At 35.9% G+C, this 115,343-nt stretch carries 99 protein-coding genes, 1 pseudogene and 1 riboswitch (1 of these 101 running past the window's edge); of the genes and pseudogenes, 51 read left to right on the forward strand and 49 right to left on the reverse strand.

Annotated elements, in window-relative coordinates; genetic code table 11:
• A pseudogene (locus L1967_RS02705) lies at positions 1-195 on the forward strand (IS5 family transposase); the annotation flags it as partial.
• A 416-nt stretch (positions 196-611) separates the two neighbouring features.
• On the opposite strand, the gene L1967_RS02710 reads toward L1967_RS02705, so the two are convergent.
• Together L1967_RS02710 and L1967_RS02715 are read right to left on the reverse strand one after the other, a co-directional pair.
• A complete protein-coding gene (locus tag L1967_RS02710; RefSeq protein WP_249600182.1) occupies positions 612-893 on the reverse strand; it encodes an STAS domain-containing protein in 282 nt (93 codons plus the stop codon).
• Positions 894-1,007: 114 nt separating this feature from the next.
• The gene (locus L1967_RS02715) at positions 1,008-1,706 is read right to left on the reverse strand and encodes a LytR/AlgR family response regulator transcription factor (RefSeq protein ID WP_249600183.1); all 699 of its coding nucleotides are present in this window, start codon (positions 1,704-1,706) and stop codon (positions 1,008-1,010) included.
• A gap of 262 nt (positions 1,707-1,968) precedes the next feature.
• Between L1967_RS02715 and L1967_RS02720 the strand changes: the two genes are divergently transcribed.
• From L1967_RS02720 to L1967_RS02740, 5 genes are all read left to right on the forward strand, one after another.
• Positions 1,969-2,661 carry a general transcription factor IIF subunit 2 gene (locus L1967_RS02720; protein WP_249600184.1) on the forward strand — a complete coding sequence of 231 codons (693 nt, stop codon included), beginning with the start codon at positions 1,969-1,971 and terminating at the stop codon, positions 2,659-2,661.
• Between the two features lie 414 nt (positions 2,662-3,075).
• Positions 3,076-3,519: a hypothetical protein gene (locus L1967_RS02725; RefSeq protein ID WP_249600185.1), complete on the forward strand. Its 444-nt coding sequence runs from the start codon at positions 3,076-3,078 to the stop codon at positions 3,517-3,519.
• Between the two features lie 153 nt (positions 3,520-3,672).
• Positions 3,673-4,755: an efflux RND transporter periplasmic adaptor subunit gene (locus L1967_RS02730; protein ID WP_249600374.1), complete on the forward strand. Its 1,083-nt coding sequence runs from the start codon at positions 3,673-3,675 to the stop codon at positions 4,753-4,755.
• A gap of 210 nt (positions 4,756-4,965) precedes the next feature.
• Positions 4,966-8,130, forward strand: a complete 3,165-nt coding sequence (locus L1967_RS02735) for an efflux RND transporter permease subunit (protein ID WP_249600186.1) — start codon at positions 4,966-4,968, stop codon at positions 8,128-8,130.
• Positions 8,120-9,604: a TolC family protein gene (locus L1967_RS02740; RefSeq protein WP_249600187.1), complete on the forward strand. Its 1,485-nt coding sequence runs from the start codon at positions 8,120-8,122 to the stop codon at positions 9,602-9,604. The genes L1967_RS02735 and L1967_RS02740 overlap by 11 nt, the downstream gene beginning before the upstream one ends.
• A gap of 80 nt (positions 9,605-9,684) precedes the next feature.
• On the opposite strand, the gene L1967_RS02745 is transcribed toward L1967_RS02740, so the two are convergent.
• Together L1967_RS02745 and L1967_RS02750 are read right to left on the reverse strand one after the other, a co-directional pair.
• A complete protein-coding gene (locus L1967_RS02745; RefSeq protein ID WP_249600188.1) occupies positions 9,685-10,221 on the reverse strand; it encodes a hypothetical protein in 537 nt (178 codons plus the stop codon).
• A 74-nt stretch (positions 10,222-10,295) separates the two neighbouring features.
• Entirely contained in the window at positions 10,296-11,375 is a 1,080-nt protein-coding gene (locus tag L1967_RS02750) for a phosphatidylinositol-specific phospholipase C1-like protein (RefSeq protein ID WP_249600189.1), read from the reverse strand.
• Positions 11,376-11,810: 435 nt separating this feature from the next.
• Here L1967_RS02750 and L1967_RS02755 point away from each other — a divergent pair, with 435 nt between their 5' ends.
• The 6 genes from L1967_RS02755 to L1967_RS02780 all read left to right on the forward strand — a co-directional run bounded on the left by L1967_RS02755 (position 11,811) and on the right by L1967_RS02780 (position 25,382).
• Positions 11,811-14,813, forward strand: coding sequence for a SusC/RagA family TonB-linked outer membrane protein (locus L1967_RS02755; protein ID WP_249600190.1), 3,003 nt, complete (start codon positions 11,811-11,813; stop codon positions 14,811-14,813).
• A 3-nt stretch (positions 14,814-14,816) separates the two neighbouring features.
• Positions 14,817-16,580 carry a RagB/SusD family nutrient uptake outer membrane protein gene (locus tag L1967_RS02760; RefSeq protein WP_249600191.1) on the forward strand — a complete coding sequence of 588 codons (1,764 nt, stop codon included), beginning with the start codon at positions 14,817-14,819 and terminating at the stop codon, positions 16,578-16,580.
• Between the two features lie 800 nt (positions 16,581-17,380).
• Positions 17,381-20,407, forward strand: coding sequence for a SusC/RagA family TonB-linked outer membrane protein (locus L1967_RS02765; RefSeq protein ID WP_249600192.1), 3,027 nt, complete (start codon positions 17,381-17,383; stop codon positions 20,405-20,407).
• Between the two features lie 17 nt (positions 20,408-20,424).
• Complete coding sequence (locus L1967_RS02770) at positions 20,425-22,233, forward strand: RagB/SusD family nutrient uptake outer membrane protein (protein ID WP_249600193.1); 1,809 nt, start codon at positions 20,425-20,427, stop codon at positions 22,231-22,233.
• Between the two features lie 274 nt (positions 22,234-22,507).
• The gene (locus L1967_RS02775) at positions 22,508-23,623 is read left to right on the forward strand and encodes an alkaline phosphatase (protein WP_249600194.1); all 1,116 of its coding nucleotides are present in this window, start codon (positions 22,508-22,510) and stop codon (positions 23,621-23,623) included.
• Positions 23,613-25,382 carry an alkaline phosphatase gene (locus tag L1967_RS02780; protein WP_249600195.1) on the forward strand — a complete coding sequence of 590 codons (1,770 nt, stop codon included), beginning with the start codon at positions 23,613-23,615 and terminating at the stop codon, positions 25,380-25,382. The genes L1967_RS02775 and L1967_RS02780 overlap by 11 nt, the downstream gene beginning before the upstream one ends.
• 223 nt (positions 25,383-25,605) lie before the next feature.
• On the opposite strand, the gene L1967_RS02785 is transcribed toward L1967_RS02780, so the two are convergent.
• Both L1967_RS02785 and L1967_RS02790 read right to left on the reverse strand, forming a co-directional pair.
• Entirely contained in the window at positions 25,606-27,375 is a 1,770-nt protein-coding gene (locus L1967_RS02785; RefSeq protein WP_249600196.1) for a metallophosphoesterase family protein, read from the reverse strand.
• A gap of 74 nt (positions 27,376-27,449) precedes the next feature.
• A complete protein-coding gene (locus tag L1967_RS02790) occupies positions 27,450-28,526 on the reverse strand; it encodes a glycosyltransferase (protein WP_249600197.1) in 1,077 nt (358 codons plus the stop codon).
• Positions 28,527-28,988: 462 nt separating this feature from the next.
• On the opposite strand from L1967_RS02790, the gene L1967_RS02795 reads away from it, so the two are divergent.
• Both L1967_RS02795 and L1967_RS02800 read left to right on the forward strand, forming a co-directional pair.
• Positions 28,989-30,011, forward strand: a complete 1,023-nt coding sequence (locus L1967_RS02795) for a helix-turn-helix domain-containing protein (RefSeq protein ID WP_249600198.1) — start codon at positions 28,989-28,991, stop codon at positions 30,009-30,011.
• 79 nt (positions 30,012-30,090) lie between these two features.
• A complete protein-coding gene (locus L1967_RS02800) occupies positions 30,091-30,942 on the forward strand; it encodes a universal stress protein (RefSeq protein ID WP_249600199.1) in 852 nt (283 codons plus the stop codon).
• Here L1967_RS02800 and tenA read toward each other — a convergent pair.
• Genes tenA through thiM form a run of 4 tightly spaced genes read right to left on the reverse strand, consistent with a single transcriptional unit; the run spans position 30,935 to position 33,836 of the window.
• Positions 30,935-31,591, reverse strand: coding sequence for a thiaminase II (tenA, locus tag L1967_RS02805; RefSeq protein ID WP_249600200.1), 657 nt, complete (start codon positions 31,589-31,591; stop codon positions 30,935-30,937). The genes L1967_RS02800 and tenA overlap by 8 nt on opposite strands.
• Complete coding sequence (gene thiD / locus L1967_RS02810; RefSeq protein ID WP_249600201.1) at positions 31,578-32,411, reverse strand: bifunctional hydroxymethylpyrimidine kinase/phosphomethylpyrimidine kinase; 834 nt, start codon at positions 32,409-32,411, stop codon at positions 31,578-31,580. Before thiD ends, tenA begins: the two co-directional genes overlap by 14 nt.
• Positions 32,398-33,042, reverse strand: a complete 645-nt coding sequence (gene thiE, locus L1967_RS02815; RefSeq protein ID WP_249600202.1) for a thiamine phosphate synthase — start codon at positions 33,040-33,042, stop codon at positions 32,398-32,400. The genes thiD and thiE overlap by 14 nt, the downstream gene beginning before the upstream one ends.
• On the reverse strand, positions 33,042-33,836 hold the full coding sequence (gene thiM / locus L1967_RS02820; RefSeq protein WP_249600203.1) for a hydroxyethylthiazole kinase: 795 nt from the start codon (positions 33,834-33,836) through the stop codon (positions 33,042-33,044). The genes thiE and thiM overlap by 1 nt, the downstream gene beginning before the upstream one ends.
• A 65-nt stretch (positions 33,837-33,901) precedes the next feature.
• Positions 33,902-33,994: riboswitch (TPP riboswitch) on the reverse strand.
• A 206-nt stretch (positions 33,995-34,200) separates the two neighbouring features.
• On the opposite strand from thiM, the gene L1967_RS02825 reads away from it, so the two are divergent.
• Positions 34,201-35,085, forward strand: coding sequence for a sugar phosphate isomerase/epimerase family protein (locus L1967_RS02825; RefSeq protein ID WP_249600204.1), 885 nt, complete (start codon positions 34,201-34,203; stop codon positions 35,083-35,085).
• 153 nt (positions 35,086-35,238) lie between these two features.
• Here L1967_RS02825 and L1967_RS02830 read toward each other — a convergent pair whose 3' ends face one another.
• Positions 35,239-35,886 (reverse strand): DUF2652 domain-containing protein, encoded by a 648-nt coding sequence (locus L1967_RS02830; RefSeq protein WP_249600205.1) that lies wholly within the window; start codon positions 35,884-35,886, stop codon positions 35,239-35,241.
• A gap of 203 nt (positions 35,887-36,089) precedes the next feature.
• Here L1967_RS02830 and L1967_RS02835 point away from each other — a divergent pair, with 203 nt between their 5' ends.
• The 8 genes from L1967_RS02835 (at position 36,090) to L1967_RS02870 (ending at position 45,140) form a co-directional block, all read left to right on the forward strand.
• Positions 36,090-36,440 carry a winged helix-turn-helix transcriptional regulator gene (locus tag L1967_RS02835; RefSeq protein ID WP_249600206.1) on the forward strand — a complete coding sequence of 117 codons (351 nt, stop codon included), beginning with the start codon at positions 36,090-36,092 and terminating at the stop codon, positions 36,438-36,440.
• A gap of 478 nt (positions 36,441-36,918) precedes the next feature.
• Entirely contained in the window at positions 36,919-38,997 is a 2,079-nt protein-coding gene (locus L1967_RS02840) for a glycoside hydrolase domain-containing protein (RefSeq protein ID WP_338063508.1), read from the forward strand.
• Between the two features lie 195 nt (positions 38,998-39,192).
• Positions 39,193-39,837 carry an HD domain-containing protein gene (locus tag L1967_RS02845; RefSeq protein WP_249600207.1) on the forward strand — a complete coding sequence of 215 codons (645 nt, stop codon included), beginning with the start codon at positions 39,193-39,195 and terminating at the stop codon, positions 39,835-39,837.
• A 76-nt stretch (positions 39,838-39,913) separates the two neighbouring features.
• Positions 39,914-40,546, forward strand: coding sequence for a Crp/Fnr family transcriptional regulator (locus tag L1967_RS02850; RefSeq protein ID WP_249600208.1), 633 nt, complete (start codon positions 39,914-39,916; stop codon positions 40,544-40,546).
• Positions 40,547-40,632: 86 nt separating this feature from the next.
• Positions 40,633-41,448 (forward strand): sulfite exporter TauE/SafE family protein, encoded by an 816-nt coding sequence (locus tag L1967_RS02855; RefSeq protein ID WP_249600209.1) that lies wholly within the window; start codon positions 40,633-40,635, stop codon positions 41,446-41,448.
• Between the two features lie 210 nt (positions 41,449-41,658).
• Positions 41,659-42,960, forward strand: coding sequence for a cytochrome ubiquinol oxidase subunit I (locus tag L1967_RS02860; protein WP_249600210.1), 1,302 nt, complete (start codon positions 41,659-41,661; stop codon positions 42,958-42,960).
• Between the two features lie 2 nt (positions 42,961-42,962).
• Positions 42,963-44,003, forward strand: a complete 1,041-nt coding sequence (locus L1967_RS02865; RefSeq protein ID WP_249600211.1) for a cytochrome d ubiquinol oxidase subunit II — start codon at positions 42,963-42,965, stop codon at positions 44,001-44,003.
• Positions 44,004-44,084: 81 nt separating this feature from the next.
• The gene (locus L1967_RS02870; RefSeq protein ID WP_249600212.1) at positions 44,085-45,140 is read left to right on the forward strand and encodes a glycoside hydrolase family 43 protein; all 1,056 of its coding nucleotides are present in this window, start codon (positions 44,085-44,087) and stop codon (positions 45,138-45,140) included.
• A gap of 168 nt (positions 45,141-45,308) precedes the next feature.
• Here L1967_RS02870 and L1967_RS02875 read toward each other — a convergent pair whose 3' ends face one another.
• From L1967_RS02875 to L1967_RS02885, 3 genes are read right to left on the reverse strand one after another with little or no spacing between them, the layout of a single operon-like run.
• Positions 45,309-45,503: a helix-turn-helix transcriptional regulator gene (locus tag L1967_RS02875; protein WP_249600213.1), complete on the reverse strand. Its 195-nt coding sequence runs from the start codon at positions 45,501-45,503 to the stop codon at positions 45,309-45,311.
• On the reverse strand, positions 45,500-45,730 hold the full coding sequence (locus tag L1967_RS02880) for a hypothetical protein (RefSeq protein ID WP_249600214.1): 231 nt from the start codon (positions 45,728-45,730) through the stop codon (positions 45,500-45,502). The genes L1967_RS02875 and L1967_RS02880 overlap by 4 nt, the downstream gene beginning before the upstream one ends.
• On the reverse strand, positions 45,717-45,914 hold the full coding sequence (locus L1967_RS02885; RefSeq protein ID WP_249600215.1) for a hypothetical protein: 198 nt from the start codon (positions 45,912-45,914) through the stop codon (positions 45,717-45,719). The genes L1967_RS02880 and L1967_RS02885 overlap by 14 nt, the downstream gene beginning before the upstream one ends.
• A 173-nt stretch (positions 45,915-46,087) precedes the next feature.
• Between L1967_RS02885 and L1967_RS02890 the strand changes: the two genes are divergently transcribed.
• From L1967_RS02890 to L1967_RS02905, 4 genes are all read left to right on the forward strand, one after another.
• Positions 46,088-47,119 carry an MBL fold metallo-hydrolase gene (locus L1967_RS02890; protein ID WP_249600216.1) on the forward strand — a complete coding sequence of 344 codons (1,032 nt, stop codon included), beginning with the start codon at positions 46,088-46,090 and terminating at the stop codon, positions 47,117-47,119.
• Positions 47,120-47,158: 39 nt separating this feature from the next.
• Positions 47,159-48,115 carry a VIT domain-containing protein gene (locus L1967_RS02895; RefSeq protein WP_249600217.1) on the forward strand — a complete coding sequence of 319 codons (957 nt, stop codon included), beginning with the start codon at positions 47,159-47,161 and terminating at the stop codon, positions 48,113-48,115.
• Between the two features lie 243 nt (positions 48,116-48,358).
• Positions 48,359-50,542, forward strand: a complete 2,184-nt coding sequence (locus L1967_RS02900; protein WP_249600218.1) for a carboxypeptidase-like regulatory domain-containing protein — start codon at positions 48,359-48,361, stop codon at positions 50,540-50,542.
• 114 nt (positions 50,543-50,656) lie between these two features.
• Positions 50,657-51,151 carry a hypothetical protein gene (locus L1967_RS02905; RefSeq protein WP_249600219.1) on the forward strand — a complete coding sequence of 165 codons (495 nt, stop codon included), beginning with the start codon at positions 50,657-50,659 and terminating at the stop codon, positions 51,149-51,151.
• Between the two features lie 13 nt (positions 51,152-51,164).
• On the opposite strand, the gene L1967_RS02910 is transcribed toward L1967_RS02905, so the two are convergent.
• Positions 51,165-52,727 carry a M1 family metallopeptidase gene (locus L1967_RS02910; RefSeq protein WP_249600220.1) on the reverse strand — a complete coding sequence of 521 codons (1,563 nt, stop codon included), beginning with the start codon at positions 52,725-52,727 and terminating at the stop codon, positions 51,165-51,167.
• A gap of 191 nt (positions 52,728-52,918) precedes the next feature.
• On the reverse strand, positions 52,919-53,911 hold the full coding sequence (locus L1967_RS02915; RefSeq protein WP_249600221.1) for an aldo/keto reductase: 993 nt from the start codon (positions 53,909-53,911) through the stop codon (positions 52,919-52,921).
• Between the two features lie 212 nt (positions 53,912-54,123).
• On the opposite strand from L1967_RS02915, the gene L1967_RS02920 reads away from it, so the two are divergent.
• The 8 genes from L1967_RS02920 (at position 54,124) to L1967_RS02955 (ending at position 62,906) form a co-directional block, all read left to right on the forward strand.
• A complete protein-coding gene (locus L1967_RS02920; protein WP_249600222.1) occupies positions 54,124-55,008 on the forward strand; it encodes a sterol desaturase family protein in 885 nt (294 codons plus the stop codon).
• 13 nt (positions 55,009-55,021) lie between these two features.
• Positions 55,022-56,359 (forward strand): MBL fold metallo-hydrolase, encoded by a 1,338-nt coding sequence (locus tag L1967_RS02925; protein ID WP_249600223.1) that lies wholly within the window; start codon positions 55,022-55,024, stop codon positions 56,357-56,359.
• 348 nt (positions 56,360-56,707) lie between these two features.
• Positions 56,708-57,193, forward strand: coding sequence for an acyl-CoA carboxylase biotin carboxyl carrier protein subunit (locus tag L1967_RS02930; RefSeq protein WP_249600224.1), 486 nt, complete (start codon positions 56,708-56,710; stop codon positions 57,191-57,193).
• A gap of 27 nt (positions 57,194-57,220) precedes the next feature.
• On the forward strand, positions 57,221-58,675 hold the full coding sequence (gene accC / locus L1967_RS02935) for an acetyl-CoA carboxylase biotin carboxylase subunit (protein ID WP_249600225.1): 1,455 nt from the start codon (positions 57,221-57,223) through the stop codon (positions 58,673-58,675).
• Between the two features lie 412 nt (positions 58,676-59,087).
• A complete protein-coding gene (locus L1967_RS02940) occupies positions 59,088-60,632 on the forward strand; it encodes an acyl-CoA carboxylase subunit beta (protein WP_249600226.1) in 1,545 nt (514 codons plus the stop codon).
• 334 nt (positions 60,633-60,966) lie between these two features.
• Positions 60,967-61,869, forward strand: a complete 903-nt coding sequence (locus tag L1967_RS02945; RefSeq protein WP_249600227.1) for a D-isomer specific 2-hydroxyacid dehydrogenase family protein — start codon at positions 60,967-60,969, stop codon at positions 61,867-61,869.
• Positions 61,870-61,928: 59 nt separating this feature from the next.
• Positions 61,929-62,489 carry a YeeE/YedE family protein gene (locus tag L1967_RS02950; protein WP_249600228.1) on the forward strand — a complete coding sequence of 187 codons (561 nt, stop codon included), beginning with the start codon at positions 61,929-61,931 and terminating at the stop codon, positions 62,487-62,489.
• A gap of 3 nt (positions 62,490-62,492) precedes the next feature.
• The gene (locus L1967_RS02955) at positions 62,493-62,906 is read left to right on the forward strand and encodes a YeeE/YedE family protein (RefSeq protein ID WP_249600229.1); all 414 of its coding nucleotides are present in this window, start codon (positions 62,493-62,495) and stop codon (positions 62,904-62,906) included.
• Positions 62,907-63,044: 138 nt separating this feature from the next.
• Here L1967_RS02955 and L1967_RS02960 read toward each other — a convergent pair whose 3' ends face one another.
• Entirely contained in the window at positions 63,045-63,674 is a 630-nt protein-coding gene (locus tag L1967_RS02960; RefSeq protein WP_249600230.1) for a trimeric intracellular cation channel family protein, read from the reverse strand.
• Between the two features lie 183 nt (positions 63,675-63,857).
• Here L1967_RS02960 and trxB point away from each other — a divergent pair, with 183 nt between their 5' ends.
• Positions 63,858-64,838 carry a thioredoxin-disulfide reductase gene (gene trxB / locus L1967_RS02965; RefSeq protein WP_249600231.1) on the forward strand — a complete coding sequence of 327 codons (981 nt, stop codon included), beginning with the start codon at positions 63,858-63,860 and terminating at the stop codon, positions 64,836-64,838.
• An 88-nt stretch (positions 64,839-64,926) separates the two neighbouring features.
• On the opposite strand, the gene L1967_RS02970 is transcribed toward trxB, so the two are convergent.
• The 7 genes from L1967_RS02970 to L1967_RS03000 form a co-directional block, all read right to left on the reverse strand.
• On the reverse strand, positions 64,927-65,745 hold the full coding sequence (locus tag L1967_RS02970) for a GIN domain-containing protein (RefSeq protein ID WP_249600232.1): 819 nt from the start codon (positions 65,743-65,745) through the stop codon (positions 64,927-64,929).
• A gap of 126 nt (positions 65,746-65,871) precedes the next feature.
• On the reverse strand, positions 65,872-66,021 hold the full coding sequence (locus L1967_RS02975; RefSeq protein WP_249600233.1) for a hypothetical protein: 150 nt from the start codon (positions 66,019-66,021) through the stop codon (positions 65,872-65,874).
• 44 nt (positions 66,022-66,065) lie between these two features.
• Positions 66,066-67,826 carry a PspC domain-containing protein gene (locus L1967_RS02980; protein ID WP_249600234.1) on the reverse strand — a complete coding sequence of 587 codons (1,761 nt, stop codon included), beginning with the start codon at positions 67,824-67,826 and terminating at the stop codon, positions 66,066-66,068.
• Complete coding sequence (locus L1967_RS02985) at positions 67,819-68,163, reverse strand: PadR family transcriptional regulator (RefSeq protein ID WP_249600235.1); 345 nt, start codon at positions 68,161-68,163, stop codon at positions 67,819-67,821. Before L1967_RS02985 ends, L1967_RS02980 begins: the two co-directional genes overlap by 8 nt.
• Positions 68,164-68,233: 70 nt before the next feature.
• Entirely contained in the window at positions 68,234-69,106 is an 873-nt protein-coding gene (locus L1967_RS02990; protein WP_249600236.1) for a DUF5694 domain-containing protein, read from the reverse strand.
• Between the two features lie 6 nt (positions 69,107-69,112).
• Positions 69,113-69,508 carry a hypothetical protein gene (locus tag L1967_RS02995; RefSeq protein ID WP_249600237.1) on the reverse strand — a complete coding sequence of 132 codons (396 nt, stop codon included), beginning with the start codon at positions 69,506-69,508 and terminating at the stop codon, positions 69,113-69,115.
• Positions 69,509-69,515: 7 nt separating this feature from the next.
• Positions 69,516-70,010 carry a DUF4870 domain-containing protein gene (locus tag L1967_RS03000; protein ID WP_249600238.1) on the reverse strand — a complete coding sequence of 165 codons (495 nt, stop codon included), beginning with the start codon at positions 70,008-70,010 and terminating at the stop codon, positions 69,516-69,518.
• A gap of 282 nt (positions 70,011-70,292) precedes the next feature.
• Here L1967_RS03000 and L1967_RS03005 point away from each other — a divergent pair, with 282 nt between their 5' ends.
• From L1967_RS03005 to L1967_RS03015, 3 genes are all read left to right on the forward strand, one after another.
• Positions 70,293-70,754, forward strand: a complete 462-nt coding sequence (locus tag L1967_RS03005) for a DUF4442 domain-containing protein (RefSeq protein ID WP_249600239.1) — start codon at positions 70,293-70,295, stop codon at positions 70,752-70,754.
• A 67-nt stretch (positions 70,755-70,821) separates the two neighbouring features.
• Complete coding sequence (locus L1967_RS03010; RefSeq protein WP_249600240.1) at positions 70,822-71,622, forward strand: TIGR00266 family protein; 801 nt, start codon at positions 70,822-70,824, stop codon at positions 71,620-71,622.
• A 132-nt stretch (positions 71,623-71,754) separates the two neighbouring features.
• Positions 71,755-71,952: a hypothetical protein gene (locus L1967_RS03015; protein ID WP_249600241.1), complete on the forward strand. Its 198-nt coding sequence runs from the start codon at positions 71,755-71,757 to the stop codon at positions 71,950-71,952.
• A 60-nt stretch (positions 71,953-72,012) separates the two neighbouring features.
• On the opposite strand, the gene L1967_RS03020 is transcribed toward L1967_RS03015, so the two are convergent.
• The 8 genes from L1967_RS03020 to L1967_RS03055 all read right to left on the reverse strand — a co-directional run bounded on the left by L1967_RS03020 (position 72,013) and on the right by L1967_RS03055 (position 80,339).
• Positions 72,013-72,975 carry a LysR substrate-binding domain-containing protein gene (locus L1967_RS03020; protein ID WP_249600242.1) on the reverse strand — a complete coding sequence of 321 codons (963 nt, stop codon included), beginning with the start codon at positions 72,973-72,975 and terminating at the stop codon, positions 72,013-72,015.
• 229 nt (positions 72,976-73,204) lie between these two features.
• Positions 73,205-73,633, reverse strand: coding sequence for a DUF2141 domain-containing protein (locus tag L1967_RS03025; RefSeq protein ID WP_249600243.1), 429 nt, complete (start codon positions 73,631-73,633; stop codon positions 73,205-73,207).
• 359 nt (positions 73,634-73,992) lie between these two features.
• A complete protein-coding gene (locus tag L1967_RS03030) occupies positions 73,993-75,321 on the reverse strand; it encodes a DUF58 domain-containing protein (protein ID WP_249600376.1) in 1,329 nt (442 codons plus the stop codon).
• Positions 75,322-75,323: 2 nt separating this feature from the next.
• The gene (locus tag L1967_RS03035; RefSeq protein ID WP_249600244.1) at positions 75,324-76,337 is read right to left on the reverse strand and encodes an AAA family ATPase; all 1,014 of its coding nucleotides are present in this window, start codon (positions 76,335-76,337) and stop codon (positions 75,324-75,326) included.
• Positions 76,338-76,483: 146 nt separating this feature from the next.
• A complete protein-coding gene (locus L1967_RS03040; protein WP_249600245.1) occupies positions 76,484-77,716 on the reverse strand; it encodes a DUF4350 domain-containing protein in 1,233 nt (410 codons plus the stop codon).
• The gene (locus L1967_RS03045) at positions 77,709-78,524 is read right to left on the reverse strand and encodes a DUF4129 domain-containing protein (RefSeq protein ID WP_249600246.1); all 816 of its coding nucleotides are present in this window, start codon (positions 78,522-78,524) and stop codon (positions 77,709-77,711) included. The genes L1967_RS03040 and L1967_RS03045 overlap by 8 nt, the downstream gene beginning before the upstream one ends.
• Positions 78,521-79,384: a glycerophosphoryl diester phosphodiesterase membrane domain-containing protein gene (locus L1967_RS03050; protein WP_249600247.1), complete on the reverse strand. Its 864-nt coding sequence runs from the start codon at positions 79,382-79,384 to the stop codon at positions 78,521-78,523. Before L1967_RS03050 ends, L1967_RS03045 begins: the two co-directional genes overlap by 4 nt.
• The gene (locus L1967_RS03055) at positions 79,374-80,339 is read right to left on the reverse strand and encodes a stage II sporulation protein M (RefSeq protein WP_249600248.1); all 966 of its coding nucleotides are present in this window, start codon (positions 80,337-80,339) and stop codon (positions 79,374-79,376) included. Before L1967_RS03055 ends, L1967_RS03050 begins: the two co-directional genes overlap by 11 nt.
• A 38-nt stretch (positions 80,340-80,377) precedes the next feature.
• Here L1967_RS03055 and L1967_RS03060 point away from each other — a divergent pair, with 38 nt between their 5' ends.
• Together L1967_RS03060 and L1967_RS03065 are read left to right on the forward strand one after the other, a co-directional pair.
• A complete protein-coding gene (locus L1967_RS03060; RefSeq protein WP_249600249.1) occupies positions 80,378-81,091 on the forward strand; it encodes an RDD family protein in 714 nt (237 codons plus the stop codon).
• Between the two features lie 29 nt (positions 81,092-81,120).
• Positions 81,121-82,176, forward strand: coding sequence for a flavin monoamine oxidase family protein (locus tag L1967_RS03065; RefSeq protein WP_249600250.1), 1,056 nt, complete (start codon positions 81,121-81,123; stop codon positions 82,174-82,176).
• 133 nt (positions 82,177-82,309) lie between these two features.
• Here L1967_RS03065 and L1967_RS03070 read toward each other — a convergent pair whose 3' ends face one another.
• Entirely contained in the window at positions 82,310-83,068 is a 759-nt protein-coding gene (locus tag L1967_RS03070; protein WP_249600251.1) for a peptidylprolyl isomerase, read from the reverse strand.
• Here L1967_RS03070 and L1967_RS03075 point away from each other — a divergent pair.
• Both L1967_RS03075 and L1967_RS03080 read left to right on the forward strand, forming a co-directional pair.
• The gene (locus tag L1967_RS03075; protein WP_249600252.1) at positions 83,067-83,705 is read left to right on the forward strand and encodes an NUDIX hydrolase; all 639 of its coding nucleotides are present in this window, start codon (positions 83,067-83,069) and stop codon (positions 83,703-83,705) included. The genes L1967_RS03070 and L1967_RS03075 overlap by 2 nt on opposite strands.
• Positions 83,706-83,805: 100 nt before the next feature.
• The gene (locus tag L1967_RS03080; protein ID WP_249600253.1) at positions 83,806-84,618 is read left to right on the forward strand and encodes a lysophospholipid acyltransferase family protein; all 813 of its coding nucleotides are present in this window, start codon (positions 83,806-83,808) and stop codon (positions 84,616-84,618) included.
• Between the two features lie 36 nt (positions 84,619-84,654).
• Here L1967_RS03080 and L1967_RS03085 read toward each other — a convergent pair whose 3' ends face one another.
• Together L1967_RS03085 and L1967_RS03090 are read right to left on the reverse strand one after the other, a co-directional pair.
• Positions 84,655-85,296, reverse strand: coding sequence for a hypothetical protein (locus tag L1967_RS03085; protein ID WP_249600254.1), 642 nt, complete (start codon positions 85,294-85,296; stop codon positions 84,655-84,657).
• A gap of 2 nt (positions 85,297-85,298) precedes the next feature.
• Positions 85,299-85,793: an RNA polymerase sigma factor gene (locus tag L1967_RS03090; protein ID WP_249600255.1), complete on the reverse strand. Its 495-nt coding sequence runs from the start codon at positions 85,791-85,793 to the stop codon at positions 85,299-85,301.
• Between the two features lie 123 nt (positions 85,794-85,916).
• Between L1967_RS03090 and L1967_RS03095 the strand changes: the two genes are divergently transcribed.
• From L1967_RS03095 to L1967_RS03120, 6 genes are all read left to right on the forward strand, one after another.
• Complete coding sequence (locus L1967_RS03095) at positions 85,917-87,224, forward strand: NAD(P)/FAD-dependent oxidoreductase (RefSeq protein WP_249600256.1); 1,308 nt, start codon at positions 85,917-85,919, stop codon at positions 87,222-87,224.
• Between the two features lie 157 nt (positions 87,225-87,381).
• Positions 87,382-89,544, forward strand: coding sequence for a TonB-dependent receptor (locus tag L1967_RS03100; protein WP_249600257.1), 2,163 nt, complete (start codon positions 87,382-87,384; stop codon positions 89,542-89,544).
• Positions 89,545-89,644: 100 nt separating this feature from the next.
• On the forward strand, positions 89,645-90,265 hold the full coding sequence (locus L1967_RS03105; protein ID WP_249600258.1) for a hypothetical protein: 621 nt from the start codon (positions 89,645-89,647) through the stop codon (positions 90,263-90,265).
• A 150-nt stretch (positions 90,266-90,415) separates the two neighbouring features.
• Positions 90,416-91,747, forward strand: coding sequence for a 2TM domain-containing protein (locus tag L1967_RS03110; RefSeq protein WP_249600259.1), 1,332 nt, complete (start codon positions 90,416-90,418; stop codon positions 91,745-91,747).
• 11 nt (positions 91,748-91,758) lie between these two features.
• Complete coding sequence (locus L1967_RS03115) at positions 91,759-92,055, forward strand: 2TM domain-containing protein (RefSeq protein ID WP_249600260.1); 297 nt, start codon at positions 91,759-91,761, stop codon at positions 92,053-92,055.
• A 9-nt stretch (positions 92,056-92,064) separates the two neighbouring features.
• The gene (locus L1967_RS03120) at positions 92,065-92,817 is read left to right on the forward strand and encodes a LytR/AlgR family response regulator transcription factor (protein WP_249600261.1); all 753 of its coding nucleotides are present in this window, start codon (positions 92,065-92,067) and stop codon (positions 92,815-92,817) included.
• 365 nt (positions 92,818-93,182) lie between these two features.
• Here L1967_RS03120 and L1967_RS03125 read toward each other — a convergent pair whose 3' ends face one another.
• The 8 genes from L1967_RS03125 to L1967_RS03160 all read right to left on the reverse strand — a co-directional run bounded on the left by L1967_RS03125 (position 93,183) and on the right by L1967_RS03160 (position 100,770).
• Complete coding sequence (locus tag L1967_RS03125; protein ID WP_249600262.1) at positions 93,183-93,989, reverse strand: anti-sigma factor; 807 nt, start codon at positions 93,987-93,989, stop codon at positions 93,183-93,185.
• Positions 93,989-94,519, reverse strand: a complete 531-nt coding sequence (locus L1967_RS03130; protein ID WP_249600263.1) for an RNA polymerase sigma factor — start codon at positions 94,517-94,519, stop codon at positions 93,989-93,991. Before L1967_RS03130 ends, L1967_RS03125 begins: the two co-directional genes overlap by 1 nt.
• A 99-nt stretch (positions 94,520-94,618) precedes the next feature.
• Positions 94,619-95,224 (reverse strand): superoxide dismutase family protein, encoded by a 606-nt coding sequence (locus tag L1967_RS03135; RefSeq protein ID WP_249600264.1) that lies wholly within the window; start codon positions 95,222-95,224, stop codon positions 94,619-94,621.
• 255 nt (positions 95,225-95,479) lie between these two features.
• The gene (locus tag L1967_RS03140; RefSeq protein ID WP_249600265.1) at positions 95,480-96,235 is read right to left on the reverse strand and encodes a 3-keto-disaccharide hydrolase; all 756 of its coding nucleotides are present in this window, start codon (positions 96,233-96,235) and stop codon (positions 95,480-95,482) included.
• Between the two features lie 64 nt (positions 96,236-96,299).
• Positions 96,300-97,355 (reverse strand): sugar phosphate isomerase/epimerase family protein, encoded by a 1,056-nt coding sequence (locus L1967_RS03145; RefSeq protein WP_249600266.1) that lies wholly within the window; start codon positions 97,353-97,355, stop codon positions 96,300-96,302.
• Positions 97,356-97,358: 3 nt separating this feature from the next.
• Entirely contained in the window at positions 97,359-98,513 is a 1,155-nt protein-coding gene (locus L1967_RS03150; protein WP_249600267.1) for a Gfo/Idh/MocA family protein, read from the reverse strand.
• 15 nt (positions 98,514-98,528) lie between these two features.
• The gene (locus L1967_RS03155; protein ID WP_249600268.1) at positions 98,529-99,755 is read right to left on the reverse strand and encodes a nucleoside permease; all 1,227 of its coding nucleotides are present in this window, start codon (positions 99,753-99,755) and stop codon (positions 98,529-98,531) included.
• 13 nt (positions 99,756-99,768) lie between these two features.
• Positions 99,769-100,770 (reverse strand): sugar phosphate isomerase/epimerase family protein, encoded by a 1,002-nt coding sequence (locus L1967_RS03160; protein WP_249600269.1) that lies wholly within the window; start codon positions 100,768-100,770, stop codon positions 99,769-99,771.
• A gap of 149 nt (positions 100,771-100,919) precedes the next feature.
• Between L1967_RS03160 and L1967_RS03165 the strand changes: the two genes are divergently transcribed.
• Both L1967_RS03165 and L1967_RS03170 read left to right on the forward strand, forming a co-directional pair.
• Positions 100,920-102,626, forward strand: a complete 1,707-nt coding sequence (locus L1967_RS03165; RefSeq protein ID WP_249600270.1) for a GMC oxidoreductase — start codon at positions 100,920-100,922, stop codon at positions 102,624-102,626.
• A gap of 9 nt (positions 102,627-102,635) precedes the next feature.
• Complete coding sequence (locus L1967_RS03170; protein WP_249600271.1) at positions 102,636-103,295, forward strand: gluconate 2-dehydrogenase subunit 3 family protein; 660 nt, start codon at positions 102,636-102,638, stop codon at positions 103,293-103,295.
• A 343-nt stretch (positions 103,296-103,638) separates the two neighbouring features.
• On the opposite strand, the gene L1967_RS03175 is transcribed toward L1967_RS03170, so the two are convergent.
• The 6 genes from L1967_RS03175 to L1967_RS03200 all read right to left on the reverse strand — a co-directional run.
• Positions 103,639-104,535: a GyrI-like domain-containing protein gene (locus L1967_RS03175; RefSeq protein ID WP_249600272.1), complete on the reverse strand. Its 897-nt coding sequence runs from the start codon at positions 104,533-104,535 to the stop codon at positions 103,639-103,641.
• 4 nt (positions 104,536-104,539) lie between these two features.
• A complete protein-coding gene (locus L1967_RS03180; RefSeq protein ID WP_249600273.1) occupies positions 104,540-105,880 on the reverse strand; it encodes a vanadium-dependent haloperoxidase in 1,341 nt (446 codons plus the stop codon).
• Positions 105,881-105,882: 2 nt separating this feature from the next.
• Entirely contained in the window at positions 105,883-109,149 is a 3,267-nt protein-coding gene (locus L1967_RS03185; protein WP_249600274.1) for a VCBS repeat-containing protein, read from the reverse strand.
• The gene (locus tag L1967_RS03190) at positions 109,149-112,499 is read right to left on the reverse strand and encodes a VCBS repeat-containing protein (RefSeq protein ID WP_249600275.1); all 3,351 of its coding nucleotides are present in this window, start codon (positions 112,497-112,499) and stop codon (positions 109,149-109,151) included. Before L1967_RS03190 ends, L1967_RS03185 begins: the two co-directional genes overlap by 1 nt.
• 108 nt (positions 112,500-112,607) lie before the next feature.
• Positions 112,608-114,149 (reverse strand): RagB/SusD family nutrient uptake outer membrane protein, encoded by a 1,542-nt coding sequence (locus tag L1967_RS03195; RefSeq protein WP_249600276.1) that lies wholly within the window; start codon positions 114,147-114,149, stop codon positions 112,608-112,610.
• 9 nt (positions 114,150-114,158) lie between these two features.
• A protein-coding gene (locus L1967_RS03200) for a SusC/RagA family TonB-linked outer membrane protein (protein ID WP_249600277.1) crosses the window boundary here: on the reverse strand, positions 114,159-115,343 show its 3' end. Its footprint extends 1,899 nt past the window's final position; the window shows 1,185 of its 3,084 coding nt (coding positions 1,900-3,084); the start codon falls outside the window, past its right edge; its stop codon occupies positions 114,159-114,161.

Below are 115,343 nucleotides of genomic sequence, written 5' to 3' on the forward strand. Positions count from 1 at the left end.
AGAGATGACTATTTTGACAAAGAACTTTATGACCAACGCTATGTCATCGAGCGTACCAATGCCTGGATGGACAGTTTCCGGTCGTTACTAAACAGGTTTGATACTACCGTGGCAAGCTGGACAGGGTTTAACTATCTTGCTTTTATTGTATTAGCCTTGAAAAAGTTCAAACCCTTCAAAAAGGAAAAAGTTTAAACGAGTTCAAAATTTACTTTCTAAAATTTAGTTATTTTATAAGTATTATATGTAGTTTTGAAAACCCGAAATTTATGAGTGATGAGTACTATTGAAAAAATAACTTTAATTGTCGCCATTGTGGATGTGCTTGCGGTAGTTATTTTTTATATCCTTTTAAGAAGATCTAAAAATAAAAAATTGTGATCGTTATCGATCCTTAATTCAAATTAAAAACCCTGAAAAAATTTTTCAGGGTTTTTGCATTCTGGGGATTTCATTTTAGCTAGTATTACTAATAATGAATTAACTACTGATATAAAAAAAACAAAACTTTAAAATCTACTGGTTTACACCTTGTTTTTAGAAGTTCCAGAAGCAGTAGTTATGCGTGTTGTTTCTGCTTCCGGATCCTCATCTAACCAATGTAACCTCAACTATAATAACTTTTCTATCTTATAATTTTCTAATTTCTTAAGGGCATAACATTGCTCTTTATCGATTGCGATAAGCTTTCCCATTTGTTTAGCTTTCTCCTTAAGAGAATAAAGTGTAAAAGCAGCTGGCAGGTCTATTTCAGAAATACTATTAATGTCTATGTTTAAAACATCGGTAGCTTTTTCCAAATAGGAATGTAATTCGGCTTCGATATCCTTAATAGTGTAGGCATTTAATACGCCAGATATTTTTATTAAAGAGTCTTTTTCTTGTTTTGCCATTATTGCTTACATCTCTGTGATTTTAAAATTACAAACCAATTGAACTTATAAAGATGTTTTTTATGTAAGCGGCTTTGTTTTGAAGATGAGTGGTCGTATTTCTTATGTAAGTGGTTAAATCACATCAATGCTTTTCAGTACATTTTGACGAAATCTCCGACTAATAGGGATTACTTTATTTCCTATTAGCACACTGTTGTCCTGAATATCCTTTATTTTCTCGATATTAATAATATAGGATCGATGTGTTTGTACAAAATTTTCGAAGTCCAATTTTTCAATCAGCTTTTTTAAGCTACAGTAAGTAAAGATCTTTTCAGCTTCCAGATGAATAAAAACATAATTTCCACAGGCCTCAACAAAATCGATTTCATTTGGATTAATTTTTATTAAGCGTTTATCGCTTTGAACATAAAATGGTTTAGAGCCTTTATGTGTCACACTCATTTGCAGTTCTCGCTTGCCAATAGCCTTATTAACTGCTTTTAAAAACCTATTTTTTTTAAGTGGTTTTAAAAGATAATCTAACACATGATCAAAATCAAATGCCTCTATGGCATATTTTTTTGTAGATGACATTAAAATAACCTGTGGAGAATCTTTTAGTAAAGACAATAACTCGAATCCACTAATATCTGGCAACATAATGTCTAGAAATATTAAATCGATGTCTTGATTTGATTTAATATACTTTAATGCTTCCAGAGCACTGCCAAAAGTTCCTTCAAGTTTTAGGTTGGTATGCTCCTGGATAAGGATTTTGCATACAGAAACTTGTAGTTCTTCGTCATCAACAATTATACATCTCATCATTTCAGATTTGAAAAAGGGGAGTAATAGCCTTAACTGTTAAAATATTTAACAATATAATTAAAATATTGATTTTATAAAGTAATGTGAGTTATTGTTAATAACTTTTTTAATTCATCAATTAATCTTCATTTTTCCACTTTCCTTTATTCATTTTGATCAAAAATTTAACCAGATCTTAAGTAAAGCTTGTGTTTTTTAAAAGAGTTTATCGGGTAGTGATTAAGTAGATTTGTAAAATAACCAGAAAAAATCTAACCCCCGAATGAATTCAATATCAAATAATGGAACTATTTCCTATCGTGAAACCTTAAGTAAAATTAGTCAGAAGCACCACATCCAGCCAAATGAACGACGTTTTTTAAAGGAGTTGAAAAAAGCAAATATTAGATGTTTGTCCTTTACTACTGATGGTGGTTTTTGCGAAAAAGGTAACTTTTATAAAAATCTGGAAGTGGGTTTAGGTACTATTCGCATTAATTATCAGGATAAGGATACCGCAAAAGAAAGAATATTGATCCTGAATAAATTGGAAAAGGAGAATGAAGAAATCCCGGTAGAGTTTAAAATCAATGCACTGTACCAAAAAATTGAAGATGCCTTTTGTTTTTATTCTCAGGCTTTAGACGAATCCAATCGCTTATATTTTAAAACACTATTTAAAAAACTCTGCTTTCATAAAAAGGCCTATATATCTGGATTAAAATCGCAGTATAAACTGGCCAATTACAGAAGAAAACAAAAAGGAATAAAATGTAAAGAATTAAGTAGTAAAGGAAGGGTATTTGTGATTAAAAGAGGATTAGAATTACAATCTGAACTAGAGTCTCTTTATCGCGATGTAATACCAAATATCGCTGATTTACACGATCGTCATACTCTAGAAAGTCATCTTAAATATGTAATGGAAGATAAACGGGTGTTTTCTCGTTTAAAAAGCGCTAATTTTTTAAGATGATTTTGCTTGATAATCGAGACTAAATACTCCTAGGATTGCCTCAAAATAAAAATAATGTTCTAACAAATGCCTCATGGACATGCCCTAAGGTAGTTTAGTTGATAATAAAAATATTTTAAATCTGATTGTAGGTTGCTATAATCGGATTTTTTTTATTTCCCAAACTTAAGCTTATTGCTCATCAGATTTTTAATCATTAAAAATGCAGAAGTGAAAAACTGTGAAAATTATGGTATTTTTTAAATTTCTGATCGTTTTTATTGAATTTAGGCGTCAAATTTCAATCATATATTTTATTTATTCCAAAAAAATGCCTGCTGATTTTATCGAATATTAAATAATTATTGGTTTTCAGTAAAATAATATAGAAGTTCTTGTACGTAATGCAAAGATTATATAGCTTTGGCGCTGCAAATGAAATCATTTTTTAAATACATATCATTTTTTCTACTACTCCTTAATGGATATGGTGCTATTCATGCCAATAATCTAAAGGAGCATAATGATTTTATTACAGAAGGGGAAGGGATTTCCTTTCAAAAGAAATTAGATCTAGACTACGGGTTTGATTATTTTGATGATAGCGATGCCTTAATTCATGAAAAATCAAGATCTAATCCAGATACAAAATTTTCTGAAACCGAAGAAGTCGAAATCGAAGAAGCTCAAAATGAATCAGATACTGATGCTTCAAAAAAATATTTAGAAGGTAGTAACTTTGTTACCACACTTTTCTACGCAATAATTTCTGCTTATCACGATTATAATCGTAGTGATAATACACCTAATTTATCAAATCAAAATCATACTTCGTCTTACCCATCTATTTGTGTAAGATATTGTGTATTTAGAATATGATTTTTTAAGTCCGGATTAATTTCTACAATCCGGCACATTTTAATTTTTCAAAATAGTCTATCAAGAGATCCTGCTAAAGTTATGTTTAGCATCGGTTTGTAGGCTTATATAAAGTTTCCCCTAATTTTTATCACTTTTAAAATTGAAATTATGATGAGTAGAATTCTCATGATTGTTAGCCTGTGTGCTATGTTTTTAGGCATGGGCTGTGAATCCCACAAAGAAAAGAAAGAAGAAAAATCCAAGTATCTGGTGACCAGTCCGCTTCGAAAAGATACCTTGGTCACCCACCAATATGTAGCGCAGATACAGTCTATTAGAAATATAGAAGTACGCGCACAAGAAAGAGGGTATCTTGAAAATATTTATGTAGACGAAGGACAGTTTGTGAAAAAAGGGCAGTTAATGTTTAAAATCATGCCTAAACTTTACAAAGCCGAATTACAAAAGGCAGATGCTGAGGCAAACTTTGCCCAAATAGAATACGAAAACACCAAACAACTGGCCGATAGTAATGTTGTTGCTCCTAACGAATTAGCTATGGCAAAAGCTAAATTAGAAAAAGCAAAGGCTGAAAAGTCTTTAGCACAGGTACATTTAGAATTTACCGAAATTAGAGCTCCATTCGACGGAATTGTAGATCGGCTTCACCTTAAATTAGGAAGTTTGGTGGAAGAAGGGGAATTACTTACCAGTTTATCTGATAACAGCGATATGTGGGTGTATTATAATGTGCCTGAAGCTGAATATTTAAATTATCAGCAAGCTGTTCACCAAAAAGATACGACCAAAGTAGAATTGCTAATGGCCAACAACCAGATTTACAAACATGATGGTTATGTGCAAACTATTGAGGGAGAGTTTAATAACGAAACCGGTAATATTGCCTTTAGAGCAAGTTTCCCTAATCCAGAAGGTCTTTTAAGACATGGTGAAACCGGTAGTGTTCTTACCAAAGTACCATTTAATAATTCTCTTTTAATTCCACAAAAAGCAACATTCGAGGTGCTTAGTAAACATTATGTGTATGTGGTAAACGAGGATAATAAAATCGAAGCAAGAGAGATTAATCTTGCTGGTGAACTTCCGCATGTTTATGCTGTTAAAGATGGCATTACTGAAGATGACAAAATTCTTTTAGAAGGACTTCGTAAAGTTAGAGACGGAGATGAAATCGAATATGAGTTTGAAAAACCTCAGGAAGTTATCAATCATCTTGAACTTTATGCCGAGTAATTTATGGCAATGAGAATAGATGATGGGAACTTATTTTTTCAGAATTATAATCTGAAAAACCTTTAAAACTCCTGGCGGTGGTCCCTTGAGGACTAATCAAAGGAGGCATTTATAAAAAATGTTTTGGTAGTTATTGGTTCTTCCGTCCATTAAGGCAAGAATTACTAACAACCGCTTAAATCTTGATATCGAGTAAAATCTAAGAAAACTATGTTTAAACGATTTATACATAGACCCGTATTTGCAATTGTAATTTCGATCATAATTGTATTTATGGGGTCTTTAGCCATAAAACAACTGCCCATATCGCAGTTTCCCCAAATTGCGCCTACTACAGTAAATATATTTGTGGCTTATCCTGGGGCGAGTGCAGATGTATTGGTAAAATCTACCCTTATTACATTAGAGAATGCAATAAACGGGGTGCAGGGAATGCGTTATCTGGCAACAGATGCAACCAGTGCCGGTGAGGCCACATTACGAGTTATTTTCGAACCGGGTACAGACCCCAATGATGCCGTGGTACGGGTAAAAACGCGGGTCGACCAGGTAATGCCTTTGCTGCCAGAACTGGTACAAAGGGAAGGGGTAGTGATTACACCTATCCAGCCGAGTATGTTAATGTATGTAAACCTCTACTCGACAAAGAAAAGTATGGATGAAAAATTTCTATACAATTACGCCAACGTAAAAATGATCCCTGAAATAAACAGGATTAAAGGGATCGCAAGATCAACAATTTTGGGTAGCCGTAGATACGCCATGCGTGTTTGGTTAAACCCAGATAGAATGCGTGCCTATAATGTTTCTGTAGATGAAGTTATGGAAGCAATGAAAGAACAAAGTATTGTAGGTAGACCAGGGCGTTTAGGTAGAAGTTCGGGAATAAAAGCCCAGTCTTTAGAATATGTACTTACCTATAAAGGACGCTATAACGAACCTGAAGAATACGAGAATATTATTGTTAGGGCAAACCCCGACGGGCAAAGTTTGCGCTTAAAAGATATTGGTAGGGTAGAGTTAGGAAGTGAGTTTTTTGATATCTATTCTAACCTGGACGGTCACCCCTCTGCGGCGATCGTATTAAAACAAAGTTACGGTAGTAACGCCAGTGATGTAATTGAAGAAGTTAAGGCGGAATTGGAGAAAATGAAAGAAGATTTTCCTCCGGGTATGGATTATAAGCTTAGCTACGATGTATCACAGTTTTTGGACGCTTCAATAGAGCAGGTAGTTCACACCCTACGTGACGCTTTTATCCTGGTAGCTGTTGTAGTATTTATTTTCTTAGGAGACTGGCGTTCTACCTTAATTCCTATTTTGGCAGTTCCTGTTTCTTTGGTAGGAGCATTTTTTGTGATTCAATTCTTCGGAATTTCAATTAACCTGGTGACTTTGTTCGCTTTGGTACTGGCAATTGGTATTGTGGTAGATGATGCCATTGTAGTCGTCGAGGCCGTCCATGCGAAATTCGATGAATACCCGGATATTTCTCCGTATGTAGCGGTAAAACAGGTATTAGGAGAAATAGGGGGGGCGATTATTGCAATTACTGCGGTAATGGTGTCGGTATTCCTACCTATATCATTTATGTCTGGACCAGTGGGAACATTCTATCGACAGTTCTCTATTACGATGGCCAGTTCGATTGTGATTTCAGCAATTATAGCACTTACCCTTACTCCGGTTTTATGTGCGATGTTACTTAAAAATCACCACGGTAAAGAACACAAGCAAAACTTCCTTACTAAAGGTTTAGATAAATTCAATTCAGTATTCGATAAACTTACCGGCAAGTATGTTGGGGTTTTAAAACGAATGGTAAGTCGTAAATGGTTAACCTTCGGAATTTTAATAGCATTCTGTGCGGGTGTTTATATTGAAAGTCAGGTGTTGCCTTCTGGTTTTGTGCCTAGTGAAGACCAGGGAACTATTTATGCGATTATCCAAACCCCTCCCGGGGCAACTTTAGAGCGAACTAACGAAGTTTCCAGAAAGCTACAGGCTATTTGTGAGGATGTAGAAGGAATTGAATCGGTATCCTCGTTGGCAGGTTACGAAATTATGACTGAAGGACGTGGATCTAACGCAGGAACTTGTTTGATTAACCTTAAAAACTGGTCTGACCGTAAACATACAGTTACCGAAATTATGGAAGAGCTGGAGGAAAAATCCAAAGACCTAGGTGCGGTTATTGAATTCTTTGAGCCGCCGGCAATTCCAGGTTTCGGTTCTTCAGGAGGATTCTCTATGCGTTTATTAGATGAAAACACTGAAACCGATTATCAGGATTTCGATAAGGTTAATCAGGAGTTTATGGAGAATTTAAGAAAACGCCCTGAACTTAAAGGACTGTTTACTTTTTTCGCCGCGAACTATCCGCAGTACGAGTTAGAGTTCAATAATGAACTTGCCATGCAAAAAGGAGTGTCGATAGGTGATGCCATGGAAAACCTGAATATCCTAATTGGTAGTACTTACGAGCAGGGATTCATTAAATACAACCGTTTCTTTAAGGTGTATGTGCAATCAGATCCTCAGTTTAGACGATTACCTTCAGACGTTTTGGATATGTATGTGAAAAATGACCATGGCGAAATGGTGCCGTATTCATCTTTTATGAAACTGAAGAAATTACAGGGACCAAATGAGGTAACTCGTTTTAACATGTACAATTCGGCTGCGATTCGTGGATTACCCGCTGAAGGCTATACCACCGCAGATGCTATTAATGCTATTAAAGAAGTTGCCAAAGAAACGCTTCCTAAAAATTACGATATCGCCTGGGAAGGGTTATCTTATGATGAAGCACAAAGGGGTAACGAATCGATTTATATTTTCCTTATCGTATTGGCCTTTGTTTACTTTGTTCTTGCGGCGCAGTACGAAAGTTTTATAATTCCGTTATCGGTAATATTTTCATTACCCGTAGGAGTTTTTGGATCTTTTATGCTGTTAAAGTTAATGGGACTTCAAAACGATATCTACGCGCAAATTGGTTTGATTATGCTGGTAGGGCTTTTGGGTAAAAATGCCGTGTTGATCGTAGAATTTGCGGTCATGAAGCATAGTGAAGGGCTTACCGTTTTAGAAGCAGCCATAGAAGGTGCTAAAGTACGTTTTAGACCTATTTTAATGACCTCTTTCGCATTTATTGCAGGTTTAATTCCGTTGATCATCGCTACCGGGGCAGGAGCTGTTGGTAATAGAACTTTAGGAGCTTCGGCACTTGGAGGAATGTTCTTTGGAACCATATTCGGAGTAATTATCGTACCAGGACTATACTACATTTTTGGAAGTCTTGCTGAAGGAAAATCATTGATTAAATACGAAGACGAAAATCCATTAACCGAAGATTTTGATTATGATAAATAAATTGAAAAAATATAAACGTTTCTCTTATTTAGGCGTTACAGCAGGAATTATGCTGAGTATAACGTCTTGTGTACCTTCATTATCAGAGAAAACGGCAAGCAAAGAGGTTCCCGGGAATTATCACAGTTCTCAGGACTCTCTTGCTGCTAAAAGTTTTAATGCTGCCGATACGACAAGCGCTGCTTCTATAGATTGGAAAACATTTTTTGATGATCCCAATTTGATAGCACTAATAGATACAGCTTTGGAAAATAATCAGGAGTTAAATATTATGCTTCAGGAATTAAAAGTGGCTCAAAGTGAAGTGCAGGCCAGAAAAGGCGAATATTTACCATCAATTGGTTTAAAAGCGGGTGCAGGAATCGACAAAGTTGGTAAATATACCCGTAATGGAGCAGTAGAAGAGAATCTGGAAATTAAAGACGGTAAGGAATTTCCCGATCCGCTTCCAGATTATATGATTGGTTTAAATGCGCAATGGGAAGTAGATATCTGGAATAAGCTTCACAATGCCAAAAAATCGGCAGTGATGCGTTATTTATCCAGTGTAGAAGGAAGAAATTTTATGGTCACCAATCTGATTGCTGAAATTGCTAATTCTTACTACGAATTATTGGCACTAGACAATCAGCTTCAGATTGTAAAGAATAATATCGAAATTCAGGAAAGAGCCTATAGAATTGTGAAGTTGCAGATGCAGGCCGCTCGTGTAACCCAGCTTGCAGTAAGTAAATTTAATGCAGAAGTATTGCATACCAAAAGCTTGCAATACGACATTCAGCAAAAAATTACAGAAACCGAAAATAAACTGAATTTTCTGGTTGGTCGTTATCCACAGCCTATTGCTCGCAATACCGAAGCTTTTGCAGATATGTTGCCAAAACAAATCGACGCTGGCTTACCGGCTCAATTGCTGCAAAACAGGCCAGATATACGTCGGGCAGAATTCGAGCTTCAGGCTTCAAAGCTTGATATTAAAGTTGCAAAAGCACGTTTTTATCCTTCTTTTGGGATTTCAGCAAATATCGGTTATCAGGCTTTTAACCCAGATTATCTGCTTAATACGCCAGAATCCTTAATTTATTCTGTTGCTGGGGATCTGGTAGCACCTTTGGTTAACCGAAACGCCATAAAAGCAGCGTATAAAACGGCAAATGCCAAGCAAATTCAGGCTGCTTTTGATTACGAACAAACTGTTTTAAAAGCCTATATCGAAGTGGCAAATCAGTTGGCTAAAATCGATAACCTTAAGAAAAGTTATGATTTACGTGCTGCTGAAGTTGATGCCTTAACAGAGTCTATAAAAATTTCGAATAAGTTGTTTAGAAATGCCAGAGCAGAATATATGGAGGTCTTAATGACCCAAAGGGATGCACTGGAATCTAAATTTGATCTTGTAGAAACCAAAATGCAGCAAATGACGGCTGTTGTTAATATGTATCAGGCGCTTGGTGGCGGCTGGACCAAAGATTAATCTTTGGCTTTATTGTTTGTTTATTTAAATTGCCGAAAAAGCTCTCAGAATTTGTATCTGAGAGCTTTTTTATTTCGCGTTCAAAAACCAATTTTTAGTTTTGCCCGTGTAATATTTAAAGGACTAGGAGGAAAAATTGAAGTATCATCACCTGGTAATAATGTTTTATTACCGATATCAAGGTTGATATTGCTTTTAAGCTGAAAGTCTATGCCAAAATCTATTTCTGAAGTAGGGAAAAACGGATCCATCGGTATCATTGTATTCCCATAACTGGTATTAAAAGGATTTGAGATATACTGTCCGGAAATATAGAATTTACTTTTTGAAGTTAGGCGAACATCTAATTGGGCTCCAAACGAATATTTTAATAATCGATTCGCACTCATAAAATCATATTGTTCCAAAATTCCAACAAATACTTCAAGTCTTACAAAGTCTTGCTTTATCAGTTCAAAATTATTACGAAGGTGTTTATAGTCACCAATTCCGTAAATACGGTCAGACAGTTTACTTTGGCTAAATCTAACTGATATTTCTTCTTCAAAAGAATTTTCTTCCTGCCCAAAAAAGGTATAGGAAACAAGTAAGATTAATAGTAGCGATAAATACTTCAAGATCTTAAAATTAGGAGACAGTGTTTTAACGCCCTGCTATAAAAAAATATGGTAATCCTCTCAATACTTTGAGTTTAGAATTTATTGTTGATGGGATTGTCTCGGTAAAACGTATTCTTTCCGAAGTTAATATGATAATCAGATGCAAAAAAGGTGCTGGGAAGGTAATAATCTGTAGTAATTATTTGTGCTCCCGATTTTTTGGCCATTTCGAAACGTGAGTAATCATTATTTCTTGCTTCAGTAGTGTTGGCGTCGGCTCTTGTTCTAATGATATAGCCTTTTTTTACCAGATCCGGAATCCTTTCATCGTATGGATCGTTAATAATCATCGCTGCGGCCTCTGGAGTGCCGGGGTCGGAATTCGTGAAAATTATTCTATTCTTTAATGAAGGGTGGTTTTTTATATAGCGTTCCATTTTTTCGCCTTTGGTATCCAGAATGAACATAAATTTACCTTTTCCTTCATTTAAATCTGGCCAATTACCCGCTAAAACCGCCTTATTTAGGGTTTCAAAATTTCCTCTAACATCATCTGGTGTAATTAAATGTTCCTTTCCTAAAAATTTAAGCAGTGTTTCATCTAATTCTTGATACGCTGCTACAGTAAAAGCTTCTGGTAATGTGCCAAAATTATTTTCTTCGCCATCTTTTGGTTCGATCGTGATAAATATAGTGGTATGATCTGGATGATTTTCAGACCAGGATTTTAGATCCTTAAGGCAATTTTCAAAAAGATAATACTGAGTTCTAAAATCGATATCTGGTACGTGTATCATTTTAAAGCCTGGTTTGTCTAAAAGCCTTTCAGGATCATATTCAGTCTGATTTTTTACAAGAGCTATTCCTTTAGGATGAGAGAATTTTCCGCCTTTGCTATCTACATAAACATCTACTTCTAAATTTCTAAGTCCCATACTTAATTGTTCAGGGATCAAAATATGTTCGTATTGTAAACCTTTTAATCTTCCTGTAGAATCCTGTGTCGCTAAATACGAATATAAGGAATCATCAATAGCCTTTTTATAGCTATTGTGGGATCCAATAACCTGAACCTGATTGATTCTTTGAGGGCTTGAAACATGTTGTGAGCATGCTATAAATAGAAATATTCCTATTAAGGAGTTGATATAAAGTGAAAAATTTCGGATCATGAGAATAAATTAATTTCTGGCCATAAATCTATAAATAACGAAGGAAGAGAAAATTATCTTAAAATCAATTTTTATTAATAAAATGTAAACTTAAATCGGTTTAGCAATAAGAATTATTTAAATATTATATAAAAATTAAATCGATACGATTTAAATGTTAAGGATGCTGTGGTGGTAGTATTATTTAAATATTTATTAAAACTGTATAAATGTGAAATGAATGAGCATTTCATTATTTAGTCTCTTCAAAAAACACGTCCCCCTTTTATTTAAATTCAAGTTATGAATGGTTATATAGATAGAGATAAAAAATAGAATAAATGGACACAGTTGCTACCAACAACTGTGATTTATAATTAAGCATTGTGCAACCAATTACTTAGATAAATGTATTTTAAAATTGTACCATTGAAACCGAGTCATATATTTTTTGGAATGTCGGTTTTACTAGCTTCTCAGATAGGGAATGCTAAAAGTGGTAATTTCTTTTCTGAAGGGAATACCACTAACGTAACTGTAGTAAGTTACCAGCATACTATTACCGGTACGGTGGTAGACGAAAAAGGCATGCCATTAACGGGAGCGACCGTTCGGGAAGCTGGAACAGATAATGGCGTAGTAACCGATTTTGACGGAAATTTTTCCATAGAAATTGAGAGTAATGCTTCTTTAGAAGTTTCTTATTTAGGCTATAAAAGCCTTACGGTAAAAGCTAAAGACGGAATTACTATTACGCTGGCCGCAGATCCTGCTAATCTTGATGAGATTGTACTTGTAGGCTATGGTAAGAAAACGAAAAAAGATTTGACGGGAGCGGTAAGCCAGCTTTCCGCAGAAGATTTTAAAAAAGGAATTAATATTTCTCCGGATAATTTAATTCAGGGAAAAGTAGCTGGTGTGCGTGTCGTACAATCTAGTGGAGAACCAGGAGCGGGCGTAGACGTATCTATTCGTGGTATTGGTTCTATACGAAGTGGTAGTACACCGTTGTTCGTTGTAGATGGTGTGCCATTAAGTAATCAAAATGTGAGCGCAGGCGGCCCTAATTTTGGTTTGGGAAATAGTGCTGCTAAAAATCCGCTTAACTTTTTAAATACCAGTGATATCGCATCGATAACCGTGCTTAAAGATGCATCAGCGGCAGCTATTTATGGTGCAAGAGGGTCTAATGGTGTGGTGATTATTACCACGAAACAAGGAGAAAAAGGTGATGCTACGATAACCATAGATTCTTATTTAAATGTAGCGAAAGTAATTGATAAAATCGATTTGCTTTCAGCTTCAGCATATAGAAATGCCATAACAGACTCATCATACGACCATGGCGGTAATACCGACTGGCAGGACGAATTATTTAGAACAGCCATTACTCAAAATCATAACTTTTCATTTTCTAAAAGAACTAATAGTGGCAATTATTACGCATCGCTTTCTCACATGGATCAGGAAGGGATCGTAGAGACCAGTGATTTTAAAAGAACTACGGCGAGGATAAATGCAGAAGAATCTTTCTTTGATAATAAAAGATTAAAGGTGAAAATGAACCTAACTGCCAGCCAGATTAATGAAAATGGAATTCCCAACGGTGCAGATGCAGGTTCAGACGGGCAAGTAATTATGCATGCTTTAATGGCTAATCCAACACGCTCGGTTTTTGATGCTGATGGCGATTATACCAATTTCAATATGAATGCACATTACAATCCTATGTATTTGCTTCACATTTACGAAGATAAAACCGAAACACTTCGAGTTTTAGGGAATATAGAAGCTACCTTCCGTATTATGGATGGATTAGAGTATAAATTCAATTTTGGTATCGATCGTTCCAATTCAGAGCGAAATTCAACAATATATCCAAATGTTACCGATAGAACACCTTTGGGAGCTTATGTTCAGAATAATTTAGAATCTCAAAACTCTTTAATAGAACATTATTTAACCTATAATTTTGATGTCCACAGAAGTAATTTTGAAGTTCTTGCAGGTTTTTCTTATCAGAAATTCAACTTTTCAGGAACTTCTTTTTCTACAACCAATATAAGTCCGATGGGCGAAGGAGTTGCTCCAGAATATAACCCGGGATATTCTGGAGAACAATCTGGTGTGAATGGTTATGCACAGGAAAACGAATTACAATCTTATTTTGGCCGAGTTAATTATACTTTTGATGATCGCTACTTAGTTACGGCTTCTTTAAGGGCAGATGGATCAACTCGATTTGGGGAGAACAATAAATATGGATATTTCCCATCTTTTGCTTTAGGTTGGAATATGGATAGAGAATTATTCCTTGATGATGTAGAAGAAATCGATCAGCTAAAATTAAGAGCAAGTTGGGGAGAAACCGGAAATCAGGAAGTTCAAAATAAAATTACACAAGCAAGTTACTCGCAATCTGCAGCAGGTGGTTATTACTTATATAATGATTATAACTTAATTAATGGTATTGTTGTTAATCGTACTGCAAATCCCGATTTAAAATGGGAAGTAGTGACCCAGTTTGATTTAGGAGTAGATTTTAGTTTGTGGAATAATAAGTTATACGGATCATTAGATTATTATAACAAAACAACAAAAGATGCGATCCTAAATATACCTTCAGAACCACTAAGTCCAACGACTTCAGTTTGGAAAAACATAGACGGGAAGATTGTTAATAAAGGGATTGAATTTACATTGGGGTCGAAGATTGTAAGTACCGAAGATTTCGATTGGTCTTTAGATGTGAATGGAGCTACATTAAATAATGAAATCAAAGATTTACCAGTTTCCGAATTATATTCCGGAAGTATTGCAGGCCCCGGATTATCTGGAGTTGCCGCAAATATATACAAAAGCGGTTACGAGGCAGGTTCCTTCTTTATGTTAAAGCATCTTGGTTTTGATGAAAACGGGAATGATATTTTCGAAGACATTAATAACGATGGAGTGATTAATAGTGATGACCGCCAGATTTTTGAAGGAGCTTTACCCAACTTCACTTTTGGGATAAATACAAATGTAAGCTATAAAAGATGGGATTTAAGTTTGGCTTTTATCGGTCAAGCAGGAGGTTATTTAGTAAATAATACCAATTTAGCACTAAATATCAACAATCTGGCTTCAGATAGAAATGTACTTTCCGAATTCTATGCAGACGGTGCAAATCCGCAAAATACGCCGCAGCTTTCAACATTATATATGGAGAAATCTGATTTTTTAAGGTTGAATAATGCCAGATTGGGCTATAATTTTGATACCGCAAATCTTAATTGGTTAAAAGGCCTTAATCTATATCTAAGCGCACAGAATGTATTTACAATAACCAATTATTCAGGATTCGATCCTTTAATCAACAGCCCAAGATCAACGGGAGGTAATCAATCCATAGGGATAGATTATACCACCTATCCTTCATCAAGATCATATATGATTGGTGCAACTTTAAAATTATAAAAAATGAAATTTTCAAATATAACAGCTAAGGCTATACTTGCTATTTGTTTTGGTACCACTTTATTGAGTTGTACCGATTTAGAAGAAGAAGTAATCGATGAAGTAATAGGAGGTAAAAGCTCAAGTCCAGAGAGTGCCATGGCAGCGGCCTATGGACAATTGGCAGCAGGGACGTTTACAGATCACGGGAATGTTTTTGGCCTTCAGGAATATCCAACAGACGAATGTATGCTACCTACAAGAGGGAGCGACTGGGGAGATGGAGGAAAATGGAGAGCCCTGACCGAATTTACCTGGGGAACCAACAATGCCGCTGTGGCTTCAACCTGGAATGCTTTAAATAGTGGTATAACAAAAACACTAACTGCTATCGAATCTTTGGAGGCAAATCCAGATTACGAAAATTACGAGTTATTTTTAGCAGAAGCACGAGGTCTCCTGGCGCTATACATCTATAATACACTAGATTTATTCCAGCAGGCACCTTACAGAGATCCATTTACAGAAAATGCTGAATTAGAATTTCTTCAGGCAGATACCGAGATTGATAATTTAATTAATGAAGTAGAAGCTATAATTCCAGATCTGGTAAATTTAGGAGAGCAAAGAACCTATAACGGTCGTTTTACAAAGCAGGCAGCTTATGCGTTATTGGCCGATATGTATTTAAATAGAGCAGTATTTAAAGATCGCTATAATGCCTCATCTGGTTTTAACTTCACAGAAGCTGCTGTGGATAATGAGGGGAATGATATGGATAAGGTAATCTATTATACTTCTTTATTGATAGAAGGGAACTTTAGGCTGGAGAGTAATTATTTTGATAATTTCGCTATCAGCAATAAGTCGGGTTCAGAAATCATCTTTGCCGTAGTTCAGGAAAATGATAATATTCGTCGAAGTGATAACGACTTTGCTTATATGTCTACCGGAAGAGCACAAAAGCCAACTCCAGATAACAGAGGGACTAATGCCTCTTGTGTAGAGCCCGAATTTTATTATACCTGGGAAGGGAATCACGACGATCCACGTTTTCATAGATATTATCAATATAGAGATGGAACCTGGTTTATGAATGATGGGACAACCGGAAGTGTTCCAGCAGAAGACGTACGTGAAGATACCGGTGGTGCCTGGTTCCATTTTAACAGGGGCTTACAGGTTGGGCAACAGTATGGGCCAACTTTAGATGGTGAAGGCGGATTTAATATGACCGCTGACGGAAGAATTGCCATAAGCAAATTAGTGATGGAGAAAAACACTACCATACCAATGGATTATACTCCAGAGCTTAATTTTGATAATCCACTTTCAGCAGTGTTTAGTCAGGATCAAATTAATCGTGGAGTTAGAAACTTTAAGTGGGAGTTTGACCCTAAATATGGCAACGGTAGCAGTGCTGTTGATGTACCGCTTTATCGATTAGGAGGAATTTACTGTATGAGGGCTGAAGCTTATTTTAGAAAAGGAGAAACCGCGGCGGCATTACAGGATGTCAACTTACTTAGAACCAGTAGAACTCGTGAAGCTTTATTTGATAATGCTCCTGGAAAAGCAATTTCTTCTTTAGATGAAGAAACTTTATATAATGAGATTGGTTTTGAAATGTATTGGGAAATGTACCGAAGAAAGCAAATGATTCGTTTTGGAACTTATGATGAAGCATATACCGCTAAAGCAGCAACCCAACCTTTTTTAAGAGTATTCGCTATCCCGCAGGAAACTATAGATGTTACTCCAGAGATTACCCAAAATCAAGGCTACTAAACTATTTTAAATTTATGATACAGCTAAGAATTTTCGATATTCGAGATTAAATGCTTCGACGCTTGCCTTGAGGTAATTTACTTATTCAAAATAAAAAAGGAGTGTTGGAGGGCACTCCTTTTTTATTGGCACCGCCAAAGGGTTTAATATCCCGTCCCGATAGCTATCGGGATGCCTCGGAATTGAAATTTTGTGTCTATCGAATGCTTCGTGGGCTTGCCCCGAGGTAGTTTACTTTAAAATTTAGTAAGCCAATTTTATTTTTCTTCTCAAATTCTATGGAGTTTTTATTTGATTATTAGATATTTAATCAACCTTCCTGCGACGTGATGGATGTTGAGTTTTGATAAAAAACGAATCATCTTTTACGTAAAATATTGGAGATTTTCTTAAGTCTATGTTAAGCATAGTTTAATATAATGTTAGTGAATAGAACAAATGTTAATCTATTTTAGTTCTTCCATACAGTGTAATAAAATGTAATAATGTACCACTTATTAATGATCTGTTAATCTTTATTCTATTGTATTTTTAATTTGTTAATATTTATCTTTAAATAGTAAGAAAATCCTTTCGATAATTCGCTTAAAACGTTTTTGTATTAATTAAACTATACATAATCTTCAATTAAAACAGCTTCCTTGCTTTCTTCATTAATTTGCACTGTGTTAATGATAACTTAAAAACCCTTTATGTAATATTTTAACCCAAAACAAACTTTACAAATCAATAAACCGCAGAAGCTACCAACAACTGCGGTTATTACAAATTAAGCATTGTGCAACCAATTACTTAACTAAATGTATTTTAAAATTACACAATTAAAATCGAAAAAGGTATTATTTGGACTTTCAGTTTTACTTTTTTCTCAAGCTAGTGAAGCGGCTTCTTTTAGCATGCCTTCAATAGACTTTCCGATTACCAATAAATCAATTCAGCGATCAATTAGCGGTGTTGTAACTGATGATCAGGGCATTCCTCTTCCAGGCGCTACGGTGAGGATTAAAGGAACCAGCAATGGTGTGACGACCAATTTTGATGGGGAATATACCATCGAAGCTCAGGAAGGTGACATTCTTCAGATATCTTTTGTAGGATTTAAAACTTTCGAAAAAAAGATCACGGGACAAACCAATTATGATATCCAATTAGAAACAGATAGTGCTTCTTTAGATGAAGTTCTTGTGGTTGGATATGGTACTCAGAAGAAATCAGATTTAACAGGATCTGTTAGTTCTGTAAGCGAAGAAGAATTCAATAAGGGGATAAATACAAACCCTGGTAATTTATTACAAGGTAAAGTTTCTGGTTTAAACGTAACCAATGCCAGTGGTGAACCGGGTTCTGGCCAGGATATTATTATTCGTGGGGTTGGGACTTTACGTTCGGGTACTTCTCCATTGTATGTAATAGATGGTTTTGTTTTGGATAATTCTGATAATGGAGTACCTACAAACCCTCTAAACTTTATTAATACTGAAGATATTCAATCTATCAACGTATTAAAAGATGCATCGGCTGCGGCTATTTATGGTTCTCGTGCCGCAAATGGGGTGGTCGTAATTACGACTAAGAAAGGAAAAGCAGGAAGAACGCAAATGAATTTCTCTGCTTCAACTGCAATTTCTTCTATAGCCAATAAAATTGATGTTTTCTCTGCAAACGAGTTTAGAGAAGTAGTGAAGAATATCGGTGGGAGTTTAAGCGATAATGGAGCTGATACCGATTGGCAGGATGAGCTTACCAGAACCGCGATCACTAACGATGTAAATTTCTCGATGAGCGGAGGTACTTCTAATACTTCTTATTTTGCATCTGTAGGCGCAAGAGATCAGGAAGGTATACTTAACAATAGTGATCTTAAACGCTACTCAGGTAGAATAAATGTTTCGCAAAAAGGGCTTGACGATCGTTTAAAAGTCGATTTTAATTTAACAGCAACCAGAACAGAAAATGAACGGCCAGATACCGAAACTATGGTTCGTAGCATGTTGCAGTTAAATCCAACAACACCTGCGTATACCGATGGGAAACCAACAGTTTTTGGAACCGGGATTAACCCATTAATTATCGAGAATATTTTTGGAGATTTTTCTAATAATAACCGAATGATCGCCAATATCGCTCCTTCGTTAGAGATTATTGATGGTTTAACCTATAAGTTAAACCTTGGTGTAGATTATTCTAAAACAGATAGAGATCAGCAATATATTCCTTACACTGCAGATCCAGATTATGCAGAAGGTTCTATAGAGTCAAAATTTACTAAAAATAGAAATACACTGGTAGAAAATACGTTAACCTATAACACTGAGTTTGGAGAGCATGGGCTAAATTTATTGGCTGGGCATTCGTATCAGAAATTCTTTATCCATAAAAAAGAATTTTATTTTACCGATTTTCCAGATAACGGAATTGAACCCAGATATCAGCTTGGAGAAGCCAGAGGAGAAGATAACACACAATCTTCAAGTGCTGTTCAAAACGAGCTACAATCATTCTTTGGAAGGGTAAATTACGATTATGCCGATAAATATTTAGTAACGGCCACAGTACGTTCAGATGGTTCTACAAAGTTTGGTGAAAATAACAAATATGCCGTTTTCCCATCCTTTGCGTTAGGTTGGAATATTCATAAAGAAGATTTCCTTGCAGAGTCAGCGATTAGTAACTTAAAATTTAGAGCGAGCTGGGGAAAATCTGGTAACCAGGAAATCCCTTCAAAACAAACCAGACTTAGCTACGGCGAGAGTTTTGAAGATAATGATATCTACCCAATTAATGGTAACGAGGTGAACAAGGAAGATTATCCTTATGGTCTTGTTTTCGCGCGTACTGCAAACCCAGATTTACAATGGGAAGAAACGACTCAAACCAACATAGGTTTAGATTTTGGATTATTTAATCAAAAGCTTACCGGTACTTTAGATTATTTCTTAAAAGAAACAACCGATGTTTTACTGTATTTCTCTACTCAGGATCCTATTGATGAGGTTGGATATACCTGGCAAAACATCCCCGATATGAAAATTAAAAACTCTGGTTTAGAATTTTCCTTAGATTATCAAAGCGATCAAACCAGGGATTTCTCTTATAATATCGGTGGAAACTTCTCTTATATTAAGAATGAAATTACCGACTCTCCTTTTACCATTGTAACCACAGGAACTGCTCAGGGATCTGGCCAGACAGGAGCTAGTATTAATGGTTATATGAATAATGAGCCTATCGGAAACTTTTTTGTAAGACAATTTGAAGGTATTGGAGCAGATGGTTTAAACCAGTTTAAAGATATTAACGGTGACGGGCAGATCGATGATAGCGACCGCGTATCTTCAGGAAGCGCCGTTCCAGATTTTATTTATGCCTTCTACACAAAATTCAATTATAAAAACTTCTATTTAGGATTAAACTTTAACGGGGTAAGTGGTAATAAAATCTATAATCATACCAGAATGAGTTTGTTTAATATGACTCAGATTTCTAATTCCTTAAACACAACAAATCAGGCGATAGAATTTCCTAACGAAGATGCCGCTAACAGTAATACAGTGTCTACCAGATATCTTGAAGATGGAAGTTTCTTACGCTTAAATAATGCAACATTAGCTTATGAACTTCAGCCAGAAGATATAGGCTTGGGAGATTGGATTAATGGTGTTCGATTTTCCGTAACCGGGCAAAACTTATTCGTAATTACCGATTACAGCGGATTTGATCCAGAATTAAACACCGGTAGTAGTAGTGATTCAAAATCTTATGGTATCGATTATTACACCTATCCTAAAGCAAGAACCTTTGTTTTTGGTTTAAATGTATCCTTCTAATTTTAAAAGTAGTAAAAATGAAACATAGAATTCTAACTGTATTTGCAGGACTTAGCGTATTGGCATTTACAAATTGTACAGATTTAGAAGAAGAAATATTAGACGAGTCATTAACCGGATCTGAAGATCTTGTACAACCAGTTTCTGGTTCTATGGCAGCGGCCTATGGGATTCTTCCTCAGACCTTTAGGCATACCCGATATTTTGGACTTCAGGAAATCCCATCAGACGAAGCAATTTTACCTCCCAGAACTGGTTTGGGTGGTACGCAGTGGGCAGATAATGATACCTATACCACGGCACACAGGCATTTAATGTCTTCCAGCAACAGTCTGGTAACAGGAACCTGGAGCTATTTAACTACAGCGTTGTTTAGAACCGTAGCTGCAATCGATGTGATTGCTCCACTTGCTGAAAATGGGGATGAAGAAGCAGTGCAGGCTTTGGCTGAAATGAGAGCTTTAAGAGCTTACGAAAACATGCTCTTTTTAGATAATTGGGGACTGGCTTTTAAAAAAGAAACAACTTCTGGAACTTCTGAAATATTAAGAGGAGAAGAAGCAGTTGCTTATATCGAATCTGAGTTTTTAACCGCCCTCGAAAACATTAATAATGAGCGTGGTCCTGGAAGGATGACTGAAGATGCGGTCTATGGATTTTTAGCGAAACTTTATCTAAATGCAGCAGTATATAGAGATCCTTACGGAACTCCAAATTTTACCGATGCAGATATGCAAAAAGTGGTAGAATACACCAATAATATCATCAATAATGGTGGTTATTCTTTATCTCCGGAATATTTTGAACTTTTTAATGATGAAAATCACGATAATTCAGAGCTGATTTTTGCTTTGGATTTACGCGGAGTTCTTAAAAACGACCATAACCGTTGGGCATATTGGTCCATGTCTGGTTCTCTTTTTCCAAGACCAGGAGATTTTTATTTAAGCATGGATGGTACAGATGGTCCTGCGATGACCTCAGATTTTTATCAAACCTGGGTTGATGCTTATGGCGATGTAGACCCAGCTGATGCAGATGCAAGATTTTACCAAAAAAATGCACAGGTTCCCGCAGAGCTCGAAGATATTTCAGGGTTAACGCCCTACAAAAACGATACTTTAGGTAAAGTAAGCGATAAAGACCATTATTTTATTGCAGGTTCAGACTTTGAAATCGATCGTGGAATTATTCGTGGAACCATGTGGGCGCCAAGAAAAGAAAACTACAGATCGGGTAATTTTATGACCGGAAAAGATGCAAAAGGAAATTCTGGTTATAAAATTTATCCTTTGGCCGAGGCTCGTGAAAACGGATCTGATCCTGAAGATATTGTTTATTACGTAGATCATACGTTAGAGATTAGCTTAGATGGTAGCGCAGGTTATGCCACAGGCTATAGATTTGCGAAATGGCAGTTTAGTAAAACCTCAGACAATGGTAATAATTACAGTAGTGTAGACCTTGTATTACTTCGTTTAGCCGATGTTTATTTAATGCGAGCCGAAGCTAAATTAAGAATGGGTGATAATGCCAGTGCTTTACAGGATGTAAACACGGTAAGAACCTCCCGTAATGCAAGACCAGATCAAACTCCGGCTGCCTTATCTGCAATCGATCTTGAGACGCTATATAGAGAATTAGGATTCGAATTTTACTGGGAAATGCACCGTCGTCAGGATCAAATTAGATTCGGAAAATATGAAGATTCATGGACTTCAAAATCTGATAGTGATCCAAATCACAGACTTTTCCCAATTCCGCAGGAAGCTATCGACGGAGCCTCTAATGTAGAAGGTTACCTGGTACAGAATCCTGGATATTAATTTGATTTATTGGCACCGCCAAAAGGTTTAATACCCCGTCCCAATAGCAATCGGGATGCTTAGGAATTGAAATTTTGTTTCTATCGAATGCCTTGTGGGCTTGTCACCAGGTAGTTTACTTAACTTTTTAAGCGGTAGGAGATCTTACGATTTCCTACCGCTATTTTTATAAGAATAAAACGAAACCTTCAGCGAAGGATTTTAAAATCATGATAAAATCTTCCGAAGAAAATGAATGTTTCAAAATCGTAAAATTTAACCTGAATTTATTCTAATGAGAAATTTTAAAAATATTATCGCATTTTCAGCTATTTCAATAGCCATAAGCTGCGGAAAAACTTCCGAAGAGAAAAAAAATACAATCACTGAAGTTACCAAAAAAGAACCACTAAGCATCATCTTTATGGTGGGGGATGGTATGGGAATTCCGCAGGTTTCCAGTGCTTTTTATTTTGGTGAAGATACGCCCAATTTTAAACAATTTGAAAGTATTGGCCTTAGCCGAACTTCAAGCACCAGTCATTTAATTACCGATTCGGCTGCCGGAGCTACAGCTTTTTCAACAGGAGAGAAAACCTATAAAAGAGCAATTGGCGTTTCTTCAGATACTATTGCAATGCCAACAATTTTAGAGCAATTAAAGGAAAAAGGCTATCAAACAGGACTCGTAAGTTTAACTTCTATTACCCACGCTACTCCGGCTGCCTATTACGCGCATGTTAAAGATCGCGATTTGCATGAAGACATTGCAAAGCAACTGGTAGATGGCGAAGTTGATTTCTTTGCCGGTGGTGGTAAAAAATATTTTAAAAATCGGGAAGATGGGGTAAATCTTTACGATAGCTTAATGGCTAAAAATTATAAGTTAGATACTTTAGAGCTAAGTAAACCAGACAATGCGCGTCGCAACGCCTATTTATTGGCAGAAGAAGGTTTGCCTTCTAAAACTGAAGGTCGAGGTGATTTTCTTGCAGAAGCCGCCAAAACAGGTTTCGATTATTTTGAAGCAAACCATAAACCATTTTTTATGATGATCGAAGGTTCGTATATCGATTGGGGTGGTCATGCTAAAGATGACAAAATGATGATTCAGGAAGTTTTAGACTTTGATAAAACCATTGGTGTGGTGCTCGATTTTGTAAAAGCGCATCCAAACACATTGTTGGTAGTCACTGCAGATCATGAAACCGGCGGTGTTAGTATTGGAAAGTCGTATGACGAAAGCGGCAAAGAGATTCCGCAGCAGGTGCAGGTATATTTTAATACCGATCAGCACAGTACCGAGTTGGTACCTGTTTTTGCGAAAGGTAAAGGAGAAGAATTGTTTAGAGGGATTTACGAAAACAACGAAATTTATCATAAACTAATGCAAGCCATCAATGAAAAGTAATTTCTATAAGTCGATATTGGTCATTTTAAGCGCTCTTTTTTTTAGCGGAAACATGTTAGCACAAAGCAATTATAGGTTTCACTCCCATAACGATTATGCGCAGGATTTTCCATTTTGGAAGGCCTATATTCATGGGGCGTCATCTATAGAAGCTGATATTTTTCTGAAAAAAGACCAATTATTTGTTACGCATGCCGAAGAGGAGATCAATCCCGATTTTACGCTTGAAAACTTATATCTAAAACCATTGGCTGATTTAGCTAAAGCAGGGAAGCTTAGAAAAGTGCAGTTGTTGATCGATTTAAAATCTGAAGCAAAACCAAGCCTCAAAAAGTTGGTGGAGACGTTAAAATCCTATCCTGAATTAACCAAAAGTGATAAGATTTCTTTTGTGATATCGGGAAACAGGCCCAAAACAACCGAATATAAAAATTATCCCGATGTGATCGAATTTGATCATCAGGATTTGTCAGATTTAGCCGAAGCCGATTTAAGTAAGGTCGCTTTGATTAGTCAGAATTTCAGGGATTATTCGGTTTGGAATGGATTGGGAAGGATCACAGCGCCAGAACTTAAAAAAGTAGAAGCAGCAATAAAAAAGGCACATGACGCCGGCAAGCCTTTTCGTTTTTGGGGAGCACCAGATACTAGAACTGCCTGGAGCCGATTTGCAGAAATGGGGGTGGATTTTATCAATACCGATAAACCCGCAGAAGCTTCAGCGTATTTGGAAACTCTGGATGCCAGAAAGTTTGAGTTAAAAACATCAATTTCAGTATACCACCCAAAATTTGATTACGACAAAAATGCCAAGCCAAAAAATATCATTTTAATGATTGGTGATGGTAATGGATTAAGTCAGATTTCTTCTGCAGTATTCGCAAATCGTGGCGAATTAACGCTTGCGCAATTAAAAAATATTGGTTTGGTAAAAACCTCTAGTTTCGACGATTTGGTAACCGATTCTGCTGCCGGAGGCACAGCGATGGCGACTGGAGAGAAAACAAATAACCGTGCTATTGGCACCGATAAAGACGGTAAAGATTTACCGAATTTGACTGAAATTTTTGCTGAAAAAGGATTTTTAAACGGAATTATAACGACAGATTTTGTAACCGGAGCTACGCCTTCTTCATTTTTTGCCCATGTGGTAGAACGTGATGATAGTGAAGCCATTTTAAAGGATTTAACCAAAAGCAACGTCGATTTTTTTATGGCCGCTGGGGCTAGTGATTTCAGTAAAATAGCGGATCAATTTATTCAAAAAGATATTTCTGAATTTAATGATTTGGAAAATCAAACCGCAGTTTTTCTTTCTGAAAATGCACTAGCCGATGTTTCGGTTCGTGGAGATCAATTTCCTGAATATGTGAAAAAAGCACTTCAGAATTTAGAACAACAGGATAAACCTTACTTTTTAATGATCGAAGCCGCTAAAATCGATAAAAATGGGCATATTAATAATGCGAGTGGAATCGTAGAAGAGATGCTGGATTTTGATAAAACTATTGCTGAAGTTTTAAAAGTAGCCGATAAAAATAAAAATACCCTGGTGGTCATTACGGCAGATCATGAAACTTCTGGATTCGGGATTATGCAGGGCGATCTTGAAAATGGACAGATAGAAGGTGGATTTTTAACGCACGATCATACCGGGACGATAATCCCGTTATTTTCTTATGGCCCGGGAGCTGAACTGTTCAACGGCGTTTATGAAAATACCGAGGTTTTTCATCGGATTTTAAAAGCGGTAGAGTAGAGTTTAGGTCGCTTGGCTGTTAGCGTCAAGAGTCAGGAAGCAGGACTTTGAATTTTGAATTTTAAATGATGAATTTTGAATGACTTTATACTTTATAATAACGTAAACTGTATAATGTATATTGAAAACATCGAAGTTTTTCATCGAATCTTAAAAGTGGTAGACTAGAGTTTAGTTCACTTGGCTGTTAGAGTCAAGAATCAAGATAAAAACTGATAATTGTTTACTGTTTACTGTTTATTGAAAAGACTTCTCCTGTTTCAAGATCAATACTAAAATGATTTGCGGGGAGACCATTTAAAAACTTATCAAAAATGCCTAAAAACTGACTTAGTTTTTGGGTATTTTTGTTTTGCGACCTTGATAATGGATGTTCTTTTTCAGCTTCGATGATCTTTTTATAATCAGCTAATCTTTCGGCAGGAATATCACGAAAAGCCAGTTTATCAGCATTTCTGATCTTATAGAAATCTAAAATCATATCCTTACCGGTCCATGCTGAAAATTTAGTCTCAATTTGATGATTTTTAGTAATAGTAGTGTATAATTCTTTGGCGCTAAGTTCAGATAAATACGTTTTAAATTCCGGATCCCAATCATTAGGAAGAAATCTTAAATCCACCAGGTTTTCAAGATGATATTCGGTGAAATCATGATAATTTTTACTGTTTAAAATATCGATATTCCAGGGTTTCTTACCGGATTTTTCAAGATGGTCGTGCTCCATTTTATAAAGTGGGAATAATTCATCGAATCTTGGGACTTCTGTAATGGCAATAGTTTCTACTTCAGCAGTGTTTTTATCCAATTTTAGAATTTTATAACCGGGAATATAGGCTGCCAAAGAAGGCGTTTGGATATTTACCAGAAAATGGCCATTTCCGTAGTCACGCTTTCCGGTATCGTTAATATGCATATGGCCTGCAAAATGCAATTTTACTCCGGCTTCGGCCAGGGTTTTGGCGATACGTTCTTCAGGGACACGTTCTAGCTGCCATTTATTTTTTCCGAGGAAATCTTCTAATTGTGGCGAAGCATCTTCATTAAAATCTACCGCAGGATAATGGCTAAAAGCAATCAGCTTTTTATTTAGTTTTTTGGCGTTTTGGGCGACTTTTTTTATCCAATCGAACAAATGTTTTTTATGATCGATCGTTTGGTTATAACCAATGCTGGCGCTTCCAAAACCTCCGTTTTTGCGTGGGATATACGAATTTCCATCAATCGCCAAAAGCCATAAACCTTTTACAGGCTCTACTAAATATGAGGCATCAGGAATTTCCAGACTATCATTTATCGGGTATGTTCGATGAACAAGTGTAGCTTCTTTTTCTGCTTTTTTAAAGGAATAATCCTGATAATGATAAGATGAAAATGGTGTTTCCCAATAGTTATATTCTTGCTTTGGGAAGAAGCCAAAATCACTCAGGCTATTCAGAATAAATTTATAGCCTGCCTTTTCTAATTTAGGTTCTTTCAGAATACTTTTTTGTTCTTCTGCCGGTAAAAATGAAATAGCACTAAAAATTGCCTGCTCTTGGCCTTTTTCGCCTAAAAAATCACGTTTACCTCCTGCGGTGCTGTAAGGAGCCACAGGATCGTGATTACCGGTGGTGATAAAAAATGAAATACCGTATTTTTGTTCGTATTTTTTTAGAATTTTGGCGAGACCTTCAATATTTAAAGGTTGGCCATCGTCGGTATAATCGCCGGGAAAGGCCACCAGTTTAATGCCTCGCTGCGCAATATCATCAAGTACCGCCTGTAATACAAAGTAATTTTCATTGAACAATCGTGTGGAATGCAATTGGGCATTCATGGTTCTTATTTTAGCTTTTTTGGGTTGCCCGGATACCGGTAAACCTTCAAAATTTTCGTAGTCGGCATAGATATCCAGTAAATGAATATCTGCAACAAAAGCTATTTTATGCGTATTATTTTGCGCGGTTATCAGGCTGCACATAAACATCAATAGTAGCGAAATTCGCTTCATTTTAATTGAATTTTGATGCGAGTATACAACCAAAAACTGAACATTTTATTATCTATAGGTTAATTTCCCATCGATTAATAAACTTCAGTACTTTCTTCGATAAGACTTTCATAAAACTGAATATATTCAGCAATCATATTATTGATATTGCAGTGTTCCTCAGCATATTTTCTACAGGTTTTACGATCAAATTTGTCGATATTTCTTAATGCTTCTGCCATTTCATTAGTATTGATGGGTTCGCAAATTTGCCCCACTTCCTCGCTTAAAATTTCTGAAGCGACCCCTTTGTCCCAACTTAAAACCGGAGTTCCAGACGCCAGGCTTTCTGAAATTCCCAGTGCCGATGGTTCATCCCAAACGCTGGTAAATAATAAAGCTGATGCATTACGCAGTAGCCGGTTTATTTGAGAGCGTTCTTGCTCACCTACGTAAGAAACGAGAGGATTTTTTAGTAAGGGTGCCACAAATCGTTCAAAATATTCACTATTCTTACCACGACCGGCCAGGATAATTGGCTTATTGGCTTTTATTGCAACCTCTATAGCCAGGTGCGGTGCTTTTTGTTTACAAATAGAACCATACCACATGCAATACTCGTTATCGGTTTCAAAATTGGGTTGCCAGTCGTTTAAATCTATAGCGTTACGGATAACTTTTGGAAAGTTTAGAAATTTAGAATATTGATTTCTTAAAGATTCACTTACCACGATAAATTCCTGATTCGAGGCTTTTTTGATATAATCTAAAGCAAATTTAATTTCAGGAAAGGCCATGGTATGTAGTGTAGTTACAAATCGTGTTTTAAGCCTATTTCCTAATATAATTGGTAGATAATGTAAGGAGTGGTTATGAACGATATCGTATTCGTTACGCTCTAAATCCTGAAAAATTTCAGCATAAATAATAGAATTTTTAAGTGCGGTAGGATTGTAATTTTCTGAATGAATGCACGAGAAAGGATTACCATCTGCAAAGTGCTCATCTAAAGCATGCAAGTGATCACATTCAGATCCAGATTTGGCATAAACGTCTACCTGAATCCCCTTTTCAGATAATTTCTGCACGATCTTATGGGTGACCATGGCAAGACCGCCTGCGTATGGTTTTTTTAATGCGTGGCGATGATCGGCAATAATTGCGATTTTCATAATTGGTAGGTTTTAATAGTTACTAGTTGTTACTAGAGAGTGGTATCACATCCCAGCGATACCAATTTATAGCCGGGGAACTCCAGATTTTTTTTATTCGATAATCGAGATTAAATGTTCCGATGCTTGCCTTGAGGCGGTTTACTTTTTTAGTAAACTAACGATGTTTTCTAAAAAATAACACTTAATAAGCCCCGAAAGACAGTTGCTTTTATGCAAATGATTTTAAATCCCGATAAATCATTGTGAATTAATTCCTACAATTTACTTAAATTTAGTGGAACATTTTTCTACAAGTTGGAAAAAATAACAGACGATGATGTGCTCTATTCATAAGAGATTGGTAACTATTAGTTTTTTTAATAAAAAATTAACTATTAATTTATACCCCAGAAAGAAAAATTTTAGAACATCTCAAAAAAAATTATGTTTTTAGTACGTTATTAAAAACCAAGCATAGCAATGAATACGTATCATTTAAGGTTGAATGATGTCGACGATTTTGTGCCGCAGCTTGCTGAAAAGTTGGGGATAGGATTTAAGAGTAATTTAGGAGAGTTTACAGTGAATATTCCTTTAGATACAGGAGAGGGTAAAGTAAACTGTATCAACTTTCCCAATGGTATAGGCTTATACACATTTAATCTAGAATTTAATGAAGACACCTGTCTAAGAATTTATCATCCAAGTGTAAACCCTATACGATTTATCTATTGCATAGAAGGCACGTTACATGCATATTTTAAAGATGAAAAAAGCTGTGAGCTTAAAAACCATCAACATCTTATCGCTGCGACTTTAGCAAATGGTACACAGTGTTTTCAATTTAATGCCAGGGAAAAGGTGAGAATTTGCTATCTGGAAATCAATCGTAAAATATTTCAAAGTTATCTTTCTTTTGATCTTCATGAGATCGAAGAAAATTATTTTAGAATTTTTGGGGATATCCATGCTGAAAACGAAGTCTTTCAAGCGGGTAGTTATGGGTTAAGAACTATGGATACTATTCGCGAAATTGAAAATTGTGTGGTTGAGGGGTTCCCTAGAGTTACCTATTTGGGTGGCAAATCTTTAGAAGTGTTGTCGCACATGTTACTTCAGTTTAGGGAAGGGCCAGAAATGTACGAGCCAAAATTAAAAAAGCGTGATCTAAAAGCGATAGAGAGAGCCGTTACTTATATCAATCAAAATATATCTAATACCGGTACTGTACAGGAGCTTGCTAAGGTAAGCGGTATCAATGTGAACAAATTACAGGATGGTTTTCAGGAGGTGTACGGCAAAACAGTGAATGCCTATATTCGTGATGTACGTTTAAAACACGCTATGAACATGCTCTTAAGTGGAGAGAAAGGAGTGGGAGAAGTGGTTTATGAACTTGGCTTATCCAGCCGAAGTTATTTTTCTAAAATATTTAAACGTCGATACGGTGTGCTGCCTAAAGATGTTTTAAATAATAAGAATCTAACCGAAGCTTCAGAATAACTAAAATTCTTTCTAAAATTTTTTTACAGGTATTTATTTGAAATTCTTCTTTGTACATTGGTTTTAAACTTCTGAATTTATGGAAAAACAGATTTTGGTACCCACCAATTTTTCGAAACATGCATGGAATGCTTTGGTATTTGGTTTAAAATTATACAAAAGCATTCCATGTAACTTTCTTTTGCTAAATGTTTATGACGATGGCCGCGGAATTAGTGATCGTATTCCAGGGATCAAACCCGAGGAAGATATTGATGCTAAAAAAACTTCCAAAGAAGGTCTGGATAGAATCATGCAAGGTTTAAGTTTTAGAAAAGAGAACCAAAATCACGAATTTGAAACCTTATCTTTGGAAGGCGATCTCGAAGATGTGGTACAGGAAATTGTGAATACCCGACCTATCGATCTTATCTTATTAGGAACTGAAGGAGCAAATGTAAATATTCACAGTTCTTATAAGTCCAAATTATCGAAATTGGCCGATGCTTTACAAAATTGCGCCATACTTTTTATTCCTGAAGATTTTGAACTTACCGATCAGTCTGTTAACGAAATTGTATTTCCTACCACGCTAAGGTTCCCTTTTCAGGAAAAAGAACTGGATCCTTTAAAAGATCTGGCCTCAAATTCATCTTCGCCGGTACGGGTACTTTATATAGACAGTGATAGTAAAGGCTTAAGCGATGAACAGCAGCGTTTAAAGGAAAATCTTGAAGAACATTTTTCAGCAATAAAAAATACGTTTCACCGCCTTACCAAAACTACAGCTTCTACGGGAATTCATCTATTTATAGAGAGCAGGCAAAGCACCATGCTGGCTTTGTATAAAAGAAAACAGGGATTTTTCTCTAAACTTTTTTTGCAGTCTAAAAGTGATGGAATTGAATTTGATCCCAGCGTCCCTGTTTTATTACTTAAAGAACTTAATTAGTTTGCCAGCTTCTTAAGCGATAACCTGCATCCCAAAAATCATATTCCAAATGCGAGGCGGTGACAAAAGCTTCGGTCATTTTAGCACGAACTATCGGGCTGGTTTTAGCGGCATGATCGTCACAAATAGCAATGGCTTTTTTTACGGCTTCACCAAATTCTTCACCGGCATAAGTGTCGATCCAGGCTTGATAAGGATTACTACCCGATTTTTGATTCTTATAAATATAATCTCCAACTTCTTTATAAATCCAAAAACAGGGCAATACGGCAGCCATAGCCACTTCAAGGTTCTCTAAAGCGGCGGTGCTTTTTAGATAATGAATATAATGATGACAGGCCGGCTGAATAATTGATTTTTCTGAAACACCAAATTCCTTAAAATAAGATTCATGCAATGCATTTTCAACAATAATCGCATTTTCTGCAAATTGAAGAAATGCCAGGGTATTTTCGGTATCATAAGCTCTGGCGGCAATTAAAGCCAACGCTCTTCCAAAATTTTCCAGATAAGCTGAATCCTGACTTATATAAAACTGAAATTTTTCTAATGGTAAATTACCATCCATTAATTCAGTAATAAATGGCATCTCGATAATTTGGTGATAAATAGGGCTTATGGTTTGCCAGGTTGCTTTACTCCAACTCATTTTTTATTAGTTTTTGTGGGTTAAAAAAGTGATTTAAAGGGCCATTTCCTTTTCCGGTTGTTACATCTTTACCATGATCGATAGCATCATGGGCAAATTCCTGTCCCAGTTTTACTGCATTCATTAAGTTTTCACCTTTTGCGAGATACGCAGCAATTGCTGAGGATAAAGTGCAGCCAGAACCATGCGTATTATTGGTGTTGAATTTCTCGAATTCATAAGAATGAATGTTTCCATCTTCAGAAAAATAAAGCGAGGTGATTTTCTCGGTTTTTAGATGGCCACCTTTTATGAGCACCGATTTGCAACCAAGATTCATTATTTTTTCGCCTGCTTTTTTCATATCGTCTAAAGTTTCCACTTCCATTTCAGCTAAAACCGAAGCCTCGTCCATATTGGGCGTGATTACATCGGCTAGTGGAAACAATTTTTGGATAATCGTTTTTATCGTTTGGTTTTCAATTAGTTTATGACCGCTGGTGGCCACCATAACAGGATCAAAAACCAAAGGAGTCTTGGGGTATTTTTTTAATCCGTTGACAATCGTTTCAACAAGTTCTGGCGTGTGTACCATCCCTATTTTTACGGCATCTGGAAAAATATCTTCAAAAATGCTATCCATTTGTTCAGAAACTGCCTGGTAGGGAATAGGAAAAATATTTTTAACGCCGGTGGTGTTTTGTACAGGAAGAGCGGTTAACACCGATGTTGCATAACAGCCCAAAGCCGAAAAAGTTTTAATATCGGCCTGTATGCCTGCACCACCACTACCATCAAAACCGGCAATAGTTAATGTTGAAGGATATTTATAGGTTTTCATGTTGTTGCTGAATTTGATGTTTTATTTTCTTTGAGGTTTTTTCGGGATATTCTGCGGAACAAATCGCTGAAACCACTGCAATACAATCAGCCCCGGCTTTTATCACATCCGCGGCATTATCGGCATCCATACGGCCAATCGCAATAAGTGGTTTTTGGGTTAACGAACGTATCTTTTTAATTCCGTCTAAGCCCCATTCGGTTACCGTATCGGTTTTTGTAGCGGTACTATAAATGGGGCTAATGCCTAGATGATTGGCTGCTTTTGTTTGTGCATTTTGCAATTGCTCCAGATACTCGATAGAATAGCCAATGACTTTATTTTTATCCCAATTTTGTAGAATTTCAGTTGGCGGCATGTCATTGTTTCCTACATGAATCCCAAAGGAATCTACTGCTTTAGCAACCTTGAGATTATCATTAATAATAAGCGGAATTCGATGTTTATCGGTGATTTTTTTAAGCGCTTCCGCTTTTTTGATAAATGCAGAGGTACTTAAATTTTTCTCACGTAGCTGTATAATATCTACTCCGCCTTCAATGGCCATTTCAGCAACCGTTAATAACGGATAATGAAGACAACTTTCTTCTGAAATAACCAGATATAACTGATAGGGAAAATCGGGATGCATTATTCACCAATTTTAAGATGAGTAATAAATTCATTTTCGGTAATATTGTATAATTTATCGAGTAAATTGAGCTGAAGACTTCCCGGTCCTGCCGAGTTTTTAGCGGCAATTTCGCCGCAAACGCCCATTAAGGCCATAGCAGCAGAAGTGGCTTCAAATTTATCCTCTATTATAGCAGCAAAAGCAGCAGTAATAGCCGAAGCCGAGCATCCAAGACCGGTTACTTTTGCCATTAAGGCATTCCCGTTTTTAAGGGAAAGCTTTTGGTCTTTTCCAAGGATAATATCTGTTTCTCCCGAAATACAAACTACAGATGCAAACTCTTTAGTTAATAATTTTGCAGCTTCTATTGCTTCGTTGCTCTTTGCGGTGCTATCCACACCTTTTGTTGGGAGATTAGAGACTTTTGCTAAAGCCATAATTTCTGAAGCATTGGCTCTTATAATTGTAGGTTTCAATTCCAGTAATTTAGCTATAATTTCATTACGATAAGATGTTGCTCCGGCACCAACGGGGTCTAAAATCCAGGGTTTCCCCAGTTCATTCGCTTTTTTAGCAGCATTAATCATGCTCATACTCCAGTATTCATCTAAAGTCCCGATATTTACTACAAGTGCCTGGCAAATAGTGACCATATCTTCAATTTCAGATTGTGCATGAGCCATTATTGGTGAAGCTCCCGCTGCTAGCAAGGCATTGGCGGTGTTGTTCATCACCACATAGTTGGTGATATTGTGAATTAAGGGAACCGAATTTTTTAAGTGCTGAATGTGTTGCCACAGAATATTTTCCATACTATAATTTTAATTTTTAGCTCTAGGAAAAAATATTCTGAAGAAATAAAAGCAGTAGGTAAGCTTACGCTAAGAAAACTTTTCCCTACGCCGGTCTAAACCGAATCAGGTTCAAAGGGACTCTCTCAATTCTTTTCAGAATACCCCTAAAGCGAGATAAAAGTAATGGAATTTTTAAGGCTGATGAAATTTTTAAGCATGGAAAACTATAAACTCCCAATTTATTTTATAATTGTTTCTCTTTGAAACATTAATTATTGTATATTTAGCAAAATTTAAATTAATATATTAAGAATGACGGAGTATTATTTGAATATTGTTTAGATACTGTTAAAATAATCTTCGATAGTAATTAAATTTAGCAATGACAGGTTTAAAGAATTTAAGCAAAGGGATATTATTTTTTGTTATACTCACTTCATTTTCAATGTTTGGGCAGCGCCAGTTTGGTGGAGCAACTTTGTATACGGTAAGAGATGAAATGGCCCAAGCACCAGAAGAAACCATAGATGAGGTGGCCGAAATTGGTTATCTGTATATCGAAGCTGCCGGTTATAGTGATGGAAAATTCTACGGAATGGAGCCCAAAAAGTTTAAAAAATTACTTGCTAAATATCATACCAAGCCATTAAGTAGCCATCAGGGGGGAGTGACTATGGAAAATGTAGATCAAATGATTGAAGATGTAAAAAAAGCGGGATTCAAGTATTTTGTAATTCCGGTGCCACCAATGGGAAGATTTAAGTATGATCCTGAGACTCAAACCATGGGGATGGATGATGATCTTGACTTTTTAGTAGAAACGTTTAATACCATAGGTGAAAAATGTAAAAAAGCAGGATTAGAGCTTTTGTATCACAATCATGATTTTGAGTTTAAGAAAAATGAAAATGGTATTGTACCGATAGAATACTTCTTAGAAAATACCGATCCTAATTTGGTGAATTTTCAAATGGATTTATTCTGGGTAACCAAAGCAGGTGCAGATCCTGTAACGTATTTTAAAAAATATCCTGGCCGATTTAAATTATGGCATGTAAAAGATATGGATGAAGAAGGTAAGTTTGCCCCGGTAGGAGAGGGAACTATCGATTTTGGCCGTATCCTGAAAGAAAGAAGAACCTCTGGGATGAAATATTATATCGTAGAGCAGGACATGACTTTTGATCTTAAACCACTTGAAGCTATTAAAATTAGCCATGATAACCTTAAAGATTTTGGTTTCGATAAAGTGAAGTACGAGAAGTAAACGCCTAAATACGTTTGTAGCATTATAAAAATATAAAAAAATAAGCCTGAAGAAATCTTAGGTTTAAACTATCCTCCAGATGTAATAGAAAAACCCTCTAAGTATAGACTTAAGAGGGTTTTTCGTTATAACTAATTAAATTATCCTTTTAATTTATGCGAGGCATTTTTTACAAAGGTCATTTTCAAAATCAAAAAAGGTGTAACATATTTTTTTAATACCGTCATAAATCTCACAAATAGTATTTTCAACAAATTTGTTCAGTTTTTTTAATTCAGAATTTACTTCAGCATCTAATAAAGCATCGGTAAGCAACACATAAGTACTACTTGCAACCGAGTTTTTTAATAAATGATGCGCTTCGATAACCGTTTGCCCGTAAAGTTTTTCGAATTTACCAATATTGTATTGAGCCAATGGACCATAATGCGCTATTAGTTTTAAGGAAAGATCGATATTGAGCTGAAACTCTTCTTCTAAAAATTTCACTTCCTGATTAAAAACTTCTTTCATTAAACAAAACTGGTGAAGAATATCTTTCGCAGCTATTCTTTTTCCGTATTTAAAAAATAATACAGCGTCTCCTTCAATTTCTGAGATCTGAAGATCTAATACATTACTTCTTATAATTGCGTTAAGTAGTTTGGAGATGATCAATTTTCCAGTTTCAACATCTGTAGTTTCAACAAATCGGCTAAAACCACTAATATCAGGAATAATGATGGTTCCTTCAACTACTTTAGATTCGTATACATTTGTATTGATGAGAAAGGGGAGTTGTCTGGTAATTGTTCTATTCATAGCAATTTTTATTAGATGATGATACCAGATAATCGTAATGATAGCGATGTATCCAAGTAGTTTGATTTTAAAGATTAGTCTTATTTAAAACCTTTTACTTACAGTATTTTTTAAAATTCTTTTTCAAAAATATGTATATTTGGTATACAAAAGTTAGTAATAAACTAAATGTAAGTGATATACAATTTGTTAGTCGTAAAAAGATGGGAGAATTATTAGAAAAAAAAGCTTGTGAAAGCAGGTTAGGGGCGATCGACGATGCGCTTTATGCAATTGGCGGAAAATGGAAGCTTAAAATTATCATCGCACTTAAAGAAGGCAACCAACGCTTTAATGAGCTGCAAAGGGCTTTAGATATTTCGGCAAGAATGTTATCCAGGGAATTAAAAGATCTGGAGCTTAATGGTTTTGTAGCGCGCAAAGTATATACCGATACTCCAGTGGTTATAGAGTACGAACTTACCGATTATAGTAATTCTTTATCTGAAATTTTGGAGGCTTTAAGCTCGTGGGGAATTAGACACCGCAAAAAACTGATAGAGGAACGATCTTAAAAATTATTGTAGTAAAAAAACTACAATAATGTAAAATAAATAGTAGGACTAAGCGTTATAATTTTAACGGATCTTTTAAGAGATTTTCGTTATTTCTATAAAACTGCATTATACCTAACCTAATGTAGCTTGAAGCCTTTCTTAACTGAAAGGCTTTTTTATTCCGTTAAATTACACTTAGATTTTGCTTAGTGATAGTGTATTCAACTTCAGGATATTTCTTTTATAGCATTTAAGATTTTTTTTCTATTTTTAACCCAATCCGAAAATTAATAATCTAAATATACCCTATTCCAATGATTTCTCTTTTAAAATGCTAAAACGATTTAATTAGATGTGTTTTTTCAATGCTTTTCACGATGCTTTAGAATGTGTATTTGTATAGTTTGATTGATTATAGTTAATTTTTAGGAAACCTTGCTTTGCGAGGTTTCCTTTAATTTTATCACCAATTTCGAAAATCTAAATTACCTTAAACATGAAAAGAATTATTGCTGCAATTACCGTAGCACTATGTATGGCATGCCAGCCAAAACCTGAAGATAAAGGATCAAAATCGGCCAATATTACCGATAAGGTGAATGTCTTTTTAGGATCCTCTGGCGATCACGGGCAAATGTCTCCATCGGCATCAACTCCTTTTAACATGATGAGTATAGGCCCACATACTAATCCGCATAACCATACGGGTTACGAGCATTACGCTAAAGAGTTTGATGGTTTTACCCATACGCATTTAGAAGGTGTTGGTTGTACCGGTAGTGGAGGGAATATTCTTATTAAACCTATTTTGGAAGATAATAAGGATACCGAGTTGCTGAAAATTTCAGAACATGCAAAACCCGGATTTTACGAAGTAAATTTTGAAAATGGGATCGATGCCGCAATGAGCGTTACGCATAACTTCGGGATTCATCAGTATAATTTCAATGGTGAAAAAGGAGGTTTATATATCGATCTTTCCTTTGCACTTTCAAATAGATTTGTTTCTGAAGAGCATGAAATTCAGGATAACAAAATAAGCGGAGTAATTGATACCAAAACAACCTGTCATGCCGGGACGTATCGCTTTTATTATGAAATTCAGTTAAAAAATATTGCTAAGATTTCTCAAATTTCGAAACATGGTTTAATTGCCAAAGCAAAAGACAATTCTAGAGAAGTACAGGTTTTAATAGGATTTTCTTCGGTTTCTAAAGAATATGCAAAGCAAAGAATTGAAAATGCTTCCTACGAAAATCTTAAAAAGAAAGCGAATGCGGAATGGGAAAAAGCATTAAGCAGAATTAGTGTTGAAGGTGAAGAAGATCGTGAAGATCTTTTTTATTCATTGTTATACCGTGGTTTGCAATCTCCTTATATTGTTTCTGAAGAAGACGGAACGTATCCTGCGATCGATGGTACAATTCAAAAAACAGAGGGGACTATTTACAGCGGTTGGGCAATTTGGGATAATTATCGGGAGCAATTACCTATGTTGTCTATCGCTTATCCAGATCGTTATGATGACATTGTAACATCTATAGAAAATTTATACGCTTTCGGAAAGAAAAACTGGGCAACAGAGCATGAGCCTGCACCAACGGTTAGGACAGAGCATGCCATTGTAGTTTTACTGGATGCGTATAATAAAGGCTACGAAGTAGATATTAAAAGAATTAAAGATTCCCTAGTTAAGGATGCTGAAAATTTAGATTATGGTGCGCCAGATAAGGCTTTGGAATCTTCTTACGATAATTGGGCTATGGCGCAATTAATGAAGATCGATGGCGATACCGTATTGTATAATAAGTACCTTAAAAAGGCACTGGATTACAAGGAATATTGGAATAAGGATTTTAAAGATATTACCCGTAATGATGTAGACCGCATGCAGGCAAGAGGTTTATACCAGGGAACGATCTGGCAGTATCGCTGGTTTGTTCCTTTTGATGTGAACGGACTTAAACAGTTAGCCGGTGGTGAAGATCAGTTTTTGGAGGAACTGAATACTTTTTTTAGAAATCATAATTACAATCATGCCAACCAACCAGATTTGCAGGTTCCGGGAATGTATAATGCCACTAAAGAGCCATGGAAATCTCAGGAACTATATCGTAAAATAATGCTAGATACCATGGTACAGGCTTATTTTAATGATAATAGTAAAGGAATAGATCCTTATGTAGGCCGAATTTACCAGAACAAACCTAAAGGGTATATAAGAACAATGGATGATGATGCAGGTACCATGTCTTCCTGGTTTGTTATGCGAAGTTTAGGACTTTCTTCCGCCAATATTGGGGATCCTGTGTACTACCTTACCGCACCAATATTTAAAGAAATATCCATTAATTATCCAGAAGGAAAGACTTTTAAAATAAGGGTAGCAAATTATAATAAAGATCATTATTATGTTGAAAGTGCGACCTTAAACGGAGAGACTTTAAACCGAAACTGGTTAACACAGCGGGAAATTTTAAAAGGAGGAGAACTGGTGATCAAAACATCGGAAACTCCAAATAAAGAATGGGGTGTTAAAGAACCTTGGGTTTCTTCAATAAAAAAGGAAAGATAATCGTAAAAAATGTAAGAGGCTGATACTATTATCAGGCTTTTTTTATGAGTTTTCCTTAAAGTATTACCCAAATTTTTAATTTATGTTTTGTGTTTTCCCAATTTTATTTAATTTAAGCCTCAAAAATTGACTTTTGCGGTCTTTACTACAATATCCTGGCAGAATACTTGTTATAGATAAGTCCCAAAAAGTGTGATGATGTTGATAGAAATGCTAAATTATAGATATCAAAAACATACATCTGTTATCAGACTGGCTATGGACCATTGCCATAACTTGCTTAATAACAGTAGGTGTGGTAAGTTGCCATATCATAATATACAGCACACTTTTGAGGTCTATCAATATGTACAACGAATTGCCGATTACGAAAATTTAACACCGCATGAGAGGGAAATAGTTGTTTTGGCCTCTCTTTTTCACGATACAGGAAATAGCAATACCTATAAAGGGCACGAAAAAATTAGTGCAGAAAATGCCTTTACGTTTTTATCGAATATTGGCTATCCTCAAGATGATATCGAAAAAATATGCTCTTGTATTAAAGCTACCCAAATGCCACAAGCGCCAAAAACAAAGGTGGAAGAAATTCTTTGTGATGCCGATTTAGCACATTTAGGCACGAATGCCTTCAGAACAAAAAATAAATTGCTAAGATCTGAATGGTTTAAGTGTTTCAACAAAAATTATACTGATAAAGAGTGGCTAGAGAACAATATTTGTTTTTTAGAATCTCATACTTATTTTACCAATTATGGTAAAGAAATTTTACTTCCGAAGAAACAAAAAAATCTAGAACTACTAAAACAAGCCTATCAAAGGTTATTAGCAGAAGAATAATTTATATTTTTTTGAAAATCGAAATTAAGTCGGTTGCTTTTTTTAATTTAGGAGCTTAATTCTTCATCTCATCCCCATGCTAGAAAAATTAAAAGATGCTTATCATTTTATTTTTGAAGACGAACTTTTAAACGAGATCAATACATCTGGACAGCTTAAAGAATTTAAGGCTGGCGAGATGATTATAGATTTTGGCGATTATTTAAAATCTATGCCCTTGTTGTTAGAAGGAGCGATAAAAGTGCTAAGAGAAGACAGTGATGGTGATGAGTTATTGCTTTATTTTCTGGAAAGAGGAGACACCTGTGCCATGACCTTAAGCTGTTGCCTGGGTACTACAAAAAGTGAAATTAGGGCAGTTGCAGAAAGGGACACTACTTTAATTATGATTCCTATCGAAAAAATGGAAGATTGGACGGCGCAATATAAAAGCTGGAGAAATTTCGTTTTTGAAAGTTATCACACGCGTTTAACCGAAATGCTGGATACCATAGATACGATTGCATTTTTAAATATGGACGAGCGCATTATGAAATATCTTCAGGATAAAGCTAAAATCAATCAAGATGAGGTAGTAAGCAGTACCCACCAGCAAATTGCTTACGATTTACATACCTCTAGAGTCGTAGTTTCCAGAATTCTTAAAAAGCTTGAAATAGAAGGGAAAATAAAATTAAATCGTAATCAGATTGAAGTTTTAGATCTTTAATAATAGAATTTAACTTAAAATCTTTGTAACACAAGTTACGGTACGCTTTAATTAAGCCTTCTATATTTGCCCTAGAAATTATAAGAATGGAAATAACTCAGGTTTTAGGATTTGTTGGAGCATTAATTATCGGTTTGGTATTGGGATTAACCGGCGGTGGAGGATCGATTCTTACCGTTCCTGTTTTTGTGTACGTTCTGCATATTAATCCCGTTACCGCTACGGCGTATTCTCTTTTTGTAGTAGGATCCAGTTCGGCCGTGGGAGCGATCGATAATTTTAATAAAGGTCGGATAGACTTTAAAAGTTCTATGATTTTTGCTCTTCCCGCGGTTGTTGCCATTTTTTCTACCCGAAAATATTTATTACCATCCATTCCGCATCATATTGCTAATTTTGGAAGTTTTGAGCTTACCAAAGATTTAATGATCATGAGCTTTTTTGCTATTTTGATGTTGCTAGCTTCGGCATCAATGATCTTAAAAAAGAAAAAAGAAAACGTGGATATTGCAAATGGACCTACCGAGACTAAAAATGGATTGATGATTATCCTGGGTGCCGTAACGGGATTAGTTACAGGTTTGGTAGGTGCAGGCGGTGGATTTATTATTGTACCGATACTTGTCTTTTTGGCAGGATTAAAAATGAAAGAAGCCGTAGGTACCTCACTTTTTATCATTGCTTTAAACTCTATTATTGGATTTTTAGGAGATCTTGGTCATCTCCAGGTCGATTGGGTTTTTCTTTTAATTTTTACAGTGATCTCTATAATTGGTATTTTCTTCGGAATTTACTTTAGCAGATTTATCAATTCGCAAAAGCTAAAAAAAGCTTTCGGATGGATGGTATTGGTGATGGGAATCTATATTTTATATATGGAGCTTTCAGGAAGTGGGATTTAACAGATGTTCCCTAAGATTAGTCATTTTAGCAAAGGATTCTTAATTATTTTTGATGAAGAAGTATAATATCGTATTTAACAAAAGTTCAGTTTAATTTCCTGAATTTTACTCTGCTCGAATGGCCTAGATTCCTTAAATTTAAAGGTAATTATAAAGTTTTTCCTCAAAAAGATAATACGCTTAAAAACAGCGGTTTTCAAAACCAGATAAATGGAAAATTTAGATTACGCCCGCCTTCAAATGGCCTTTACACTAGGCTTTCATATTATTTTTGCTTGTATTGGTATGGTGATGCCGTTTTTTATGGTAGTTTCTCATCACAAATGGTTAAAGACCAGGAATCCCGTTTACTTAAAACTTACAAAAGCCTGGCTAAAAGGAGTTGCTATTTTCTTTGTCACCGGGGCAGTTTCAGGCACCGCACTTTCTTTTGAACTGGGAATGTTGTGGCCAGAGTTTATGAAACATGCCGGCCCAATTATAGGAATGCCATTTTCGTTAGAAGGGGCAGCTTTTTTTGTTGAAGCCATTGCCTTAGGATTTTATCTTTATGGTTGGAATAAACTTCCAGAGAAATTTCATTGGTTTACCGGGGTTATCATTGGGATTTCGGGAGTACTTTCCGGAATCCTGGTAGTGGCTGCGAACGGCTGGATGAATGCCCCAAGCGGTTTTGAATATATAAATGGCGAATTTACCAATGTAGATCCGGTACAGGCATTTTTAAATCCGGCCTGGTTTTCACAAGCCTTACATATGACGCTGGCAGCTTTTGTCGCTACCAGTTTTGGGGTTGCCGGGATTCATGCTTTTCAGATTTTAAGAGGGAAAGCCGTAGAAGTGCATAAAAGTGCTTTTAAAATTGCCATTTCTTTTGGTGCGATTGCGGCACTGTTACAACCTATAAGTGGTGATATTTCGGCCAAAGATGTAGCGGAACGCCAGCCGGCAAAATTGGCCGCTATGGAGGCGCATTTTGAAACCGAAAAAGGAGCACCATTATTTATTGGTGGCGTTGTAGATGAAGAAAATAAAGAAGTCAATTATAAAATTGAGATCCCAAACGCCCTTTCTTTTCTTGCCTTTGGTGATTTTGATGCTGAAGTAAAAGGACTTAATGAGTTTCCTGAAGACGAAATACCCCCTGTAGCTATTGTACATTATGCGTTCCAGGTGATGGTTGGGATAGGTACCTTACTCGCGTTAGCCGGCATCCTGTTTTTTATAAGTCTTAAAAAGAAATCATGGATGAATAGTAAAAAGTACTGGTGGTTCTTTATGCTATTGGCTCCTCTTGGTTTCTTAGCATTAGAAGCCGGTTGGGTAGTCACCGAAGTTGGCCGTCAGCCCTGGATTATCTATCAAATTATGAGAACTAGTGATGCCGTTACGCCAATGCCCGGAATGAAGTTTAGTTTCTTTATGTATGTAGCAGTTTATATTTTATTGGCGATTACGGTTACCTGGTTAATGCAACGGCAAATAAAAGCCCTAAACACCCAAAAAGACTAATTATGTTGTACGTCGTTTTATTTTTCTTACTGTTTTCATTACTACTTTATGTGCTTTTGGGTGGAGCCGATTTTGGCGCAGGGATAGTCGAATTATTTTCTTCCAGAGAAAATAAAAAAGTAAACCGGGATACCATTTATCGCGTTATGGGACCTATTTGGGAAGCCAATCATATTTGGTTGATTATACTTATTGTTATTCTATGGATTGCCTTTCCGGTCTACTTTAATATCATCATTATTTATTTGCATATACCTTTAACGCTCGTACTTTTAGGGATTACCATGCGTGGGGTGTCTTTTGTGTTTAGGCATTATGATGCATTTCAGGATAGATCGCAATTAGTATACAATGGTTTATTTCGATTTTCCAGTTTTGTAACCCCTATTTTTTTGGGAATGTGCTTTGCAGCCCTCGTTGGTGGCCAATTAATCGTTACTGAAGATTATACCAACTACGGTTTTTACGATTTGTTTATGGCACCGTGGTTTAATGGCTTTAGTATTTTAATGGGATTATTTTATGCTTCTCTTTGTGCCTTTTTAGCTTCAACATTATTAATAGGGGAGAGCGAAGGTGATATAAGAACTATGTATATCCGAAAATCGAAGATTGCAACAGGTATTTTAGTAGTGCTAGGATTCGTATTAATCGCTTATGGATTTTTTAATGATATTGCTTTTATCAGGGATTTTGTGACCAATCCTGTTTCGATCATCTGTATTATTCTTTCAGGAATTTTATTAGTTCCGCTTTGGAAGTTTATACGTGCCGGGCGTCGAATATTGAGTCGGTATTTCGCGGGAATGCAGGTAGTGTTAGTGCTTTTTGCTGCTTTAATTGCACATTTTCCTTATGTAATTATAACTTCAGATAAAGAAATTAGTCTTTTAGAAAAAATTTCTCCAGATAGTGTAATTATGGTGTTGGGAATCTCTTTGATTATCGGTGGAGGAATTATTTTACCGGGATTATTTCATTTGATGAAGTCTTTTAAAATGATCAAGATCTTTGAAAAGGACGAGCAGCAATTTCAGAAATAATTTTTAAGTGTAAAACATGCACTTATTTTTTATGTTTTGTCAAAATGTTAGATATTAGGCGTTAAATTTATAATCTCTCAAATGACGACAAAATTGCACCAGTTACATCATCTTTTCCTTTTTTCGATAACGATTTCTATTTTTAGTTGTAATACTGCTGAAAATAATCTTCAGAAAGCAGTTAATCCTGAAAGGCAATCTAAAGAAATCACTTATCATAATCCTATTGTGGCTCAGCGTGCCGATCCCTGGGTTTATAAAGCCGAAGATGGCACATATTATTTTATTGCCACCGCTCCAGAATATGATCGCATAGAAATGCGCCAGGCAAAAACAATCAATGGTCTTGGTACGGCTGAGCCAAAAGTGATTTGGAATAAGCACGAAAACGGAGTGATGAGTCATCACATCTGGGCACCTGAATTACACAAAATCGATGGAAAGTGGTATGTTTATTTTGCGGCCGGACAAGCTGAGGATATATGGAAAATAAGAATGTTTGTTCTTTCTAACGACGCTGAAGATCCAATGACGGGAGAATGGAAAGAAGAGGGCCAGATTGAAACCAGTAGAGATTCATTTTCGTTAGACGCTACAACTTTTGAGCATAATGGAGAACTTTATTATGCATGGGCACAAGCTGTGAGAGAAGAAGGCGGAACTTCGATACTGCTTTCTAAAATGGAATCTCCCACAAAACTTAAAGGAGAAGAAATTGAAATTACCAATCCTGAATATGATTGGGAGCGTATTGGTTATTTTGTAAATGAAGGGCCTGCGGTGATTAAAAGAAACGGGAAGATATTTATGACCTATTCGGCGAGTGCTACCGATGCCAATTATGCCATGGGATTATTATGGGCCGAAGAGGATGCCGATTTAATGAATCCGGAGTCTTGGCATAAATCTGAAAAACCAGTATTTGCTACAAATGCCGAATTAAGGAGATTTGGGCCGGGACATAATTCATTTACAGTGGCTGAAGATGACAAAACTGATGTTTTAATTTATCATGCCCGGGTTTATGAAAAAATAAAAGGAAATTCGCTTTATGACTTCAACCGTCATACCAGGGCAAAAACGTTTAGCTGGGATGATAAAGGTTTCCCGGATTTTGGTCAGGAGATGGCAGATTAACTTTCCTCAAAATTTTATACAGTAAACCACTTCGGGGCAAGCCCACGAGGCATTCGATGGATACAAAATTTCAATTCCTAGGCATCCCGATAGCTATCGGGACGGGATATTAAACCCTTTGGCGGTGCCAATAAAAAAAGCGCCAATCGGCGCTTTTTTAGTTAATCATTACTCTTCATCCTGAAAGATATCTTCAATTTTCAGGTTAAATAATCTGGCAATCTTAAACGCCAAAGGTAAACTGGGATCAAATTTGCCTTTTTCGATGGCGTTTATCGTTTGTCGTGAAACTTCAACGCGATTGGCAAGTTGTGCCTGCGTGATGTTCTGTTCGGCTCGCAATACCTTAATTCTGTTTTTCATTTGTAACGCGCATTTCCTATTAACATTGCGATTAAATAGGTGATTCCCATTACAAAAACCAGATGTGAAATTTCAGCATCAAAAGACACCAGATTCGTAATATCCAACATCGAATAGCTAATTCCCACAATTAGCGTTATTCCCAAAGTTATAGCCATAGCATCCATACTTATTTTGCGTTGTAGGGGATCCTGGCTGTTTAAATGTTTGCGATTACTTAAAATCATGCCTACTCCTATCTAGCGTGTTTATAATTACCATTACAAGTGTAACGGCCTCGTTTTCATTCCAGATAAATTTTGGTCCAAATGCGACAAATGCTAGGGTGAAAACCCATAAAAATGTCCAGATCGCCAAGGTTCTGGTACTGTTTTTTAGTTCCTTGTGCCAGTTATTTTGTTTTGCTTCCATAAGTAAAATGTATTTAACTAAAAGTAAAGTTTATTTTACAAATATAATGTTGTTTTTGTAAATGTCAAGTTTTGTTTACATTTTATTTTTCAGAAATAATTAATAAGGCATTTCATTAGTAATAGATACCTTTATAAATAGGCATTTAAAAATGTTGTTATATCCCAAAAATTATGATTAAACAATTTGGAAAAGCCCCATCTGGTAAGCGATTAGAAAAAATTAGGCAGTGTGAAAATTATAAAGATGGAAGCTTTCAGAACATAGAAGAAACATCGGTTAATCCCAATAATGTATCCATGTTTAAGATGATAAAGGATATGCGGAATCGGCCAAAATCTGTAAATCCTTCAAAAAGAATTCCTTTTATAAAGAGTAATCTTAATCATATTGAAGCGGTAAAACCTGCTTTTGTATGGTTTGGGCATTCTTCGTATTTACTCAAAATAAACGATTATACTATTTTGGTAGATCCTGTGTTTAGCGGCAATGCTTCGCCAGTCTCTTTTTTCGGAAAAGCCTATGATGGCGCTAATGAATATGGCGTAGAAGATATGCCTGAAATAGATATTTTAATACTCACACACGATCATTATGATCATTTAGATTATCCAACAATTACTAAACTAAAAAACAAAGTAAAACGAATAGTTTGTTCATTAGGCGTTGGTGCTCATTTAGAATATTGGGGATATTCTGAAGAAATGATAACCGAGCTAAACTGGTGGGAATCGGTAAAAATTGCAGACGATTTTAAAATTACCGCAACACCGGCACGACATTTTTCGGGACGTTTGTTTAAGCGAGGAAACACACTGTGGTCTTCTTTTGTTTTAGAAGTTTTTGGTTATAAATTATATTTAGGTGGAGACTCCGGTTATAGTCCGCAATTTAAGGGGATCGGTGATACCTTTGGATCATTTGATCTTGCGATTTTGGAATGTGGGCAATACGGGGAAAACTGGCCGCAAATTCATAATTTCCCAGAAGAGATGGTAATGGCCGCCAAAGATTTAAAAGCCGAAAAAGTAATCCCTGTTCATTGGGCAAAATTCACCCTTGCGATGCATCCCTGGAACGAGCCTATAAAACGATTTAAAAAAGCCGCTGAGGAAGAAGGGCTTTTTTATGTAAGTCCTAAGATTGGTGAGTTATATCAACTAAATCAGTATTTTACGCAGGAAATTTGGTGGGATTTTGAATAATTTCATTTAAATTCATAGGGTAATTCATGCTTCTTACCTATGAAAAAATTGATCCTTTTCTGTTTCCTGATGCTTCAGGTTAGCCTGCATTTATTTTCTCAAAATTCACCCGAAATTATGGTGGGTGAGAAAAAATTAGATCTGGCAAAATTAAACGTAGATGTGAAAATTGCCGGAAACATGGCAACAACCACATTCGAGCTTTTTTTTTACAATCCTAATGATGAACAATTGGAGGGTGAGTTAAGCTTTCCATTAGGTGAAGGGAGAGAAGTAAGTCGTTTTGCGTTGGATATTAACGGGAAACTTAGAGAAGCAGTGATTGTAGAAAAGGAGAAAGCCCGTGTAGCTTTTGAAAGTACGGTAAGACGGCGTATTGACCCCGCTTTGCTGGAGAAAACTCAGGGGAACAATTATAAAGCGCGGATTTTCCCTATCGAGCCGAAATCCTATAAAAGAGTCGTTCTGGCTTATGATGAAAAATTGATCCTAAATAAAGGCGAATTATTTTATCAATTACCGTTAGCATACGAGGTGAAGCTCGAAGAATTCAATTTAAAAATTAGTATTGCTGATGTTGAGGATACTTCAGGTATAAAAACCAATCTTAAATTTGAGAAATCTGGAAAGAATTTAGTTGCAGAAATCAATAAAGTAAACTTTAAGTTAGATCAGGATTTTATTTTCAGAATAGCTAAAAATGGAAATAAACCCACTTTTGTAGCTCAGGATGATTTTTTTTACTGGTATAATACCATTGAAGCTAAGGAGCGCGTTCGGCCAAAACCATCAAAAATCAGGATCTTTTGGGATGCTTCCTATTCAGAAAAAGACAGGCAGTTTCAAAAAGAAATTGATCTTTTACAAAGTTATTTCGATTATTTAATAAATGTAGAAGTTCAATTGGTAAGCTTCGATTTTAAAGCGCGTCATTCAAAATCTTTTAAAATTGAAAACGGAGAAGCTAAGACGCTTTTCGAATTTTTGAAAGCATAGGTTTATGATGGCGGCACCGCTTACGATCAGTTAAACCTTAACACTGGCGATACCGATGCTATTTTATTATTTACTGACGGATTAGACAATTTTGGAGGTTTTAAGGATGAATTTGATATTCCGATTTTCGCCATAAACAGTAAAACTTCGGCAGATCACAAAGAACTTCAGCAGATTTCGTTACAATCGGGTGGTAATTATATCAATCTTAAAAATATTGGGCTGGATAAGGCTATTTCAAAATTGAAAAATCAGCCCCTTTTATTTTTGGGAGTAACTTCGCAAGATAGTTCTTTAGAAATTTACCCACGCGATAAACAAATTATAGATAAAGATTTTACACTTACCGGCAAAGGTTTTGAAAATACAACGATCACCTTAAAATTTGGTTATGGAAATGAAGTGGTGAAATCAATTATGATTAATCCTGTAGATGCGATCGATGTTAGAGATTGGGGGATCGATAAGAAATGGGCCTATCAAAAAATTGACTTTTTAAATGCCCAAAATGAAGATTTTAAAGAAGAAATTGTAGCAGTAAGTGAGGACTATCAGGTACTTTCAGATGATACTTCTTTACTGGTTTTAGATCGGCTTGAAGATTATATTGAGTACGAGATTACACCACCAGACGAAATGCTGGAGGAGTATCAGGATGCGATGCGACGAAAAAAATCCAGTCTGGCGAATCATCAAAATCGATTAATTGCTAAACGCTTAATTTTAATAGACGGCTACAACGACATCCAAAAATGGTACGGGAATACGCATAAAATCGATATTTCAAAAGATACTATTTCTCAAAGAATTAAGGATCCTGCGACCAGCGTAGTAGATTCTAATGAAGAAACATCAGGGGGTGAACCGACTTCAAATTCAGGAGAATATATTCCAGGCGATGAAAATTCAAATCATTTGGTTAAAGGAAATGTAAAGGCGGCAGGAGACGATCTTGATTTACCGGGCGTGTATGTTATAATTAAAGGAACCTCAAACGGAGTTCAAACCGATTTTGATGGAAATTACCAGATTTACGTAGACGAAGGGGAGACATTAAGCTTTAGTTATATTGGGTTTAAAACTCAGGAAGTAGTCGCTACCGGTGATGTTATCAACATAGTATTAGAAGAAGACACTTCGAGCTTAGATGAAGTTGTAGTGATGGGCTATTCAACGGAATCTAGCTACGAAACAACAAGTGCAGTAACTGCTTTGCAGGGAAGAACGGCCGGGATTCAGGTTATGGAAGATGATGAAAATGTCATTAATGTAAGAGGTGTAAGTAGTTTATCTGGCGAGACACCTATTTATATTGTGAATGGAAAAGTGGTTAATGAAATGCCCAATTTGAACCCTGAGGACATTCAGGAATCATACAATTTAACTCCAAATGATGGTATTAAACTTTATGGAGCACGAGCGGCCGGTGGAGTGGTAGTCATTAAAACGAAAGATATTTCAGAAAAAGAAAGTGCTGAAATTGCTGAATTAGAACAGAAAATTGAAAACGAACTGGAATTAAAAAACTGGACCCCAAATTCAGAATATATACGAAAGCTAAAAAGAACCGGTTCTGCCGAGGAGGCTTATCAATTGTATCTTGAGCTTAGGGAAGCCCATAAAAATATACCGTCGTTTTATATGGATGTTGCCGATTATTTCCTGAGTCAGCACGAAGATGAAACGGCTTTTAAAATTATTTCTAATATTGCTGAAATCGAGCTGGATAATTATGAGTTGAGCCGTGCCTTAGCTTATAAATTGGAAGCTGAAGGCAAAACTAAAATGGCCGAATATATCTATACTAAAGTTTTAGAACTTCGCCCTGAAGATATCCAGTCTTATCGGGATTTAGCTTTAATTAAAATTGAAAACGGGCATTTTCAGGAAGCTTTAGAGTTGCTTTACAAAATTGTAAGTGGCGAATTAATTGAGAAAGATGTAGAACGCCGATTTTCAGGAATAGAGGATATCGCTTTTATAGAAATGAATAACCTCATCGCACTGCATAAAAATAATCTGGATCTATCTAAAATAGATGAGAAATTTATTAGCCCAATGCAAATGGATCTTAGGGTAGTGGTCGATTGGAACCATAATGATACCGATATCGATCTTTGGGTGATCGATCCTAAAGGCGAAAAATGCTGGTACCAGAATAAAAGAACCAAAATAGGCGGAAAACTTTCTGATGATATGACCGAAGGTTTTGGCCCGGAATCTTTTAAACTGAAGGAAGCGATAGCCGGTAAATACGAGATGTATATTGACTATTACAGTGATAATGTTCAGAAAATATCGGGGCCTACATTTTTAAAAGTCACCGTGTTTAGAAATTACGGAACTAAAAACCAGGATAAAACATTAAAAATTTATAGATTAGAAAATCAGGATGACGAGCTGAAAGTAGGCGAAATAAACTTCTAAAATTTGCTAAAAACAAGACATTTTATCGGTCTGTTATTTTTGATTACAGGGTTTTTAATCAAGATGTTATTTACCCATTTGATAGATTACTATGCTTGGGTAAAAGGCATAAGTGTGTTTTTTATTTTTGTGGGACTTGCAGTTTTGTTTTTAGGAATAATCAATCGGTCTGAAGAGGTAGATAAAGGCGCTTTTAAAAAAGATCCCATCACGTATATTCTGGTGACGGTTATGCAGCTTATTCTGGTGATCGGGATTACCGGTTTTGCAATTGTGTTAGAACATTTTGCTGAAGGGACAAATCATCAACTGGCCAGAGTTATTATTAAAAATTCATATCGTGAGACAGTCGCTGTAGTGAGCGAAGAACGTCGTATTAATGACCTTTTTACCGCAAGTGGATTTGAAGATTTTGCGATTTTTAATTACCAGAATAATTATGGCACTTTTGAAGCACAGGCAAAAAAAGTTGATCCCTATCTTCGCAAAAAAATACTTAGAAAATCAATTAATTACGACGGCAAAAGAATGGTCTTACGTTTAGACGGGAAACGGTTTAACATTAGATATTCTACCCGTTTTCCCTCGATGTTTATGATTGTGGACTAATATTGAACCCAGATTAAAAAGCTTCTTCAAATAATAGATTGGTGTTTGGATCTAAATCTATAGAAACCGGTTTTTCTGAAGTTTCAACTTCAAAAGTTTCTTTCTTTTTAGTAATGTCAAATTCGATAATTTCAGCATCTTTTATGGCATAATTTAGCTGAAGTTCTAACGGAAATACGAAATTTTTTTTCTGAAGTTGTCGCACTGTGATTTTCAATTTTCCGTTTTTATAGGAATAGTCCAGTTTTATTTTTGGCTGTCCGTATTGCGTTAACCATTGATCGAAAAACTGATCTAAATTCATGCCCGACGCAACTTCGAATTCCGCTTGTAAATCCTTTGAAGTCGCATTGCTGAATTTATAATCTTGATAATAGTTCCTTATCGCTTTCCAGAAATTTTCATTACCTGTTTTTCGACGTAACATGTGCAAAACCCAGGCTCCTTTTTGATACGAGTTAGGATTCAATAATTCCATTAAATCGGTACGCGAACTATCGATTACTGCGGTTTTAGTGGTCTGGCTAAACCCAGTGACCTGCCGACGTTCTTCCCGTAGTTTTTCATCTAATTTTGATTTCCCGTATTTGTATTCAGCATAAAGATCGGTGAAATAAGTAGCAAAACCTTCACTTAACCAAAGATGTGACCAGTCAATTTCTGAAGCCGAATCTCCAAACCATTGATGCGCAATTTCATGGGCCAGTAAAAATTCAGACGAGCGCTTGCCATCAACCGAATTTTCAAAATAAAAAATATTTCCGGCATTTTCCATTCCGCCATAGCGTGTGGTCGATTGTACGTTCGCTAATTTGGTAAAAGGAAACGGACCAATTTTTTCGGTAAAAAACGTTAAGATTTCTTCAGCCTGTGCATAATCGTAAAAACCAGCTTCTTTATTTTCGGGATATACCCAGGAGGAGAGCGGTATGTCTGCAATTTCTCCCAAATGCTGTACGGCAAATTCTGCCACTCCAATCACCATCACTTTGGTAGGTAATTCTAACGGAGAGGCATACACATACAGCGAATTTTTATCATCGATATTTGTATGCTCCTGCAGTGTTCCTGTCGCTACTACCTGATATTTTGCAGGCGCAGTTACGTGAAAAGAAACCTTTGCTTTATCTGAAGGATGATCGATGATTGGCAACCAAAGATGCGCACGATTGGGCCAGTTATCCCCAAAAAAAGTACGATCTCCGTATTTATTTTCACTTATGATAAGTCCGTCTTTCGGAACACCATGATAAAAAATCGAGATATCTTCTTCAGAAGAGGTATTTATAGTTAATTTTTCCTGAGAATGCTCAAATTGTAACGGCTTTCCATTTTGAAGAATGCTGTCGATACTCATGCCTTTTCCGTTTTCTTGCGCAGCAAAATCAAGTTCCAAAACATCTGAATCTTCAGTATATTTAAAATCGATCATTGTATTTCCTGTAATCACATCGTTTTCATCATTCAGTTTTAGATGAAATTCATACTCCAAAATATCCACGTTTGGGTTTTGAGCCAATAATAGGGCAGGAGCAAGAAAATTCAGTAAACAAAAAAGGGAAAAGTTGCGTTTCATTGTATCGATTTTAGAAGGCTAAAATTAAGATTTTCAATTCAGCTAAAAAATAAAAAAGCCGCTTCTATATAAAAAGCAACTTTTTTAGTTATCAACTATTCGTCATTCCGGACCTGCCTGCCGGACGGACAGGTCCAGGGTCACTTATAACTCCATCGTGACCTTTACTAACATTTAATTCATTTAAAAGATTAGAATTGCGGAGTTTCACAACGCTCATCAATTAAACCTTCATCTTTAAGTGCAGTCCAAAACTCTTTTGGGATCTTAACCTCAAAAGCCTTCATGTTCTCTTTAGGCTGATAGGCTTTGCTGGCGCCCACTAAAACGGTATCTACAGCTTTTGGAGCGTAAGAAAATTGTATAGCGGCTTTGGCAAGATCTATCTCATATTTTTCAGCAATTTTTATCATCTTTTTATAGCGCGCATCTACATCTTCCGGCATTTCTCCCGCATAATTATAGCGCTTCTGTCCGCTTAACAAGCCGGCGTTAAATGGTGCCGCAACGATAAGTCTCACGCCACTTTCTTCAACTTTCGGAAATAATCGATCTAAAGAATCCTTATGATCGATCATCGTATATTGAATTGCCGAAACAAACACATCGGGATCGGCATAATCGATCGTTCTTATAATAGGTTCTACGGTATTCACACCAAGTCCCCAGCCTTTAATTAAACCTTCTTCGCGCATTTTGGTAAGCTCGGGCATCGCTCCTTTTTTGGCGATTTCAAATTGCTCTTCCCAGTCGCCAAGATCGGCATTATTGTCTGGTGAAAGATCGTGGATAAATGCATAATCGATACTTTCTACACCAAGTCGCTGTAAACTATCTTCTACAGATCTTCGAACGCCCTCTGCGGTATAATCATAACGATAATCGAATGGGGAAGGATCTACCCACTGCGTTTCGGGAATATTTTTAGTTGGGGTAAACAACCGTCCCACTTTAGTTGATAAGATATAATCCTCTCTTTTTTTATTTTTAAGAAAATGGCCCATTCGGCGTTCACTTAATCCTAAGCCATACCAGGGAGAAGTATCGTATTGTCTTATTCCACATTCCCAGGCTGCTTCTAAAGTTTCTCGAGATCGTTCATCATTCACCTTTTCAAAACCCGTACCTATAGCGACACCACCAAAAGCCAGTTTTTCTAATTTTAAATTTTTCTTAGTGCTCATATTTTTCCTTTTCTGAATTTTAGATTGAAAATAAAAAAGTATTTACGGATGCCTGTGGTATTTAACGCCCTATAACATTTGTTTTAAACGTTAAGGTTTTCAATTGTTAAAGAATATTTAGTTTTTAGGAAGTATTGGGATGGGAGGACTGTAACAAAAGTTACTGGTCTAACCATAGCTTTTGGTTACTTTTGCTGCGGAATAAATTATAAATGGAGAAATACCTAAAAATAATTCAGGATTCGTTTACCGGATATTTTAATTATCTGGTACAGGAGATTACCACTCCTTCCTGGACCAATTATTTTTACTGTCTCATTGCCATTTCGCTATTGGTATGGATGTTAGAAATTGCTTTACCCTGGCGTAAAAATCAGGCTGTTTTTAGAAAAGGATTCTGGCTGGATGGTTTTTATATTCTTTTCAATTTCTTCCTGTTTTCGTTGATTGGCTACAATGCGTTATCGAATGTTGGTGTGGCGCTTTTCAATGATTTTCTTGGACTTTTTGGAATCGAAAATATGGTAGCCATAAATATCCAAAACCTACCAGTTTGGGGACAGTTACTTGTTATGTTTGTGATTGCCGATTTTATACAATGGAATGTGCATAGGCAATTGCATAAGCGTTCCTGGCTGTGGCAATTTCATAAAGTACACCACAGTGTGAAAGAAATGGGATTTGCAGCACAATTCAGGTTTCATTTTATGGAAACAATTGTATATAAAACGGCACAGTATATTCCGCTGGCGATGATTGGTTTTGGCATTCAGGAGTTTTTTATCGTACACATGTTTAGTGTGCTGGTTGGGCATTTAAACCATGCCAATGTGGGGTGGAATTATGGATTTTTAGGTTATATTTTCAATAATCCTAAAATGCATATCTGGCATCATTCTAAAGCATTACCAGAATCTCATCCCTACGGAATGAATTTCGGCTTAAGTTTAAGTATTTGGGATTATATTTTTAAAACAGCTTATATTCCCAAGAGCGGAAAAAGTATAGAACTCGGTTTTGAAGGAGATGAAAATTTCCCGAGAAGCTTTAAAGATCAGATGACTTTTCCCTTTAAAAATAATAAAGAATTAAATTAAAAAAGATAGGACAATGATCATAGAACAGTTTAATGACGAGGCATTAGCTCATTACTCATATGCAATTATAAGTGAAGGCCAGATGGCAATTGTAGATCCATCTAGAAATCCAATGCCATACTATAAGTTTGCTGAAGAAAATAATGCAAAAATCGTGGCGGTTTTCGAGACTCATCCCCATGCCGATTTTATAAGCAGTCATTTACAAATTCATGAAGAAACAGCAGCAACTATTTTCGTAAGTAAATTAGTTGGCGCAGACTATGATCATAAAAGTTTTGATGAAGGCGATACGTTGCAATTAGGAAAAGTAACTTTTAGCGCACTAAATACACCAGGGCATAGTCCAGATAGTATTACGGTGGTCGCCAAAGAAGCAAATGAAACTGCTCTTTTTACCGGGGATACCTTATTTATAGGTAATGTTGGCCGTCCAGATCTTCGCGAAAATGTGGGGAATATGAAAGCTAAACGTATTGATCTTGCCAGGCAAATGTATAATACGATGCAAACTAAATTCAATGAGTTGCCAGATGATGCTTTGGTTTATCCGGCGCATGGTGCAGGTTCGTTGTGTGGTAAAAATATGAGTAGTGATTCTTCCAGTACTTTAGGAAATGAACGCATGGGAAACTGGGCTTTTAAGGAGCAAACCGAAGAAGAATTTGTGGACGAAATTTTAAAAGATCAGCCTTTTATTCCGTCGTATTTTGGTTTTGATGTAGATATCAACAAAGCCGGAGCGCTAAACGTACAGAAAGCAAAATATAATGTTCCGGTTTTTCTAAATGTAGATGAAGTTGAGGAAGGGCTAACAATCGTGGATACAAGAGGCGGCGATGATTTTAAACAATCACATTTACCGGGAAGCATCAATATTATGGCGACTTCGCCAAAACAAAAATTCGAAACCTGGCTGGGAGCGATTATTCAACCTGAGGAAGATTATTATTTAGCAGTTCCTTCCGTAGAAGATATTGATTTCTTGTTGGAGCGTGTTGCTAAAATTGGCTACGAAAAACAACTAAAAGCGGTAATTACACTTGCTAAAAACCTTGAAGGTTCGACCGAATTCTTAGCGGTAGACGATTTTAAAGAAAATCCTTCAGAATACACGATTGTGGATATAAGAAATGCTTCTGAAGTTGCTGAAGGAAAGTTTTTTGAAAGTGCGATCACCATTCCGTTAAATGAATTAAGAGATCGTACAAATGAAATTCCTACAGATAAGCCAATCGTGGTGCATTGTGCCGGCGGATATCGATCTGCGGCCGGTAGCAGCATTGTAGATAAAAAGCTAAGCGGAGTTAAGGTTTTTGATCTTAGCGATGCGGTAAACGAATTTAAATAAGTCTTATCGAGATTTATGTTGTCAAACTAACTGAATGAATCCCAATTTCTAAGAGAAGTTGGGATTTTTCTTTATGCTTAAATTCGATGATATAATGTAATTTCTATTTTCTTCATTCCGTTCCGATAGCTATCGGAATTGATCCGGAATCTCACTCAGATTTTTAAAATAGCACTCTAAGGATGAGACCCTGAATCAAGCCCGCCTGCCGGACGGGCAGGTTCAGGGTGACGTTACTTTCGTGGTTTGTTATAATTTTTAATAAATTATTAATCCTTCAGTAAAAGCCTTATTAATTTTCTATATTTACAACACTTGTTGGCTAAAACAGGTGAAATTTGATCAAATATGGGGAAAAAGTTTAAGGTTAAAGTGAATGGCACATCTGAATTTGAATTTGCAGAAGATCAAATTATGGATTTGGATATTCAGATCAACAAAAATTCAGGTTTTCACATACTTCACCGGCATAAATCTTTTAAAGCTTCCGTAGAAAAAAGCGATTTCTTAAAAAGACGATATTCGGTAAAAATCAATTCAAATATTTATACTATCGATATCGAAAACGATTTAGACCTTTTGATCGAAAAAATGGGACTTTCCTTAAGTGTTGCCCAACTTATAAATGATATTAAAGCCCCTATGCCGGGACTTATTCTTGAAGTGAATGTAGAAGAAGGCAGCCAGGTGAAAGAAGGGGATTATTTGCTGGTTTTGGAAGCGATGAAGATGGAAAATACAATTACGGCACCGCGAGACGGCGTGGTAAAAAGTATTCAAATTAAAAAAGGCGAAACCGTAGATAAAAATCAGTTGCTTATCGAAATGGAATAATCCCTATTCTATAAAAAAGAACAAAGAATGAAAAAAATATTAGTGGCTAACCGTGGTGAGATTGCCTTGCGAATAATGAAAAGTATTCAGAAAATGGGCATTAAAACCGTGGCTATTTTTTCTGAAGCCGATAGAAATGCACCTCAAGTAAAATTTGCTGATGAAGCGGTTTGTGTTGGCCCCGCACCATCAAATCAGTCATATTTATTAGGAGATAAGATTATTGAAATTTGCAAGCAATTAAAGGTCGACGCAATTCATCCAGGATACGGATTTTTAAGTGAAAATGCCGATTTTGCCGAATCGGTAGAAGAGGCCGGGATCACGTTTATTGGTCCGCGAAGTAAAGCCATCCGAATCATGGGAAGCAAACTCGCTGCCAAAGATGCGGTGAAAAAATACGATATTCCTATGGTTCCCGGGATCGATGAAGCGATTACCGATACCAAAAAAGCTAAAAAGATCGCAGCAGAAATTGGCTATCCTATTTTGATAAAAGCTTCTGCCGGCGGTGGAGGCAAAGGAATGCGAGTGGTCGAGCAGGAAAATGATCTGGAAGACCAGATGAAACGCGCTATAAGTGAAGCCGAATCGGCTTTTGGAGACGGTTCAGTTTTTATTGAAAAATATGTGGCTTCGCCGCGACATATCGAGATTCAGGTGTTGGCCGATACCCACGGTAATACATTGCATTTATTTGAACGGGAATGCTCGGTGCAGCGTCGTCATCAAAAAGTAATAGAGGAAGCACCATCGATAGTTTTAGACGAAAAACTTCGGGATGCAATGGGAAAAGCAGCCGTTAGGGTTGCTGAAGCCTGTAATTATGTAGGTGCCGGTACGGTGGAGTTCTTATTTGATGAAAATCGAAACTTCTATTTTTTAGAGATGAATACCCGACTTCAGGTAGAGCATCCTGTAACCGAATATATCACAGGAGTTGATTTGGTAGAAGAGCAGATTAAAATTGCAAGAGGAGAGGCGCTAAGCATCAAACAAGAGGATTTAAAAATTAAAGGCCATTCGTTAGAATTACGGGTATATGCTGAAGATCCTATGGATAATTTCCTGCCAAGCGTTGGGAAATTGGAGAAATATAAAATTCCGCACGGAGAGAAAATTCGGGTAGATAATGGATTTGAAGAAGGGATGGACGTGCCGATCTATTACGATCCTATGCTGGCCAAATTAATTACCTACGGAAAAAATCGAGAAGAAGCGATCCAGTTAATGATCAAAGCGATCGATGATTACCAGATAGAAGGTGTTTCGACAACTTTAAGTTTCGGAAAGTTTGTGTTTGAACATGAAGCCTTTACTTCGGGTAAATTTGATACCCATTTTGTAAAGAACTATTATTCTCCTGAAAAACTTCAAAATGAAATTGAAGAAGAGTCGAAAATAGCTGCGTTAGTCGCTTTAAAACAATATTTAAAAGATCAGAAAAAAATAAGATTACCCATTACTGAGGCTAGGGATTAGTTGCAGTACTCAGTAAATAATTAATTTGTTAATGTGGTGATTTGACAATTTGAAAATGCTAAAACTTAAACCTTTTCAAATTGAGATGTAAAATATTTGAATGTCCGGAATGAATCATAATGAACTATTGTCATCCTGAACTTATATTCGATAGCTATCGGGACAGGGTCTCATATAATTTGTTTTCAATACAGGATGAGATTCCGGATCAATTCCGATAGCTATCGGAACGGAATGACGAAAACAATAAAGTATTACTAATTACGGATAACCAATAAAATATTGTCATTTCGACCCTGCCTCGCCGGCAGGCAGGTGAAACGGAGAAATCTAAAACCAAGATCAATTTAAATTTTGAATGCGAAAACATTAGTGCTGAAGACTAAAAGCTGACAGCTAAAAATTAGAACCCATGAGTAAAAAAAATATAGAACAGCTAAATCAAAAAATAAAACAGGCACATCTTGGTGGTGGAGAAAAGCGCATCGCGAAGCAACACGAAAAGAAAAAGCTTACCGCGCGAGAACGGATCGATTATTTATTGGATGAGGGTTCTTTTGAAGAGATCGGCATTTTGGTAACCCATCGTACTACCGATTTTGGAATGCAGGAGCAAAAGTTTTATGGCGATGGTGTTGTTACGGGTTACGGAACGATCGATGGCCGACTGGTCTATGTTTTTGCTCAGGATTTTACGGTTTTTGGAGGGGCGCTTTCAGAAACACATGCCGAAAAGATCTGTAAAGTAATGGATCTGGCAGTAAAAACCGGTGCACCGATGATTGGTTTAAATGATTCTGGTGGAGCCAGAATTCAGGAAGGGGTAAAATCGCTTGGTGGTTATGCCGATATTTTTCATCGTAACGTAAAAGCCTCCGGAGTGATTCCACAAATCTCTGCAATTATGGGTCCGTGTGCCGGTGGTGCGGTGTATTCTCCCGCGATGACCGATTTTACGATCATGGTAGAAGATACCAGTTATATGTTTGTTACCGGCCCTAATGTGGTAAAGACAGTAACCAATGAAAATGTAACTTCCGAAGAATTGGGCGGCGCCAGTACACATTCCACAAAATCGGGCGTAACCCATTTAACTGCCAATAACGACATCACCTGCTTAGAAGAGATCAAGAAGCTGATAAGCTATATCCCACAAAACAATAAGCAAAAGACAGAGAAATTACCTTTTGAGCCTCAGGATGAGATTCGTGAAAAACTGGATGAAATTATTCCCGATAGTTCGAACAAACCTTATGATATGCATTCGGTGATTGAAGGGATTATCGATGAAGATTCGTTTTTTGAAATTCATAAAAATTACGCCGATAATATTATCGTTGGTTTTGCCAGACTGGGCGGAAGAAGTGTAGGGATCGTTGCGAATCAGCCAATGAGTTTAGCCGGAGTTTTAGATGTGGATAGTTCTAAAAAAGCAGCTCGTTTTACCCGTTTTTGCGATTGCTTTAATATTCCGCTACTGGTTTTAGTCGATGTCCCCGGATTTTTACCGGGAACCGATCAGGAATGGAACGGCATTATTCTAAATGGCGCGAAATTATTGTATGCGCTTAGTGAAGCTACGGTACCAAAAGTCACGGTGATTACCCGAAAAGCCTATGGCGGAGCTTACGATGTGATGAACAGTAAGCATATTGGTGCCGATATGAATTTTGCATGGCCAAGTGCCGAAATTGCGGTGATGGGCGCCAAGGGAGCCAGTGAAATTATCTTTAGAAAAGAAATTAAAGAATCTGATGATCCTGAACAAAAACTAGCCGAGAAAGAAACTGAATATGCCGAGAAATTCGCTAATCCTTTTGAAGCAGCACAACGCGGATTTATAGACGAGGTCATCCTGCCAAAAGACACCCGACGAAAATTACTGAAAGCTTTTAGTATGCTTGAAAATAAAAGTGTTTTAAGACCAGATCGTAAACATGGGAATATTCCGCTTTAGAGTTTAGAACGCTATGCTGTTAGATTTGAGATATTAGATTGCTTCGCTTTTTGGAAATTGAATTTATTTTGAATGCTGAATGCTGAATGCTGCAATTTGGAAGTAGGAGTCAGGAGACAAGAAATAGGATTAATTGTATAGCGATTGTACATTTTATGTTATAAAAAGTAGAGTCATCCTGAACTTGTCCTCGATAGCTATCGGGACAGGATCTCAGCCTATAAGTTTGGATAATCAAATGCATGTGATTCCTTATGGAGGATATTTAAAGCTAAAAGCTGAGCGTAATGGCTAAAAATCTTCGATTTTTTCTTATGTTCCCCAAAAATAATAGATGAAATTCAACAAAATCGCCTGTGTCGATAATACTAAAATGAATAATGAAGCCATTGCTGAGCTTCAAAAGTATTCAGAAGAAAAAATTATTAATCCAGATGATTTTCCAGAAAGCGAAGAAGAAATTTTAAACCGAATTGGCGATGCCGAAGTAATTTTTGTATCCTGGAACACCCAGATTACTGAAGAGATTATAAAAAAGTGCCCCAATCTCAAATATATTGGGATGTGCTGTAGTTTGTACGATGATGCTTCGGCCAATGTTGCGGTGAATTATGCCCGTGAAAACGGAATTACAGTTACCGGTATTTTTGATTACGGTGATCCCGGGGTGGCAGAATTTGTGATTTCAAAATTGATTATGCTTATCCAGGGGTATGGCCAGCATCAATGGAAAGCGCTTCCACAGGAACTTACCGATCTTAAAATAGGCATCATAGGCCTTGGGGTTACAGGGCAGCTTTTGGCGGATTGTTTGCAGTCTTTTGGTGCCGATTTGTACTACTATAGTAGGAGTAGAAAACCAAAATACGAGCAAAAAGGAGTACAATTTTTAGAATTAGATGAATTGCTGGAAACTGTATCGGTAATTTCAATCCATCTTCCTAAAAATACAGAGGTGTTTCAGAAAGAACATTTTGAAAAATTTGGAGAAGGAAAGATTTTTATCAACACGTCTTTAGGCGTTCCGTTCGATTTGGAAGCTTTTCGAAATTGGATAAAATCAACCTCCAATTTTGCGATTTTCGATGGTGATGCAGAGAAAGGTATTCCGCAGGATATTCAAAAATTGAAGAATGTGCTTATAGAAAAGAAAAGCGCCGGCTGGACGCAGAAAACACAGGAACGACTTTCAGAAAAAGTATTGCGAAATTTTAAAGAATATCTTCAGGGAAAATAATGTAACTATTGTTACAGGGAGTTTTCTTAATTTCCGGTTTATTTGCACAAAAGAAAAATATGAATTGGATTTTAGAGCCCTGGCCGTGGTATTTTTCCGGGCCATTGATAGCACTCACTATGTTTTTACTCCTATTTATGGGACGTCAATTTGGAATGTCTTCTAACCTGCGAACCATGTGTAGTATGTGTGGAGCCCATAAGAAAGCAGATTTTTTTAATTTCGATTGGAAAGCTCAACAATGGAATTTATTAGTAGTACTGGGTGCCGTTATTGGTGGTTTTATCGCTCATTTTTATTTAAGCGAAGACCCCACAACAGTAGCAATTTCCGCAGAGACTATTCAGGATTTAAACAATCTTGGTTTTGAAAGTGCCGGAAAGGCATTTTTACCCACCGAGTTATTTTCTAATGCTGTTTTTTCTGAACCGCTTACGCTCCTAATACTTTTAATAGGTGGAATTCTAATTGGTTTTGGAGCGCGTTACGCAGGCGGTTGTACCTCGGGACATGCGATATCTGGATTGAGTAACCTGCAATTACCTTCATTAATCGCCGTGATTGGCTTTTTTATTGGTGGTTTGGTGATGATTCACATTTTATACCCCTTAATTTTTTAGAAGATGAGACAGATAGGATTTTTAGTGATAGGAATATTTTTTGGGATCGTAATGTTTAAGTCTGAAGCCGCATCCTGGTTTAGGATTTACGAGATGTTTAAATTTCAGTCGTTCCACATGTACGGTATTATAGGATCGGCTTTGGTTTTAGGAATAATTGGTGTGCAGTTGATTAAGCGAAAAAACATGAAATCTTTCTTTGGGCAACCAATTACTATCGCACCAAAAGATAAAAGTTTTAGCCGTTATATGCTTGGCGGCATCATTTTTGGCCTTGGTTGGGCACTAGCCGGAGCTTGTCCCGGACCTATTTATGTTTTGGTAGGTGCAGGATATTGGCCAATATTGGTAGTTTTTGCCGGAGCCATGCTTGGAACGTTTATATACGGATTACTTCGGAAGAAATTGCCACATTAATAATTATACCAATGTGATTTTTTAGCAGCAGTTAGTTCCCTACAATTAATTGCTGTTTTTCTATAAAATTGAAATTTAAAAAGGTATCTGTATTGGTAGATCCATTGGATATGGACTGGTAAATTTTTTATAAGTAGTTTACTTTTGCTCTTTTTCAGGATAAAAATCGGGTAGGGTGATATGATATTTTACGGCCAATAGTCTTAAGATAATTACGGTAAGTGAAGTGACCACGTAAGTAATATCGGTATTGATGTTTTGATTGTGCATGATAACGAAAATGAGTCCGCCTACCAGGCAGGCAGTTGCGTAGATTTCTTCTTTCCTGAAAATTACCGGGATTTCGTTACATAAAATATCCCTGATTACCCCACCAAAAGCACCGGTCATTCCGCCTAGAGCGATAGAAATTATAGGGTCCAGTTCATTTCTAATTCCAATTTCTACACCGGTAATGGTAAAGACCCCAAGTCCAATGGTATCAAATAAAAACAGGGACTTCTTAAGATGGTTTAAATAATTTCTGAATAAAATAGCCAAAATGGTTACTAGGCTAATCAAATAAATATAAAGCGTATTTTCCATCCAGGTAACCGGGGTGCTGCCAATTAAAACATCACGTAAAGTACCACCGCCAATGGCGGTCACAAATGCAATGATAAAAATACCAAAAAGGTCTAGCCTACGGTTCATCGCAGATAATGCGCCAGAGATAGCAAAAGCTGCTGTACCAAGAATATCGAGTATGTTAAACAGGCTAAATTCCATTATTGGCAAAGGTAAATTTATTGTTTTAAATTTGTAGAAATGCTATAAGTAATTCTTTGTCAGTTACAGGCTAATATGCTGCAACTATTGGCATATAGTAAATCTATATACGATTTACTGTAAGTTTTTAATTGAAGTTACTACTTTTACAATCTAAATTAAAGAATAAGATTTAAAGAATATATGAGCGAGACTATCGAAAAAATTAAGTGTTTGATTATAGGATCTGGTCCTGCAGGTTATACTGCGGCTATTTATGCTTCCAGAGCAGATTTAAAACCTATTATGTATACCGGAATGGAGCCTGGCGGGCAGTTAACTACAACTACTGAAGTTGATAATTTCCCAGGATACCCTGAAGGGATCGATGGCCCGGCGATGATGATGGATCTACAAAAACAAGCGGAACGTTTTGGTACTGAAGTTCGTATGGGAATGGTTACCGAGGTTGAATTTAGCAAAGAAGTTGGTGGCATCCATAGAGTTTGTGTGGATAATGCAAAATGGATTGAAGCCGAAACCGTAATTATTTCTACCGGTGCTACAGCGAAATATTTAGGATTGCCGAGTGAACAAAAATTAAGAGGAGGCGGAGTTTCAGCCTGTGCGGTTTGTGACGGATTTTTCTACAAAAATCAGGATGTAGCGATTGTTGGTGGTGGTGATACTGCTGCTGAAGAAGCTACATATCTGGCGAACATTTGTAACAAAGTGACAATGTTGGTTAGAAAAGATGAAATGAGAGCATCTAAAGCCATGCAGCACCGTGTAAATAACACCAAGAATCTTGAAGTAAGATACAATACTGAGGTTGATGAAGTGATTGGTGATCAGGTAGTAGATGGATTACGTATGGTAAATAACAAAACGGGAGAAAAAGAAGAAATCGCGATTACCGGATTGTTTATTGCTATTGGGCATAAACCAAATACCGATATTTTTAAAGGTCATTTAGATATGGACGAAACAGGTTATTTAATAACTAAAGGTAAATCTACAAAGACCAATATTCCAGGGGTATTTGCTTCAGGAGATGTTCAGGATAAAGAATATCGTCAGGCTATTACTGCTGCGGGAACAGGTTGTATGGCTGCGATGGATGCTGAACGTTATTTAGCGGAGATCGAAACCAGTGAAGAAGAGGAAAAAGAAGTTACTGCCTAAGAAGTGTAGTAGCTTACTCATAACTATCAGAAAGGCCGGATTTTTTATCCGGCCTTTCTAGTTAGTTAATAAGTTTTCGAAGTGAATTTTAAAATTCAGCTTTCTTTAATATGGCCTCACCGGTAAATTTTTCCAATTCTATTTTTGGTGTATTAAAAATGGTGGTTTCGCTACGATCTTCAGCAATGATGCTAAGATTTTCGGTAACAGAAATTTCGTTTTTAGAACGGCCTTCAGCAGTAAGTTTTGCATTGGTTGTAAGTAGGTTTTTACCTTTAAAATTGCTGGAATGCTCTGTTCTTAATTCAAAATCCTCTACGGTTCCTTCAATTTCAGCATCAGCACGTTCATAACTATCAAGCTTAAAAACAGGAGCGTTAACCAGCGCTTTAATTTTAGCACTTCCATTTAGCTGAAAGTACGCATTTTCCGCTTTAAGGTTAAGTTCAATTTTGGCATCTTCGTTATTATGAAGTTTGAAATTGGATACATTGAGTGTCAAAAATAATTTGGACTTCCCAAATGTATCAATCTCAAGATCAGATAAATTAAGACCTTCTGATGCATCTAATTCGGCATTTCCCTCAACCCTTATTTTTGTAATGGTCTCGGGAAATTCAATTTTTATTTCCTGTCTTTTAGAGCGTTTAATCTCTTTAGCAGCTTTGATGAATAAGACTCCGTCTACCACATCGGTACGAATTAGATCGTGTAGATTTTCGTCAGCTTCAACTTCAGCAAAAGCAGAATTTCCCCGGGTTAAGCTTACTTCAAAATCTCCTGTGATATTAATTTCAGTAAAATTATCAAGATTCCTTTTTTTGTTAATTACATTTCGGTTTCCTACTACCTGTGCCTGTGCAACAAAGGCAACGAAAAGTAGTAAAAGACTAATACTTTTTTTCATAATTCTTAATTTGATTCAATTTAGTAATATCAAAAAGAACGCCATAAAATTGAATGTATTGGAATCTAAAATACGAAATAATAAGCTGAAAAAAATAAAACCTCATAAAGAGAGGCCTAGGGTCATCTATATTTTGTTTAAAAACTCACTTTCCTGATAATTACATTCTATTTTATTGGAAATGTCAATGATTTTTTCTTTTTGTCGTGCAATCTCCAATTGTGGAGAAAGCACGAGCATAAGAAAACTGATGATTACATTTAAAAGACTAATCATGATTGGTTGGTTTTGATTGGTGGTTGAGCTTAGTTAATTGTTATTTAAACACCGTTTTTGGTCTTAGAAACCGGCGCATCAAAATCGTCCGATGCGTCAGTTGGTTCATCTGTGCCGATGGTATCCTGCTCAAGTTTTCTTGCCTGATTTCTTAAATACCTTTCTTCTTCTTCTGCAGTTTTAAAAATTCTTTCTTCTGAATCAAAAACATCTTCATCTTCTTCGATCACTTCGACTGGACAGTCCAGACAAACGGCATGGTTTTCTTCGACTTTTAGAAGATAACCTTCTTGTCCATTTTGCAAAATGTCATAAGATGAGTAACTATTTCGATGAAAATAGGATGTATTTTCGTTAGGAATAAAGAAACTTCCTTCGGGTAACCATAGTGTCATATCGATTTCCTGATCTCTGGCTAACAGCTCTTCCCGTATTAGAAAGTAAGAATCTAAATAAAGCGTATTCCCTTCCATTTTGAACTTATAATCTATATTTTCTGCTCTCTTTTTAGCATCTAATACACTTTTTCCTTCTGCAGATTTGATAATTTCTAATCTTGCAACAGAATCTGGAGTGGAACGTATGATTAATCCTATATCTTCATTGTATAATACTTTGTTTTCATTTTCATCATATTTCAATTTCATATTATAATGTCTGGAAACGTATGGCGAATAAATACCGTTATTTCTCATTTCTATATGCAACGTATCCTGTTTTTTAATAGGAATGCTATAGGTTTCCATAATTTCCTCATCGAATGCACGACTGGTCGCTTCTTTTATACCAATTACAGCTAATCCTATAACCGACAGGATCCATAAGCCTAATAAAACCAGTTTAGCTGTTACACCTATCGATTTTAAGTTTTTAACAAGTATTTTTAATCCGAGTATAAAAAGGAAGAATAATGGTACTCCCACGGCAAAAAATGAAAATATAGCTCCAATCCAAACAGAGGTTCCAGAGATATGCATCATTAAATAATCATTCCATGGAGCATCAATAACTCCAAAAGTTCCAAACGTAAAAAGGCTAATAAATAAAGCGATTAAACCAGAACCCGCAGTTAGTAAAATAACGATACCAACAAAGGCCACAATGATTTTTAAAAATATATTGATGATTCGGGCAAATGCTGAAGCTGCAGATCCTGCACCGGCTTTGGCGCGATTACCATATTTTTGATAATCTACATTTTTTACTTTTTCTGAAACATTATCAAATCCTTCCCTTATTTTTTTTTCGATATTCGAGATGGTCACTTCTTCCCCTCGCATGGATAGTTTTTCAGCAGTAGTTTTCGCCTCTGGGGTAAAAATCCAGAAAGCGATATAGATCAACAAAAAGATCCCACTTGAAGCCAGCGTTAATACTACCCATAGTAACCTAACCCATATAGCATCGATTTCTAAATAATGACCTAAACCACTACTTACACCACCAACATAAGAATTTTCGGTATCACGATAAAGACGTTTATTCGATGATTTTTTAGTTTTAGCCGAAGTGGTTTCAGGCTCGTCCTCAAAGATGTCTTCATCTACCATATAATCTTCAGGTTGTCCCATGATGGCGATGACTTCATCCACATCTTTCATGCTAATTACCTGACTTTTATCGGCTCTTTTTTCAGCAAAAAGCTCGGCAATACGTGCCTCGATATCCAAAATAATTTCGTCTCGCCCCTGTTTATCGGTAAAGGACCGTTTTATGGCATCCAGATAATGCTGCAATTTAGTATAGGCATCCTCGTCTATATGAAAGAACATGCCTGCAAGATTTATATTTATAGTCTTATTCATGATTTTTCTTTTTTTGAGTAGTTACAATGTTTACTGCGGTTTGCAGCTCCTCCCAGGTCGAGGAAAGTTCGGTTAAGAACAATCTGCCGGTATCGGTTAATCCATAATATTTTCTTGGTGGGCCGCTGGTAGACTCTTCCCATCGGTAGGAGAGGAGTCCGGCATTTTTAAGTCGGGTTAATAAAGGATATATCGTTCCTTCAACCACCAGTAATTTGGCATCTTTAAGGGTGTCTAAGATTTCAGCTACGTAAGCATCTTCATCTCTTAAAACCGAAAGTATACAATACTCCAGTACACCTTTACGCATTTGTGCTTTGGTGTTTTCTATCTTCATAGCGCTTGGTTTTGAATGTTGTTAAAATGTTCATTTTTTGATTGATGATTATGTTTGATAAATTGGATGACTAATCTAAATAAGCAAGGGCATCTACAATTTTATAATTGGGATTATCTTTTAAAAGATTTTTTAAGATCCCAATATGAGCCTGTCCCATCATTACATAAATTCTCTTGCTTCCTGTTTTTAATTGTGTATTTAAAATGTTTGAATAAATTTTAATATTTCGATCGAAAAAAAGACTAATATATTCGGCACCCGCATATTTCTTTTCTTCGGAATTTAAATCCCTGTAATTAATTCCTTCCTTGTCAAAATCGCCGTTTTGAACATAAGCCGGAAAATTAAAAATGGCTCGATAAGAGAGATCTAGCATTTCTGGCTCATTGATCTTTTTAGTGAAATCGTAAAGGGATAACGAATTTTCCACCACTTGTTTTCCCAGCGGTCTTGCGATTTGTTGCAGTTTTTTTAACTGCTCCTGAAAATATTCAAAATGATCGCCCTCTTTTAATAACCTCTGAGAGGTAGCACTTTTAAAATCAATCCCATAGACATGATCTAAATTCAGTTTATTCGCCAGCCTAAAACCTACCTGATAAGTTTCACTGGCACCGTTTTCAAAATCTTTTAGATCAAGCTGGTTATTTTGATAAAGCTTATAAAGACTATCTGTTGTCTTTTTTTCGTGACGAGTTAATTCAACCATGATAGCATCAGGCTTAAATTGTGCGATTTTAGCAGTTATTTTTTCAAGCTCTTGTTGCTTTTTAGGGGAGAACATGCTTGCAGCCTCTGTACCGTTTTGCATTTGGTTAAGATGAGCAAAACCTACAAGCATAATTTCCACCTTTTCATTTTGTTGCGCAATACCAAATTGGGATTGAAACGCAACTAAAATGGCGATGACAATTTGTGATATTTTGATTGATGGATTCATTGATAATTAGTTTACTTTTTGATATACGTCGTCATTTAGAGTAATAAAAGCCTCTTCGTCTATAGTTTCGTAGAGAATGGGTAACCTGATTTTTTCTTCGTGATCATAATATTCGATAGCGGGAAATTTTTTGGTAACCATGTTGGTGAAAACATATAAATCTGTAGTAGAGGTACTTTCTTTATAGATCCCTAATTTTCCCTGTATAGTTTCATGTTTAGTTTTAAGAATTACCTTATTCTCTTTAAAAGAAATTCTTTTTATATCACTGTTTCCGTCGTATAACTCCCAGTTACCGTCAAGATCATAAATTTTTGTATCGGCGATTTCATTTTTAATTTTTACACAGGAAATGTTGATTAAAAGGATGAATATGAAGCTGATGTTTAGTAGTTTTTTCATGATGAATTTATTGAATTGGCTCGTTTTCAGCGGTCTCTTCCTTAATAAAATTGATGCATAAAGGGAATTTAAATTCCTTTCCTTCACTCGCATTTTTTGCAGCACTGATAACTGCATAGAGCTCAAAAACGATAAGCCCAAGCAGAAATATTGCTCCAGTAAAAAAAATGACTAGAAACTGTAGAAAATTATCTTCGTCGCCAGGATAAATTTTTATGGAATATTGATCGTATTCAAAAAACTCATTAGGAATTCTGGCACCCAAAATAATAGTAGTAGCAATGAGCAAACAGGCAATGATTAGATAATAGAGTAATAAGCTTAGCTGAAAATTGACGGCATTACGGCCGTGATGGTTTACAAATTCTTTTTCCTTACTTACCAACCAGATGATTACCGGGAAGATAAAATTTCCGGCAGGAATAAATAGTTTAGAAAAGACCGAAAGATGGATGATGGTGGCTAAGGTTTGGTCTTGTTGTTTGATTGCTGATGATTCCATTGCTTTTTCTTTTAAGAAACCGGACTTAAAATGATGGTTTTTGATGTTTTTAAGTCCGGATTTAACATCCTGATGAAGGATGATTTTTGATTGATAAAATACTATAATCTTTAACTAATTAAATTTAGAAATTACTATACCAGTTAATTTCTAATGCAAATATATGGTTAAAAGAAGGTATTTTGCAAAACATAGTACTTAAATTTAACATTTAATTAAGATTTAGTGATTCCTACGAGATTTGAAATAAAATAAATACCTTTAAAGGAAATAATTGAAACAATGGGAATAAGTGCAAAGAAGCTCAATCAATTTTTAATGCTCAAATTACCAAGTGCATGGCTATGTGGTGTAAGGGTTAAAGCTATTTCTAAAACAGATTGTAGTGTGGGAGTAAAGCATAAATGGATTAATCAAAATCCATTTAAAAGCATGTATTTTGCGGTGCAGGCTATGGCAGCTGAACTGAGTACCGGAGCTTTGGTGATTTCAAAAATTCAATCACAAAAACAACCAATATCGATGTTAGTGGCTCAAAATAAATCGATTTTCACCAAAAAAGCAACGGGTAAAATCCTGTTTAAATGTGTAGACGGGGCTTTAATTGATAAAGCCATTGCTGCAACTTTAGAAACCGGGGAAGGCCAAACTTTTTGGATGAAATCTATAGGCACGAACGAAGATGGGGTAGAGGTTTCCACATTCGAATTTGAATGGACCGTGAAAGTAAAAACAAAGAAATAAACTTATAAAGCCTGTAACAATTTAAAGATTTCTACTTCTAATACATAAAATCATTAAAACTGAACTTATGAATTCACACGAGATAGATTACGAAATTTTTGGAGAAGAAATGCAGTATGTCGAGTTAGAGCTCGATCCACAGGAAGCTGCTATTGCCGAAGCTGGCAATTTTATGATGATGGATAATGGTATTAAAATGGATACTATTTTTGGTGATGGAAGTAAGCAAAATGAAGGTTTTTTAGGCAAGGTTTTAGGAGCTGGTAAACGTTTACTTACCGGAGAAAGTCTTTTTATGACCATCTTCTCTAATATGGGACAGGGTAAAAAGAAAATTAGTTTTGCTTCACCATATCCAGGAAAAATAATTCCTGTTGATCTTACGCAGTTTGGCGGAAAGTTTATTTGCCAGAAAGATGCATTTTTATGCGCAGCCAAAGGAGTTTCTATAGGAATTGAATTTAGCCGAAAACTGGGACGTGGATTTTTTGGAGGAGAAGGTTTTATAATGCAAAAGTTAGAAGGTGATGGGATGGCTTTTGTACATGCCGGAGGAACCATGGCCAGAAAAGAACTGGCGATGGGAGAAACGTTAAAAGTAGATACCGGCTGTATTATTGGATTCACACAAACTGTTAATTATGATATCGAATTTATTGGCGGAATTCGAAATACCTTTTTTGGTGGGGAAGGACTTTTCTTTGCTACTTTAACCGGGCCGGGCGTGGTTTATGTGCAATCTTTACCATTTAGCCGATTAGCCAACAGGGTATTACAGGCAGCACCGCAAGCGGGAGGAAAAGATAAAGGGGAAGGAAGTATTTTAGGTGGAATAGGGGATATCTTAAGCGGCGATAACCGGTTTTAAAATGTTAAAGATTTGTTTAGATGTGGTTTAAATGTGAAAATTTTCTATATTTAGATGGATTAAATCGCAGCCTATAGAGAAATTTTACATTTTTTAAATTCACCTAACTAATAATTAAATAAGTATCAAATTATGGCGAGAGCGATGTTTGAATACACCAAAACTATCCTAGATAAGGTTAGTTTTGATGCAACATTATTCTGTAAGGAAGTTAAAAAAGCGATCTCTAGATTATTACCTCATGAAATCGAGGAACTTAAGATTTGGGTCGAAGCACTTACCAAACAGAATCCGGAACTAAATCAATGCTTAATTTATTTAAATCCTTAACATGATAAGAAATTTAAAAAGCGGCTATAAGCCGCTTTTTCTTTGAATAAATATCACTATTTAATAGTGTAGTTCTTTTTTATTTTTATGCTGGGTAGGACTTATAATTTCTACATTTTGGAAAGTTATCGCCCCTTTTACTACAGATGCTATTACTTTACGCATGGCATCGATGATCTGCATTTTTAATTCGCTACGATTATAGATTAAACTAACTTCTCTTGCCGGTACAGGATCTTTAAACATTTTTAAATTATTCTTATCCTTTTCTGAAAGATCTAAAGTATGAAGATATGGTAACAACGTCATTCCCAAACCTTCGTTAGAAAGTTTAATGAGGGTTTCAAAACTACCACTTTGTAGTCTAAAATGTTCGTCTTCGCTAGATTTTACCGTTTTACATAGATTGATGATCCCATCTTTAAAACAATGCCCATCCTGTAGTAATAAGATATCATCAATATCCAGATCTTTTACATCTATTTTGTATTCGCTGTGTAAACGATGGCTTGGTGGGATATAACCAACAAAAGGTTCGTAATACAATACGTTTTCTTTTATGCCCTCAATATTTAAAGGTGTTGCAGCGATTGCGGCATCTAGATGCCCTTCTTTTAGTTTTTCAATAATTGCTTCAGTATGTAATTCTTCGATTTGAAGTTTTACTTTTGGGTATTTTTTAATGAAATTATTGATAAACATAGGTAGTAATGTGGGCATTATCGTAGGGATAATACCTAAACGAAAAGCACCACCAATAAAGCCTTTTTGTTGATCTACGATATCCTGAATACGATCGCTTTCATTTACAATATTTCTAGCCTGAGTAACAATTTTCTTTCCGGTTTCAGTAAGCTCAATGGGCTTTTTACTACGATCGAAAATAAGAACGTCTAGCTCTTCCTCAAGCTTTTGTATTTGCATACTTAAAGTAGGTTGCGTAACAAATACTTTTTGTGCAGCTCTTGTAAAGTTTTTATGCTCTGCAACAGCCAAAACATAATGTAATTGGGTTATAGTCATAATCTATGTCGATATTTACTCGCTAATCGAGATTAAATGTTACGATCACGTCCTGATAACTATCGGGATCGGGATTTCTCAAAATAAAAAATGAAATAATTTCATCTTAAAACGAAATACAAATATATTAGTTTTTTCTATTGAAAACGAATAAAAACTAAAGTTTGTCTATACTTTAAACCCGCAATTAGTTTACTAAATGCGGGTTTAAAAGTTGAATTCTTAGTTGTTACAATCGAATAGTAACCAGTTTCTCGCTACCATCAAAACTAAATTTACCATCATTCCATACCGGTGGTCCAAAAGGATTTAATTTATTATTGGAAATCCCATAATCTTCCTGTGGCATACCATTGGTTTCAAAATCCATTTTGTCGTTATCGTTTTTATCATGATAGCAAATTACCGCATATTCTCCCGTTGGGATATCAGTAAAAGTTACTACAGATTTTCCATCTTTTATTTTAGCAGTTTTAGAAAAAACTGGTTTTTTCATAAAGCTATCTTCAGTATAAATTCCGTAAACAATCTTTCCATTATCACTGGTTATATTTTCTAGTGCTATAGAAATTGTTCCGGTAGCATCTTTTGTAGTTTTTTGTGCGTTAGCAACAAATCCTGAAATAAAAAAGGCAAAAATAACAGCTAAAGTTCTCATATTTAATTGGTTTTAGTTATTTGAATACTTTAAAAGTAGGAAAGAACTATAGCTTTAAAGGAAACAGTTTACCGAATTGTAGAATTTTACCGCCGAATTGTTTTAGGATTAGTTTTGAGTTAATAGTTTAAAATAATCTGGATTGTTATTTGGGTGGAGGAACGAATTGGGAAATCTATTTTAATTTTATAAATATTGAATGTCCGCAATAGATGATAATGAGGTATGGTCACCCTAAACATGCCCGTCCGGTCTCCACGATAGCTAGCTATCGGGACTGGAATGACGAAAACAACGAATTATTACAAATTACAGATAATCAATATAGAGATACCAACAATCCAATATGCTATAAATACCTATATCAAGCCACGGGCTTTAATTTCAAGGTATTTATTAATGGCATTTATACTTAGATCTTTAGGTTTGGTAAGCACGGTTTGGATACCATGTCGCTGTAATTCTTTAGCCATTTTCACTTTATTCTGGTTAAATTCTTCAGCAATCCCCTGGTGTGCACTTTCACTCAGATTTTCAGGTCGAGACTGTAAGAGTCTGGTAATTTCAGTATTTTCAAAAAAGATTACCACCAAGACATGGCGTTTATTTATGGCTTTTAAATAGGGAAGTTGTCGTTCTAAAGCCGATGGATGCTCAAAGTTGGTATATAACATCAATAAACTGCGATGCGTAATAAACCGGTTAATACCGGCATACAAACTACCAAAATCAGATTCTTTAAAATCGGTATTGATGTTATACAGGCTCTCCATGATGCGTTGTAACTGACTCATCCTAGAGGAATCTTTTAGGATTTTTTCGATTTTCGCAGAAAAACTTATCATTCCGGTCTTGTCTTTCTTTCGTAGGGCGATATTCGAAAAAGCCAGACTACTATTTATGGCGTAATCCAGTAAACTAAGACCTTCAAAAGGCATTTTCATCACTCGGCCCGTATCGATTACTGAATATACCGGCTGTGCTTTTTCATCCTGAAACTGATTCACCATCAGGTTTCGATGTTTGGCCGTAGCTTTCCAGTTAATGGTTCGCACATCGTCACCGGTTACATACTCTTTAATCTGCTCAAATTCCATGGTATGGCCAAGTCGGCGTATTTTCTTGAGTCCGGCTTGTGAAATTCGGTTATCAATGGCTAGAAAATCCAGTTTTTTCATCTGGATAAACGAAGGATAAACTTTTACCGTTTGTTCAGCATCAAAAACCTTCCTGATTTTAGCTAATTTCAGGATACTTTGTGCGTAGATATTCAGTTTTCCGAATTTGTATTCACCACGCTGTAAGGGGATAACTTCATATTCAAATTCAATATTTTTGGCAGGAGCTACTTCCGCGGTATATAAAAAATCCCTTTTTTGAAACTGAATGGGAAGCTCGTCGATAACTTCAGCAAAAACTTTAAAAGAATAAGCATTTTTAATCTGAATTTTAACCGAATTGAGATCTGAATTACTGAACTTTTCAGGTAAAATTCGTTGAGCAGTTAAACCTTTACTTTGATAAAGCGCAATAATATCGATCACTAAAACGATGCTTAAAATCACTAATATCACCCATAGGATAGGATAAATCATCGGGATCCAAAACGAGATTAGAAAAAGCAGCGCAATTGCGGCGATAACGTAAAAAAAACGCCTGGTTAAATATAAAGATTTAAGAAATTTAATCACTATCGTGGGATTTCTACAGATTGACTAATCATTTGAATAACGTCACGAGTTTTCATGCCTTCCATCTCTCGGTCTGGAGAAAGGATAATTCGGTGCCCCAAAACCGGATTTAGCGATTTTTTAATATCCTCTGGAATTACAAAATCACGGCCATCGATTGCTGCAAAAGCTTTAGCGGCGTTCATAATTGCAATGGATGCTCTTGGTGAAGCTCCTAAATAAAGATGCGCATGCTGGCGGGTTTTACTTACCAGTTCGGCAATATAATGCAACAGTTTTTCTTCAATTTTAATATCGAAGATCTGGGTTTTTAATTCTTTTAATTTTTCAGGAGAAAGAATAGGGACGATGTTGGCTTCAGGTTTAGCGCCTTTTCTTTCATTATGACCTTTAAGAATATCAATTTCCTCTTCCAGTTTTGGATAATCGACTTCAATTTTAAATAAAAAACGGTCTAACTGTGCTTCAGGTAAGGCATAAGTTCCTTCTTGTTCCACGGGATTTTGAGTGGCTAAAACCATAAAAGGATCCTGTAACTGGTGTCGCTTTCCATCGATGGTTACCTGGCGTTCTTCCATGACCTCAAAAAGTGCGGCCTGGGTTTTTGCCGGTGCACGGTTAATCTCGTCGATTAGGACGATATTCGAGAATACAGGCCCTGGTTTAAACTCAAAGTCTGAGGTTTTCATGTTTAAAACCGAAGTTCCCAAAACATCACTGGGCATAAGATCTGGCGTAAACTGAATCCTGCTAAAATCGGTTTGCAGGCATTTTGCAAACAGCTTGGCGGTTACGGTTTTTGCCACACCGGGAACACCTTCGATAAGCACATGGCCATTAGAAAGTAAACCCACAATCAATAATTCTACAAAGTCGGTTTGCCCAACGATAATCTTAGAAAGTTGAGATTTTAAATCTTCTACTGATGTTTTTAATTCTTCCAGCGGAATGCGGACATCAAAATTAAGCTCTTTATTTTCGTCGTTTTCGGGGTGTATGTGTTGTTCTTCCATTGGTTTAGTTTTACTCGATAACCGAGATTAAATGCTGTGAGGCTGGCCTCGAAATGAAAAATAATATTTCAGTAATTACCTTAGTGGCCTGTCCTTAGATCGTTTACTTTAATTAATATTTTAAGCCCATTTTATCGAAAATCGGGCTATATTTTTTCTTTTGGCGCATTGGCATATTTAAATTTATAAATGCCTTTGCTTATATTTTCAAAATCCTGAGCGGTCGCTTTTTTATGGCTTACCACTTCGATATTTTTAAATAGTTCTTCTACAAATTCGATGCTATTCCCGGTTTTATCGGCCAATATGATATAAAATTGATCTTGCTTTTTATCAGGATCAAGTTTCATCTCGGTACGAATATATTCTTTAAAATGCTGAATTCTTTTTTGGGTCAATTCGTCGACCTTTTTTTGTTCCAGATAAAGATCGGCAATAGTTTGCGTGTATTCGTATGACTGATTTTTTAGCGGTTTTACTACGGGAATTGCCCGTTGTTTTCGTTTTCCTTCAAAAATAATAAATAACAAAGAGGCCAGGATCATTAAGTAATACGCCGATTTTAAAGCTTTATTTTGCATGATAACATACAGCAGGCTTGTAGGTTGTCCTTTCCCGGTTTTATAATAATTATCCCAATAGATAGGTTGATTTTGGTCGATGTACGCTAAAATATTTTGGGCATATTGAAAATTGTTTTTTTTCAGCATAAAATAATTACCAAAAGCCTCGGGTGTGCTGTGCATAAAGATTTTTCCGTCACCAAATTCGGTTTCAATAAAATTAATTTGGGGCTCGCTTAAGGTATCATCATCGTATTTTACGGTGCCTAAAACCGTCGTTTTTAACGTATCTATTTTGCTGAAATAAATAGAGCTAAATTCATGCGGAACTTCAAAAGGCCCTTCCTGATCGAAATTTGGGTTTACCAGCTCCAATTCGGTTTCAGGAATAAATGTCACCTTATTCTGGATCTTTTTATTGTAGGGTTTGGTTTCTAGTTTGAGGGTATCTAAAAATGGTTCTCCAAAAACGTCTGAAGCGATAAAAGCGGTATTTCCCTTTTCTACCCAGGCGAGTAATTTGTTCAGTTCATCTTCATCAAAACTCACATAATTATTCAGGAAGAAATAAGATCCGTTTTTAATTTTAGTGCTGTCACTTAAAAATTCGAAAGGGGGGATATTAATTTCCTCAAAATATTCTGGATTACTTTCTTTCCAGTTTTCGTAAAATACATAGGTGCCAAGTGGAATTTTATCCTGTTTTGCATAACTGGGATACCAGTTTATAGGTGTTGGCTCTATGGCTTCTAAATAGGCTAGAAAAGCTACCAAGAAGATTAAAACACCAAGCGAAATTTTATAAAATCTACTCATTTTTGGTGTTTTTAATGCTTATGTTTAATGCTGAAAAACCTTTTTCGGCCAATGAAAAATCTTCCTTTGAGACCTGAAAATCGCCATACCAGATGAAATTGTAAATGCGGGTAACCTTCTTAAAAAGATTGTTTAATTGCGCATTATTAATTTCTGAAATATAATCATTGTTGGTTTTTTGCGTTTCAAAGTCGATAAAATTTTTAATATCGAGTTCTTTTAATGCCTGTAGGTAATAATAACGTACGGCCATTCGATATTGGCCATTTTCGATTGCTGTTTTTATTAATGCCGGGATATCGGCATTCTGGATAATTTCTTCTTCATCATCTAAATGTACGGTAGCCGTTTGTGGTTGCTGAAGTATATTTTTACCGGGATTCATTCTGGTAAATAGCCAGATTATTAAACAAATAAGACCAATTAGAAGAAGATAGGGCAGTAACTGGATGATAAAGCCAAAAAAACTACCGGCATCATAATCACCAAATAACCAGCGTATAAATCGCTGGTATTTCTGATTCATCCACTCTTTAAACTCTTGCCACCAGGTTTTTTGTTGTTCTTCTTTTAGATAATTAAAATCCTGGTCTTTTTTAAGTTTTTCAATTTTTGAAGTCTTAAATACAACAGGGGTAAGATGATCTGCTTTATCGTATTTAACTTCAGGTTGTTGTTCCACTAAATTTTCTTCAGTTTTAGAAGGCAATTCAGCACGCTCATCAACTTCAGATTTGGCAATAGTTTCCTGCTGCGCTAACGCAAAATTAAAATTCAGGATTAAAAGAAAATATAGTATTACTCTCATACTCGATCTTCACCCAACTTATCAATACTTTCAAAAGTACCCGTAAAGTTTTTTTCTTCGTGTAAATTAAAGTAGATAAGACTTATAAAAATTGGTGTAATAATATAAAGTAAATACTGGGCGATAGAAGCCAAGATGGTTAAGATCATTAATACTGGATCTTTACTTTGTATACTTTGTGCCATAGATTCTACACCGGCATCTATCCCAGAAATCATCTCAACAATCATATAAATGATCATTGGCATCTGGAAAACAATATTGATAATATACATGATGATCCCAAAAACGATAAGTACACCAAAGGTAAACCACCAGTTGTCTTTAATTAACTGAAAGCAGGATGAAATGGTATCACTAATTCCTTTTTGTTCAAAAACCAAAACAGGTAAAGCTAAGGTGAGCACTACACCAAGATAGATACCGGGAATTAATATAAACATAAGACCGGTAAAAATTAAAATACCAGAAATTATATTGATCGCAATACCATTTCCCAGGTCGCTTTTAAGTCCGTTTTTAACATCATCTTCGCTTACTACACCATTATTGGCGACATACGATTTTATGTAATTAAAAACACTTAGATAAAGCGCCGTAATATAGATCACAATAGCAATTAAATTTATTAAGGCAGGGATTAAAAAACCAGTGAAGTTAGAATAACTTTCAAATCCCAGGCCTAATGTTGCATAGGTATAATAGGCATTGGTTAAAATTAGCGCAATTAAAAAAGGAGCGCAAATTTTAAAATTGATACGTAGAAAGCTTTTGCCATTTTCGCGTAAAAACTTAAAGGTATCACTTATTAATTCCCCAAAATCACGGGTTTTTCTAAACCTGAAAATATTATTTTCCATCAACAATTTTTTTATGTAAACGATGTGGTAAGAGAACATAGTACCACACGATTAGCATTAATGATAAACTTATTATTAAAATAGCCAGTACATCTGGCATTTCAGTATGTCTGGTTACAAATCCTTCTAAAAAACCTGCAATAATAAAAAAAGGAACGGTAGAAATCACGATTTTTAGTCCGTCTTTAATTCCGGTGACAAACGATTGTAGTCTGCTATAGGTTTTAGGGAATAAAATACTGCGTCCCACAACAAGGCCAGCACAAGCTGCAATAATAATCACCGAAATTTCTATGGTACCATGAATCCAAATGGTTCGTGCCGATTCCCATAATAATCCTTTGTCGTAAAAGAAATACTGAAATGAGCCCAGCATAATCGCATTTTGCATAATTACAATAAGCGTTCCCAAACCTGCCAGTACCCCAAATGTAAAGGCCATTAAGCCCACCCGAACATTATTAATGGTAATCCCTAAAAACATATCGGTTTCTGATGCCTGTTTATAAACCGCCATAGGATCATCGTTTTCAATATTATTTAAGGTTGAATTTACATAGGCATCACCAAGAACAGCTCTTACAAAACTATCGTCATTTGCGGCCGAGTAAGCTCCAATAATCGCAAATAAAACAAAGACAATAAAACTGAATAGTAATTGTTTTTGATATTGATAAAAAAACAGTGGAAACTCTTTAGTGTAAAATAAAACGAATTTATTTTTCGACTCTTTTTTGTTTCTGTAGATTTTTCGATGCGCATGTGATGCTAAGTCGTTTAGGTATTTAGCCGTGTTACTGCCGCGATAAAAAGTGTTCGCATAGCTTAAATGATCTGTAATTTCTACGTAAGAAGCTGAAAGTTCGTCTGGAGAAATATTTGTATTATTTTTCAGGAGACTTTCAAATTTTAGCCATTTATCTTTATTTTGCTTCACAAAAGCAGCCTCGCGCATATTCAGGATTAAATTAGATCCTCAAAGAAACATATTTAATGGATAATTTTCAAATTGAAACCGCTCAAAATATCGGAATTCAACAAAATTCGGCCTCTATCGGAGATCGAATTTTAGCTTTTATGATAGATTTTTTTATTATGATCTTTTATTCGATCATTTCTATGCTTTTACTGGCTGGTCTTGATGTCGATGGTTTTGGCGAAATGGTATTTTATGTGATCATTGGTTTACCACTTTTGCTTTATTATTTATTGTTCGAAACATTTTGGGGTGGAAAAACGCCAGGAAAAGCCGCACTAAAAATTAGAGTGGTAAAATTAGACGGGTCTCGTCCTGCTTTTTCAAATTATTTAATACGATGGCTGTTACGAACAATTGATATAAGTATTGGGAGTGGTAATATTGCAGTGGTTACTATTTTGCTGAATGGTAAAGGACAACGCTTGGGGGACATGGCGGCGAAAACTACCGTGATTTCTGAAAAAAGAAAAGTAAGTTTGGCAAATACACTGGCTGTTGAAATTCCTGAAGGTTATGTGCCTAAATATTCGCAGGTAACGGTGTTAAAAGACAGTGATGTGCAGGATATCAAGGAAATTTATAGAAATGCCAGATTAAAGGGCAGGCATGATGTAATCATTGCCCTGGCAGAAAAAATAGGGAATGTGCTAGGAGTAAAATTTGAGGAAAAACCTATGGCTTTTATAAAACAGGTTATTGAAGATTATAATTATTTTACGCAGCTGTAGGGGATGTTATCTAAATAAAATTAAGAATAATGGCGCAGAATTATAAAATAGTGATTGTTGGTGCAGGTTTAAGCGGTTTAACATTGGGTTATTTATTATCCAAACATAATGTGGAAGTGTTAATTTTAGAAGCATCAGATCGCGTAGGTGGTAGGATACAAACAATTAAAGGAACTTTAGAAACGCCTTTAGAATTAGGCGCAACATGGTTTTCTAACATGCACCCAAGATTAATACAGTTTTTAGAGGAGCTTAATATTGAAAAATATCCACAGTTCTCTAGAGGAAAATCACTTTTTCAGACGAAATCTTTTGAGCCGCCACAAGAATTTTATGTACCTGAAGCTGAAGCTCCTTCCTATCGAATTGCTGGAGGAACACAGCAATTAACCGATGCATTAGCAAGGAAATTAAATTCAGATACTATCAAGCTAAATTCAAGATTAGTAGAAGTAAATGAACTAGGGAAAGAGTTACACCTTAAAACCGAAGATGGGCAAAATTATATAACAAATCAGCTTATTTTTTGTTTGCCGCCAAAGCTGATATCGCCAATAAAATTCACACCAGAATTACCCAAAGAAGTCACTACAATTCTGCCCAGAGTACAGACATGGATGGAAGGATCGATTAAATTTGTGGTAGAATACAAAAATGCATTTTGGCGAGAAGACGGGTATAGTGGTATGTTGTTTAGCCATTCTGGAATTGTTTCTGAAATGTATGACCACACCAATATTGAAAAAGATAAATTTGGGTTCACAGGTTTTTTAAATAGTGGCGCAGCTTCATATACTTTTGAAGTCCGTAAAAAATTGGTTTTAGAACAGTTACAGCAACTATTAGGAGATAAAGCCCTAGATTTTATAACCTATAATGATAAAGTTTGGGTTAATGAATTTATAGGAGATGGAAAGGGCAACTATCAGCAACCGCATCAAAATAACGGGCATCCAATATTTCAAAATTCCTATTTAGATCATAAACTTTTTTTCTGCGGAACAGAAACTGCTAACGAATTTCCGGGGTATATGGAAGGAGCCATCCAATCGGCACATCGGGTTTTTAATAGCTTAGGTGTATAGTGCTTCGTTAAAGGGGGATTTCACGATCCCTATAAGGGAATGTCTTAAAACCGGGAAGGTTTCCAAGGCAAACCTTCCCGGTTTTTTCTGAAGTTTTTAAAATTAGTAAAGTGGGATGAGATCAATTAAAAACTTAATCAATAAGTTCTACTTTCATTTCGATATTATCGATAGGCCATTCCGATTGGCCGGTTTTAACTTTAGAAATTTTATCAACGACATCCATGCCTTTAGAAACGTAACCGTAAACGGTATGTTCGTTGTCCAGATGATGCGCTCCATTGGGATTTAAAACCACAAAAAATTCAAACGGACTGGAAGCTTTACTGGTGTTTTGCTCTGCATATTTAGCGGCAGAAAATGCTCCACGTACATGGGTGTGCCCCGCACTTAATTCATTTGGGATTAAATAATTACCAATAGCATAACGTTTTTCGTTGGTAGATGCGTTGTCTGAATTTCCACCCTGGATTACAAAATTTGGTGCTACACGGTGAAAGTAGGTATTATCAAAATAATTATTTTTTACCAGCATGATAAAATTAGCGCGGTGCAATGGCGTGTTTCGATATAAAGTGACTTCAAAAGCACCAAAACTGGTAGTGATACGGACTTTATTTTCAGGATTTCTTTTTCCGTATTCGGTTAGAAACGGAATTAATTTTTCCTGTGGTATAGGAAATGCGGTATCTTTTTCGGTTAGCGCTTTTGCTTCCTCTTTTTTAATTCTAGCTGAATCTATTTGAGTTTTTGCTGAATCCGCATTGTTTGTACTACTTTTAACTGCTTTTGAAGTATTTTCTGAATTATTATCATTTGAAGTTTTCTTATCTTCACAACTTGCGAAAATACTAACAACCAATATTGCGATTACAGATACACGTTTAAACATGGATTTTTTCGAGTTTAAAAATAGAATTTCAAATTTAAAAAAAATAGAACTTCCTGGCGAGGCTGCGCATAACAAATTAGCTCCTTCTATTAGGGTTAAGGAACTTAAAAAAATAGATTTTTCTGTAAAAAAGACCAATCAGGCTGGGGTTATGGCCGTTTTTTATCCTAAGAACGATCAAACTTATTTTGTGTTAATTTTACGTAAAACCTATAAAGGCGTACATTCTAATCAAATTGGTTTTCCAGGTGGTAGGGTAGAAATGGAGGACCGCGATCTACAGGAAACGGCCCTTAGGGAAACCGAAGAGGAAGTTGGTATACCACAGGAAAAAATAAAAGTGATTCGTGGATTATCGAAATTGTATATTCCGCCCAGTAATTTTTGGGTGCATCCTTTTGTAGGCATTTTGCAAGAAACCCCCGTTCTTATCCCGCAAGAATCTGAGGTTGAAGATATCTTAGAAGTGAAACTTGATGATTTTTTAGATGAAAATAATTTTGTCACCAGAAATCTAAGCACTTCTTATATGAAGAATATCGATGTACCGGCATTTTTACTAAACGATCAGGTGGTTTGGGGAGCAACAGGAATGATGTTAGGGGAGCTTAGAGACATGTTACGGGAAATATTATAAAATTAGAATACCTATATTTGCGAGTTTTCATAAAAATTTAAGCTGAAATTGAAGATTCTTGAGTAAAAGGATTGGTGACGATAAATAGAGCAGGAAAATTATGGGGTTATTAAGAAAAAATCCATTTGGACATATATTATTTTTAAAAAAATGGCTTATTCGTTTATTCGGATTAATGACGCACAGACGCTATCGAGGTTTTAATGAATTAAGCATAGAAGGATCAGAAATTATTAAAAATCTACCGGATACCGGGGTGTTATTTGTTTCTAACCATCAAACTTATTTTGCAGACGTCGTAGCGATGTTTCATGTATTTAACGCCAGCCTTAGCGGTAGGGTAGATAGTATTAAAAATATAGGATATATCTGGCAGCCCAAAATGAATATTTATTATGTGGCGGCCAAAGAGACCATGAAAGCCGGTTTACTGGCAAGAATTATGGCTTATGCCGGCGCCATTAAAGTAGAAAGAACATGGCGCTCTAAAGGTCAGGATGTGCAACGAAAAGTAAACCCAGACGATTCTAAAAATGTTGGGGTGGCTTTAGACGATGGTTGGGTAATTACGTTTCCGCAGGGAACTACAACGCCTTTTAAACCCATAAGAAAGGGAACCGCGCATATTATTAAACAATATAAACCTATTGTTGTACCCATAGTTATCGATGGTTTTAGACGTTCTTTTGATAAAAAAGGCTTGCGCATTAAAAAACGCGGAATTTTACAATCTTTTCAGGTTAAAGAGCCTTTGGAAATAGATTATGAAAATGATAGTGTAGATGATATTGTAGGAAAAATTGAATATGCCATCGAGCAGCATTCTTCGTTCCTAAAAGTAATCCCAACGGAAGAATTAGAGGAAATAGAGCATCTAAATGAAAAACGCCGCTATTCTTATAAAGAAGAATAAGCAGCGTTTATAATTCAGAATTATATTAATAGGTGTCTAATCGCAGTCTAAATTCTTTAACTGCATATAGTTTCTCTTTAACCGTTTTAATAAGATACCGTAGATTACACGATAAAACAACCATAAGATCCCTAAAAACGCGGCTAAAGCAGCAAAGATAATTCCGGTAAATTTAAGCCAGTCTAAAGCATCAAAAACATAAGCACTACTATCGCTCACTTTGGTATCTTCAATATGATGATAAATTATTAAGTAGGTATAAGCCAGTGCAGTGATTGCTGTACCTACTAAAACATACATAATGTAAAATTTTACGGTTCTACGGGTTTTTATAATATCCTGCATTAATTTTTTGGCTGAACTGGTAGCGTTTATCTGTCTGTAATTCATATAGAACCTAAACATAAAGTAGAGCGTAATTAAATAGTTAATACCATAAACCCACATGGTTATTTCCTTTAAGTCTAATTGTTCTAAAGAATTCCAGTACTCTTCGTCTGCGGCAACGAGATTGAATAATACGCCAATCGAAAATTCGCAAATACTAATAATAAAGATCCACTTAACGATTGAAGAAGATCTTTTCCAGATCATTTGGTAAATCTCGTCATAGGAAACTTTAGGAAGTGTTGCTTCCTGTTTTTTCCAGTTCTTTTTTAATAATTCTAATCCATCCATAGTTAAGGATTTAAAACACTTTTAAGTTTGGTTTTTATTCTATTCATCTTCACTCTGGCGTTCACCTCACTTATCCCTAAAGTTTCAGATATTTCTTTGTAATTCTTGTCTTCCAGATAAAGAAAAACAAGTGCTTTTTCGATATCGTTTAATTCTTTTATGGCATTATACATTAATCCTAATTGCTGTTCGGTTTCGTCGTCGTACTCTTCAGCTTTAATTTTAAAATGAACAGTATCGAAATCCTGGGTTCTAATTCCTCTTTTTTTCTTGCGGTATAAAGTAATTGCGGTATTTAAAGCTACCCGGTACATCCAGGTACTAAACTTGGCATCTCCTCTAAATTTTGGATAGGCTTTCCAAAGTTGTATGGTAATTTCCTGAAATAGATCATTATGCGACTCCCTATCGTGCGTATATAACCTACAGATTTTATGCGCAATATTCTGGTGCCGTTCTAATTTGGAAACAAACTGGTGCTCTAATTCTTTATCCACAATCACAGGTTAGCTACTAGTAAGTAGCTGCAAAATATAAAATGTTACAAATTATTTTAAATTCAAGTTAATGCGCCCACTATTTGTGGGATAAGCCGTAAATTAGCGTCTCAATCAATAGTTATGAATATACCCAGGACAGAATTACCCAGGGTGGTTATCATTGGTGGAGGTTTTGCCGGAATGGGCCTCGCAAGAAAGTTGTTACAAGAAGACGTTCAAATGGTCTTAATAGATCGCAACAACTATCACACTTTCCAACCTCTCTTATATCAGGTTTCAACCGCAGGTTTAGAACCCGATTCGATAGCTTACCCCCTTCGTAAAATTACGAGAAATTCAAAAAATTGTTTTTTTAGAAATGCAGAAGTAGAATCTATAGATGCAGACAATCAAATTATACACACCAGTATTGGTGAGATTGTTTATGATTATCTGGTGATCGCTACGGGTTCTAAAACAAATTTCTTCGGCAATAAATCTGTAGAGAGCAATGCCATGTGGATGAAAACAGTCCCGCAGGCCTTGAATATACGGAGTCTTATCCTGGAAAATCTGGAACAGGCGGTAATTGAAAATGATCCCGAAAAGCGTAAAGCCTTACTTAATTTTGTGCTGGTAGGAGCAGGTCCAACCGGAGTAGAGCTTAGCGGTGCAATAGCCGAATTACGTAATAATATTGTCCCTAAGGATTATCCAGACCTTAATCCCGCAGAAATGAATATTCACTTGCTGGAAGGTTTAGATCGGGTATTGCCGCCAATGAGCGAAAAATCTTCAGAAAAGGCACAAAAGTTTTTAGAAGACTTAGGAGTAAAAATTCACTTAAATACAATGGTGCAAAGTTATGACGGGCATTTGGTAACCACCAATACCGATCTTACTTTAAAAACAGAAACCTTAGTATGGTCTGCCGGGGTAACCGGGGCACCGGTAAAAGGGTTAAACGCATCAGCGTTAATCGAAAAGGCTAATCGTTACGAAGTAAATGCTTTTAATCAGGTAAATGGTTACGAAAATATTTTTGCCATTGGAGACATCGCTGTAATGAAAACCGAAGAATATCCAAGAGGTCATCCTATGGTAGCACAGCCGGCGATCCAGCAAGGAAGGCATTTAGCAAAAAATTTAAAGCGAATCTTTAAAGGAGAACAATTAGAGCCATTTAATTATTTTGATAAAGGAAGTATGGCTACGGTGGGTAGAAATAAAGCCGTTGTAGATATAGGAAAATCTACTTTTGGTGGCTTTTTTGCCTGGTTTATATGGATGTTTGTACATCTTTGGTTTTTAATTGGTTTTAGAAACAGGCTGGTGACCTTTTGTAATTGGGTGTATAATTACATTAATTTTGATCGTGCAGCACGTCTTATTATTAGGCCGTTTAAGTCGAATAGAGAAAACCTTGAAGCCGATCAGAAAAAGATTTAGTAACATAAGAAAGACAGAAAAAAGAAATTGTAAAAACCCGAATCCTGAGATTCGGGTTTTGTTTTTTCAATTGGTCGTTAAAAAATAACAGTTCGGTTTTCTTTTTTATAGAAGGAGGAGTTCCTAAAGCATTTTTGAAGTATAAAATCGAACAAAAATGAACTTCAATTACTTTTTTTCTTTACTAGCTTTACTTTTTATTCAGCAGGTATCATACGCGCAGCATGAAATCTCAGGTACAGTTACCAATAAAAAACAAGAGCCTATAGCCGGAGCCAATATTTATTTAAAGGGAACTTATGATGGCGCTATTTCAGATGAAAATGGTCATTTTAATTTTACTTCTGAAGAAACCGGAATGCACATCCTTGTTATTTCGTTTCTGTCTTTTGAAACAAAAGAAATTTCAGGCGAAATAACTAATTTCAAAAATCTACAAGTTACGCTTGTAGAAAAATTTGATGCTTTAGAGGCTGTAGTCATCAATGCCGGTAGTTTTGAAGCGGGCACCACTTCAGAAGCTTCGGTTTTAAAACCTTTGGATATTGTTACCACGGCAGGGAGCGTTGGGAACATTATTGCTGCGTTAGAAACTTTGCCGGGTACGCAAAGTGTGGGTGAGGACGGGCGTTTATTTGTGCGTGGCGGCGATGCCAGCGAAACCCAAACTTTTGTAGATGGGTTAAGAGTGGCACAGCCATATAATGCTTCGGTGAGAAATATCCCTTCCAGAGGTCGATTTTCACCTTATTTATTTAAAGGAATGTCTTTTTCTACCGGTGGTTATAGTGCAGAATATGGTAATGCATTGTCTAGCGTTTTGGTGATGGATACTCAGGATGAAGCTGAAGAAGATAATACCGAACTTAGTTTTATGAGTTTGGGACTAGGTATTGGTAAAACTAAAAACTGGGAAAAAAGCTCGATTACTTTGAATGCCAGTTATGCTAATCTTGGGCCGTATCAATCTTTAATCGATCAAAACGTAAAATTCGATAAACCTTTCCAGTCCATTGCCGGGGAAGCAGTTTTTAGAAATCAATTTAAAAACGGACTATTAAAGGTATATACCGCTTACGATCATTCTGCATTTAATGTAGAACAGCCTATCAATGGGACTACTCAAACGGTAGATTTAAAAAACAATAATTTTTATGTGAATACTTCTTACCAGCATTCTTTAGGGAACAAATGGCATTTATTTGGCGGAATTAGCTACGGAAATAGCCAAAATGATATCAATATTAATGCTGAAGAGAATGACCAATTAGTTGATGATACCGAAAATAGCTTTCATGTTAAAGCCAAACTGAGCAAAAGGTTTACCGATAAAATAAAGCTGAATTTTGGAGCTGAATATTTTAATACCGATTTTGAACAATCTTATCAATCTGAAGCAGGAAATTTTACACCTAATTATACTTCAGGGTTGTTTTCAGCATTTACAGAAACTGATATTTATTTCACCCAAAATCTGGCCGCAAAAGTAGGATTAAGAGCTACACAGGATGCTTTATTGGAAGAAGTTTATGTGAACCCGCGTTTATCTTTAGCGTATAAAATAGATAAAAATCAGCAAATTTCAACCGCTTTTGGAAATTTCAGACAACAAGCGGGACAAGATTATTTAAAATTTAATCAGGATTTATTTCAGCAAAAAGCAACACATTACATCCTTAATTATCAATTTTCAAAAACCTCAACCACTTTAAGAGCAGAAGCGTATTTTAAAGAATATCAGGATCTGTTAACCTATACGGGTAATGAAATTACTTATAATTCTAATTTTAGCAATGCGGGGTCTGGTTACGCCAAGGGAATCGATATTTTTTGGCGGGACGGACATTTTAAAAACCTTGATTATTGGGTTTCGTACTCTTTTATCGATTCAGAAAGGAAATATCAAAACTATCCAGAGAAAGTCACGCCAAATTTTGTGGCAAATCATAATTTATCTGTTGTTAGTAAATATTGGATTCAGTCTTTACGCAGTCAGGCTGGTTTTACTTACAATTTTAATTCAGGCAGGCCGTATAACAATCCCAATACTTCAGATTTTATGGCAGCAAAAACCAAATCGTATCATAATCTTAGTTTCAATTGGGCCTATTTGTTAAGTAAGCAGCAAATTCTTTACGTATCGGTTTCAAACCTATTGGGGACTAAAAATGTGTTTGGTTACGATTATTCGAATACACCAAATGCGTCAGGAAATTATACCGCAAAAGCGATTCGACCAACGGCCGACAGGTTTTTCTTTGTAGGATTCTTTTGGACCATAAGTGATAATAAAAACCGAAATCAGTTAGATCAACTTTAAAAAATACAATTCGGTATTAAAATTCGACAACTCGGTAAGCTATTATTTAAAAGCAGCCTTTATTTATCCAATTTTACACCACTAATAAATCAATTAAAAGATGAAAACAGTTATTATTTTATTTTTACTTACAATTTCTGAAGCCTTATCTGCCCAGAATTACGAAGAAGCCATGCAAAAAGCAATGCAAGCCTGGGAAAAAGGAAATGTTGAAACAGCAAGCGCTATTTTTGAGCGTGTTGCTGCTGTAGAACAGGAAAACTGGATACCTGATTATTATTTAGGCCTGGTAAATACCACAGCGGCCTTTGGTACTAAAGATGAAAAAGTGTTAGAAAACCAGCTTAAAAAAGCAGAAACCGCCTTACAATCGGCCTTATTGAAAACCGAAGAAAATGCAGAGCTTTTAGTGCTTGAAGCGTTAATTTATACGGTGAAAATTACTCAAAACCCTATGACCAACGGACAAAAATATATGCCGAAAATTAATGAGATTTATGCAAAGGCTGAAAAGCTAGAACCAAAAAATCCACGGGTTAAATTCGAAAAAGCACAGTTTGATCTGGGTGGAGCAACGTTTTTTGGAAAAGATACCGCACCAATTTGCAAAGAGATTGAAGCTTCTATCACTTTATTTGATGAATTTGAAAACGATACGCCATTTTATCCAAACTGGGGAAAAGAGCAGGCCGTAAAAGCACTGGAAAACTGTAAAAATTAAGAGAAATACCTAAGGGTACGTTTTGAAGCATTTAATTTGAACAATATATTTATAAAATGAGACATCCCGATGGCTATCGGGCTCACAACATCTAATTTCGATTATCGAGTAGTTGAAATTATAGTATTTTTAAAGAGCAATAATATTCTTATGAAAACGATTTTAAAAATATTAAAAATAGGTCTTATAGTTTCCGTTCTCGTTATTCTTTTGGATGCGGCAGCCCATAATTTCGAGCTTAAGGAGATGAAAAGTATTAACACGATAGGAATTTACCTTTTTTATAGCTTTATTTTAACCATAGTGAATGTGTTGTTTTCTATGGCATTCGAGAAATTTGTTGGCTGGGAAAATACCGGCGTTCGTAAATTATTGCTCTCTACCATCGGGTCGATATTGGTTACTTTAGTTGCCTATTTTTTATGCCGTATGGTGCATTTAACCATAATAGATCCGGTTTATAGCGTATCTGAATTTTTTTCTAAAGAAGAATTACGTACCTATTTATTCCCGCTGTTGTTTAGTACCTGTATTTCCCTGTTTTTCCATTTAGTGTATTTTTTTAAAGCCTCGCAGGAAGAAAGGGTAAAAGAGCAAAAAATTATTGCGGGAACAGCAACTTCAAGATTCGATGCCCTTAAAAATCAGCTTGATCCTCATTTTCTTTTTAATAGTTTAAACGTGCTAAGCTCATTAATTGATGAAGATCCTGAGATGGCTCAAAAATTCACCGGCTCTCTATCTAAAGTGTATCGCTATGTTTTAGAGCAAAAAAGCAAAGAACTGGTAACGGTAGAAGAAGAACTGAAATTTGCTAAAGTGTATATGAATCTTTTAAAAATGCGTTTTGAAGATTCCATAATTTATAATTTCCCAAAAGAACTGATAAATCCAGAAGCTAAAGTGGTACCACTTTCCCTACAGTTATTGTTAGAAAATACTGTAAAACATAATAAAATAACACCAGAATCTCCTTTAGTCATTACTATTTACGAAGCCGATAAGATGTTGGTGGTTAAAAACAATCTACAACCTAAAGAAATTTTAAAAAATGGGAGTGGGGTAGGACTGGTAAATATTAAAGAGCGTTATAATCTGCTTACCAAAAGGACCATGGAAATTATTAAAACCGAAGATGAATTTATGGTACGCCTTCCTTTACTCACTAAACAAACCAAACATGTAAAACCCCTAAAATCTGAAAAAATGAAAACTATTGATAACGAAAGATATTTACAGGCAAAAGAGCGTGTAAATAAAGAAAAAGAATTTTATGGAAATTTAACCTCTTATTGCATTATCATCCCCGTTTTGGCGGTTTTCAATTACCTTACAACAGATTTTATATGGGTGGTTTTTCCTGCGCTAGGTTGGGGACTGGGATTGCTATTCCATGGATTTGCTGCTTTCAATTATAGTCCGTTTTTAGGAAGGGATTGGGAAGAACGTAAAATTAAAGAGATTATCAATAAAGAAGACTAACACCAACGATCATGAAAAATTCAGAAGAAAAATATCTTGAAGCACGAAAAAAAGTGCAAAAAATGAAGGATTTCTACACCCATTTAATGGTGTTTATCGTAGTAAATCTGCTATTGTTTGGTATTAATTGGTACACCATAGATTTAAAATATCCCTGGTTTTTGTGGGTTCTATTTGGTTGGGGGATTGGCCTTGCTTTCGATTATTTAAAAGCTTTCGATAAAAACCCAATGTTTAGTAAGGATTGGGAAGAGCGAAAAATCAATGAATACATGAACCAGGATCATGATCCACAACGCTGGGAATAAAATTTGTACATGAGAATAGTAATTATTGAAGACGAGAAACCCGCCGCACGACGATTAAACCGTCTTCTGAATAAAAAAGGATTAGAGGTAGAAATCATGCTACATTCGGTTGCCGAGGGTATTGCATGGTTTTCTAAAAATGAGCATCCAGATCTTATATTTCTGGACATTCAGCTTAGTGATGGACTCTCATTCGAAATTTTTGAAACCGTAAAAGTAAAAAGCGCCATTATTTTTACAACAGCCTATGATGAGTATGCTTTAAAGGCTTTTAAATTGAATAGCGTAGATTATTTACTAAAACCTATTGATGATGAAGAGCTGGATGATGCCATAGAAAAATTTGAAGAAACCCATCAGTCAAAATCGGTAAAATTAAATGTAGACGATTTTAGAAATTTGCTTCAGCTTTCCCCTTCCAGTACTTATAAATCCAGATTTACCATTCAGGTGGGACAGCATCTTAAAATTATAGAGGTAGATGATAGTGTTTGCTTTTATTCTGAAAATAAAGCCACCTATATTCAAAATAATGAGGGTAGGGGATATTTGATGGATACTTCTTTAGAGCAGTTGGAAAAAGAGCTGGATCCCAATCAGTTTTTTAGAATTAATAGAAAGTGTATTGTACACTTAAAAGCAATTAAAGATATTATTTCCTATACCAATTCGAGATTGGAATTAAAGCTCACCAATTTTAACGAATTTCAGATTATCGTGAGCCGGGAACGCGTAAAAGATTTTAAAAACTGGATTTCTTAAGGGTAGAAATTATAAAAAATGTTAAGACTCCAATTTTTTAAAACCGAAGAAAACTTCTTTTCGTAAATATAATTGAAAGGCGGTTAATAAGCCTTTTAACTTGAATCGTTTTTTGGTCGAATTTCTGATTTGAGTTTTTGATTTTTTTGGTTGGTTAGGTGAAAGGCTTGTTTTACAGGCCTTTCATTTTTAATCGATAATCGAGATTAAATGCAACCGATTCGTTCCAGTCAAAATAGCCCCCATGAATTGTCTAAGGTTCTCATATAATTTAATCTGTATGATGAGATTCTGAAATGAATTCAGAATGACTTCTCTGGATATTTTTAGACAGTTTCTTTTAATTTCATATATTTTTTGATGCATTAAGGAGCTGCTACGGTACCTAATACATAAAGCTGTTCCATAGTTGGAGATTTGCTACCACCTTCGGGCTCTAGGGTAATACCAAAAGCTTCAGATTTATTAGCATTTGGTAACGTAAATATTTTAGTTTCCTCTTCATCAAAACCGTCTAATAAACCAATACTTGTTGGGGTTAGTGGTTGCATTGTTAAAGACCATACCTGATATACCATACCTCTTGGTGGTTCTGGTAAACCAAGTGCATCAATATACGTGGTATTATCATTATCATTCCAATATACCGTAGCATAAGCATCTGGAGCTGCATTTTGTCCCTTTAATGGGATTCTCGAAATATTATGATCTCTTAATGTTGCTAAAATTTGTTTTGCATTTTCAGCATCTTCTCTAATATCTGCAATTTGTTGTTCTATAATACTATTTTTTGTTTCAGCTTCGCTTAACGATTGTCTTAATGCGCTGTTTTGCTGGAATAAAAAGAACATGCCGATTAGTAATACGATACTTGCAGCCCATCCAATATAAGTGACCCATTTGGTGCGGTAAGAACTTTGCGGCGTAATTACTTTCACAGCTGGATGTGGCTTTAATTTAGATTTTAATGATGCTAATAAAGCTTCAGGGTTATAAGGTGCAAGGCCGGTTGCCAGTTTTTGAAGTGCGTCTTCAATTTCCTCTACTTCTTTTTCAACTTCGGGATATTCTTTAAGCATTTTAGTAACCTCACGACTCTCTGTTTCGCTAAGGGCACCATAAACATAAAGTTCCAAAATACCTGACGATATGTAATCTTCTATTTTAGCCATTAGTTTCCTACAATTTCTCTTAATTTATTGATACAGGCTCTGTTTCTGGTTTTTACCGTTCCCAGTGGCATTTCTAATTCATCAGCGGTCTCTTTTTGAGTATAACCTTTGAAAAATAATAGGTCGATTAACTTTTTACAAACAGGTTTTAGAACTTCGATATATTTTTTTAATCCTATAGCATCTATGGTAGCACTAAAATTTGTTTTTGATTCCAGTATATCTACGAAATTATCTGCAGCGAGGTTTTGTTTTTTATTTTTAAAACTTTTAGAACGAATTTTATCTATTGAAGCATTTCTGGCAATATTAAGGATCCAGGTAAAAAAACGGCCTTTGCTGGAATCATAGGATTTGGCATTTTCCCATATTTTCATAAATACATCCTGTAAAACCTCTTCGGCGATATCTTTTTCACCAATAATACTAAAAATAATACCGTAAGTACTTTCAGAATATAGCTGGTAAATACGCTCAAACGCTTTTTGATTTCCTTTTTGTAGCTCTACAATTAAGGCATCCTGCTGCATAAAATTTAAGGGTTAGTTTATTTAAAAATAGATAAAAAAATAAAAGCAGCTAATTAATTAGCTGCTTTTATTTCGAATTTTAGGTTTTTTAGCCCCAAATTATTTCATTTCTATAACTCCACATCCTACACGGGTACCAGCAGCACCTGAGGGCTGAGAAGTAAAATCGTCTACACCGTCGTGTACGATAATGGCTTTACCAACGATATCTTTAGTATCATCACCACATCCTATACACCACTCATCTGTAGTTACTGTAATAGTTCCTTTTCCTGAAGCATCTACTTCAAAATTTCCTATATCACCTTTGTGGTATCCCTCTTCAGATCCCCATTTACCATGAGGCTCATTGGTAGGATTCCAGTGACCACCTGCTGAAGTACCATCTGCCGCAGAACAATCTGCTTTTTGGTGAATATGAATAGCATGTTTACCTTCAGAAAGTCCCATGATAGTAGCTTCCATAGTAACTTCACCATTTTCCTGAGTAAAAACTACTTCCCCAGAAAGATTGCTGTCACTTTTAGGCTCTAGTGTAACCACAATTTCTTTTGAATCAGAATCAGCTTCCATTTCGCTGGAATCTGAACTCATCTCTGTTGTTTGCTCTTCTAATTCAGTACTATCACTTTCTTTTTTCTCGTTTTTACAACTTGTTATAAAAAGTGTAGCACAAAAAAGTAGCGGTAAGCTAATACGTTTCATAATTTAGTGATTGGTTTTACAATTAATCATAACGAAGGTACCAAGATTATAAAAGTAATGCAAGCATTTAAGGCAAGCTTAACAGTAGCAAGCCCTTTAAAACGCCATATTAGACTTGCTATAAGTGATTTTAAAATAAAAGTTTACCGCTAAAGAAATGCTCTTTTTTTATATCGTTTTAGTTTGCTATTTTGTCTTAAAAATTGAGCATAAAAAAACCGCACTACTCAGCGCGGTTTTTTTAGAAAATTAAAACTAGTTTAATTTTTTAATCTTAATGTTGCGAAACCAAACCTCGTTGCCATGGTCCTGCAAAGCAATATGGCCAGACTTAGATTTCCCAAATCGTTCCCAGTCGGCAAATTTCGAGTTCTTAACAAGCTCATCCCACCCTTCACCTTCAACGGGAAATTCAACTATTTTCACACCGTTTTGAGTTACAGATCCTTTGTTAGCTTTATGGTCTATTTTTAAAACAACGCTATTCCATTCGCCTACTGGTTTGGTTACATTTTCTGAAGGTGCTACCATGTCGTAAAGTGCACCTGCATGGCGATTAGGGCCATTTTTGCCATCTGGATGTTTTTCATTATCCAATACCTGAATTTCAGGACCGGTTAGATAAGGTTCACCAAGATCTTTATCTTCTACTACGGCCCACATAAATCCGCTATTTCCGCCTTCAGAAATTTTCCATTCCATAGAAAGCTCAAAGTCTGTATAGGTTTCTTTGGTGATCAGGTTTTCACTTTCACTTCTTCCTTCTTTCGGAACAAAATGTAACGTACCGTTACTTAAGGTCCATTGTGTGATAGAATCACGATTATAGCCTTTCCAGTGATCATTAATATCACCTGTGGTGAGCTCTTGCCATTGGCTATTTGATGTAGGTTTAGCGGTAACCTCCATTTCTTTGTTTTCTTTGGAATTTTCTGAATTCTCAGGTTCAGAATTTTTACAGCTTATTGTTGTAATGGCAGCTGCTAATAGCATTAATCCTAATTTTTTCATTTGCGGTTAGGTTAAGGTTAAAATTATAAGAGAACATAACTCTCGATTTTGTTGATTTTGAATACTAACTTAATCCCAGGATTTTTTTAAGACGATCTTCATTAATTTCGGATCCTGCAAAATCGTCAAATTTTTTCTGAGTAGCTTCAATAATATGACTTTGGATGAATGGTGCTCCTTCTTTGGCACCTTGTTCTGGTGATTTAATACAGCATTCCCATTCCATCACGGCCCATAAGTCGCAGCCATATTGGGTTAGTTTAGAGAAGATGGTTTTAAAATCTACCTGTCCGTCACCAGGATGACGGTATCGGCCAGCACGATCTATCCAATCGTTATACCCTCCAAAACTTCCTTTTTTTCCGGTAGGATTAAATTCGGCATCTTTCACATGAAACATTTTAATAAATTCATGGTAGTGATCGATATAGGTTAAATAATCTAATTGCTGTAGCACAAAATGGCTCGGGTCGTAAAGAAGATTAACTCTTTTATGATTGTTGGTTTCGGCTAGAAAACGCTCGAAAGTATCCCCATCATGAAGATCTTCACCGGGATGAATTTCATAACAAAGATCAACTCCGTTTTCATCAAAAACATCTAAAATAGGTAACCATCGATTTGCTAATTCTTTAAACCCCAGTTCTACAAGACCATCTGGCCGTTGTGGCCATGGGTGCGCGGTATGCCATAAAAGAGATCCACTAAAGGTGCCATGTACGTCTAAGCCAAAATTTCTACTGGCTTTTGCGGCACTCTTTAATTGTTTTATGGCCCATTCTGTTCTGGCTTTAGGGTTTCCTTTATACGCATCTGGAGCAAAATTATCGAACATTGTATCGTAGGCGGGATGTACAGCAACCAACTGCCCCTGCAAATGCGTGCAAAGCTCGGTAATTTCTAATCCGTAAGATTCAACCTTTCCTTTCAGCTCATCACAATAGGTTTTGCTTTCTCCGGCTTTCTCCAGGTCTATTAGTGCCGATTCCCAGGTTGGTATCTGTATTCCTTTGTATCCTAAATCTGCAGCCCATTTGCAAAGCCCGTCTAAGCTGTTAAATGGAGCTTTAGTGTCCATAAACTGAGCTAAATAAACTGCAGGTCCTTTTATAGTTTTCATTGGTTAATTTTTTGCAGGTTCATCGTCTATACTTGTCCAAACATTGCCATTCTTATGGCTTTCTACCGCTTTTTCGATAAAGTTCATTCCGCGTAAACCATCGATAATAGTTGGGTATTCGCCATCAAAAGCGTCTTCTCCTAAAATTGCTTTTGCCACGCCATGATAAATATTTCCCATGGAATCAAAAATTCCTTCAGGGTGTCCTGGTGGTAGTTTTGTTCCGCTTAGAGAAAAATCACTGTTATAGGCATGTCCTGGTTTTAACACCTGTAAAGGTTTGTTTTCTTCCAGAAAATAAAGGTAATTAGGATTTTCCTGCTCCCATTTTATTCCAGCTTTGTCTCCATAGACTTTTACGGTAAAATTATTTTCTTCTCCTGTCGCGATCTGGCTAGCTCTAAGTACACCTTTTACCTGACCTTCAAGTCTTAGCAACACGGTACCGTCGATATCCATTGCGTTATCTTCGTAAAGATAATTTAGATCTGCAAGAATGTTTTTAACTTCCATACCGGTAACATATTCAATCATATCATAGGCATGAGTACCAATATCACCAATACAACAGCTTATTCCAGATTTTTCTGGATCTAACCTCCAAATAGTATTTCGTTGTTCTTTATCATGTATAATTGGATTGATCCATCCCTGATAATATTGAACATCGATTTTCTGAATTTTACCAAGTTTTCCTGAAGTGATCATTTCACGCATTTGGCGTACCATTGGATAGCCTGTATAGGTGTAGGTAACAGCGAAAACTTTTCCTGCTTTATCTGAAGCTTCCTTAAGGATTTTAGCTTCTTCTAAAGTTGTGGTCATTGGTTTTTCGCAAATCACATGAAATCCGCCTTCCAATAGTTGTTTGGCCATCGAAAAATGAAGAAAATTAGGAGTAAGTACAGATACTACTTTTATACGTTCTTCTTCCGGTAGATTATTTTCTTTTTCGATTAAATCATCAAGATTGGCATAAATATGATCGGTACCAATCCCAATTTCCTCAGCGAATCGTATACTTTCATTGATATCGGTATTAAAGACACCTCCAACAACTTCAAACTTATCGAACATTGAAGAAGCTACGCGGTGTAAAACTCCGATTAATGAATCACCACCACCTCCAAGGATGCCCATTTTAATTTTCTTTCCCATTTTAATTTTTAATTTTTATTCTGAATATTCGACTTTTTCATTTCGGAAAAAGATAGCAAAAATGATCATTACCACAAAGGCAAACCCAGCTGGTACGATCCAGATATTTGTCCAATCGTGACTGCCATCTGCATTAAGGTACATGTCACTAATTTGTCCTGCTACCCAAAAGCCTATCAACATTCCAACACCATAAGTGGCCAGTGTGATTAATCCCTGTGCGGCACTTTTAATTTTTGGGCCCGCTTTAGAGTCGGTATAAATTTGTCCAGATACAAAGAAGAAATCATAGCAAATACCATGTAAAGCAATACCAATGTAGAGCATAAACACTAATTCGTCTGCATTTCCATAGGCAAACAATAAATATCTTATTGTCCAGGCCAGCATTCCTGCAATAAGCGTAATTTTAAATCCATATCTTTTAAAGAAGAAAGGGATTAACAATAAAAATAGCGCTTCTGAAACCTGCCCAATAGCCATTTTTACTGTAGGAGCCCCCATACCAACTTCGGCTAAGAATGGGTTGGCGTTTTGATAATAAAAGGCCAAGGGGATACAGATCAATATGGATGATAAAAAGAACATGAAAAAGTTTCTGTTCTTCAATAGTCCAATAGCTTCTAATCCTAAGATATCTTTAATTGTAATTTTTTCTCCTTTTCCAGATGGAGGTGTTTTAGGTAAGCTAAAACTAAAAAGGCCTAAAAATGCTGATGCAATCGCCACCATTAAGAATGTATATTTCAGCATACCTTCGGCTCTGGCAGCTTCAGAATCCCAAGCAAACACAGTACTAATTACCACTCCAGAAATAATCCAGCCAATGGTACCAAATACCCTAATATTAGAGAATTCTTTAGATGGATCTTTCATTTGCGCAAACGAAATAGAATTTACTAAAGCTAAAGTGGGCATGTATAAGATCATGTATCCGAGGACATAAGGATAAAAACTTCCAAAGTCTACCGAGCTATACATCATATACATAAGTACCGCGCCAATTAAGTGCAGTACGCCTAAAATTCGTTCTGCATTAAAAAACCTATCGGCAATTAACCCAATAATGAATGGAGCTATAATGGCACCCCAAGATTGTGTAGAGAAAGCTAACGCAGTTTCAGCCCCGGTTGCCTGTAAATTGTCAGCTAAAAATGTACCTAATGTTACAAACCAACCACCCCAAATGAAAAATTCTAAAAACATCATTAGGGATAATTGAAATCTTACCAGTGTCTTCATAGTGTATTGATATTTAAAGCTGCTTGGCTTCGTTTAGTAGTAGTTCTTTCGTTTTCAGGATTCCTTCTTCTGGTGTTAAACCAGTGCCTTCGTACTCAACACCAATCCAGCCAGTATAACCAGCTTCTTTTACCATTTTTAAAATTCGGCCTATATCAAGTGTGGTTTCTTTACCATTTTCGTCGAATGCATACGTTTTTGCACTAACGGCTTTGGCATAAGGAAGCATTTCTTCGATTCCCTGATAAGTAGGATATTCTTCAATACACTCTGTTCCCCACATTTTACCGTCTTTTCGGCGTAAACAAAAATTACCAAAATCGGGTAGGGTACCGCAATTTGGTAAATCTACTTCTTCCATAACTTCAGCAAGTAATTTACCATTACTGGATAAGCCACCGTGGTTTTCAACTAAAACATTAATTTTTTGTGTAGAAGCATATTTAGATAATTCGGTAAGGCCTTTTACTGCATTTGATTTCCATTCGGCTTCATCATTACTACCAAATAAATTGACTCTAATGGCATGGCAACCTAAAAACTTGGCGGCATCTACCCAACGCTTATGTTTTTCTACGGCATCCTCTCTTTCCTTGTCATCGATAGCGGCTAAATCGCCTTCGCCATCTACCATTATCAATACATTTTTAACATTAAATTGCTTACTTTTTGCTTTTAATGTGTCTAAAAGTTGAGAAAAAGCAGCATCTGGATCTTCTGAATTTCGATATTTATCAAAATAAAGTTGACTTACATATTCAATACCATCAAAGCCCAATGCTTTAGCTTTTTCAGCAAAATCAAACGGATCTAATTGTCCTTCATGGATTGGTTTTTCTAATGACCATTGTGCTAAGCTCAATTTAAAAAATGGCTCATTGCTTGTAGTAGAATCAATGGTTTCGGAGCTATTGTCTTCACTTTTAGTTTCCTTGTTTTTACAGGAAAGAAGTGATAAATTAAAGACAATTAACCCTAAAATTAAGACGTGGAATCGGGATAATTTATTCTTCATATAATCTGTTAATATGTTTTAAAAAAATGTAAGATTGATTTTTTTTACATTCATAAATGTATTGTTTTTTTCAAAGATGTGAAATTATACGCAATAATTTATATATTTGAGAAGATTCGATTATCAAATTATTAACCAATAACATTACCGTGAGCAAAAGTTATTACGAAAACGATACCTATGATGCCATTGTTGTAGGAACAGGTATTAGCGGAGGATGGGCCGCGAAAGAATTATGTGAAAAGGGGTTTAAAACCCTTGTACTAGAAAGAGGTCGTATGATAGAGCATGTTAAAGACTATCCTACGATGAATGATGATCCCTGGGATTATAAGTTTAAAGGGCAACAAACACGTGAGGAAGCTGCGCGTCAGCAAAAACAGGCACGTACCGGATATACCACTAATAAAGCCAGTGCGCATTGGTTTGTTGATGATATTGAACATCCATATAACGAAACTAAAAGGTTTGACTGGATGCGTGGATATCATGTTGGTGGACGATCAATCATGTGGGGACGCCATAGTTATCGTTTAAGTGATCTTGATTTTGAAGCTAATAAAAAAGACGGTGTTGCAGTAGATTGGCCTATTCGTTATAAAGATATTGCACCTTGGTATGATTATGTAGAATCTTATATTGGGGTGAGTGGCCGTAAAGAAGGGCTTTCTCAATTACCAGACGGAAATTTTCTTCCACCAATGGATTTAAATTGTGTCGAAGAACATATTAGAGAAAAAATTGCTGAAAATTTTGAAGGTCGTGTTTTAACCGCAGGCCGGGTTGCACACATCACTGGTGATAAAAAATTTGAAGGACGTTCTAATTGTCAGTTTAGAAATCGTTGTATTAGAGGATGTCCTTATGGAGGGTATTTTAGTAGTCCTTCTTCTACATTGCCTGCTGCAAGTAGGACAAATAACATGACCTTACGACCTTATTCTATTGTTAGCGAAGTATTATATGATCCAGATACCAAAGAAGCCACAGGTGTAAAAGTAATTGATACTGAAACAAAAGAAGAAATGGAGTTTAAAGCCAATGTTATCTTTCTTTGTGCTTCAGCTATTGCGTCTACGAGTATCCTTATGCAATCCAAATCGGATAGATTTCCTGAAGGTTTAGGAAACGATAGTGGAGAGTTGGGACATAATGTAATGGATCACCATTTCTTAGTAGGAGCTTCAGGTAAATTTGATGGATTTGAAGATTCTTATTACAAAGGAAGAAAGCCTAACGGAATTTACCTTCCACGTTTTAGAAATCTAAAAGACAACGAAGGTTTAGATTTTATTAGAGGATATGGCTATCAGGGAGGTGCTAGCCGTGGAGATTGGCAGGAAGCGATTGCCGAGGTAGGATATGGTAAAGAGATGAAAGAAGCAATTGTTAAACCAGGTGGCTGGACAATGGGACTTTTAGCTTTTGGAGAATGTCTGCCTTACCATGAAAATAAAATGACTCTAGATTATGATAAGTTGGATAAGTGGGGATTACCTACCGTAACTTTTGATGCCGAGTTTAAAGAAAATGAGCTTAAAATGCGTAAGGATATGAAGGAACAGGCTGTGGCTATGTTAGAAAAAGCAGGCTGCCGTGAAATTTCTTCTTACGATAATATTGGTGCTCCTGGTCTTGGAATCCACGAAATGGGAACTGCACGAATGGGCCATGACCCTAAAACTTCGGTTTTAAACGGGAATAATCAGGTACACACCGTGAAAAACGTATATGTTACCGATGGTTCTTTTATGACGTCTTCTGGATGCCAAAACCCATCGTTAACTTATATGGCAATGACTGCCAGAGCAGCAGATCACGCTTCCAAAAACTTTAAAAATTCGTCTAACGCTTAAACCAGAATCATGAATAGAAGACAGGCCTTAAGAAATATAGGATTAGGAGCTGGAGTGATGGTCGTTGGGCCAAGTACTTTAAGTTTATTACAAAGTTGTAAGAACGAACCTACTTACAATTGGCAGCCTACCTATTTAACCGCATCTAATGGTTTTATCCTGAAAGAAGTTTTAGATATTATTCTGCCTAAAACAGATACTGCGGGAGCAAGTGATTTAAATATAGCTGAATTTATCGATTCTTATATGGCTGAAGTAGCTCCAGAATCTCAGCAAAAAGAGTTTAAGAAATCAGCTGATGCTTTTGCAGGTGCTTTCGAAAAGGAATTTGATAAAGACCCGGGTAACGGCACCCCTGAGGAATTTGATAAAATCATCGCAAAATATTTAAAAGCTACTCCAGAAGAAATAGAAAGCTTTAGACCAAAAAGAACTACCGAAACCCAGGATCCACAAGACCAATCTCCTGAAGAAGAGATAGAAGAAGAAATGAACCACGACTCTGGTGCTCTTGCCTACTTAGAAACAGTAAGGGATTTGGGAATCTGGGCTTGGAAAACAAGTGAACAAATTGGTGAAAATGTACTTTGGTACGATCCAATTCCGGGAGAGTACATTCCTTGTGGTCCAGTAGAAGAACTGGGCGGAGGCAAAGCAATGTCACTTTAAACGTTTTAAAATAGAATACTTTAATTTTGAAATTGAAGTATTTTGTATTAGATTAATTTGGATTCATCTAAATTACTAATTATCCGAAAAGAGCTGTCTTTTTAAAAGGGACAGCTTTTTTATTTTAAGCGATTATATTATCCACTATTCTTAATAAAGAACCGGTATTTTCGCTATTTTGTTTTGATAGCTAGTCTAGATAAAGCGCCATCTTGTCGTTCGTTATTGTAAGACGGAAGAAGTATATTCGAAAAGAATTATTTTAAAATGATATTTTTGAGAGGTAAAGATTTGATGGAATAGCAGTCTGGTTTAATTATTTTAGCAAGAATTCTACCGATTATTAGTCTTTAATTAAGGTGTAAATGTCGGTTGTCCACTCAATAGAAGTTCCACCCATTTCAGGGTTGTTATTAAAGACCTCAAGAATCTGATCGCTAATTTTTAAATGATTTGCTTTGGCATAATCCTGCAATTTATACCAGGCAAAGTGGGTAAACAAGTAGTTGCCGTTATAAACAACATGCATGGCATTAAAAGAGGGTAATGTTTTTAATTTTATTTTGTCGGTTTCAGATAATCCTTCTTTTTTAATGATCGGAAAACAAAAATCGAATTTAATTTCGTTAGTTTCTTTATCCCAGCTTTTTACCAAAACTCTGGGTTTTGCAGGCATTTCAAGATCGTATTTTAAAATATAGTCTGATAAATAACCAATATTGGTCATCATCAGCATTGCTTTTTGTTGAAGCTGTCCTTTCAAACTCATGCATGCACAATCTGTTTTAGGGGCTTTTGTTTCGCCTTTAATAGCAATTTTATAATTGCTTTTGTCTTCTTCTAGTGATTTTCTAATTATTTCAAGCTCTTTTTTAAGGCTATCCTGCTCTTTGTTTTTACCGGTTAATAAAGATAACCGACTGGAAACTAAACTTTCTGGATGTCTAACGATAGCTTTTACTTTATTTACAGAATCGTTGATCTGACTAATATTCCAATCGATCACTAAGGATTTATCTTTAAAATTAAGTTGGTGTTTTACCTCTTCATCAAAGTTTTCCTCTAAAATTTCAGCGTTGCTAAAACTTTCATACGGCCAGTATTCAATTCTTTCATAGATAATTCCACTTGGAGTATTTGTGGTAAAGGCGATACTATAATCGTATGGCTTCACCGCAAAATACCATATAGCAGTACCAATAATACCAACCATTAGAAAGCCTAGTAGAACTTTTCTCATCAGATTATAGCGTTTTTACATTTAAGGTAGTTACCACATGTTTACCTAGGGATATTCCCTGATCTAATCCATTTTCTATAGCAGCACGGTAATGAATACCGCCATAGAGCCTGCTTAGAGCCGCTTCTTTAGCAGCATCTCTAAAAGAGGTGTATTCCCTTTCTGGTAATCCATACGGGACTTCAGTGTCGTCTAAGAACTGAAATTGATCACCAAATAATTTTGTTAATACTTCTGCAGAGGCTCCACTTACTACAGAATGTCCACTGGTGTATTCTGGGAATGGAGGTGTTTGTAGAACCGGTTTCCACTGGTCATTTATAAATTTATTGATCAATGTTTCCGGGCGTACAAGATTACTGCGATATTTTTCATCCCAGCAGCTAATAAAAGCATCAGCAATTGCCATGCTTGTTGTGGTATACGCATAAACGGTCTTATCGAAATCAAGATTCGCCTTTTGGGAGGCCACTTTGGTAATACCAATCCAATGACCGCCTGGAGTAATTTTTTTGGTTGCAAACATTAAATGCCCTCGTTGCGTAGAAACATAAGGATTACAATCCCAAAATTTAGCAATCGCCATTTCTTCAGATTTGTTCCCTGTCTCTTCCATTTGATTGCGTACTTCGTAAACCTCCATTAATTCTTTATAAAATTGAGAATCTTTTTCCATAGAGAATTCAGGGTGACGCTCTGGTTTAAACTGTGAAGAAGAGTCTAAAGTAAAGGGTCTTATTTTCATCCAATGTGGTTCTATCCCATCCATATAGGCCGGTGGGGTAGGCTGCCATCTGGAAACATTTTCAGTATATACTGAAAATTTAGGCATTGTTCGCGTTTGTTTGTAGTTATCTTTGTCAATCCATTGCTTAAAAGCATCAGCTACCTGCATGCCATATTCTTTAGAATTGATAAAAACATCTTCATCATTTTCTTTCCAGTTCACAAACAAACTATCGCTATAATCGGTAATTTCAACTTCAGAAAAAATAAGTGTTTTTCCAATTTCCAATTGCGCGATTAAGGCCGCCATTTTATAATCGATAGCTTTGGTAGTATCTAAAGCCGGTATAGTGATATCTGCACCTATGGTCTTTGTAAGTGATTCTAATTCTGGATTATGTTGTGCAACAATTTCGTAAGCAGCAAGATTAGCATACGAGTAAATTCGGCTTGCTACCGGTGGAGAAAATATGTCGTGCACCATAACGTTGGTAATCTTATCCAAAACGTCGTGATAATTGGCTGCGCTTATCGCTACGGTTTCTTTAGGGGTACTTTTTTCATCAGCACATCCTGTGAATATTGATATACTTAAAAGTAATAATAGAACTCTTTTCATGATTAGTTCAGTTTATAAACTTCTGGTTTTCTGTTATTATAGGTTACCAGTAAATATTCTTTATTTTCTAAATGTAGTATATTGAGATTAATTACTGCTTTTTGCGTAAAATTAATACCAAGATCTTTGGCTTCGATAAAAGTGTCGACAGATTGCAGCATAATGCCGGCGAGTTGATCGAATTTACCGTGGTATGGTATGGTGCCAAAATAATTGCCACCCAATAGCACTTCAGTTTTTCCGTCTTTATTAAAATCGTATTCCAAAAACGAGGTTATCGGAGCTATTTGTAAAGGGGTTTTAAAAGCTTTAAAACTAAAATTCCCATTATCATTTAACAAATATCCTGAAGCCAAGGTTTCTACTTCCAGAACCTTAGCTTTTGCAAGCTGTTCTTTATCAAAAATCTCTTTAATAGTTTTTCCTGCAAAACTTTTATAATCGGGGAATTTTTTACGTAAATAAGATAATTGTCCTACCAACATATCCAAACCATTTACGGGATAATAATTACCGTTTTTCTTCTGAGCTAGAATGGTTTCGGTCCTTCCATTATTATCAAAATCAAGATAATACATTTTAAGCGGATTTTCCTTGTTTGCCTTTAATTTTGTATTTAATCCCCAATTGCCCAGTAAATAATCCTTATCTCCATCACCATCGATATCAAATTCGGCGATGCTTTGCCACAATCCTTTTACATCGCCTTCAATTTTATATGCTATAAGTTTTCCGTTTTGATTTTCGTAAAATTGTGGAGCCATCCATTCACCAACAACGATAAGATCGATTTGCCCGTCACTATTAAAATCGGTCCAGATCGCATCGGTGACCATCCCAATTTTCCCCAGATTATTTTCGTTATCGATGCTAAAATTTCCCTGGTTATTTTTCAGTAAAAAAGACTTCGGAATATTACCAAAATCGTTAGAAACTGCAGCACTACCTATAAAAAGATCCAGATCACCATCGTTATCATAATCTGCTGCTTTGACCACGCTACCGTTTTCAAAATATTCCGGAAACTTAACTTTGCTGAAGTTTTTGTCCTGCTGAAGATATAATCGATCTAATAAAGCCTTGTTTTCACCATAATATTCTCCGCCACCAGAGACAACAAGCAAATCATTCTCTCCATTATGATCAAAATCTTCAATAATTGCTGAAATATCTTCGGAAGGGGCATCGCTTTCTAAAGCCGTAATTGTTTGTTTTTCGAAGCCATTTTTAGTTTGAAAATAGACTGCTGATTTATCGAATTTTGCACTTCCGAAGAAAATATCTTCTTTACCGTCGCCATTGATATCTTTTACCACAACGGCCGGGCCGCGATCAGAAATTTGATACGGAATTAATTTTTGGCGATCAAAATCCTGATAGCGGTTTTCTTTATGCTCATAATCTAGCCCAGGTAACGAATCGATTTTGGTAAACCATAGCTTGTTTTTAGGAAATAACTCGGCATAATTTACTTTTTTAAGGGCTCCTTCTGGTTCAAGGTAAATTGTTTGTCCCAAGTTAAGATTCGATAATTTTTGAACCGAATTATCTGGCCAGATAATTAAAAGTGAATCGATTTTTGTGGTCTCTGGAAAACCAAAATGTAATACCGCTTCTGAAGCCGATTGAAACCCACGTGTGGTAAATAGTTGTTTTATCTGTTGCTGGCCATTTTGATAGGCAATTGCTTTACTCCCAATACCGTGGATATTTGGCTTTTTATAGTTTAGTTTTATTTTTAGAAAATTCTTATTGTTCTCAGTAATTAGGTTTTCATAAATCCTTGCCGGCGCATTGATGTTGTTGGTAATAATATCCAGATCACCATCGTTATCCAAATCGGCATAAGCCGAGCCGGTACTCATAATACTATCTTTGGATATCCAACTACCAGAAAGATCTTTAAAATTAAGGTTTCCTGTACCCTTAAAAATACGGTTTTCGACCGCTCCAGAAGGCATCATTTCAATCGCTTTTTTATCGATTTTATTGCCTTTGCTCAGTTCTTTCTGGATCTGATTATTCGATACGTATTTTATATAATCATAATCATTTGGACGTTTTGGAATTCCTGTTGAGATAAAAACATCCTGTATTCCATCTAAATCATAATCGGCAAAAAGTGCACTCCAGCTCCAGTCTGTAGCGGCCAGGCCACTAATGAGCCCCAAATCCTGAAAGTATTCACCATCTTGATTTATTTGCAGCATGTTTCGGCTAAACTGCTCGTGATAGTGCAAGCGTTCGCTTTTCATTTTATGGATATCGGGAGAGTCGTCGCCCATACTCGCTTTAATCACTTTTTCATCATCAGGAAGCATATCTAAAGTGAGAATATCCAAAAATCCGTCATTATTTACATCGGCAGCATCACTACCCATAGAAAACCTACTGGTATGGCCAAATTTAGATTTCAGGCTTTCGGTAAAAGTACCATCACCATTATTCAGGTAATAAAAATCATCTTCATGAAAATCGTTACTAATGTAGATATCGGTAAAGCCATCATTATTAAAATCGGCTGTTGCAATCCCGAGTCCGTAACCATTTGGTCCGCCATAAATACCTGCTTCTTCGCTAACATCGGTAAAATGGTCGCCATCGTTTCTTAACAATTTATCACCACTTTTTTCATTTCGTTTTTCTCGGATTTCAGCAGGACCGTAAGTATTTACGGTGTGAACAGCATGATTTAGTAAATACATATCTAAATCACCATCGTTATCATAATCAAAGAAAGCGACATTGGTACTATAATTTTTAAAATCTAAACCATATTCAGCTGCTTTTTCGGTAAAAGTACCGTCACCATTGTTGATAAAAAGTTCATTTTTACCTTTAAGTCCGTTGATGCCTACCACGGCACAAACATAAATATCCAAAAGCCCATCGCCATTAATATCGACGATTGCAGTACCGGTATTCCAGTCTGAATTTCCGGCAACTCCGGCAGTTTCAGTGATGTCTTCAAATTGCAGATTTCCTTTATTCAGAAATAGTTTGTTGGACACCTGGTTTCCGGTTAAGAAAATATCGGGTAGGCTATCGTTATTAATATCACCAATTGCAATACCGCCCCCATTGTAATAATACAGGTAATCTAAAATATTAAGGCTATCGGTAGCCGTGAGTGTATTGGTAAAATCAAGATTCGTGATTTCAGCATCTAATTCTTTAAAAAGGGGAGGAGTGGCGTTTTCCTGAACTTTTTCGTTTTTAGAACAGGCCGCCAAAACAGCAAAAATCAATATGTAGCAAAGCCTTTTCATTACTGAAGTTTGTACATTTTAGGTTTTTTGTTGTTAATTCCTACCAAAAGACATTTTTCGCCTTTTTTATTCTGAATTACTTTTAGATCCCGAACCTGTCCTTTAAAAAACAAACCTGTTTTTTCTGAAGTTTCTGCTTTAAAATGACCATTTCCGTCGTTGATTAAAACAAGCCCATAATTAGCGTCTAATCTTGAAAACTGAGGTTTTAGATCGTAGTCATTACCGGCGATAATGATATCCAGGTTCCCATCATTGTTTACATCCAGGGTTTCGATAGCGTAAATGGAACTAAATTGCGCCTTTGCGGGCATTTCCTGAATTTCAAAATTCCCATCACCTTTATTGATGGCGATCATACTTTTAAAACTATTAATTTCTTTTACTAGGGCTTTATCTAAAATCTCTTTAGAAAATAATTGATCTATAGATTTTGTAGCATATTCAGCAAATTTCAGGTTTTGTTTCTTTACTGAAGAAATCTGACCAGAAAGCTCTCGGCGTAAATGTATGGGAACATCTTTACCGTTTATTGGTCGTGTAAAAATCTGCTCGATAGTACCATTATTATCGAAATCATTGATATACACTTTTACGGGAGCTTCTTTGCTGGCGTTGTAAAAAGAATTAGTGCCTCGATTCCCTAAAATTAGATCTGGTAAACCATCTTTATTTAGATCGGCTACCTTCATGCTGTTCCAAGCCCCGGAATATTCATCAAGATTGGAGTTTATTCTAGTTAATTTTTGATCTTTCAATTTAAAAATCGTAGGAGCCATCCAGTCTCCCGTCACGATCAATTCTGCTTTGCCGTCATTATCGATATCTGTCCATTTGGCATCGGTAATCATTCCCAGATCATCTAAAACCGAAGTTTTTAACGCGGTAAATTTGCCATTTCCATCATTTTTAAGCAATTGATGTTTTGGATTTGTACCATAAACTCCGGGTACACTTCGGTATCCGATAAAGAAGTCGGTTTTTCCGTCTTTATTGAAATCATTTTCAGCAATTACTGCAGCATTTTGATTATTAAGAGGTAAATCTGTAGTCCCTTTTCTGAAATTTCCTTTACCATCGTTTAGATAAATTCGGGTTTTATATTGCTCTTTTTCAGCATAAACATTATTGCCACCAGCGATTAGTATCAGGTCTTTAAAACCATCATGGTCAATATCAATAAAAAGTGCACCGGTTTCTTCAAAAACCTTTGAAGCTTCAGACTCATCCAGAATGCTTTGTGAAAATTTACCATCAGGTTGCTGCATATAAAGTACTCCCGATTGATTTCGCGCTCCGGCCACGTAAAAATCTTCATTTCCGTCGTTATTCACATCGGCTACAGCAATTGCAGGACCTTCGCGGGAAAGCATTTTATTAATTAAGCCTTCATAATCATAATCTATGTAATTATCTTCCTGGTGCGCTGTAAAGTCGGTATCAATTTCTTTAAAATATTGATTAGGATTCTGTTCAGGAAGATTAAATTCTTTGGCTTCATTCTGGTCAAAAACCACGAGATTGTTAATATTAACATCGGTTTTTAGTGATGAGGTTCTATCTGGCCAGATTACCCGGATTGAATCTATTTTTTTGTGTTTACCCAAGCCAAAAGTAAGTTTATAATCTGCGGAAGACTGAAAACCACGGGTAGGGATTAACTGTTGGGTGAATTGATCGTCTTTGGTATAAACAATGACCTTACTGCCTATGGCAAAGGTATTTTTATCGTTCCCTTTAAGCTGAATTTTAGTCCAGTTATGATTACGTTTTTTGTTGGTTTCGTTGCGGTAAACAAATGATTTCATGTTTACATTATTTACGATAAGGTCTAAATCCCCGTCGTTATCTAAATCCCCATAAGCCGATCCATTAGAAAAACTGGGAGTATTAAATCCCCAATCTTCGGTAACATTAGAGAAGCTTAAATCGGCATTATTTTTAAAGGCATAATTAGGAATAGGGGTACTTGGCATTTCATTTAAGATCGAATCAAATTCTTTCTTTTTCCCGTTAATCACCATATTCTGTAGGATATCATTTGCAAAGAAATCCATAAAGTCTTGATTGGTAAGATCGTGGTAAATCCCGTTACTTACGTAAATATCTTTATAGCCATCGTTATCCATATCTAATATTAGAGCGCCCCAGCTCCAATCGGTTTGCGCTACACCACTGTAAAAAGCAATTTCAGAAAAACTATTATTCCCATTGTTTAGCTGAAGACTATTTTGCATAAACTGATGAAAGAAATCGCGATCTTCTTTTAATTTATAGAGATCAAAACGTTCAAATTCACTGGTGTTTTTTAAACGTTCGTCTCCTTCGGGAAGCATATCGGTTACAAAAATTTCAGGTAAGCCGTCGTTATTGATATCGGCAATATCTGCACCCATAGAAAACATGCTTAAGTGCGAAATTCTATTTTTAATATCTTCATTAAAAGTTCCGTTACCGTTATTAATATAAAGATAATCACGTTCGTAAAAATCATTAGATACGTAAATATCTGGGAGCATATCACTATTAACGTCACCAATAGTTACTCCAAGGCCAAAACCAATAAGACTCCCATAGATACCTGCTTTTTCGCTAACATCTGTAAATTTCCCATTATCATTTCGTAATAGTTTATCTCCTCCACCTTTAAAAACTTCAGGTAAATCCCAATCTTTACCGCGCAGTTCTCTTTTGTTGTTATAGCCAAGACTAGATGCTGGGATAAAGCTATTGTTAAGGATATAGACATCAAGATCACCATCCATGTCGTAATCAAAAAATGCAGCGTGTGTGGTAAAACCATTTTCGTCCAGATTATATGCTGAAGCATCTTCGGTAAAAGTAAGATCCCCGTTATTAATAAACAGTTCGTTGCGACGATCGTCTCCTTCGATGTTCCCGGCATTGCAAACATAAATATCCAGCAAACCATCGTTGTTGATATCCACCAGAGTTACTCCAGTAGACCAAGACCTATTTCCTTGGGTTCCTGAAGATTCAGAAATATCTTTAAATTTGAAGTTACCCTGATTAAGATATAGTTTATTCTTTCCCATATTTGAAGTAAGATAAACATCTGGAAGCCCATCGTTATTGATGTCTCCAATTCCTACTCCGGCACCGTTATAAAAATTACGGTATCTGAAAATATTGAATTCTTTTTTGTTCTTAACCTGATTGATGAAATGAATGCCGGTAGAATCTGCTGGCATTTCTGTAAATAAATAATCTTTAGGTGCTTCTTTTTGATTGTTATCATCTTTTTTACAAGCATATAAAAAAGAAAATAGCATTACAACACCTAAATATTTGTGTAAGGATAAACCTGAAATCGATAATAATTTGTTCATTATTGGGGTAAGCTGATTAAAAACTTCAAGTAAAGAAAAAAAATTAAAAGAAAAGAGACCTAAGTGACGGAAAACCGCCTCTTAAGTCTCTTAAAAACATGCCTAATTCTAATATCCCGGATTCTGTGTCAAATTAGGGTTAGAAGTTAAGGCTACAGAAGGAATAGGGAATAAAACTCTAAATTCTTCTGTATTGTCTTTAAACTCCCATGTAGAAGTAAAAGTTCCAAATCGAATCTGGTCTTGTCTTCTCCAGTATTCTGTATATAACTCACGTCCACGCTCATCTAGCATATCCTGCTCGGTTAATGAAGATAACGGTGTTGCCTGTCTAATGGCACGTAAATTATTAACCATAGTTAATGCATCGTCAGAGCTGGAACCACCTCTCATAATGGCTTCGGCTTTCATTAAATACGCATCAGCAAATCTAAATACTATTACATGCCCGGTATAAGCACCGTTTGAAGGGTGATATTTTAATACACGAATCCCGTTTCGTTCATTATTACCTAAAAGTCCTGGTAATTCTTTTGTGAAAACAAGAGGATTACCTGCACGGTCTGTAAGTTCGCTACCATCTGCAGCATATTGCTGATTAATAAGGAAACCTTTACCAATAAATGTTCCTGAAGGGTCACCACTTAATGGCACATAACCTCTTCTTTCTTCTTGTCCAGATCCTTCGGTATTTATATTAGGATCACCTTCAAATAAATCATAAAATTCAGCTAATGTAGAGAATCCATTCCATCCACCCCCAGTATTGTCTGTAGTTCCTTGTGCATAATGCAGAGTAGACCACATTCTGTTTCCTGTGCTGGATGTTGTATAAAGAATAGTTTCTGTATCTACAGAAGGTTCAAAAATTTCAAAGAATCCTTCTTGTAATTCAAATCCTTCATCCATAATTGCATCTACATGTTCTATAACCGCGGTCATATCTGCAGCGGCAGCAGAACCTGTTCCTAAGTAAATGTGCTTGTTAAGATATAACTTTGCCAATAAATAATGGGCTGCAGCTTTAGACGCCTGTACTGTACCATCACCAGGCCCTATGCTGGGTAAGTTTGCCATGGCATCATTAAGGTCTTTCATCACAAACTCAAAAGCTTCACTTCTTGTCATCACTCTAGGATTTACGTCTGGTCCTTCATCAACTTCTCTAAAAGGAACCTGTCCATAAAGGTCCATTACCCAGAACATACTAAAAGCTCTTAAGAATTTGGCCTCAGCAACCTGTTGAGCCGAAGCTCCAGTAACAGGTGATATAATTTCTGTCATATTATAAGCAACTGCATTAAGACTATTCCAGGTGTTTAAAACAAAATTATGATTGGCGTCCCAAGTATGCTGATGCAATGTTCTCCAAATTCCATTATCACCCCAGTCTGTTCCTCTGGTAGGAATTAATAGTTCATCTGAAGAACCTTCATTAAGGCCATATAAATTTTCATGTGTTTCTATGATGCCTCTCAAATCGTTATACCCACCATTTAAGTTTTTTTGAATATCAGTTAAACCTGAAAATTCTCCTTGCTCGGTTTCTCTTGTAATAGAATCTGTATCTTCTAGCTCCAGGTCTGTACACCCCGTAAGTGTTCCCAATAAGCCTAAGAAGATTGATAGTTTTATATATTTATTTTTCATAGCAGTGTTTTAAAATGATGCGTTCAGTCCAAAAGTGAATGTTCTTGGTTTTGGATAAGCAGTGTAATCTATACCTGCAGATGGAATTCCATCTAAAGCTTTATTAGTATCAACTTCTGGATCTAATCCAGAATAATCAGTTAAGACAAAGAGATTTTGACCATTCACATACAATCTTAATGTATTAAATACACTACTTTCTTTAAGATTAAAGTTATAGCCTAAAGTCGCATTTTGCATTCTTAAGAAATCTCCTTTTTCAAGAAATCTTGTGGAAACATCGGGAGCGTTAGATGGTGATTCACCATTATTAACGACATCTTTTGTTACATTACGACCATTGTTAATTGCCCCTTTTGTAAAGAAAGCATTCTCTGTATTATTATAAATATAATGACCAAATTGTCCTGCAAAGAATAAGCTTAAATCCCAGTTCTTATATTCAGCTCTTGTTGAAATACCTAAGTTAGTTTTTGGTAAGGCACTTTTACCAATAAACTTTTGTACATCACCATCAGGATAAATACTTTGTCCATTTTCATCAAATCCTCCAAATTCTCGAAGATAATATGAAAATAGAGGCTGCCCACCAGTAAGTAACTGAGCATAAGCACCAGTAAGTCCCTGCCCGTTAATTTCACCAGTTTTGTTTTGACCATTGTAATCCTTAACCATATTATCATTATAGGCTACATTAAAGCCAAAATTCCAGAACCAATCTTCAGAATCTATAATATTATAATCAATAGCAAACTCAACTCCCTTATTAATGATATTAGCATCAAGATTTCTATAGATGAATGGTTGAGGTGATGGTTGTGCGGAGAATACCTGAATCAGTAGATCTGTAGTATTTTTATAATAAAAATCTAAAGATCCGCTTAATCTATCCTGCATAAATCCAAAGTCTAAACCTAGGTTGGTTTGACTGGTTTCTTCCCATTGTAAATCTTTGTTTTCGTAAGCAACTCTGCTAAATGTGGGGTAGTTATTAAATACTCCATCATCATCAATTGATGGATCACCATATCTTTCTCTTACATCATATTGGTTATATGGAATTTCCTGATTTCCAGTTATACCATAACCTAATCTAAGTTTTAATGTAGAGAAGGTTTCTGGAATAAAATCTTCCTCAGATAGTTTCCATGCAAAAGCTGCCGATGGGAATACCCCATATTTGTTATTTTCTCC

The sequence above is a fragment of the Zunongwangia pacifica genome (genome assembly GCF_023499215.1).
GTDB classification, from domain to species: domain Bacteria; phylum Bacteroidota; class Bacteroidia; order Flavobacteriales; family Flavobacteriaceae; genus Zunongwangia; species Zunongwangia pacifica.

Excerpts from the sequence above, each read along its gene's own strand:
- L1967_RS02865 (WP_249600211.1), top strand. The coding sequence starts at position 42,963 with ATGTTGTACGTCGTTTTATTTTTCTTACTGTTTTCATTACTACTTTAT.
- L1967_RS03045 (WP_249600246.1), bottom strand. The coding sequence starts at position 78,524 with ATGAGAGTAATACTATATTTTCTTTTAATCCTGAATTTTAATTTTGCG.
- L1967_RS03155 (WP_249600268.1), bottom strand. The coding sequence starts at position 99,755 with ATGAAGACACTGGTAAGATTTCAATTATCCCTAATGATGTTTTTAGAA.
- L1967_RS02740 (WP_249600187.1), top strand. The coding sequence starts at position 8,120 with ATGATAAATAAATTGAAAAAATATAAACGTTTCTCTTATTTAGGCGTT.
- L1967_RS02800 (WP_249600199.1), top strand. The coding sequence starts at position 30,091 with ATGGAAAAACAGATTTTGGTACCCACCAATTTTTCGAAACATGCATGG.
- thiE (WP_249600202.1), bottom strand. The coding sequence starts at position 33,042 with ATGCATCCCGATTTTCCCTATCAGTTATATCTGGTTATTTCAGAAGAA.
- L1967_RS02890 (WP_249600216.1), top strand. The coding sequence starts at position 46,088 with ATGATTAAACAATTTGGAAAAGCCCCATCTGGTAAGCGATTAGAAAAA.
- L1967_RS03125 (WP_249600262.1), bottom strand. The coding sequence starts at position 93,989 with ATGGCTAAAATAGAAGATTACATATCGTCAGGTATTTTGGAACTTTAT.
- L1967_RS03065 (WP_249600250.1), top strand. The coding sequence starts at position 81,121 with ATGGCGCAGAATTATAAAATAGTGATTGTTGGTGCAGGTTTAAGCGGT.
- L1967_RS03000 (WP_249600238.1), bottom strand. The coding sequence starts at position 70,010 with ATGGAATCATCAGCAATCAAACAACAAGACCAAACCTTAGCCACCATC.
- L1967_RS03005 (WP_249600239.1), top strand. The coding sequence starts at position 70,293 with ATGGGAATAAGTGCAAAGAAGCTCAATCAATTTTTAATGCTCAAATTA.
- L1967_RS02855 (WP_249600209.1), top strand. The coding sequence starts at position 40,633 with ATGGAAATAACTCAGGTTTTAGGATTTGTTGGAGCATTAATTATCGGT.
- L1967_RS02925 (WP_249600223.1), top strand. The coding sequence starts at position 55,022 with ATGATCATAGAACAGTTTAATGACGAGGCATTAGCTCATTACTCATAT.
- L1967_RS03015 (WP_249600241.1), top strand. The coding sequence starts at position 71,755 with ATGGCGAGAGCGATGTTTGAATACACCAAAACTATCCTAGATAAGGTT.
- L1967_RS02930 (WP_249600224.1), top strand. The coding sequence starts at position 56,708 with ATGGGGAAAAAGTTTAAGGTTAAAGTGAATGGCACATCTGAATTTGAA.
- L1967_RS03040 (WP_249600245.1), bottom strand. The coding sequence starts at position 77,716 with ATGAGTAGATTTTATAAAATTTCGCTTGGTGTTTTAATCTTCTTGGTA.
- L1967_RS02715 (WP_249600183.1), bottom strand. The coding sequence starts at position 1,706 with ATGATGAGATGTATAATTGTTGATGACGAAGAACTACAAGTTTCTGTA.
- L1967_RS03055 (WP_249600248.1), bottom strand. The coding sequence starts at position 80,339 with ATGCGCGAGGCTGCTTTTGTGAAGCAAAATAAAGATAAATGGCTAAAA.
- L1967_RS02735 (WP_249600186.1), top strand. The coding sequence starts at position 4,966 with ATGTTTAAACGATTTATACATAGACCCGTATTTGCAATTGTAATTTCG.
- L1967_RS02920 (WP_249600222.1), top strand. The coding sequence starts at position 54,124 with ATGGAGAAATACCTAAAAATAATTCAGGATTCGTTTACCGGATATTTT.
- L1967_RS02780 (WP_249600195.1), top strand. The coding sequence starts at position 23,613 with ATGAAAAGTAATTTCTATAAGTCGATATTGGTCATTTTAAGCGCTCTT.
- L1967_RS02880 (WP_249600214.1), bottom strand. The coding sequence starts at position 45,730 with ATGATTTTAAGTAATCGCAAACATTTAAACAGCCAGGATCCCCTACAA.
- L1967_RS03105 (WP_249600258.1), top strand. The coding sequence starts at position 89,645 with ATGAAAACAGTTATTATTTTATTTTTACTTACAATTTCTGAAGCCTTA.
- L1967_RS02950 (WP_249600228.1), top strand. The coding sequence starts at position 61,929 with ATGAATTGGATTTTAGAGCCCTGGCCGTGGTATTTTTCCGGGCCATTG.
- L1967_RS02940 (WP_249600226.1), top strand. The coding sequence starts at position 59,088 with ATGAGTAAAAAAAATATAGAACAGCTAAATCAAAAAATAAAACAGGCA.
- L1967_RS03035 (WP_249600244.1), bottom strand. The coding sequence starts at position 76,337 with ATGGAAGAACAACACATACACCCCGAAAACGACGAAAATAAAGAGCTT.
- L1967_RS03060 (WP_249600249.1), top strand. The coding sequence starts at position 80,378 with ATGGATAATTTTCAAATTGAAACCGCTCAAAATATCGGAATTCAACAA.
- L1967_RS02910 (WP_249600220.1), bottom strand. The coding sequence starts at position 52,727 with ATGAAACGCAACTTTTCCCTTTTTTGTTTACTGAATTTTCTTGCTCCT.
- L1967_RS02730 (WP_249600374.1), top strand. The coding sequence starts at position 3,673 with ATGAGTAGAATTCTCATGATTGTTAGCCTGTGTGCTATGTTTTTAGGC.
- L1967_RS02850 (WP_249600208.1), top strand. The coding sequence starts at position 39,914 with ATGCTAGAAAAATTAAAAGATGCTTATCATTTTATTTTTGAAGACGAA.
- L1967_RS03185 (WP_249600274.1), bottom strand. The coding sequence starts at position 109,149 with ATGAAAAGGCTTTGCTACATATTGATTTTTGCTGTTTTGGCGGCCTGT.
- L1967_RS02770 (WP_249600193.1), top strand. The coding sequence starts at position 20,425 with ATGAAACATAGAATTCTAACTGTATTTGCAGGACTTAGCGTATTGGCA.
- L1967_RS03025 (WP_249600243.1), bottom strand. The coding sequence starts at position 73,633 with ATGAGAACTTTAGCTGTTATTTTTGCCTTTTTTATTTCAGGATTTGTT.
- L1967_RS03115 (WP_249600260.1), top strand. The coding sequence starts at position 91,759 with ATGAAAAATTCAGAAGAAAAATATCTTGAAGCACGAAAAAAAGTGCAA.
- L1967_RS03120 (WP_249600261.1), top strand. The coding sequence starts at position 92,065 with ATGAGAATAGTAATTATTGAAGACGAGAAACCCGCCGCACGACGATTA.
- trxB (WP_249600231.1), top strand. The coding sequence starts at position 63,858 with ATGAGCGAGACTATCGAAAAAATTAAGTGTTTGATTATAGGATCTGGT.
- L1967_RS03190 (WP_249600275.1), bottom strand. The coding sequence starts at position 112,499 with ATGAACAAATTATTATCGATTTCAGGTTTATCCTTACACAAATATTTA.
- L1967_RS02945 (WP_249600227.1), top strand. The coding sequence starts at position 60,967 with ATGAAATTCAACAAAATCGCCTGTGTCGATAATACTAAAATGAATAAT.
- L1967_RS02980 (WP_249600234.1), bottom strand. The coding sequence starts at position 67,826 with ATGAATAAGACTATAAATATAAATCTTGCAGGCATGTTCTTTCATATA.
- L1967_RS03050 (WP_249600247.1), bottom strand. The coding sequence starts at position 79,384 with ATGGAAAATAATATTTTCAGGTTTAGAAAAACCCGTGATTTTGGGGAA.
- L1967_RS02870 (WP_249600212.1), top strand. The coding sequence starts at position 44,085 with ATGACGACAAAATTGCACCAGTTACATCATCTTTTCCTTTTTTCGATA.
- L1967_RS02970 (WP_249600232.1), bottom strand. The coding sequence starts at position 65,745 with ATGAAAAAAAGTATTAGTCTTTTACTACTTTTCGTTGCCTTTGTTGCA.
- accC (WP_249600225.1), top strand. The coding sequence starts at position 57,221 with ATGAAAAAAATATTAGTGGCTAACCGTGGTGAGATTGCCTTGCGAATA.
- L1967_RS02775 (WP_249600194.1), top strand. The coding sequence starts at position 22,508 with ATGAGAAATTTTAAAAATATTATCGCATTTTCAGCTATTTCAATAGCC.
- L1967_RS02750 (WP_249600189.1), bottom strand. The coding sequence starts at position 11,375 with ATGATCCGAAATTTTTCACTTTATATCAACTCCTTAATAGGAATATTT.
- L1967_RS02975 (WP_249600233.1), bottom strand. The coding sequence starts at position 66,021 with ATGATTAGTCTTTTAAATGTAATCATCAGTTTTCTTATGCTCGTGCTT.
- L1967_RS03070 (WP_249600251.1), bottom strand. The coding sequence starts at position 83,068 with ATGTTTAAACGTGTATCTGTAATCGCAATATTGGTTGTTAGTATTTTC.
- L1967_RS02795 (WP_249600198.1), top strand. The coding sequence starts at position 28,989 with ATGAATACGTATCATTTAAGGTTGAATGATGTCGACGATTTTGTGCCG.
- L1967_RS03020 (WP_249600242.1), bottom strand. The coding sequence starts at position 72,975 with ATGACTATAACCCAATTACATTATGTTTTGGCTGTTGCAGAGCATAAA.
- L1967_RS03195 (WP_249600276.1), bottom strand. The coding sequence starts at position 114,149 with ATGAAAAATAAATATATAAAACTATCAATCTTCTTAGGCTTATTGGGA.
- L1967_RS03130 (WP_249600263.1), bottom strand. The coding sequence starts at position 94,519 with ATGCAGCAGGATGCCTTAATTGTAGAGCTACAAAAAGGAAATCAAAAA.
- L1967_RS03135 (WP_249600264.1), bottom strand. The coding sequence starts at position 95,224 with ATGAAACGTATTAGCTTACCGCTACTTTTTTGTGCTACACTTTTTATA.
- L1967_RS03100 (WP_249600257.1), top strand. The coding sequence starts at position 87,382 with ATGAACTTCAATTACTTTTTTTCTTTACTAGCTTTACTTTTTATTCAG.
- L1967_RS02755 (WP_249600190.1), top strand. The coding sequence starts at position 11,811 with ATGTCGGTTTTACTAGCTTCTCAGATAGGGAATGCTAAAAGTGGTAAT.
- L1967_RS02885 (WP_249600215.1), bottom strand. The coding sequence starts at position 45,914 with ATGGAAGCAAAACAAAATAACTGGCACAAGGAACTAAAAAACAGTACC.
- L1967_RS02790 (WP_249600197.1), bottom strand. The coding sequence starts at position 28,526 with ATGAAAATCGCAATTATTGCCGATCATCGCCACGCATTAAAAAAACCA.
- L1967_RS03010 (WP_249600240.1), top strand. The coding sequence starts at position 70,822 with ATGAATTCACACGAGATAGATTACGAAATTTTTGGAGAAGAAATGCAG.
- L1967_RS02725 (WP_249600185.1), top strand. The coding sequence starts at position 3,076 with ATGAAATCATTTTTTAAATACATATCATTTTTTCTACTACTCCTTAAT.
- L1967_RS03145 (WP_249600266.1), bottom strand. The coding sequence starts at position 97,355 with ATGAAAACTATAAAAGGACCTGCAGTTTATTTAGCTCAGTTTATGGAC.
- L1967_RS03150 (WP_249600267.1), bottom strand. The coding sequence starts at position 98,513 with ATGGGAAAGAAAATTAAAATGGGCATCCTTGGAGGTGGTGGTGATTCA.
- L1967_RS02915 (WP_249600221.1), bottom strand. The coding sequence starts at position 53,911 with ATGAGCACTAAGAAAAATTTAAAATTAGAAAAACTGGCTTTTGGTGGT.
- L1967_RS02710 (WP_249600182.1), bottom strand. The coding sequence starts at position 893 with ATGGCAAAACAAGAAAAAGACTCTTTAATAAAAATATCTGGCGTATTA.
- L1967_RS02995 (WP_249600237.1), bottom strand. The coding sequence starts at position 69,508 with ATGAAAAAACTACTAAACATCAGCTTCATATTCATCCTTTTAATCAAC.
- L1967_RS02830 (WP_249600205.1), bottom strand. The coding sequence starts at position 35,886 with ATGAATAGAACAATTACCAGACAACTCCCCTTTCTCATCAATACAAAT.
- L1967_RS02720 (WP_249600184.1), top strand. The coding sequence starts at position 1,969 with ATGAATTCAATATCAAATAATGGAACTATTTCCTATCGTGAAACCTTA.
- L1967_RS02765 (WP_249600192.1), top strand. The coding sequence starts at position 17,381 with ATGTATTTTAAAATTACACAATTAAAATCGAAAAAGGTATTATTTGGA.
- thiM (WP_249600203.1), bottom strand. The coding sequence starts at position 33,836 with ATGGAAAATATTCTGTGGCAACACATTCAGCACTTAAAAAATTCGGTT.
- L1967_RS03140 (WP_249600265.1), bottom strand. The coding sequence starts at position 96,235 with ATGAAAAAATTAGGATTAATGCTATTAGCAGCTGCCATTACAACAATA.
- L1967_RS02825 (WP_249600204.1), top strand. The coding sequence starts at position 34,201 with ATGACAGGTTTAAAGAATTTAAGCAAAGGGATATTATTTTTTGTTATA.
- L1967_RS02785 (WP_249600196.1), bottom strand. The coding sequence starts at position 27,375 with ATGAAGCGAATTTCGCTACTATTGATGTTTATGTGCAGCCTGATAACC.
- L1967_RS03075 (WP_249600252.1), top strand. The coding sequence starts at position 83,067 with ATGGATTTTTTCGAGTTTAAAAATAGAATTTCAAATTTAAAAAAAATA.
- L1967_RS02960 (WP_249600230.1), bottom strand. The coding sequence starts at position 63,674 with ATGGAATTTAGCCTGTTTAACATACTCGATATTCTTGGTACAGCAGCT.
- L1967_RS02760 (WP_249600191.1), top strand. The coding sequence starts at position 14,817 with ATGAAATTTTCAAATATAACAGCTAAGGCTATACTTGCTATTTGTTTT.
- L1967_RS03085 (WP_249600254.1), bottom strand. The coding sequence starts at position 85,296 with ATGGATGGATTAGAATTATTAAAAAAGAACTGGAAAAAACAGGAAGCA.
- L1967_RS03175 (WP_249600272.1), bottom strand. The coding sequence starts at position 104,535 with ATGAGAAAAGTTCTACTAGGCTTTCTAATGGTTGGTATTATTGGTACT.
- L1967_RS03160 (WP_249600269.1), bottom strand. The coding sequence starts at position 100,770 with ATGAAGAATAAATTATCCCGATTCCACGTCTTAATTTTAGGGTTAATT.
- L1967_RS03095 (WP_249600256.1), top strand. The coding sequence starts at position 85,917 with ATGAATATACCCAGGACAGAATTACCCAGGGTGGTTATCATTGGTGGA.
- L1967_RS02895 (WP_249600217.1), top strand. The coding sequence starts at position 47,159 with ATGAAAAAATTGATCCTTTTCTGTTTCCTGATGCTTCAGGTTAGCCTG.
- L1967_RS02835 (WP_249600206.1), top strand. The coding sequence starts at position 36,090 with ATGGGAGAATTATTAGAAAAAAAAGCTTGTGAAAGCAGGTTAGGGGCG.
- L1967_RS02875 (WP_249600213.1), bottom strand. The coding sequence starts at position 45,503 with ATGAAAAACAGAATTAAGGTATTGCGAGCCGAACAGAACATCACGCAG.
- L1967_RS02840 (WP_338063508.1), top strand. The coding sequence starts at position 36,919 with ATGAAAAGAATTATTGCTGCAATTACCGTAGCACTATGTATGGCATGC.
- L1967_RS03170 (WP_249600271.1), top strand. The coding sequence starts at position 102,636 with ATGAATAGAAGACAGGCCTTAAGAAATATAGGATTAGGAGCTGGAGTG.
- L1967_RS03110 (WP_249600259.1), top strand. The coding sequence starts at position 90,416 with ATGAAAACGATTTTAAAAATATTAAAAATAGGTCTTATAGTTTCCGTT.
- L1967_RS02990 (WP_249600236.1), bottom strand. The coding sequence starts at position 69,106 with ATGAATCCATCAATCAAAATATCACAAATTGTCATCGCCATTTTAGTT.
- L1967_RS02955 (WP_249600229.1), top strand. The coding sequence starts at position 62,493 with ATGAGACAGATAGGATTTTTAGTGATAGGAATATTTTTTGGGATCGTA.
- L1967_RS02860 (WP_249600210.1), top strand. The coding sequence starts at position 41,659 with ATGGAAAATTTAGATTACGCCCGCCTTCAAATGGCCTTTACACTAGGC.
- thiD (WP_249600201.1), bottom strand. The coding sequence starts at position 32,411 with ATGAAAACCTATAAATATCCTTCAACATTAACTATTGCCGGTTTTGAT.
- L1967_RS02985 (WP_249600235.1), bottom strand. The coding sequence starts at position 68,163 with ATGAAGATAGAAAACACCAAAGCACAAATGCGTAAAGGTGTACTGGAG.
- L1967_RS03080 (WP_249600253.1), top strand. The coding sequence starts at position 83,806 with ATGGGGTTATTAAGAAAAAATCCATTTGGACATATATTATTTTTAAAA.
- L1967_RS02845 (WP_249600207.1), top strand. The coding sequence starts at position 39,193 with ATGATGTTGATAGAAATGCTAAATTATAGATATCAAAAACATACATCT.
- tenA (WP_249600200.1), bottom strand. The coding sequence starts at position 31,591 with ATGAGTTGGAGTAAAGCAACCTGGCAAACCATAAGCCCTATTTATCAC.
- L1967_RS03180 (WP_249600273.1), bottom strand. The coding sequence starts at position 105,880 with ATGAAAAGAGTTCTATTATTACTTTTAAGTATATCAATATTCACAGGA.